The sequence below is a fragment of the Paenibacillus sp. 1_12 genome, assembly GCF_900114475.1.
Classification (GTDB): Bacteria; Bacillota; Bacilli; order Paenibacillales; family NBRC-103111; genus Paenibacillus_S.
Genome location: NZ_FOTE01000010.1, coordinates 57,672 through 173,014 on the forward strand (window position 1 = coordinate 57,672; position 115,343 = coordinate 173,014).

105 protein-coding genes and 1 other annotated feature (2 of these 106 cut by a window edge) are annotated in these 115,343 nt (G+C 45.1%); of the genes, 24 read left to right on the forward strand and 81 right to left on the reverse strand.

Features of this window, described 5'->3' with window-relative positions; translation table 11 throughout:
• From BM210_RS21245 to BM210_RS21275, 7 genes are all read right to left on the reverse strand, one after another.
• Positions 1 to 1,618 carry the 5' portion of a response regulator gene (locus BM210_RS21245; protein ID WP_091173194.1) on the reverse strand. It extends 14 nt beyond the left edge of the window, so 1,618 of the gene's 1,632 nt are visible here — the first part of the coding sequence; its start codon is at positions 1,616 to 1,618; the stop codon falls past the left edge of the window.
• Entirely contained in the window at positions 1,593 to 3,431 is a 1,839-nt protein-coding gene (locus BM210_RS21250; protein ID WP_091173196.1) for a sensor histidine kinase, read from the reverse strand. The genes BM210_RS21245 and BM210_RS21250 overlap by 26 nt, the downstream gene beginning before the upstream one ends.
• Before the next feature lie 6 nt (positions 3,432 to 3,437).
• Positions 3,438 to 4,253 (reverse strand): carbohydrate ABC transporter permease, encoded by an 816-nt coding sequence (locus BM210_RS21255; protein ID WP_091173199.1) that lies wholly within the window; start codon positions 4,251 to 4,253, stop codon positions 3,438 to 3,440.
• A gap of 7 nt (positions 4,254 to 4,260) precedes the next feature.
• A complete protein-coding gene (locus tag BM210_RS21260) occupies positions 4,261 to 5,136 on the reverse strand; it encodes a carbohydrate ABC transporter permease (protein WP_091173565.1) in 876 nt (291 codons plus the stop codon).
• 75 nt (positions 5,137 to 5,211) lie between these two features.
• Positions 5,212 to 6,546: an ABC transporter substrate-binding protein gene (locus BM210_RS21265; RefSeq protein ID WP_091173202.1), complete on the reverse strand. Its 1,335-nt coding sequence runs from the start codon at positions 6,544 to 6,546 to the stop codon at positions 5,212 to 5,214.
• A gap of 244 nt (positions 6,547 to 6,790) precedes the next feature.
• Complete coding sequence (locus BM210_RS21270) at positions 6,791 to 8,074, reverse strand: MFS transporter (protein WP_091173567.1); 1,284 nt, start codon at positions 8,072 to 8,074, stop codon at positions 6,791 to 6,793.
• A gap of 93 nt (positions 8,075 to 8,167) precedes the next feature.
• Positions 8,168 to 8,563 carry a hypothetical protein gene (locus tag BM210_RS21275; protein WP_091173204.1) on the reverse strand — a complete coding sequence of 132 codons (396 nt, stop codon included), beginning with the start codon at positions 8,561 to 8,563 and terminating at the stop codon, positions 8,168 to 8,170.
• Between the two features lie 214 nt (positions 8,564 to 8,777).
• Here BM210_RS21275 and udk point away from each other — a divergent pair, with 214 nt between their 5' ends.
• Positions 8,778 to 9,419 (forward strand): uridine kinase, encoded by a 642-nt coding sequence (gene udk / locus BM210_RS21280; RefSeq protein ID WP_091173206.1) that lies wholly within the window; start codon positions 8,778 to 8,780, stop codon positions 9,417 to 9,419.
• Here the strand turns inward: udk and BM210_RS34365 are convergent.
• From BM210_RS34365 to BM210_RS21310, 7 genes are all read right to left on the reverse strand, one after another.
• Positions 9,355 to 9,657 carry a hypothetical protein gene (locus BM210_RS34365; protein WP_143101075.1) on the reverse strand — a complete coding sequence of 101 codons (303 nt, stop codon included), beginning with the start codon at positions 9,655 to 9,657 and terminating at the stop codon, positions 9,355 to 9,357. The genes udk and BM210_RS34365 overlap by 65 nt on opposite strands.
• Before the next feature lie 139 nt (positions 9,658 to 9,796).
• Positions 9,797 to 12,103 (reverse strand): thiamine pyrophosphate-dependent enzyme, encoded by a 2,307-nt coding sequence (locus BM210_RS21285; protein ID WP_091173208.1) that lies wholly within the window; start codon positions 12,101 to 12,103, stop codon positions 9,797 to 9,799.
• A 57-nt stretch (positions 12,104 to 12,160) separates the two neighbouring features.
• Positions 12,161 to 13,168 (reverse strand): 2-oxoacid:acceptor oxidoreductase family protein, encoded by a 1,008-nt coding sequence (locus BM210_RS21290; RefSeq protein WP_091173211.1) that lies wholly within the window; start codon positions 13,166 to 13,168, stop codon positions 12,161 to 12,163.
• Between the two features lie 197 nt (positions 13,169 to 13,365).
• Positions 13,366 to 13,929, reverse strand: coding sequence for an NUDIX hydrolase (locus BM210_RS21295; RefSeq protein ID WP_091173212.1), 564 nt, complete (start codon positions 13,927 to 13,929; stop codon positions 13,366 to 13,368).
• A 156-nt stretch (positions 13,930 to 14,085) separates the two neighbouring features.
• Entirely contained in the window at positions 14,086 to 14,904 is an 819-nt protein-coding gene (locus BM210_RS21300; protein ID WP_256223884.1) for a hypothetical protein, read from the reverse strand.
• A gap of 221 nt (positions 14,905 to 15,125) precedes the next feature.
• On the reverse strand, positions 15,126 to 15,506 hold the full coding sequence (locus BM210_RS21305; protein ID WP_091173215.1) for a spore coat protein: 381 nt from the start codon (positions 15,504 to 15,506) through the stop codon (positions 15,126 to 15,128).
• A 16-nt stretch (positions 15,507 to 15,522) separates the two neighbouring features.
• Positions 15,523 to 15,747, reverse strand: a complete 225-nt coding sequence (locus tag BM210_RS21310) for a hypothetical protein (RefSeq protein ID WP_091173218.1) — start codon at positions 15,745 to 15,747, stop codon at positions 15,523 to 15,525.
• Positions 15,748 to 16,076: 329 nt separating this feature from the next.
• Between BM210_RS21310 and BM210_RS21315 the strand changes: the two genes are divergently transcribed.
• Positions 16,077 to 16,673 carry a class I SAM-dependent methyltransferase gene (locus BM210_RS21315; RefSeq protein ID WP_091173221.1) on the forward strand — a complete coding sequence of 199 codons (597 nt, stop codon included), beginning with the start codon at positions 16,077 to 16,079 and terminating at the stop codon, positions 16,671 to 16,673.
• A gap of 156 nt (positions 16,674 to 16,829) precedes the next feature.
• A complete protein-coding gene (locus BM210_RS21320; protein WP_091173223.1) occupies positions 16,830 to 17,807 on the forward strand; it encodes a YpdA family putative bacillithiol disulfide reductase in 978 nt (325 codons plus the stop codon).
• A 133-nt stretch (positions 17,808 to 17,940) separates the two neighbouring features.
• Here BM210_RS21320 and BM210_RS21325 read toward each other — a convergent pair whose 3' ends face one another.
• Both BM210_RS21325 and BM210_RS21330 read right to left on the reverse strand, forming a co-directional pair.
• Complete coding sequence (locus tag BM210_RS21325; protein WP_177237933.1) at positions 17,941 to 19,206, reverse strand: ATP-binding protein; 1,266 nt, start codon at positions 19,204 to 19,206, stop codon at positions 17,941 to 17,943.
• Between the two features lie 327 nt (positions 19,207 to 19,533).
• On the reverse strand, positions 19,534 to 20,262 hold the full coding sequence (locus BM210_RS21330; RefSeq protein ID WP_091173228.1) for a phosphonate ABC transporter ATP-binding protein: 729 nt from the start codon (positions 20,260 to 20,262) through the stop codon (positions 19,534 to 19,536).
• A gap of 176 nt (positions 20,263 to 20,438) precedes the next feature.
• On the opposite strand from BM210_RS21330, the gene BM210_RS21335 reads away from it, so the two are divergent.
• Positions 20,439 to 21,329: a polysaccharide deacetylase family protein gene (locus BM210_RS21335; RefSeq protein WP_256223885.1), complete on the forward strand. Its 891-nt coding sequence runs from the start codon at positions 20,439 to 20,441 to the stop codon at positions 21,327 to 21,329.
• 70 nt (positions 21,330 to 21,399) lie between these two features.
• On the opposite strand, the gene BM210_RS21340 is transcribed toward BM210_RS21335, so the two are convergent.
• A complete protein-coding gene (locus BM210_RS21340; protein ID WP_143101076.1) occupies positions 21,400 to 23,193 on the reverse strand; it encodes a copper amine oxidase N-terminal domain-containing protein in 1,794 nt (597 codons plus the stop codon).
• A gap of 26 nt (positions 23,194 to 23,219) precedes the next feature.
• Positions 23,220 to 25,019, reverse strand: coding sequence for a stalk domain-containing protein (locus BM210_RS21345; protein WP_091173232.1), 1,800 nt, complete (start codon positions 25,017 to 25,019; stop codon positions 23,220 to 23,222).
• A 428-nt stretch (positions 25,020 to 25,447) separates the two neighbouring features.
• Between BM210_RS21345 and BM210_RS21350 the strand changes: the two genes are divergently transcribed.
• From BM210_RS21350 to trpS, 3 genes are all read left to right on the forward strand, one after another.
• Complete coding sequence (locus tag BM210_RS21350) at positions 25,448 to 25,639, forward strand: hypothetical protein (protein ID WP_091173235.1); 192 nt, start codon at positions 25,448 to 25,450, stop codon at positions 25,637 to 25,639.
• Between the two features lie 104 nt (positions 25,640 to 25,743).
• Complete coding sequence (locus BM210_RS21355; RefSeq protein ID WP_091173237.1) at positions 25,744 to 26,922, forward strand: M20 family metallopeptidase; 1,179 nt, start codon at positions 25,744 to 25,746, stop codon at positions 26,920 to 26,922.
• A 391-nt stretch (positions 26,923 to 27,313) separates the two neighbouring features.
• Positions 27,314 to 27,578: a binding site (T-box leader), on the forward strand.
• Positions 27,579 to 27,816: 238 nt separating this feature from the next.
• Positions 27,817 to 28,821 carry a tryptophan--tRNA ligase gene (trpS, locus tag BM210_RS21360; RefSeq protein ID WP_091173239.1) on the forward strand — a complete coding sequence of 335 codons (1,005 nt, stop codon included), beginning with the start codon at positions 27,817 to 27,819 and terminating at the stop codon, positions 28,819 to 28,821.
• Between the two features lie 84 nt (positions 28,822 to 28,905).
• Here trpS and BM210_RS21365 read toward each other — a convergent pair whose 3' ends face one another.
• From BM210_RS21365 to BM210_RS21410, 9 genes are all read right to left on the reverse strand, one after another.
• Entirely contained in the window at positions 28,906 to 29,232 is a 327-nt protein-coding gene (locus BM210_RS21365) for a hypothetical protein (RefSeq protein WP_091173241.1), read from the reverse strand.
• Between the two features lie 89 nt (positions 29,233 to 29,321).
• Positions 29,322 to 29,903, reverse strand: a complete 582-nt coding sequence (ssuE, locus tag BM210_RS21370; protein WP_091173244.1) for an NADPH-dependent FMN reductase — start codon at positions 29,901 to 29,903, stop codon at positions 29,322 to 29,324.
• A 120-nt stretch (positions 29,904 to 30,023) separates the two neighbouring features.
• The gene (locus BM210_RS21375; protein WP_091173247.1) at positions 30,024 to 30,236 is read right to left on the reverse strand and encodes a YezD family protein; all 213 of its coding nucleotides are present in this window, start codon (positions 30,234 to 30,236) and stop codon (positions 30,024 to 30,026) included.
• Positions 30,237 to 30,293: 57 nt separating this feature from the next.
• On the reverse strand, positions 30,294 to 31,103 hold the full coding sequence (locus tag BM210_RS21380) for an alpha/beta hydrolase family protein (RefSeq protein WP_091173249.1): 810 nt from the start codon (positions 31,101 to 31,103) through the stop codon (positions 30,294 to 30,296).
• Between the two features lie 116 nt (positions 31,104 to 31,219).
• The gene (locus tag BM210_RS21385; RefSeq protein ID WP_091173251.1) at positions 31,220 to 32,281 is read right to left on the reverse strand and encodes a sulfate/molybdate ABC transporter ATP-binding protein; all 1,062 of its coding nucleotides are present in this window, start codon (positions 32,279 to 32,281) and stop codon (positions 31,220 to 31,222) included.
• A 5-nt stretch (positions 32,282 to 32,286) separates the two neighbouring features.
• Complete coding sequence (gene cysW / locus BM210_RS21390) at positions 32,287 to 33,171, reverse strand: sulfate ABC transporter permease subunit CysW (RefSeq protein ID WP_091173253.1); 885 nt, start codon at positions 33,169 to 33,171, stop codon at positions 32,287 to 32,289.
• A 17-nt stretch (positions 33,172 to 33,188) separates the two neighbouring features.
• Entirely contained in the window at positions 33,189 to 34,022 is an 834-nt protein-coding gene (cysT, locus tag BM210_RS21395; protein ID WP_091173254.1) for a sulfate ABC transporter permease subunit CysT, read from the reverse strand.
• Between the two features lie 280 nt (positions 34,023 to 34,302).
• Positions 34,303 to 35,397: a sulfate ABC transporter substrate-binding protein gene (locus BM210_RS21405; protein WP_091173259.1), complete on the reverse strand. Its 1,095-nt coding sequence runs from the start codon at positions 35,395 to 35,397 to the stop codon at positions 34,303 to 34,305.
• A gap of 347 nt (positions 35,398 to 35,744) precedes the next feature.
• A complete protein-coding gene (locus BM210_RS21410; RefSeq protein ID WP_091173262.1) occupies positions 35,745 to 36,803 on the reverse strand; it encodes a CobW family GTP-binding protein in 1,059 nt (352 codons plus the stop codon).
• A 279-nt stretch (positions 36,804 to 37,082) separates the two neighbouring features.
• On the opposite strand from BM210_RS21410, the gene BM210_RS21415 reads away from it, so the two are divergent.
• The 3 genes from BM210_RS21415 (at position 37,083) to BM210_RS21425 (ending at position 40,149) form a co-directional block, all read left to right on the forward strand.
• Complete coding sequence (locus BM210_RS21415; RefSeq protein WP_091173263.1) at positions 37,083 to 37,364, forward strand: ArsR/SmtB family transcription factor; 282 nt, start codon at positions 37,083 to 37,085, stop codon at positions 37,362 to 37,364.
• 71 nt (positions 37,365 to 37,435) lie between these two features.
• Complete coding sequence (locus BM210_RS21420; protein ID WP_091173265.1) at positions 37,436 to 38,632, forward strand: MFS transporter; 1,197 nt, start codon at positions 37,436 to 37,438, stop codon at positions 38,630 to 38,632.
• A 173-nt stretch (positions 38,633 to 38,805) separates the two neighbouring features.
• Positions 38,806 to 40,149: an N-acyl-D-glucosamine 2-epimerase gene (locus BM210_RS21425; protein ID WP_091173267.1), complete on the forward strand. Its 1,344-nt coding sequence runs from the start codon at positions 38,806 to 38,808 to the stop codon at positions 40,147 to 40,149.
• Positions 40,150 to 40,237: 88 nt separating this feature from the next.
• Here the strand turns inward: BM210_RS21425 and BM210_RS21430 are convergent, their stop codons facing one another.
• Entirely contained in the window at positions 40,238 to 40,648 is a 411-nt protein-coding gene (locus tag BM210_RS21430) for a DUF4395 domain-containing protein (RefSeq protein WP_256223887.1), read from the reverse strand.
• A gap of 18 nt (positions 40,649 to 40,666) precedes the next feature.
• Positions 40,667 to 43,243 carry a DNA topoisomerase 3 gene (locus BM210_RS21435; RefSeq protein WP_091173270.1) on the reverse strand — a complete coding sequence of 859 codons (2,577 nt, stop codon included), beginning with the start codon at positions 43,241 to 43,243 and terminating at the stop codon, positions 40,667 to 40,669.
• Positions 43,244 to 43,548: 305 nt separating this feature from the next.
• Between BM210_RS21435 and BM210_RS21440 the strand changes: the two genes are divergently transcribed.
• Both BM210_RS21440 and BM210_RS21445 read left to right on the forward strand, forming a co-directional pair.
• Positions 43,549 to 44,358: a class I SAM-dependent methyltransferase gene (locus BM210_RS21440; RefSeq protein ID WP_091173272.1), complete on the forward strand. Its 810-nt coding sequence runs from the start codon at positions 43,549 to 43,551 to the stop codon at positions 44,356 to 44,358.
• Between the two features lie 88 nt (positions 44,359 to 44,446).
• Positions 44,447 to 44,956, forward strand: a complete 510-nt coding sequence (locus tag BM210_RS21445) for a TlpA family protein disulfide reductase (protein ID WP_091173274.1) — start codon at positions 44,447 to 44,449, stop codon at positions 44,954 to 44,956.
• A 6-nt stretch (positions 44,957 to 44,962) separates the two neighbouring features.
• Here BM210_RS21445 and BM210_RS21450 read toward each other — a convergent pair whose 3' ends face one another.
• The 5 genes from BM210_RS21450 to BM210_RS21470 all read right to left on the reverse strand — a co-directional run bounded on the left by BM210_RS21450 (position 44,963) and on the right by BM210_RS21470 (position 50,503).
• Complete coding sequence (locus tag BM210_RS21450; RefSeq protein ID WP_091173277.1) at positions 44,963 to 46,282, reverse strand: ABC transporter permease; 1,320 nt, start codon at positions 46,280 to 46,282, stop codon at positions 44,963 to 44,965.
• Between the two features lie 4 nt (positions 46,283 to 46,286).
• Positions 46,287 to 46,973 (reverse strand): ABC transporter ATP-binding protein, encoded by a 687-nt coding sequence (locus BM210_RS21455; RefSeq protein ID WP_091173279.1) that lies wholly within the window; start codon positions 46,971 to 46,973, stop codon positions 46,287 to 46,289.
• Positions 46,973 to 47,977: a hypothetical protein gene (locus tag BM210_RS35405; RefSeq protein ID WP_218184958.1), complete on the reverse strand. Its 1,005-nt coding sequence runs from the start codon at positions 47,975 to 47,977 to the stop codon at positions 46,973 to 46,975. The genes BM210_RS21455 and BM210_RS35405 overlap by 1 nt, the downstream gene beginning before the upstream one ends.
• Before the next feature lie 62 nt (positions 47,978 to 48,039).
• Entirely contained in the window at positions 48,040 to 50,094 is a 2,055-nt protein-coding gene (locus tag BM210_RS21465) for an alkaline phosphatase (RefSeq protein ID WP_091173281.1), read from the reverse strand.
• Between the two features lie 199 nt (positions 50,095 to 50,293).
• The gene (locus BM210_RS21470; RefSeq protein ID WP_091173284.1) at positions 50,294 to 50,503 is read right to left on the reverse strand and encodes a hypothetical protein; all 210 of its coding nucleotides are present in this window, start codon (positions 50,501 to 50,503) and stop codon (positions 50,294 to 50,296) included.
• A gap of 213 nt (positions 50,504 to 50,716) precedes the next feature.
• On the opposite strand from BM210_RS21470, the gene BM210_RS21475 reads away from it, so the two are divergent.
• Together BM210_RS21475 and BM210_RS21480 are read left to right on the forward strand one after the other, a co-directional pair.
• Positions 50,717 to 51,904 carry a cytochrome P450 gene (locus BM210_RS21475; protein WP_091173286.1) on the forward strand — a complete coding sequence of 396 codons (1,188 nt, stop codon included), beginning with the start codon at positions 50,717 to 50,719 and terminating at the stop codon, positions 51,902 to 51,904.
• Between the two features lie 190 nt (positions 51,905 to 52,094).
• Entirely contained in the window at positions 52,095 to 54,248 is a 2,154-nt protein-coding gene (locus BM210_RS21480; RefSeq protein ID WP_091173289.1) for a HelD family protein, read from the forward strand.
• A gap of 302 nt (positions 54,249 to 54,550) precedes the next feature.
• Here the strand turns inward: BM210_RS21480 and BM210_RS21485 are convergent, their stop codons facing one another.
• From BM210_RS21485 to BM210_RS21500, 4 genes are all read right to left on the reverse strand, one after another.
• Entirely contained in the window at positions 54,551 to 55,543 is a 993-nt protein-coding gene (locus BM210_RS21485; protein WP_091173291.1) for a 2-hydroxyacid dehydrogenase, read from the reverse strand.
• A gap of 49 nt (positions 55,544 to 55,592) precedes the next feature.
• Positions 55,593 to 56,432, reverse strand: coding sequence for an ATP-dependent sacrificial sulfur transferase LarE (gene larE / locus BM210_RS21490; RefSeq protein WP_091173294.1), 840 nt, complete (start codon positions 56,430 to 56,432; stop codon positions 55,593 to 55,595).
• Between the two features lie 267 nt (positions 56,433 to 56,699).
• Positions 56,700 to 58,412, reverse strand: coding sequence for a putative bifunctional diguanylate cyclase/phosphodiesterase (locus BM210_RS21495; protein ID WP_091173297.1), 1,713 nt, complete (start codon positions 58,410 to 58,412; stop codon positions 56,700 to 56,702).
• A gap of 242 nt (positions 58,413 to 58,654) precedes the next feature.
• A complete protein-coding gene (locus tag BM210_RS21500; RefSeq protein ID WP_091173299.1) occupies positions 58,655 to 59,131 on the reverse strand; it encodes a glutathione peroxidase in 477 nt (158 codons plus the stop codon).
• 372 nt (positions 59,132 to 59,503) lie between these two features.
• Between BM210_RS21500 and BM210_RS21505 the strand changes: the two genes are divergently transcribed.
• Positions 59,504 to 60,805 carry an AAA family ATPase gene (locus BM210_RS21505; RefSeq protein ID WP_091173578.1) on the forward strand — a complete coding sequence of 434 codons (1,302 nt, stop codon included), beginning with the start codon at positions 59,504 to 59,506 and terminating at the stop codon, positions 60,803 to 60,805.
• A 37-nt stretch (positions 60,806 to 60,842) separates the two neighbouring features.
• Positions 60,843 to 62,552, forward strand: a complete 1,710-nt coding sequence (locus BM210_RS21510) for a vWA domain-containing protein (RefSeq protein WP_091173301.1) — start codon at positions 60,843 to 60,845, stop codon at positions 62,550 to 62,552.
• Here the strand turns inward: BM210_RS21510 and BM210_RS21515 are convergent.
• Positions 62,549 to 63,943, reverse strand: coding sequence for an MATE family efflux transporter (locus BM210_RS21515; RefSeq protein ID WP_091173303.1), 1,395 nt, complete (start codon positions 63,941 to 63,943; stop codon positions 62,549 to 62,551). The genes BM210_RS21510 and BM210_RS21515 overlap by 4 nt on opposite strands.
• Positions 63,944 to 64,062: 119 nt before the next feature.
• Here BM210_RS21515 and BM210_RS21520 point away from each other — a divergent pair, with 119 nt between their 5' ends.
• Complete coding sequence (locus BM210_RS21520; protein ID WP_256223889.1) at positions 64,063 to 65,421, forward strand: hypothetical protein; 1,359 nt, start codon at positions 64,063 to 64,065, stop codon at positions 65,419 to 65,421.
• 77 nt (positions 65,422 to 65,498) lie between these two features.
• Here BM210_RS21520 and BM210_RS21525 read toward each other — a convergent pair whose 3' ends face one another.
• From BM210_RS21525 to BM210_RS21590, 14 genes are all read right to left on the reverse strand, one after another.
• Entirely contained in the window at positions 65,499 to 66,575 is a 1,077-nt protein-coding gene (locus BM210_RS21525; RefSeq protein WP_091173306.1) for a DUF3900 domain-containing protein, read from the reverse strand.
• 163 nt (positions 66,576 to 66,738) lie between these two features.
• Positions 66,739 to 67,356, reverse strand: a complete 618-nt coding sequence (locus BM210_RS21530; protein ID WP_091173309.1) for a superoxide dismutase family protein — start codon at positions 67,354 to 67,356, stop codon at positions 66,739 to 66,741.
• A gap of 260 nt (positions 67,357 to 67,616) precedes the next feature.
• Positions 67,617 to 68,288 (reverse strand): class I SAM-dependent methyltransferase, encoded by a 672-nt coding sequence (locus BM210_RS21535; RefSeq protein WP_091173311.1) that lies wholly within the window; start codon positions 68,286 to 68,288, stop codon positions 67,617 to 67,619.
• Positions 68,289 to 68,361: 73 nt separating this feature from the next.
• Positions 68,362 to 68,553: a YqaE/Pmp3 family membrane protein gene (locus BM210_RS21540; protein WP_091173313.1), complete on the reverse strand. Its 192-nt coding sequence runs from the start codon at positions 68,551 to 68,553 to the stop codon at positions 68,362 to 68,364.
• Between the two features lie 53 nt (positions 68,554 to 68,606).
• Complete coding sequence (locus BM210_RS21545; RefSeq protein WP_091173316.1) at positions 68,607 to 69,818, reverse strand: MFS transporter; 1,212 nt, start codon at positions 69,816 to 69,818, stop codon at positions 68,607 to 68,609.
• Positions 69,819 to 69,839: 21 nt separating this feature from the next.
• Positions 69,840 to 71,018, reverse strand: coding sequence for an FAD-dependent monooxygenase (locus tag BM210_RS21550; protein WP_091173318.1), 1,179 nt, complete (start codon positions 71,016 to 71,018; stop codon positions 69,840 to 69,842).
• Between the two features lie 40 nt (positions 71,019 to 71,058).
• Positions 71,059 to 71,199, reverse strand: a complete 141-nt coding sequence (locus BM210_RS21555; RefSeq protein WP_091173320.1) for a LacI family DNA-binding transcriptional regulator — start codon at positions 71,197 to 71,199, stop codon at positions 71,059 to 71,061.
• Between the two features lie 20 nt (positions 71,200 to 71,219).
• Positions 71,220 to 71,984 carry an SDR family NAD(P)-dependent oxidoreductase gene (locus tag BM210_RS21560; protein WP_256223896.1) on the reverse strand — a complete coding sequence of 255 codons (765 nt, stop codon included), beginning with the start codon at positions 71,982 to 71,984 and terminating at the stop codon, positions 71,220 to 71,222.
• An 18-nt stretch (positions 71,985 to 72,002) separates the two neighbouring features.
• Entirely contained in the window at positions 72,003 to 72,851 is an 849-nt protein-coding gene (locus BM210_RS21565) for a phytanoyl-CoA dioxygenase family protein (RefSeq protein WP_091173322.1), read from the reverse strand.
• Positions 72,852 to 72,896: 45 nt separating this feature from the next.
• On the reverse strand, positions 72,897 to 74,462 hold the full coding sequence (locus BM210_RS21570; RefSeq protein WP_091173324.1) for a type 2 periplasmic-binding domain-containing protein: 1,566 nt from the start codon (positions 74,460 to 74,462) through the stop codon (positions 72,897 to 72,899).
• A 110-nt stretch (positions 74,463 to 74,572) separates the two neighbouring features.
• Positions 74,573 to 75,433, reverse strand: coding sequence for a carbohydrate ABC transporter permease (locus BM210_RS21575; protein ID WP_091173327.1), 861 nt, complete (start codon positions 75,431 to 75,433; stop codon positions 74,573 to 74,575).
• On the reverse strand, positions 75,427 to 76,380 hold the full coding sequence (locus BM210_RS21580) for an ABC transporter permease (RefSeq protein ID WP_371263518.1): 954 nt from the start codon (positions 76,378 to 76,380) through the stop codon (positions 75,427 to 75,429). The genes BM210_RS21575 and BM210_RS21580 overlap by 7 nt, the downstream gene beginning before the upstream one ends.
• A 171-nt stretch (positions 76,381 to 76,551) precedes the next feature.
• Positions 76,552 to 78,330: a cache domain-containing sensor histidine kinase gene (locus tag BM210_RS21585; protein ID WP_256223898.1), complete on the reverse strand. Its 1,779-nt coding sequence runs from the start codon at positions 78,328 to 78,330 to the stop codon at positions 76,552 to 76,554.
• Between the two features lie 70 nt (positions 78,331 to 78,400).
• Positions 78,401 to 79,975, reverse strand: coding sequence for a response regulator transcription factor (locus tag BM210_RS21590; protein WP_091173331.1), 1,575 nt, complete (start codon positions 79,973 to 79,975; stop codon positions 78,401 to 78,403).
• 289 nt (positions 79,976 to 80,264) lie between these two features.
• Between BM210_RS21590 and BM210_RS21595 the strand changes: the two genes are divergently transcribed.
• Complete coding sequence (locus BM210_RS21595; RefSeq protein ID WP_177237934.1) at positions 80,265 to 80,768, forward strand: GyrI-like domain-containing protein; 504 nt, start codon at positions 80,265 to 80,267, stop codon at positions 80,766 to 80,768.
• 32 nt (positions 80,769 to 80,800) lie between these two features.
• Here BM210_RS21595 and BM210_RS21600 read toward each other — a convergent pair whose 3' ends face one another.
• The 3 genes from BM210_RS21600 to BM210_RS21610 form a co-directional block, all read right to left on the reverse strand.
• Complete coding sequence (locus BM210_RS21600; protein ID WP_091173335.1) at positions 80,801 to 81,790, reverse strand: helix-turn-helix transcriptional regulator; 990 nt, start codon at positions 81,788 to 81,790, stop codon at positions 80,801 to 80,803.
• Positions 81,791 to 82,012: 222 nt separating this feature from the next.
• The gene (locus tag BM210_RS21605; RefSeq protein WP_091173338.1) at positions 82,013 to 82,939 is read right to left on the reverse strand and encodes an aldo/keto reductase; all 927 of its coding nucleotides are present in this window, start codon (positions 82,937 to 82,939) and stop codon (positions 82,013 to 82,015) included.
• 26 nt (positions 82,940 to 82,965) lie between these two features.
• Complete coding sequence (locus tag BM210_RS21610; RefSeq protein ID WP_091173340.1) at positions 82,966 to 83,967, reverse strand: Gfo/Idh/MocA family protein; 1,002 nt, start codon at positions 83,965 to 83,967, stop codon at positions 82,966 to 82,968.
• Positions 83,968 to 84,098: 131 nt separating this feature from the next.
• Between BM210_RS21610 and BM210_RS21615 the strand changes: the two genes are divergently transcribed.
• Both BM210_RS21615 and BM210_RS21620 read left to right on the forward strand, forming a co-directional pair.
• Entirely contained in the window at positions 84,099 to 84,938 is an 840-nt protein-coding gene (locus tag BM210_RS21615) for an AraC family transcriptional regulator (protein WP_091173343.1), read from the forward strand.
• Between the two features lie 144 nt (positions 84,939 to 85,082).
• Positions 85,083 to 87,242 (forward strand): DNA topoisomerase III, encoded by a 2,160-nt coding sequence (locus BM210_RS21620; RefSeq protein WP_091173344.1) that lies wholly within the window; start codon positions 85,083 to 85,085, stop codon positions 87,240 to 87,242.
• A gap of 60 nt (positions 87,243 to 87,302) precedes the next feature.
• Here the strand turns inward: BM210_RS21620 and BM210_RS21625 are convergent, their stop codons facing one another.
• The 14 genes from BM210_RS21625 to purT all read right to left on the reverse strand — a co-directional run bounded on the left by BM210_RS21625 (position 87,303) and on the right by purT (position 103,521).
• Positions 87,303 to 87,929 (reverse strand): P-loop nucleotide/nucleoside kinase family protein, encoded by a 627-nt coding sequence (locus BM210_RS21625; protein ID WP_091173347.1) that lies wholly within the window; start codon positions 87,927 to 87,929, stop codon positions 87,303 to 87,305.
• Positions 87,930 to 88,020: 91 nt separating this feature from the next.
• Positions 88,021 to 88,332 carry a hypothetical protein gene (locus BM210_RS21630; protein ID WP_091173349.1) on the reverse strand — a complete coding sequence of 104 codons (312 nt, stop codon included), beginning with the start codon at positions 88,330 to 88,332 and terminating at the stop codon, positions 88,021 to 88,023.
• 23 nt (positions 88,333 to 88,355) lie between these two features.
• Positions 88,356 to 89,255 carry a TIGR01777 family oxidoreductase gene (locus BM210_RS21635; protein ID WP_091173351.1) on the reverse strand — a complete coding sequence of 300 codons (900 nt, stop codon included), beginning with the start codon at positions 89,253 to 89,255 and terminating at the stop codon, positions 88,356 to 88,358.
• A 210-nt stretch (positions 89,256 to 89,465) separates the two neighbouring features.
• Positions 89,466 to 90,257: an alpha/beta hydrolase gene (locus tag BM210_RS21640; RefSeq protein WP_091173354.1), complete on the reverse strand. Its 792-nt coding sequence runs from the start codon at positions 90,255 to 90,257 to the stop codon at positions 89,466 to 89,468.
• Between the two features lie 24 nt (positions 90,258 to 90,281).
• Positions 90,282 to 90,623 carry a bacillithiol system redox-active protein YtxJ gene (gene ytxJ, locus BM210_RS21645; protein ID WP_091173357.1) on the reverse strand — a complete coding sequence of 114 codons (342 nt, stop codon included), beginning with the start codon at positions 90,621 to 90,623 and terminating at the stop codon, positions 90,282 to 90,284.
• Between the two features lie 169 nt (positions 90,624 to 90,792).
• A complete protein-coding gene (locus BM210_RS21650) occupies positions 90,793 to 92,919 on the reverse strand; it encodes a COG1470 family protein (protein WP_091173359.1) in 2,127 nt (708 codons plus the stop codon).
• Complete coding sequence (locus BM210_RS21655) at positions 92,894 to 93,814, reverse strand: ATP-binding cassette domain-containing protein (RefSeq protein WP_091173361.1); 921 nt, start codon at positions 93,812 to 93,814, stop codon at positions 92,894 to 92,896. Before BM210_RS21655 ends, BM210_RS21650 begins: the two co-directional genes overlap by 26 nt.
• A gap of 2 nt (positions 93,815 to 93,816) precedes the next feature.
• The gene (locus BM210_RS21660; protein WP_091173364.1) at positions 93,817 to 96,729 is read right to left on the reverse strand and encodes an ABC transporter permease; all 2,913 of its coding nucleotides are present in this window, start codon (positions 96,727 to 96,729) and stop codon (positions 93,817 to 93,819) included.
• A gap of 11 nt (positions 96,730 to 96,740) precedes the next feature.
• Positions 96,741 to 97,784, reverse strand: a complete 1,044-nt coding sequence (locus BM210_RS21665; RefSeq protein ID WP_256223902.1) for an efflux RND transporter periplasmic adaptor subunit — start codon at positions 97,782 to 97,784, stop codon at positions 96,741 to 96,743.
• Complete coding sequence (locus tag BM210_RS21670; RefSeq protein ID WP_256223903.1) at positions 97,768 to 98,478, reverse strand: ABC transporter ATP-binding protein; 711 nt, start codon at positions 98,476 to 98,478, stop codon at positions 97,768 to 97,770. Before BM210_RS21670 ends, BM210_RS21665 begins: the two co-directional genes overlap by 17 nt.
• A gap of 99 nt (positions 98,479 to 98,577) precedes the next feature.
• A complete protein-coding gene (locus BM210_RS21675) occupies positions 98,578 to 100,137 on the reverse strand; it encodes a response regulator (protein ID WP_091173373.1) in 1,560 nt (519 codons plus the stop codon).
• Positions 100,138 to 101,844 (reverse strand): sensor histidine kinase, encoded by a 1,707-nt coding sequence (locus BM210_RS21680; protein WP_091173376.1) that lies wholly within the window; start codon positions 101,842 to 101,844, stop codon positions 100,138 to 100,140.
• Between the two features lie 80 nt (positions 101,845 to 101,924).
• Positions 101,925 to 102,197 (reverse strand): hypothetical protein, encoded by a 273-nt coding sequence (locus BM210_RS21685; RefSeq protein ID WP_091173377.1) that lies wholly within the window; start codon positions 102,195 to 102,197, stop codon positions 101,925 to 101,927.
• A gap of 142 nt (positions 102,198 to 102,339) precedes the next feature.
• Positions 102,340 to 103,521: a formate-dependent phosphoribosylglycinamide formyltransferase gene (purT, locus tag BM210_RS21690; protein ID WP_091173380.1), complete on the reverse strand. Its 1,182-nt coding sequence runs from the start codon at positions 103,519 to 103,521 to the stop codon at positions 102,340 to 102,342.
• Positions 103,522 to 103,698: 177 nt separating this feature from the next.
• Here purT and BM210_RS21695 point away from each other — a divergent pair, with 177 nt between their 5' ends.
• Complete coding sequence (locus BM210_RS21695; RefSeq protein WP_091173382.1) at positions 103,699 to 104,010, forward strand: winged helix-turn-helix transcriptional regulator; 312 nt, start codon at positions 103,699 to 103,701, stop codon at positions 104,008 to 104,010.
• A gap of 130 nt (positions 104,011 to 104,140) precedes the next feature.
• On the opposite strand, the gene BM210_RS21700 is transcribed toward BM210_RS21695, so the two are convergent.
• Positions 104,141 to 104,329, reverse strand: a complete 189-nt coding sequence (locus BM210_RS21700; protein ID WP_091173384.1) for an aspartyl-phosphate phosphatase Spo0E family protein — start codon at positions 104,327 to 104,329, stop codon at positions 104,141 to 104,143.
• 216 nt (positions 104,330 to 104,545) lie between these two features.
• Between BM210_RS21700 and BM210_RS21705 the strand changes: the two genes are divergently transcribed.
• On the forward strand, positions 104,546 to 105,247 hold the full coding sequence (locus BM210_RS21705) for a response regulator transcription factor (protein ID WP_091173386.1): 702 nt from the start codon (positions 104,546 to 104,548) through the stop codon (positions 105,245 to 105,247).
• Between the two features lie 94 nt (positions 105,248 to 105,341).
• On the opposite strand, the gene BM210_RS21710 is transcribed toward BM210_RS21705, so the two are convergent.
• From BM210_RS21710 to BM210_RS21740, 7 genes are all read right to left on the reverse strand, one after another.
• A complete protein-coding gene (locus tag BM210_RS21710; protein ID WP_091173388.1) occupies positions 105,342 to 105,845 on the reverse strand; it encodes a hypothetical protein in 504 nt (167 codons plus the stop codon).
• A 112-nt stretch (positions 105,846 to 105,957) separates the two neighbouring features.
• A complete protein-coding gene (locus tag BM210_RS21715; RefSeq protein ID WP_091173390.1) occupies positions 105,958 to 106,578 on the reverse strand; it encodes a trimeric intracellular cation channel family protein in 621 nt (206 codons plus the stop codon).
• A gap of 1 nt (position 106,579) precedes the next feature.
• Positions 106,580 to 107,233: a response regulator transcription factor gene (locus BM210_RS21720; protein ID WP_091173392.1), complete on the reverse strand. Its 654-nt coding sequence runs from the start codon at positions 107,231 to 107,233 to the stop codon at positions 106,580 to 106,582.
• On the reverse strand, positions 107,230 to 108,600 hold the full coding sequence (locus BM210_RS21725; RefSeq protein WP_091173395.1) for a sensor histidine kinase: 1,371 nt from the start codon (positions 108,598 to 108,600) through the stop codon (positions 107,230 to 107,232). The genes BM210_RS21720 and BM210_RS21725 overlap by 4 nt, the downstream gene beginning before the upstream one ends.
• 24 nt (positions 108,601 to 108,624) lie before the next feature.
• Positions 108,625 to 109,008, reverse strand: a complete 384-nt coding sequence (gene kapB / locus BM210_RS21730; RefSeq protein WP_091173397.1) for a sporulation phosphorelay system protein KapB — start codon at positions 109,006 to 109,008, stop codon at positions 108,625 to 108,627.
• Positions 109,001 to 109,450 (reverse strand): thioredoxin family protein, encoded by a 450-nt coding sequence (locus BM210_RS21735; protein WP_177237935.1) that lies wholly within the window; start codon positions 109,448 to 109,450, stop codon positions 109,001 to 109,003. The genes kapB and BM210_RS21735 overlap by 8 nt, the downstream gene beginning before the upstream one ends.
• A gap of 34 nt (positions 109,451 to 109,484) precedes the next feature.
• Complete coding sequence (locus tag BM210_RS21740; protein WP_143101077.1) at positions 109,485 to 110,009, reverse strand: hypothetical protein; 525 nt, start codon at positions 110,007 to 110,009, stop codon at positions 109,485 to 109,487.
• Positions 110,010 to 110,104: 95 nt separating this feature from the next.
• Between BM210_RS21740 and BM210_RS21745 the strand changes: the two genes are divergently transcribed.
• Positions 110,105 to 110,314 (forward strand): hypothetical protein, encoded by a 210-nt coding sequence (locus BM210_RS21745; RefSeq protein WP_091173403.1) that lies wholly within the window; start codon positions 110,105 to 110,107, stop codon positions 110,312 to 110,314.
• 50 nt (positions 110,315 to 110,364) lie between these two features.
• Here BM210_RS21745 and BM210_RS21750 read toward each other — a convergent pair whose 3' ends face one another.
• The 3 genes from BM210_RS21750 to BM210_RS21760 all read right to left on the reverse strand — a co-directional run bounded on the left by BM210_RS21750 (position 110,365) and on the right by BM210_RS21760 (position 115,077).
• Positions 110,365 to 111,978: an ABC-F family ATP-binding cassette domain-containing protein gene (locus BM210_RS21750; protein ID WP_091173406.1), complete on the reverse strand. Its 1,614-nt coding sequence runs from the start codon at positions 111,976 to 111,978 to the stop codon at positions 110,365 to 110,367.
• A gap of 87 nt (positions 111,979 to 112,065) precedes the next feature.
• Positions 112,066 to 114,006, reverse strand: coding sequence for an ABC-F family ATP-binding cassette domain-containing protein (locus tag BM210_RS21755; protein ID WP_091173408.1), 1,941 nt, complete (start codon positions 114,004 to 114,006; stop codon positions 112,066 to 112,068).
• A 3-nt stretch (positions 114,007 to 114,009) separates the two neighbouring features.
• On the reverse strand, positions 114,010 to 115,077 hold the full coding sequence (locus tag BM210_RS21760) for a M42 family metallopeptidase (RefSeq protein WP_091173411.1): 1,068 nt from the start codon (positions 115,075 to 115,077) through the stop codon (positions 114,010 to 114,012).
• 95 nt (positions 115,078 to 115,172) lie between these two features.
• Here BM210_RS21760 and BM210_RS21765 point away from each other — a divergent pair, with 95 nt between their 5' ends.
• Positions 115,173 to 115,343 carry the 5' portion of an ASCH domain-containing protein gene (locus tag BM210_RS21765; protein ID WP_076228557.1) on the forward strand. 159 nt of this gene lie beyond the right edge of the window, so 171 of the gene's 330 nt are visible here — the first part of the coding sequence; the start codon lies at positions 115,173 to 115,175; its stop codon lies beyond the right edge, outside the window.

Genomic DNA, 115,343 nt, shown 5'->3' on the forward strand with positions numbered 1-115,343 from the left:
CCGTATGGAAATCCCGATATTCCTGCGGCGTCATATTGTAGTGCTTTTTAAATACATGAATAAATGAATGCGCTCGTTGATAACCCAGCTTTTCGGCAATTTCATAGATTTTATCGTGATTGTTTTTCAACAAATAGGCGGCTTTCTCCATACGAAGCTGGAACACATAATCCGTAATATTTTGGTTGGTCTCCAGCTTGTAAATTTTCGACAAATAGACAGGATGCAGATAAATATGGTCGGCTATGGTTTGCAAGGAAACATCCTCACTTAAATGTTGATCCACGAACTGCTGCACACGCTGAACGATTGATGAACGTGAATCCTGAACCTCCTTATCCATATCTGCCTTCAATTGGCTAAGTACACGGAAGCTCCAATCACGAAGCATGCCTACCGAACGAAATGGCAATCCCTCAATGAGCTTATAATAATCCGCACCCAAAAGCTCGGCTAGCTGCTTTCCATTTTTATGCGTAATATAGGAAAAGGCAGCGGACACCGTAAAGAAAACTTCAAGCACATATTCTTGTGACTGTGACCATTGATTAGCTAATTCATCGAATACCGCCAGCAGTTTTTCTTCTGCATCCTTCCAACGCCCAGCTTCGAGTAATTGCGTTAAGGTTGGAAGCTCATACAGCCGCTGCAGGGTTCGATAGGTTTCATCGTGGATCTCCGTATCCGCAGCTGTCATAAATAGATTGTGTTCACTGCCAATCCTTTTACGAAATAACGACAACGCTTGGTTATACATCGTAGTCACGTCTTCAGGAAATTGACCCCAATTGCTCACTAGCACTGAAATTTTCCCCTTCAAATACGTCGAAACCGCTTTTTGAAGCTCACTGGATGTGCGTTCCAAATGCTGCTGAACCTCTGCTTGTATGCTAAAAGTTTTACTTTTCAACATAAACACCAAGTAATCATGATTATCTTTACAATGCCATAAATCATAATGTGGCGAAAATAATTCCTCTGCGATATTACTTACCGCATATTCAAACAGTGAAAGACTATGAGCGTCATAATGCAAAAATTGCTCTTCCATCCGCACCATGATCATAGCAAAGGGACTGTCCTGAAAATCCGGAATACTCAACTCACGCATTCTCGGCTCCCAAGCTTCAGTCCCATATCTTCTTCCCTGCAGTAGCTCATTTAACAGATTTCCTTTTAACAAAGGCAAGTTTTCCCTCAATGTATGACGAATACGCTGCTGGGAAACAATATCCTCCCATTCGGCTTGAATCTGCATCAGTACTCGCAGGACCGTTTCACGAACCTGCTCTTCAGATACAGGCTTTAATAAATAATCAGCGGTTCCATGATGAATCGCTTCCTGAGCATAGCTGAAATCGGCGTAACCCGATAATAAAATACATTTCGTTCTCTTCCATTTTTCCCGAACGATAGCGATTAATTCGAGACCTGTCATACCCGGCATTTGAATGTCTGTGATCAGGATATCAATCGTCGTTGTTTGAAGCAGGACCAAAGCCTCTTGAGCGGAGTAGGCCCTGTGAACCGTTTCGACACCAAGCGATTCCCAATCCATGGTTCCGGCCAAACGCTCCACCACATGCAATTCATCATCCACGATTAAGATCTGGTACATCCAGCGAATCCCTCCATATTACAATCACTTTGAAGCCTTCATTCTCCGCAGCCACAAGCTTAAGTCCAGCCTCTTTGCCAAACTGATACCGGAGCCGTTGGTGAATATTCCATACACCGCAGCCAATTTCATCGGACATTGGCGCATCTAACGTTTTTTGCAGCTCACTTAGCCGTTCAGCAGAAACACCCGGCCCATTATCTTCGACAATAATTCGATATTCCTCATTATCCGATTCGCCATAGATTCGGATCTGGCCTCTGCCAACTTTTCGCTCCATACCATGAATAATTGCATTCTCTACTAGCGGCTGCAGCAGCAATCGGGGGATTTTCAAATTTAACATCGAGTCCGGTATTTGCAAATTAAAACACAATCGATCCATCCGTAAATTCTGAATCGTCAAATAGTTATTAACAAGTTGAAGCTCTTCCTTAACAGTAACAAGCTGTCTTTCCACCCTTGTGGTATAGCGGTAATAATCGCCCAAATTATTAGCCATTTCAACCACCGATTGTTTATCCTCCAGCATAGCCATGTTACTAATGAAATAAAGACAATTGTATAAAAAATGAGGATTAATCTGTGCCTGCAGCTGTTTTAACGTAGCTTCACGAGAACGCAGCTGTTCTGCATGAACAGTCTCTATGAGTTCCTGCATTTGCTCAGTCATCTCATTGAAGCGGCGGATCAGAAAGTCGAATTCATTATTGGTTTGGTATTGAATTCGTCCCGAATAATCACCGCGTTTGATTTGCTGGACACTTTGCAGCAGCTTGCCAATAGGAATTTGCACATGCCTGTACAACAAATAAGCGGCAACAATTCCTGCGATCAGCAGCAGCCCCATCGAAACATAAAAAAAGTTCTTGCTGGCATTAATGGGCTGTAAAGTTTGCTCCAATGGCACGTAGTCGACCAAATACCAACCCAATGTATTCGATTTTACGTAATTGACCAGATACTTATCAGTCTTCAAATCAAGCAAACGATTTCCAGAATCCGATTGAAGTGAGTTCAGCTCCAAATCTTTGAGAACCGCTTGAGTAAGCTTGGGATCGACACTGTGATTATGAATGGCAGCGAGTCCGGGTGCATATAAAAAGGGATCTCCCTTACCACCCGCTTTGAAATGATCCAGCATTAAACGTATATTTTCCGCATACAAACGGACCTCATACACAACTTGAGCTTGCTCCAATGTTGAAGCGGAAGCAGGTTGTGCAATTTGACGAACCCATGTATCGCTGCCTGGCTTGCTGTTTCCTTTATCATACGACCAGTTCGCCTGAATCGGCTGCTTCATATATGCATCACTATAGGTCACAAAAATATTGGAAGACAATGCTTGCTTATCCGCAGATAAATAAATAGATAATTCATTCGTCCAATCGCTTGATACACTCTGTAGACCGAGCTTTTCGATTACACGTGATTGTAAACGAAGCCGATCCATGATATCGCTGTCCTTTTTGTCCACATATTGACGGATGAAAGGGTCCTGAGCGACAATCACTGGAAACATCGCTAACTGGTCAACAGCTCCATCTACCTGTGAAATAAAAAACTGCTGACGATTCAGCAGATTTCCTTGTATTTCGTCCCTGAGTACCTGCACGCTGACCTGATGCGAGTACATATACACACAAGCTATCGGAATCAGCAGGAGGAAGATGATAAGTACCATTTTGCGATACGTATTCCGTTTGGCTACTGTCATATTAACTCCTTTATCCTGCTGATTATTAACCACATATAAGTTTTGTATACCAAAGCTAGATTGAAGCATACAGATCGCTTCTCGCTTTTCCATGGAAGGTTATCCTTTTACCGCTCCAGCAGCCAAACCGCTAACGATATACCTCTGAGCCAGCAAAGCAATAATTAATACCGGCAATGTAATGATGCAAGCTGCGGCCATTAATGCGCCCCAGTTAATATCCGAATAGGATAAAAAGTTAAACACGGCAATCGGCAGTGTTTTTGTTTTGTCTCCAGCCAGTATAATCGAAAACATAAAGTTGTTCCATGAAAAGATGAACGATAGCAGAGAGGACGTAATAATCCCAGCCCCAGAGATCGGTAAAATAATTCTCATGAACACTTGTGAGCGTGTACAACCGTCAATCATCCCTGCTTCTTCAATTTCCAGCGGCAGTCCCTCAAAGAACGAAATCATAATCCAAATAATAAAAGGCAACCCGACTAACATGTGGCTTAGAATTAACGCCAAATACGTATCAACCAAATGCAGGTTAGAGAAAAGAATAAACCAAGGAATCAAAAACGTAATACCCGGAATTATTCTAGCCACCAGAATGACAAGTCCCAGTCCCTGCAGACGGTATCTGGCGATAGCATATGCTGCCGGTAAACCCAGCAGTAATGAACCAAGGGTAGACCCCACCGCCACAATAAAGCTGTTCACGATAAAACGCATAAATTCGTACTGCTCGAACACATTTACATAATTTTTATAGGTCGGTTTGAAAAATAAAAACTGTCCGGAGGACAAGATCTGTGCCTGCGTTTTAAAGGAAGCCAGCAGCATCCATATAAATGGGAATGAGAATACGGCCATCACGACGACTGTTAGCAAGGTGTATACCCAATTATTAGCGCCTTTCTTTTTCATCCTGTTTCTACGCCTCCAGCCTTTTACGAATCCAGATCATCATAAGTGTAAGCCCCATCACCAAAGCGAAAAACATCACGAGCAATGAAGAAGCCATTCCAAGCTTGAAATATTGGAAGCCCAACACATACCCATATACATTCAATGTTTCTGAAGCCAGATTAGGACCACCCTGTGTGGTAGCATAAATAATATCGAAAGTCTTAAGCACATCAATCAGACGCAGCATGACAGCTACGATGATCGTCGGCCGCAGTAGGGGAAGTGTAATGTAAAGGAACTTTTGCCACACCGTAGCTCCATCCACATCTGCCGCCTCGTAAGGGTCGCTAGGTAGTGTAGACAAACCGGCCATTACGATCAGCGCAATCATAGGTGTCCATTCCCATACGTCCACAATGACTAGCGAAGGAATAACCTGAGACGGCGAAGCCAGCCAAAGCAATGGATCAAGCCCCAATGATTTAAGCAGCGTGTTAGCTATACCGATAGTCGGCTCGTAAATCAACATCCATACTAACCCCATAGCAACCGGAGTCGCAACCATGGGCAGCAGGAACAGCGTTTTGACAATATTTTTACCGCGAAAATCCCGATATAAAAGCAAGGCTATCGCTATAGCTAATATCGTTTCAAGAATGAGCGCAGCAAAGGTGAAATAGAAGGTATTGCCGACAGATTCCCAAAACCTGCTCTCAGCAAGCAATGCACTATAATTGCTAAGACCGACCCATTTGGGCGGAGTCGTTGCGGACATGCTCCATTCGTAGAAGCTGATCCGAAGTGTGTAGACGATAGGAAATACCATCATAATCAATACAAATAAAACTGCGGGCATCGTGTAAATCCATTTTATATTGCGATCAAACCAGCTTTCACTCATCAGCGCTGCTTCCTTTCTTGTCAGGAATACGGAAAGGGCCAGCTTAGCCACCGGCCCCTTCCTTCATGTCATTAATTATTTACCTTTTTCTTTATCCATAATAACCTGGAGCTCTTGATTCGCTTTATCGGCGGCTGCCTTAATGTCTCCACCTGTCATACCTTGAAGCACAATACTACCTACCACGTCTCGTGCTTCACCTACACCGATTACAACCGGACGATCATGGTCAACTCCGCCTTTGGTCGAATCCTTAATAACTTGAACCATTTCAGCCGGGAAACCGGATACACCATCGGGTTTATCCCATACCGATGCACGCGGACCCGGATTTCCGAGTTTTTGCGTTTTCAACACAACATCCTTACCAGTTGCCCATTTCACAAACTCCCAGGATGCATCTTTATTTGCTGTCTTCGAATTCATCGCCAGACCCCATGAGGTAATGTTATAAGGCTTCGAGCCTGCTTGACCACCTGGGAACAATGCGTAACCCACTTTGTCGGCAATGACTGACTTCTCCGGATCGGTCGTGTTTTTATAAAGCGAATTGGCATCCGTGATGAAGGCAACCTTTCCTTGTGCAAAAATACCTAGTGCTTGTGGCCAGGACATATTAAGAACACCTGGAGGCGCATAATCCTTTAATAAGGTACTGTAGGTTGTGAACGCTTTAATGGCTTCTGGCGTATTCAGCGTTGCCTTGTCACCTTTAGTAAAATCGCCACCTTCGGAATATAAGAAAGAGGAAACTTGTGTTACCAGGGGAGAACGTTGGCCTCGGGCTACGAAACCGTACATTTCCGCTTTTGGATCATGCAGTTTTTTTACGGCTGCTGTCAGCTCGTCCAAGGTTTTGGGTACTGCAATATTCGCTTTTTGCAATAAATCTTTACGGTAGTAAAGGATTTCCTGCTCAGTGATGATAGGAATACCTGCCAGCTTGCCATCTACGGTTGTTGAACCTATGGAGGATTTCGTAAAGTCATCAAAGTCATAGCTGGCGTCTTTTTTTACGTATTCATCCAGAGGTTGTACCCAACCATTTTTGTAAAAAAGCTTACCTTCCTGTAAAGGACGATACATGAACACATCAGGCGTTGCCGAACCTGAAGTAAATTGAACAGTCAGCTTCTGTGTGAGTTGATCTTCGAAAAAGCTTTGGACCTCCACTTTCATTCCTGTTTGTGCTTCAAACTCGGGCAGCAGTGGTTTTATGGCCTCTCCCCATGGATGGTTTGCGGTAACGACTGTAAGCTTTTTCCCCTCGAATGGCTTGGCTGCTGCAGCTTTCCCTGTATCAGCGGCTGGAGCTGGTGTTGGTGTACCATTCCCACAACCGGCTAATAAACTCATTGCCATGACAGCAGCCACACTGGCTGGAAGCCATTTTTTCATTTGTTGATTCATCTATTGAACCTCCCTGATAGTTGTTGGATCGTATGTTCGATCTGTAGATATAGCTTAACTGTTTTAACACTTCCTCGAAATAACGCAGATTCAACATCGATAACGGGAACACAATGGATTTATCTTTCTCAGCCATACAAAAAAAATATCCCCTTCCTGTTCACTCATTCCATCATGATCACATGAGGTTTGTGAGTGTTCATTTAAAGGGGATTCCATTATTTTTCATAAATATTGAATTATACTATACTTTTCTGAGTACAAAAGACGAAGCAAGAGCCGCTAAGCTGGCTATAAAGCCATATATAAATAAGGCATGAAATCCACTATAAACGTCTAATCCCTTTGTTAAAAAGGCACCCATCACTGTCACACCAACAGCCGTTCCGATATTGCGTGAAAACAGCTGCATGGATGTCGATACCCCTTTCTCATTGGTACCTACCAGCTGTTGAGAGCCAATTGTGGCCACCGTGAATATTAGGCCAAAGGCGAGTCCCTGGACCACCATAACCGAGAATATGTACCAAAACCCAGTACCCTGCTTCAATAAGAGCAGCATCGCACCCGAGCAGATCAACAGGAAGTTGCCGATAATAATCAGCTTCCCATAGCCCCATTTCACCGTCCATTTGCCGCTCGGAACCGCAACGACCATCCAACCAAACGATACCCCGAGCAGGGCCAATCCGCTAACAAATAAGCTATGACCTTCCTCTTGAAGAAACAGCGGCACATAGCTGGAAACACCAAACAGTGCAGCACAAGCAAGAAAGGAATTCACATTCATGCCTGATATGGAGCGATTGGCAAACAAGTTTAAGGGAACAATCGGTGAGCTGTGCTGACGCTCATACAAATAAAACGCTGCAAGGATGACGAGACCTGCAACAGCATAAGCCCATACATAATTTTCGACAACCGTAGTCAGGAGCAGCATACTGACTCCGGCAGCAAACAAGACCGCACCTAGACTATCGACCTTGGATTTCTTCGGAATGTACACTTCCTTATAAGCCCTTAGCAAAATCAAAGAAATCAGACATAAAGGAATATTAATGTAGAAAATCCAGCGCCAGGTCGTATATTGAACAAATAATGCGCCAAGCATCGGTGCCAAAATAGCGGATAAAGCCCACATTGCGGTGAAAAAGGCCTGAACCTTACCTCTTTTTTCAGGTGGATACAAGTCTCCCGAAATAATCGCAGGAAACGGCATCATCACGCCCGCACCTATTCCCTGTACCGCACGATACAGAATTAGCTGAATCATCGTGTTGGCAAATCCGCACAATAAAGAGCCAAGCAAGAAAATAAGTATACCTACTGCAAAAATCGTTTTACGCCCATACAAATCAGATATGCGTCCGGCCACTGGAGCAACGACCGTGGACACGACCATATACGAAGCAAAGCTCCATGCATACAGCTCAAACCCACCCAGCTCCTTGGCAATAATCGGCATGGTCGTGTTAATAATTGTCGTATCCATAGATGCGACCAGCATAGCAATCACAACACTGGCCATAACGGGCAGCTTGCTTTTTGTTGAAACGCTTGCGGTTGTAGCTTGTGTAGCCAATAGTTGATCCTCCCTGCAATTCCTCTTCCAAGCAAATCGTTAGATTTCAATTCCATTTAAACCAGCATATTTGGAAATTGCTTTAAGCAAATCGCTTATAATAGGCAAAATAAATTGAGCACTTCCCAACTGAAAAATCCCGCTGCGGTTATGCACATAAGCCTGACTCACATAAATTCGATAATGCGGGATTCCATGCGACATCGTAATAATTTCACTGCCCGAGTTTCGACGATTTTGAAAAGTAATTTTCTTGGTCTCGGTCGTATCATAAGGAATAATACCTGTGATGTGCTCAAGCTTGAAATAATAGTTGACATGTGGCTTCTGGTATACTAATTCCTCGGTGGAAACGGTAATGCCGAAATCTCTTTTTTTATGCGAGATTTTCAAATCACCCTGAAGCGACTTTATCTGGATAAAATCCTTATTCATACTTTACTGCCTCCTTAATGCCCAAAACCATGTAATGGGATCATTGGCTATGACAAGTAAAAAGCGCGTTTTCCAAAGAGCATACCACATTCCCTGCTTGTACGCTACAGAAGTCGGCAAAACATCCTTTTGCACTCGTCTTCATTCCATGTTTATGATAAAATAACGGGATTAACTCGAAAACCAAGCATCCAATCAGGAGGATCATCTATTTATGCTTATCATCGGAATTGCAGGCGGTACCGGCTCAGGAAAAACGACCGTGGCCCGCTCCATCATCGAAAAGCTCGGCAGTAAACAAATTACTTTCATTTCCCAGGACAATTATTATTGCGACCATAGCGAGTTAACGTTGGCAGAACGCGAATTGATCAATTATGATCATCCTTTTGCTTTTGATAATGAACTGTTGTTACAGCAGCTAAAGCTGCTTAAGCTGAACCAGATTGTACATTCCCCAACCTATGATTTTGCCAAACACGCACGCTCTGACCAAACGATTGAGCTGCTTCCGAATCCAATCATTATATTGGAGGGGCTGCATGTTTTATCGGACGAGCAGGTGCGAGGTATTCTCGATATTAAGGTATTTGTAGATACGGACCCTGACGTTCGTATTCTTCGTCGCGTTTTGCGCGATATTGAAGAACGCGGCCGCAGCATTCAGTCGGTTTACAGTCAATATTTGTCCACGGTCAAGCCGATGCATGAAGCATTTATTGAGCCCTCTAAAAAATATGCCGACATCATCATACCCGAGGGCGGGCACAACGAGGTCGGCATCAGCCTGCTTACGATTCTAACGGAGAAATACTTGCAGCCGCCGCTTGCTTCACTTCATCCCAATGAAGGATAACTCGCGAATCATTTTTGAGCTTCACATTGCACATCTTTAACTGATTTTCAGTAAGCTCCAACAACTCCCATGAAGATGGCTCTGTTATATTCTGCTTGTCTAAAAAATCTTGATATTCATGCAGAGCAGCTTCTTCATCATCCCAAAATTTAGTCCCGTAATAAGGCAGCCTATAACCGTTAACCAACATACAGGTATAAAGCTTTGATGTGATCGCATGCTTTATCACATAAGGCAACCCTATCTCCTCCATTTTTCAAAAAGCAAAAGACATTTTTCTCTTAGGGAGAGAATGCCTTTTGCTTTTTATTATTTAATCATCTTGCCGAAGTAGAATTCCAGCACTATTTGCTTGTCAGCACTTTGCAGTTTCGAGCTTAGAGATACGGGCTTTCATGCTTCGCCTTCAGCATACTCCAACGGCGCTCCACTTCCCGCTCAAACTCCTTGTAGGAATCCTCATATTCGGGCTTAGTCATATGCTTCGTTTTACCCATAGTTGTAAGCCACTCGGACAAAGGAACCTTTTTACTCTTATCCTCCGGATTATAGGTGATCGTTGTGACTCCGTGCTCCACCTCATACAGCGGGAAGAAGCAGGAATCTACTGCCGCACCCACAATATTGGAACCATCCTCATCTTCAGACAACCAGTTCAAAGGACAAGCGATCAAAATCTTGCCGTACACCAACCCTTCGTTCTGCGCATACCATTGGGCTTTGGCACCTTTGCGAACCAGATCCTGAGGGAACGCCTCGGAGCCTGTAAATACATAAGGAATGTGGGTTGCTGCCATTATTTGCGCGGTATCCTTGTGATGGAACACTTTACCACCCTGCTTGGAGCCTACGTTGGAGGTCGATGTCCGATGGCCCATAGGCGTGGAATAGGACAATTGAGCACCCGTATTCATGTAGCCTTCATTATCGTACTCCAGAATGATCATTTTATGATTCCGCAGCGCCGCTCCGATGGCCGGACCCATTCCGATATCCATACCGCCATCGCCTGTTATCATCACGAATGTGAAATCGGCTGGCAAATTATAAGCATCCAACTCCCCACGGCGTTTGCGCTCCCAGAACATCTCGACAACACCTGACATCGTGGCTGCACCATTTTGGAACAGATTGTGAATATATGTTGCTTTATGTGATGAATACGGGTAACCCGTCGTAACTACCATTGCACATCCTGTGTGGAACAGAGCTACAATGTCGCCCTCGATCCCCTTGAAGAACAATTCAAGCCCAGAAAAAATACCGCAACCTGGACAAGCACCATGACCCGGAGCAATCCGTTTTGGCTTCTTCGTTAAAGCACGCAGCGGCGGAATGCGGACATTCAGCTTCTTCGTCTCTTCATCCTGCTTAACCGTGATCAGTCCTGTGTTTAATTCTTCATATTTCATCGGATTCAGTACACGTTTCATCGTCCGATTCGGGTCGCCAACCGAATGTCCGTAATAATCAAACGGAACCTCTACCTTGCCTTTTTCCACCGCATCAATAGCGAACTGGAACAAAGCATGGCCATCTTCATTGTAAAAATCCTTGCCTCCCAGACCGTAGATACGGCTTATTACCATCGTATCATGATTGCCAAGCGTGAATAGTGCAGCCTTGATTTCATTAACCATATTTCCGCCATGACCACCGTAAGAATCAGCACGGTCACCTACAGTAACTGCCTTAACATTCTTCAGTGCTTCGGCGATCGCTTTTTGTGGGAATGGCCGAATGATGTTGGGCGCAAGTGAGCCCGCTTTAATCCCTTTGGCACGAAGCTGATCAACAACATCCTTGATAATTTCCGATGCGGAGTTCATCAGGAACACAACAACCTCGGCATCTTCCATACAGTACTGGTCCAGAATCGGGTAGTCGCGTCCTGTCAGATCAGCATATTCCTTGCGAATTCGGTCGAAAACCTCCTCCGCTCGGTACATAGCCATCGACTGTTGATAGCAGTTATTGATATAATCCGGTTCATTCATATATGGACCTACAGTAATAGGGTTGTTGCGGTCAAGTGTATCGGCAAAGCCGACTGGGGGCTGTTCCCCGATAAAAGCCTGTACATCCTCGCGTTTAGTAAACGTTTGCACACGGCGTTTTTGATGCGATGTGAAATATCCATCAGATGCAACGATAACAGGCAAACGAACTTCAGCATCCTCAGCCAGCTTAAGCGCCATAATATTCATATCATAAACAGCCTGAGGATCACGGCACATCAGAATCGGCCAGCCTGTATTCAAGGCATAATATAAATCGGAGTGGTCTCCGTGAATATTCAAAGGTCCGGATACGGAGCGGCAGACCAGGTTCATCACCATCGGGAAACGGGTACCCGATTGCACCGGCATTTGCTCCAGCATGTACAAGTAACCATTGGCACTCGTAGCATTAAATACACGACCGCCTGCTGTGGATGCACCATAACAGATCCCTGCTGAACCATGCTCGCCATCTGCCGGGATCAGCTTGATGTCATGCTGTCCATTAGCCTTCATCATATCCAGAAATTGGGCAACCTCTGTGGAAGGCGAAATCGGGAAATATCCCATAATATGATAATTGATTTGGTGCGCGGCATATGCCGCCATTTCATTACCGGATTCATATACGATCCGCTGCTCCACCGTACCCTGAGGAATCTCTTTATTAATCTCAATTGCCACTTTGTTCTCCACCCTTCAATTTACATGTAATGGATTATGATATGCAATTCGATCGGATCAGGTTGCCGCTAAGTCAAACCGATGAGGAACACGATGCTCCTCCGCGTAGCCGTCTGCTTCCCTTGCACTTGAAAGTGCCTCCGTTGGACAGGCCTGTACACATTTTAAACAGCCTTTGCAGTATTGGTAGTCGATTCCCTGTAGGAACATTTGCGGCCTGCCCTTTTTATCTGCTTGCTCATCCCACACAAAGCAAAAATCCGGACAGACCGTATCACAGGCTGCGCAGTGAATACATTTGTCATCTTCAAAATGCGGCATCATGCCTGCTCGGGATATACTTAAATCCTTCAATACACTATTTCCGGGATTCGTAATGACGCCGCCCATAGGCTGTGTACCGAAACCAAGAACAGGGGTATCCTGCCGGATATAGGACGGCATTTGCTCTCCATCCGCCAGCTCAAAGGTTTGAAATACGACTTCGTTGTAACCCCTTTCAAATGTATTCAAAGCAGGCTGTACAGCTAAAGGATATTTCTTCTCCAACGATTTGCGGATAACATTTTTCATCGTATCTGGATTTAGAAAAGGGCATAGCCGAAACAGCGCACCCAGCATGGCCATATTTACCCGATTTTTTTCTTCAAGCGAAATACCGATCGCATCAATGACAGCAATCGTTCCGCCTTTCATATTCATCTTGGCCTTCAGCTCTTCCGGTGTTTTTGTCGAATTGACCAGCACAAGTGAATCCTCATAAATACCGCTAATGACATTGATCGTTTTCGACAAAGATTCGTGAAATACTCCTACGACATGCGGACGCTCTACAGGCGAGGTATCACGAATATTCGTATTGATATCGCAAAACCGGATGTGCGCCTTAACCGCTGACCCCTTCTTCTCGGAACCATAGGAGGAAAAACTGACGCCATTCAATCCGGCACCCACCACACCAGCCTCTGCCAGCATTTTGCCAGCCAGATTGGCGCCGAGCCCTCCAATAGATTCCAATCTGATTTCAAAAAAGCCCAGCTCATTTGTTCTTGGTAGCGTAACCATTGCAAGACCCCTTTCGAGAATAAACTGAAAATAAGATTAGTTTTCTAAATACTATTTATATTCTGAATAGATCGACAAATTCCTCTATTGCAAAAATAATTTTATAAAAAAGCTTTTAAATCGAAACCTGTTCTTCTAATACAAAAGAAAAAAGGCTACTCCCGTAAGTCAAAGACTTGGGAATAGCCTGTCCAACCTTACAAAACCCTGAAAAACCCGTTGCCATTGGTCGGCACAATCGGTTCCCGATCATGCTGCAAGCCAGCACCGTTACCGCGTAAAGCCGCATCGATCAACCATTGTGTAAAGCTTGCCACCTGCATCGTCTGCATTTCTTCCATCGAATAAAATCCGGCCCCATCTACTTCAACACCATCTGGAATCGGTTCTCCGCTTATATAGTCCATTTCAAAAGCTACATACAGATTATGTACCGAAGCTCGCGGCTGGTCGCGCAGGGCAATAATTCCTTTAACACTTGTTTGAACTCCACACTCTTCAAGCACTTCACGAATGACTGTTTCCTCAATAGGCTCCAACTGCTCAATATAACCTCCTGGATTTGTCCAATTCCCTTTGCCAGGCTCTTGCGCCCTGCGAACAAGCAGCACTTTATCATCTTTTATAACCAGGGCACCCACCCCGATACTGTAAGATCCCCAATGAACTGCGCTGCAGCTCGTACACGCAATACGTTCCACGCCATCTATAGTACGTCTTTCCATAGGCTGGCCGCAGTCCGTACAAAAATTAATCGCCATTCGTTTCTACCACCTCTCCAGAAGCACTCTGTTTGTATGCGCCAATAATGGCAGCTATTCGTTATCATAGCTTGTTTGCGTCTATCTTTCCAGACCCATTTTGCATGGGCAGCCCACATTAAACGACAGCTGGAATTAGTCGCTCCACGCTGCTCTTTATTTTTTCTTGAGCGCAAGCATTTGGTAAACTTCTCTTGTGTCCCCTTTAAGCTGAATTTGTGAACTGCGCATTTGCGAGGAGCCGTCGCCATCTAGAAAAACACCGTCCACGACTTGACTACGTCCCACCCATTCTATAGCCGCTGTACGAAACTGCTCTACTGTACATGGAGTCTCCGAAACTAGCAGCCATAGATTCTGTGAATGATCATAAACGGCACCTGAACGAAGCCGGGCCTCAGCAAATGCCGGCATATCTTCTGCCATTGCTTGCTGAACCCACTGCTCATCATGCTGCAGTGACATGCTGACTCCACCCTGAGCCCAATAATGTCCTTTATCTGTGACATGAAGCTGATCTGCATCAATCGCTACTTGTACACTGAAGCTGCCCGTTATTTCATCCCACACCAAGGTGCCCTTCGGAACATCAATATTATACCAACCTGAACCATAGTCCCACTGCTCACCAACTAACGGTTGATCGTTTATGACGGCAATACTGAGCAAATCTCCATTCCAAAAAAAGCCCCCATTGATTCCGAAATCATCCGTTAAAGTTACATTGGACTGAATATGCTTCAACAGGATATTATTAGGCCGGGTTCTCAGCGCATGAAGCATAACCCCGTTGGAGCTCGTTGTTTTCTTGTATGTATACGTCTCGGATCGCTGATCCGCCCCGGAAGGCTCAAGCGCTGTGAAAACGACCGCAATTAAATTTCCAAACAAAAAAGCCATCAACAGCAGCGGCATCCGGGCTCGGATAAATCGCGCTAAACTGGAATTTTCTTCTTTTTGATTCCTTTCGAGCATGAAGCAAGCACCTCTTTCCGATATAAAATTGAAAAACCTCTGAATCTAGCAAAAATCTCTCGCTAGCTATCATGTCTATTGTAACTTTATGAAGCATAACATAAAATATGCTTGTCCATTTGTATAGTTGCAAATACACAAAAACGCCTTGCGCATCATTCGTACGCAAGACGTTTATCTCGGTCTTCCAATCACCGTATCACAACGGCGCTTATCGGGCGCTACATCATATAAGACTGATGCTGAGAGGGAGTATTCCCATTATTGGGAAACGGAGCGCCGTATGGCTGTCTTCCTTGCAGCCTGCTTTGTACAAATTGGTTTTGTTCTTGTTGTGTTTGTTGATTTTGCTTGAATTTCTTGTCAACTTCCTGACGAAGTACCGGGGAGGATGCCTTGTACATATTGTTTTGTTTCATATAACCATACACTTTTTCCTGTGATTCCAACGTACTGTGTAATAAGGAAGTCAGGGTTTGCCTGATTGCGCTGCAGTTGGATTCCGTCACCGCTGTCGTATACTCTCGGCTTGTACGTTTCAACTCACACAGAATCGTAAGCAGCATTTCTCTTTCTGGTAACACGGATGTATTTTGATTCATATTCTGTCACCTCATTCTAGTTATAGTTTTGTGTAGGAGCCACAGGCACATGCTGGTGAAGGGTTTGCATCAGGATGTTAAAATGCTGATTATGCACATTGAGGATGTCCATACATAACGAATGGGTAGCATTTTGCTGTGTGCTTGCTGCGAGAACCGCGCATTGTTTAATTATCAAATCCTCATTAGACATCGAGTCCGTAACGTAATCCAGCTCTTTGGTAGTTATCGGTTCCATCATCACTTGATCTCCTTTTAATCCATAATTTATTACCGAGGATATCATGCCCTAACCCAATCAATTTATGCGGGCTGCACACAATTAAAAATCATATAAAATAAAGTGTGTTTTACACATTTAGGAATTATTTTTGAACCAAAATTAGGCGAAATTTCATTTTCGTAGTATGATAGACACTAATAAAAGTAGAGAAAAGCAAACTGAAACCATCCATCTTTGCAAAACCAGACTTTAGTCTAGCTCCATACAGTACATTGGTCCGTATGCAAAGAAGCTCAAAAACATTATGCTTACAGATAGCTTTAATGAACCGAAAAGGGGAATTTTAAATGAACGCAAACGAGACAACGACGCTTCAAAAAATGTTGTTCTTCTATAAATTTATCCGAACCCCCAAGGCAATTGGAAGCGTTACTCCAAGCTCCCGACATCTGGCCAACAAAATGGTTGCAGCTGTTCAGTGGAATGATATCACGAGTGTAGCTGAGCTTGGGGCAGGAACAGGTGTCATTACGCAAGCTATTCATCGCTCGTTAAAGCAGGAAACCAAGGTTATGTTATTTGAGCGTGACTCCCATCTTCGGAAGCAGCTGGAACAGCAGCATCCAGGCTTCACAACCCATTCCGATGCCAAAAGTATTCACAGCGTTGTACGGCAGCAAGGCCTTTCGCATGTTGACTGTATTATCAGCGGGCTCCCTTTTGCAAACTTTCCGCAGCAGGTGCGTAACGATCTGATGGAGCAAATCGTCAAATCATTAAAACCGAACGGACTCTTCATCGCCTTCCAATATACGCTCCAAATGAAGAAACAGCTTAGCCAGCATTTTGAAATCGAGGCAATTCAATTCGTTATGCTTAATGTTCCACCCGCTTTTGTTTATGTATGTCGTAAAAAGCAGTCCAGCGTCATCAATCATCCATAGCTGCCAAAACATACTAGCTTACACAGTCTGTACAAAGCCTATTAATCCATTCCATGATCGATATCCTCTTTTTGCATCGTGTTCTTGAATCGGTTACTATGGAATTCGAAGCTTTGCGGCTTTTAACCGATTCTGAAAGAAACGAGGTGTCTGAGTTTGGAAGAGATTGTTATTGTCGGAGCAGGCCCTTGTGGATTGTCTGCAGCATTGGAACTGCAGAAGCTGGGTTATGCACCTTTGATCATCGAGAAATACAGTATTGCCCACTCTATTTACCTATACCCGACCTACATGCATTTTTTCAGCACTCCAGATTTACTTGAAATAGGCGGCATTCCATTTACAACCCCCAACGAAAAGCCATCGCGCCTTGAGGCGCTTCATTATTATCGCAATGCAGCAATACGCAGCCAGATCCGAATTCAGTCGTACCATTCCGTGGAATCGATCACAAAAACAGAAGATAGCTCTTTCGAGCTTCAGCTTAGTGACCGATTTAATAATATTTCGAGTATCAAGTCTCGTTTTGTCATTGTGGCTACGGGATATTTTGATCATCCGAATATGCTGGGCATTCCGGGGGAGGAATCCGCCAAGGTTTCCCACTATTTTCATGAGGCACACCCATACAGCGGAACGAAGGTTGCGGTGATAGGGGGAAGCAATTCAGCTATCGATGCGGCAATGGATTTAATGAGGGCAGGGGCTGAGGTCACGATCGTGTATCGGGGAGAAAGCTTTTCTTCGAGCATTAAGCCTTGGGTACTTCCAGTATTCGAAAGCATGATTAAAAAGGGCAGAATCAAAATGCTGTTCAACTCGCAAATTATCCAGATTCATGATCAGTCTATTCTCGTTCGGACCGGTGAAAATGAACAGCTTTTGGATAATGATTTTGTACTTGCATTAACCGGATTCCGCCCGGATCGTGGACTCCTCTCATCCGCAGGTGTACAGATGGATGAGACATCCACAGCGCCCATACATAATCCTCAAACAATGGAAACTCAAGTTCCCGGCCTTTTCATTGCTGGTGTTGCTGCCTCAGGTAGCGATGCCAATGAAGTGTTTATTGAAACAGGACGGCTGCATGGCGGTATGATTGCTCGCCGAATTACCGAGAGTAGATTATAGAGGACTTTTTATCCATTATTCTTACATATGCGTACACTGCCTTAATGAATGAAATTCTCGTACTCAATGAAATAAACCAAACCCAGTCATAACACATTAATTAAGTGTTAGACTGGGTTTTCATTTATAAGGGTTAAACTGCATCTAAGGCCGTTTGTTTGGGAAATGAAATCACGAATGTACTCCCTTTATTGATCTCACTTTCTACTACGATTCTGCCATTCAGAACCTTAATGATACTAAAAGCCACCATAGTGCCAAGTCCAGTCCCTTTTTCTTTAGTCGAATAATAAGGGGTACCAAGCCTTTGAATTTGTTCGGTAGTCATGCCTGATCCTGTATCTTTGATTCGAATAGCAACATGCTCTCTAATAGTGACTACAGCTATATCCACTCTTCCGTTGGGTGAAGCTTCAATGCTGTTTTTCACCAGATTGATTAGACACTGTCTAAATTGTTGGCTATCGCCAAGTATTTGCTCTGTCGTATCCACAACACACGTTAGTGTGACTTGCTGCATATTCGCGTATGGAGTTAAAACACTGACAACTTGCCCAAGGTCTTGAGATAAATCGAGGTAAGTCATTTTTTCAATCTGGGGTTTTGCGAATGTTAAATAATCAGAAATAATATTGATGGCAGTCGTTAATTCTTGTAAAGCAACCTCTGTCAAATTTTTTCTTTTTTCATCTGATAATTCACTCTCTCTAAACAACTGTAACAAACCTTTTACAGTCGTTAGTGGATTTCTGATCTCATGTGAAACGCTAGCTGCGATTTGACTGACCACTCTCATTTTTTCAATTTCCTGAAGCTCCTTTTGCATTTTGAAATGATCGATGACAAACTCAATCAGATATACAGTCACACATATCACGACGAACTCCATACTTCTGAATAGGAGAAGATTCAGCAATTGTTGGTAATCAAACAGGTCATACCAGAACCATAACAATTTTAAAGCAATCGGAATGATTCCGGTAGATACCACTAGTGCACTAATTAATTTGGGACGATTGCTCAACCCATGTTTTCTAGTCATGGCGAACAAACTTATATATATACACACAGCTACGAGTATAGCAAACAAGGTCATATCCCCGCCGATAAAGAAACGATATATCGACAGAATAGCAAGAAGCGCTCCTCCCACGATTGGCCCACCATATAAAACACCGATCGCAAGAGGTACTTGCCTAAAATCAAAATAGAACCTATCCTGAAAATGATAAGGAAATGATAGACACAAAATAATAGAAACGCATAAAAAAAGAAATAAAACAAGCTTAGACGTATAACTGTTTTGTTTCCTGTTTTTTGCCCATACCATAAAATACACAATAGACGGGATAAATATGAACATTAAATTGCTCATTAAGCTTTCAACCCATTGCTCCAATATGTTCTCCTCCCTAAAATACATTACAGGATTGTACAGTATCAAGTAGCCACATATGTCGATAAAGCACTGAGGAGCTGCTAATGAACTTTTAAATTTCATTCAATAAATTGTAAAGATTTTCAAAGAATACTTTCGACGAATTCATTAGAAATTCCTCTCTATGAAATCTTCTTTCCTTCAAAATTTTAAGAAAAGGGTGAGTATCTGTTTTCTACAGAAACCCACCCTTTTCATCGATTAACCATTCTAAGCAAGCACAGTCCACAATCCGTTTGTGCTGCTTACTTTTACACATTAGAGATTGAAGAATAAACAAATCTCCTTTTAAAAGATCAAATTCTTTTCACGCTGCGTCAGTCTTCTCCCGGCAATATCGACAACAAGCTTGCCTTCGGCCAAGCCCCAAATTCGCGAGCCAAATTTTTCAGCCATCTCGACCTGATGGAGACTGCAAAATATGGTTACCTTGTCCTTCGTACAAATGTCTTTTAAATCCTCCATAACCCGCAGGGCCGCTTCGGGGTCCAGTCCGGAAATAGGTTCATCTGCATAAATCACTCGCGCTCCCCGGATTAACGCTTTGGCAATCGCTACGCGCTGCTTTTCCCCACCGCTCAGCTTTTCAACTGGATCATGCGCTTTATCTAGTAAACCGACCTTATCCAAATAATCCATAGCTGTCATATGATCATCGCCGGATGTGGTTCCTGAAAGAATACGCCACCACGCTTTATGAAAAAACAAACCGCTAAGTACATTTTTCAAAGCAGATTTACGCGGATTCAAATCAGGTTTTTCCTCCAGAAAGGCCCAGTCCTTGCGAAGCTTGAATTTCTCCAGCCCGCTCACTCCCGAAATATCTTTCCCCTGATATATGTACTGACCCTCGTCCCAATTAAGCTTCAAGGATAAACAGCGAAATAGCGTGGTTTTGCCGCTCCCGCTGCCGCCAACTAAAGCAATAAGCTCACCTTCGTCCGCTTGAAAGCTAAGCTTATCTAATATTTGATGATTCGGTGGAAATGATTTAGATAAATTACGTACAATAATCATCCGATTTCTTCTCCCTTTCCTTGTTACCCGGCACTAATCCTTATTATATAACATCTTGCGTCAACAAAAAAACTTTAATTATCAAAATGAATCCCAATCCCACCACTTTCATACATAAAAACCGCAAAACAGCACAAAGTAAAGACAACATGGGAATTAGAAAGGATGGGCTTATCATGATCTGCTCAGGCTATAAAATCGGTTTATCTCTGCTGGCAGCTGCAGCTCTGCTAGGGACGGGTGCATGTGGAGCTAATACAGCTCAAATGGAGCAGCCGAATCAGCCAGGTCAATCCATACAGCAAAAGCTGAGTGCTCAAAAGGATACATCCTCCACCCCCCACCTATTGGCAGGAAAAGAAGATACGGAAAGAGCGAATAAGCCGCTTACATTGGCCGATTTACATCACAAATATCGCAGTACCTTTTTGTTCAATGGCCCAAGAAGCCTGCGTCAGGCAGCACTTACCTTTGATGATGTTCCAGATACAACGTTTACCGTGCAGATATTGGATATACTTAAAAGCTATGGAGTGAAAGCAACATTTTTTGTTGTTGGCAATCGTGCTGCAGCACATCCTGAGATCGTTCGGCGCATCCATGATGAAGGACACATCATTGGCAGCCATAGCTACACCCACCCTAATCTGTCCAAAACCAGCGATGCTAATTTTCGGGACGAGATACAACGTACGGAGGAGGTTCTATCCAGTATTACTGGATCCAAACCAAAGCTCTTTCGCCCGCCTTATGGCAATGTGACCGAACCGCAAATCTTATGGTTAGCTAGCCAGAAGTACCATATTATTAACTGGAATGTGGATTCCCTAGACTGGAAAGGACTAAACGCCGATCAGGTGGCAGATAATGTGCTCGGTCATGTTGTACCGGGTGCTGTGATCCTGCAGCACGGAGCTGGCGGTGAAGGTGAAAATTTGGCAGGGACCGTACAAGCGCTACCAAGGATCATTGAAAAACTGCAGGAAGCCCATATCGAGTTAGTCACGATTCCTCAGCTGTTTCATATCAGTGACAGTGTTAAGGTGGACAGCCCTATTCCAGAGTAGTTCCAAAAACTTGAAAGAGAGAAGCCTGTTAGTTGGCCTCTCTCCTTATTTGTATTGCTTCCTTACTTGTCTATTTGTCTTCCAATGGATAAAAAATTACATCCACGGGAAACGCAGATCCGGCAGCTGGTGTGAATTCAATATCCAACGCCGGCTCTGTTCCGTCAGTTCGTGCCAGTATGGTATAACCTTGATAATCCATCATGATGCCAGATGGCGGTGCTTGAACGATACTACCGTTGATCTCGAAAGGACCTCTAAACACGCCCCCACGGGGTAAAAGCAGCAGCGCCATTTTGGGTGGATGATCCATATGAATTTTATAAACGACACCATAGTTGCCCAAATTCAATGAATGCTCCTTCACATATGCATCCAGTCCTGTAACAAACTGATCGGACGTACCGTCTCCAATAGCCAGAGATGATGGCTTCTTTAATCCGGTCAAATCGACATCCCAGGAAACATCAGAGCCTTCAAAGGTTCCGCGGACATTGCCTGTATAATCGAGTTGCTTGTACATACCGACAGATTCAATCCCAGCGCCTGCATCCATGGCAACAAATGAGAAATAAACTTCTCCATCGGTTTCTACATCATACATCACATTCATCCCTTGGTCGGGATAAAATTCCGGCATTTTTTTGTAATATATCGTTTGATAAGGCGCGACTGTAATCGATTCTGGTGAGCTGTCGCTTTGCAAAAATTCGATCGATGCCTCGTTTCCAATCAAATTGGCATAAATTGAGGGATGAACCTCACCATGACGCGTAGTCTTGATCGTTACGGACTTATCGGGGCTTGGATTACGGACGATGATCGCGAACTGCACCTTTTCCTTCATGCCATTCACATGATCCGCATACAGCCTTGCCTTGCCATTCACTTTTTCCTGATATAAAAACCCTTTTTCTGTAAAGGTTTCCGGACTATCACTTACGATCAAAGGACGATCTTTTTCAAGCTTCACAATGTTAGGAAGCTGCGGGATTCCACGTAGATAGGAGCGAAGCGTCTTTTCTTCTTCTTTAACATATGTCCCTACAGGCTCATGGTACACTTTGTATTCAAATTCATCCAGATAAAGCTCATTGACAATTTCCACATTATAAGAGAATGGTTCACTGACGGTACCCCTGCTGTCCGTTACGGAGAGTGACACCTTGAACAGACCCGGTTGAAAAATCGCTTCGGCCTTCCCTATCCAATCCACGCTTTTGATGGCATCCCCATCTGGGTCAAAGCTTGTATTTGTATATATAATCGGCTCACCCAAACGATAGGACTTCTTGTTTACCGAGAATCTGGCTATCGGTTTCGTATTCGGCATTGTATCATTGAACAAGCTTCCAGCTTCAGCCCGTTTAATATACAGCAGCTCCAATCTCTGTAGTTGTTCATTAACAGACGCTTTGAAGCCGATATAACGATTTAGCCAGCTTAATTCAACGTACAACCGATCATTCAGCACAATAGCCGATTGCTCAAAGTCTTCTGTTTTTCCATTGACACGAAGCTGTTTGGCAGCAAGCTGAAGCTGAATAAATGCTGCAGGTGTTGTCACCTGCACACTTCCAGAAGAAGCATCCCACTCAACGGGAATACCAAGCAAAGACGGAAGACTCGCCGCAGGCAAATAGGTACGATTTTTCATTCGAACAACAGGCGCTTCCATCACAAATTTTGTACCATTGAGGAAAGCCTCGTTTTTGCCATAGTACAGCAGCAGGGACACACTTTCTGGCGCTGATGCGTCAGCTGCAGAAGCAGTCTGAACCACAGAATCCGGCAACAAACAGTTAATGACTATGATCAGTGTGCCCATCACGGCGAACCACTTTTTTAATAGGGATGATTTCACTTGACGAACTCCTTTATGATGAAATACTACTGCTTATCGGGAAGCGGATATAGAATGAGATCTAGAGGCAATTGATTGCTTTCCGCGGTCATTAATTCAATTTCAATCTTCTTTTCTGAGCCTGATGTGCGGTGCAGCAGTATGGCTTCGTTGGAGGTTAATCCAGCTCCTGGCATCGAGATGACATTGCCATTAACACGAATTGCGCCTTCAAAAAAACCACCACGTGGATATAAGGCAACCGCCATTTTCCCGTTCAATTCCAAATTAATCCGGTAACGAGCACCTGCATTACTCACGCTGCTGACTGGTTGTACAGGCTCGACTCCCATATCCCGAATGACTTCCTTAAGTGTCGGTTCAACAGAACCGTCCCCTATTCCCAACGAAATTGGCGCCTTTAACGATCTCGCATCTACCTGCCAGCTAACATCTGAAACAGGAAATACGGAACGCCGCAATTCCTTGGATTGTAAGTTACGGTAGTCACCAAGCTGATAAGGCTGTTCACCTGGCGCGACCATTACATAAGATACATCGACAGCACCATCTGATTTAATATCGTAAATCCCTTGAAAGCCTTGCCCTAAGCCAAGCTCTGGACTTACTTTGTAAAAAACAGCTGCCCCGGGATTAATTGTCAAACTGTCCGAATCCAACTGATTTGCCAAAAAATTTTCAACCGTCTTACTTCCAAGAATTGAAGTGTAAACAGACGCTTGGGATTCAGCGGCAGTGGTTGTACTCACTAACACCGGACGTGTATCACTTTGATTACGAATCATAACCGCAAGCTGAGCATTGCTATTCATCCCATTTATGTATTGAGTGTATAATCGAGCTTGTCCGTTAATTTTTTCCTGAAATAAAAATCCTTTTTCCATAATAGGCTTCTTGCTGCTGCCTAGGAGTAAACGCCGATTCTCAGGCTGTGCTATCGATACAGACAATGTGGGGTCTACCAATGATTGCTTAGTGATGGAGGCCACTGCCTCTTTGGATAATAAGCTGCCGAGCGGTTTAAAATAGAACGGATACGCTTGCTCACTAATATAAGGAATATCGAGAATTTGTATGGATTGTGAGAATGGCTCACTTTCGTTGCCTTTACCATCCTTAACCGTTAGCGTGACCGTGTAAGTGCCAGGCTTAAAAAAGACGTCCTGTTTCCCCTTCCAATCGTAGCCAGGCAAACCCTCCGAATCCGGGTCATAGCTCAAGTCCGTATAGGTAATAGGCTCGCCTAATCGATACGTTGCTTTTCCAAAAGCAAACTTGGCAATAGGTCGCGAATTTTGCTGTGTGTCGTCTTTGCGAAGCGTCGATTCTTTATAAGCAGATGCGGGTTCTCCATAATCCGCTAGTTCAGCACTTTGTGAGGCAAAATCAAAGCGATAAGTCATATTCGTATAAGTAGCAAGCCAGGTCAGATTTACAAGCATTCTTCCATTGCGAATCTCGGCGACCGAGTTGAAAGGAATGGGTTTGCCATTAACTTGGATCTGATTAAGGGACGGATTGAATTGAATAAATGCCTTTGAAGTTAACATTTGTGCAGTCTGTGTATGCTCGTCCCAAATAAGCTGCATCCTAAGTGCGTCTGCAACCCATTTAATGGGTAAATAAAATTGTCCGTTTATCATTGCGGGCGGCTCATCCAGGGTAACTCTTTGGGTATTCATGAACGCTTCGGATTTTCCTGCAAAAAGTTGAAGTTGGGTCGAGGAAACAGAAACAGCAGCGACCGGGGATATATTAGTCAATCCCACTGTAAGGACAGTACTGAGCAGTAATGTTGCTTTTGCGGCAGCAACCATTCGAAACATGTGCGGTAACTCCTTTTTTCTGAATATTTTGTTTACTAACTTATGTAACAAAGCAATTTATTGAAAATTTCGAACTATGATCTCCTATGCATAGTACCATGTTCGAATCATGATCGTCTACTTGAAACGACAAAAAACGCTGTGTTGAAATCGTGAACAACTTTTATGTAATCGTTTTATTTTAGAAAATCAACACTCCATTCGCACGTTACTACAATTAGATTTCAAAGCTGATTTTCCGCTTTTTCCCTCGAAAATAAATGACTTTTATTTGCTGAAGCCCTTGCTTAACATTACATGGTATGTTATATTTAAATCAAGCAAAATCAAGGCTTTCTAACAAATCCAGCACTCTATTTGTCGCTATGAATTTATATGATCAAACTGAAATCCAGCTTCATAAATCAGGTTATGAGGAGCGATGAACAATGACTTATGGACAACAAAACAATGGACAAGAACAGACGATTTCTGTAGAGCTTACTTTAAACGAAGCACTTGCGTTGACAGGTGTTCGCTTTCGTGAAAATCATCAATTTGAAATTGAGGGTATGCACAAAATTAAGAAGTCTTTAGAAAATCATTTAATCACTGAACCGAACCGCAAAGAAGTTCAATAATACACTTCTTTTCATTTGAAAGACCTCCCAAGCTCACAACATTGAGCCGTGGAGGTCTTTTTGTTTATAATGAACATAAATGAACGGCAAAGGAGCGGAATTCAATGAAGCTAAAAATAAATACAACAATTGATACTCATAAAGAACCACTCATTCAAGTCGCCCGATTTATTGGAGAACACCCTGAGCTTGGGCACGAAGAATGGCTTGCATCAGCCCGATTGATGGATGAGCTTAAACAACAGGGCTTTGATATCCAAAATCCTGTTCTCGATTTGCCTACTGCTTTCATTGCCACATATCAATCCGGTATTCCCGGTCCTACCGTTGCCTTCTTATGCGAGTACGATGCACTGCCAGAGCTTGGTCATGCATGCGGGCACCATCTTATCTCTACGATGGGTCTTGGAGCGGCAATCGGTCTTAAATCGGTTCTTGATACAATCGGTGGAACGATACGTGTGTACGGAACGCCTGCTGAGGAAACAAAGGGTGCCAAGGTTCCTATGGCTGCTGCAGGATTGTTCGATGATGTTGATTTTGCTCTGATGGCCCACCCATTCCATACCTATGAAAAATCAGGAGTATCACTAGCCATGGACGCGCTGCAATTTGAATTTGTTGGCAAACCAGCCCATGCTGCGGCGAGTCCGCACGAGGGAATTAATGCACTTGATGCTGTGCTGCTGCTGTTTCAATCGATCAATGCATCAAGACAGCAAATGCAAAGTCACGCCCGTGTTCACGGGATTATCAGTGATGGCGGGAAGGCGCCTAATATCATACCGGAGACAGCCGCTGCTCAATTTTATATAAGAAGCTCCAATCGCCCTTACACCGATCAATTGGTTGAAAAAATTAAACGCTGCGCTGAAGGTGCTGCATTGCAAACTGGCTGTGCACTAAAAGTGTCGAATTATGAGTACTCTTATGATGAAATGAATACGAACGAGGCACTATCCGATTTGTTCACTGCTAATTTGGTGGACTTGGGGATCAGTGAATCGGATATTCACAGCGGCAAGGATCACGGCTCTATCGATTTAGGCAACGTATCCAGGCATTGTCCGGCTATTCATCCCTTTATTAAAGTAACCAATGGCGGTGAGCTTCTGCACACCGAGGAATTTCGTGATCAAGCCATGACGAGTCAGGCGTTCGATGGCATGCTGCTTGGCGCAAAGGCGCTGGCTAATACTGCTTACGATGTAATGATCGATCCTATAGTACTTCAGGAGATCAGAAACGAATTTCATAAACATGTGCAAGCGTTCCAATCCTGATGCAAGCGATCTTGTGATATTGGAATTGGGATTGCTGAAGAATTATGCATACCGCAACTGCTAGTCTTCTACCTTGGTAGGACGTAGAGTGGTTAATAATTGACAAATACTCACCATCTTATATAGTATTTTTGACACCCAACACCGTTGTTACTAATGCACTAAAAGTACTTGAGAAAGGACGAAGCTATCTTATATCGGGGAGCCAAAATTAGTGGGTAGCTCAGGTTTCAAGATTGTCCTCTCGTTATGTTGAACGTAAGCTCCAATCACGTAATGAAATAGATCAAGAACTTCCTCCTGTTTAAACGCTATATTTCTTTGTCTGTAACTATTTAGGAATTGTGTACTTGACGACTCCATCGAGCCAGCGTATACTTCGTTTCATAAAGTATCGACGATGATGAAGGGTAAGTAACCGTTGGAGTTGGGTTTCAGAGAGATGGTGTTTGGTGTGAACCATCCCCGGCCGACGCGCGAATGGACTTCGGAGTTGCTTGGCTGAACGTTTCCAAATGTAGGCTAAGCCGGGATTCTCTCTCCGTTACCATGAGAGCTGTATCGATAGCGTTCCTGAGGAGCCTGTCCGTACTTGAGAGTGCATCTTCCGTATCGAAGATGAATAAAGGTGGTACCACGATAACTTCGTCCTTTGCGATGAGGTTTTTTTGCGTTTCATAAAGGGGGTGATGGCCATGGAGGATGGCTGGTGTTGGCGTATCTCAGAGCAGACAGAAACAAGCGTAATCTTACTCGAAACCACATTCATGCTTGTGAAGCTAGCTTTGCTTCGCAAAGCTCAGTTGATGCTTACGAAGCTAGCTTTGCTTCGCAAAGCTCAGTTGATGCTTACGAAGCTAGCTTTGCTTCGCAAAGCTCTTAGGAGGAAATTCAATGCAAGAGAGAATTTTAACAGGAGATCGTATTACCGGCAAGCTTCACCTTGGTCATTACGTCGGAAGCTTGAAAAATCGTGTCGAATTGCAAAACAGCTATGAGTGCTTCGTCTTGTTGGCTGATGTACAGGCACTGACGACACACTTCAATCATCCTGCTATCGTACGCGATAATCTGCGAAATGTAGCCATGGACTATTTAGCAGCTGGTATTGATCCCAACCGCTCTACCCTATTTATTCAATCGATGATCCCGGAAATTGCGGAGCTGACTGTTTATTTTTCGATGTTCGTCACAGTTAATTCACTGCGCCATAATCCGACGATTAAGTCGGAGGCTGCTGAACGCGGCTATACGCAGTTGAATTATGGCTTTCTGGGCTATCCCGTTAGTCAAGCTGCAGACATAGCAATTTGCCGCGCAACGCTCATACCTGTGGGCGAGGATCAGGTTCCCCATATTGAACAAACAAGGAAAATTATACGCCGTTTTCACGACCTTTACCGACCTGTATTCCCTGAGCCTCAAGCCTTAATCGGCGCAATCCCACGCTTATCCGGCCTCGATGGCGGCCGTAAGATGGGTAAAAGCTCCGGCAATGCCATATCCCTGGATTCAAGTCCACAGCAAGTCAATGAGCTCATACAGAAAGCTACAACCGATCCCGAGAGGATTCACAAAAGTGATCCGGGACATCCCGATATATGCCCCATCTATAGTTATCATAAAGCCTTTAATGCTCCGCAGGCTGAGGACATTTACAGGAATTGCTCTCAAGGAACTATCGGTTGCTCCGAATGCAAGGCCAGGATCGCAGGACAAATTAACAAGCTGCTTGAACCAATGAATGAGCGGCGCGAAACGATAAGCAAGTACCCTAAGCAAATCGACGAAATTCTGATAAGCGGCACTGAACGTGCAAGAGTATTAGCCCGCGAAACGATGCAGGAAGTACGCGAAGCGATGGGAATCGCCTATTTTGGACCGAATACCTTTCAATAAAAAAAGCAAACTGAAAAAAGCGGTCATCATTGGTCTCGATGGCCGCTTATCCTCTTATTTGGGGTAGTGACTTCGTTTGCTGTATTAGCTGTACATAAACACAGGTTTGGGAAGATGTACAAAATCGTACAACTGCTTGGTTAATCCACCCTTGCCAAATCGAAGGGTACTGCTCCGATCTCTCCCATGCTTCTGTTGAATATCCTTCAGAAAATGGATGGTTTGACTGCGTCTCGATGTAATATCCCGATAACCGATACTATAAAACCACTGATCAATAGTATTGTAAATCCCACGATTGAGACCATAAGTTTGAAAGCAATAGTTGACAAACTGAATGTCCGGTAAATGAATAGCCTCTGACTCACTAACTTCTATTTCTGAATTGTCTTGGACAATCACATCATTCATAGTCACTCACCTCCTAATCTAATAAATAGAGACTTCACTCCGCAAAAAATGCAGCTTGAAGCCTCCCGATGTCAGGTAGACAAGACCTACTAGGTTATAGGAATTTCATTAACCGTTTCTACAACGTCCGTTCTTTCTTTACGCCATACCGTCTCAGAAATGAACGATTGTACGACACTCTGAAGTCTCTCTTCAATTTCTTGAACAAAAGTGAAGCTGCCATCCTCGGCACGAATAACCTGGGAATCCAGAATAAATGCACCTGATAAAATATGATGCGCACCAAGTGCTGAAATTACGGGTTTGAACGCATGATCGATTGCAAGCAGGTGAGCTATTGTACCGCCTATAGCCAATGGAAGTACAACCTTGCCATCCAGACCTTTTTGCGGTATGAGGTCCAGAAAGCTTTTTAATACACCTGTATAAGATGCTTTATAGATCGGCGAAGCCACGACGACTGCATCTGCTTCGGCTACGATCCGATTGGCATTCGTAATTGCTGGGCTATCAAATCGGGTATAAAATAAATCCTCAGGAGGCAGGTCGCGTACATTCACCCACTGCACCTCTAAACCTTTTTCGAGAATTGCCTTGCTGACAAGCTGCAGAACCCCGTCCAAGCGGGAAGTTGCAGAAGGGCTTCCTGATATAATTGCTATACGTGCCATTAAGATCACTCCTTTTATTGCTCGATTTCTCGATTACTTTACTAAGTTGTATGATTTCATAATTCATTTCATGAATAATTACTGTTGTTAATTGACGGATGCTATTATCTATAATTACTATTAACTGTTTTTGCGAATCTGCTGTCTGTTCACTCCGGTATGATCACGATCGCGAGCTCCGGCCTCAGCTTCAAAGCGTTTGCGTTCGGTTCTTTCAATCTGTACAATTCGACCATCATGAATCACAATTTGCACGGTACCATATTCCAAACCATTCACGGAGTTAAGTATCCTTTGTGTCCATATGTCATCCACTTCTAACGGCTTTGCCATATCATAACCTCCACTCATATTAATAACATGTGCATAGTCGGAATTGAAGCGCACCTATTAAATTGTCCAATCATGCCAATCACTTTTTTGTTTTTCAATCGAGGTTAACCAATTTTGGGTCGTTGCTAAGAGCTGGGTATAGGATTGGTTCGACGAATACGTGTGATCCGCTTGAAAAATCACTTCTTTATCGCATTGTCCTTGAGATCTCATCCAGAATAGCTTTTGGTATAAGAAGCAATAATCAACCGGAATCGTTTCATCGTTGGTTCCATGCACCAGCAATACATCTCCATTAAATTTCCTCGATTGTTCAAAGGGCTGATGTTTCGTTAACGATTCAAAAAATTGCGGCTCAAACGAGTAACCCAAATAATCAGCAGTTCCGAATTGTACCGCATCCTCATACACCTTTTTACCTGTGATTTTTATAATATCACTAAAAGGATAAGCAACCGCCGACCACAATACAAGTGACTTGATTCTCTTATCTCTCGCAGCAGTTAACACGGCAATGGCTCCTCCCAAGCTGTGTCCAAGCAAAATGACACGTGTTGGATCTACGCAGCCGATTTGTAAGGCATAGTCAACGACATGTCGTGTTTGTGCAATCATGGCGTCGACATCACTAGAACCATAATTACCCGTACTTTCGCCGCAGCCTGCATAATCGAAGCGCAGTACCATAAATCCTTGTTTACTGAATTCCCGAGCGGCCTTTAAAAATAATCGATCCACCCCAATTCGATTACCAATAAATCCGTGTGCAATAATAATAATCGGGTTTTTATCTCCTGTTGATGGGGGGTAGTGCAGCGTAGCTGCTAATTCTACTTGGTCACTGCTTATCCGAATGTGATGTTCCATGTCTGCTCTTCCTTTCTGTGTTAAGCTCCAGAGGTTTGTTAAACAATGCTTGTGCAGCTTTTTGTATTAGTATTCCACTCACTGCTCATTTACCAAACCTCAGAGCCCGATTTATTTTAGATATGAACTGGCATCGGATCCGTTTTAAGTGCATTTTCTACCGTCAGATGCTCTTGCTCATGAAATAAATAAACTCGATGAATTAACACATGCACAGGATCAGATGGCTTCAGTGTTTCCAGCTCCAAAGAGCGATAAGCAAATAAAATTTGACCGTTAACCTCTACTTCAACTTGCCAGTTTGTACCACGGAAATATATATTTTTGACGATTCCGGTTTCTGCTGCTGATGGAACAGTAATTTCATTTAAAAAGCCAATTTCAACAAATTCCGGTCGAATCGTAGCTCTTGCATCGCTGACTGCTACGTTGTAGAAACCTTTAAATCGGTAAATATCGCTAACCTGATTCGACTCACCGATGAATCCAGCGACAAATGGAGTTTGCGGATGCTGATAAATGTCAATCGGAGATCCCTTTTGCTCCAATCTGCCTTGATTAATAATCATAATCTGATCGGCAACCTCAACTGCCTCTTCCTGATCATGTGTAACAAAAATCGTAGTAATACCCAAGCGGTTAATCATGCTTTTCAGCCATGTCCGTAATTCTTTACGAACTTTGGCATCAATAGCGGCAAATGGCTCATCCAGCAGCAGCAATTGCGGTTCCGGTGCGATAGCTCTAGCAAAAGCTACACGTTGACGCTGACCTCCAGATAATTGATGAGGCAGCCGTTTTTCAAGACCCTTCAGGCCTGTTAGCTCAACCAGCTCTGTGACGCGTTCCTTGATTTGCTGCTTGCTGCGCTTTTGAACCGTTAAACCAAAAGCTATATTGTCATACACGCTCATATGCCGGAACAAAGCATAGTTTTGAAAAACAAGGCCAATCCCGCGCTGCTGAGGAGGAATGTCGTTGACTTTTTTGCCATGAAACCATATTTCACCAGAATCTGGATCTTCCAGTCCAGCCAACATACGAAGAACGGTAGTTTTGCCGCCTCCACTCGGTCCCAGCAAACCAATCAACTTGCCTTTTTCAATCTCAAAACTGACATCCTTGGTAGCCTGAAAGCTGCCAAAGCTTTTCATCAAGTGTTTGGCTACAATATGCATGCTCTCTACTCCCCTTCTATGTGCTGAGTCCCATCAAATTTCCATTCAATGATGCTTTTTACCGCCAAGGTTACGACCGCCAATAATAATAGCAATGAGGCCATCGCGAAGGCTCCTGCAGAATTATATTCGTTATACAGAATTTGAATGTGAAGCGGCATGGTATTCGTAGATCCCCGGATATGACCGGACACGACCGAAACCGCACCGAATTCCCCCATCGCCCTCGCATTACACAAAATAATTCCGTACAGCAATCCCCATTTGATGTTAGGCAATGTTACCTTCCAAAAAATGCGCCAGCCTTTCGCTCCAAGCGTAACGGCCGCTTCTTCCTCTTGTACTCCCTGAGCCTGCATAATCGGAAGCAGCTCCCTAGCGATAAAAGGAAATGTGACAAATACGGTAGCCAGAACTATACCCGGTAGAGCAAAGAGGATCTTAATATCATGATCATCCAGCCACGGACCAAACCAGCCTTTGGCACCAAATAATAATACAAATATAAGTCCCGAAATTACTGGAGATACGGCAAAAGGTAAGTCGATTAGCGTAATTAGCAGGTTTTTACCTTTAAAATTAAACTTGGTAATTGCCCATGCTGCTGACAGGCCGAACAGTAAATTTAAAGGTACAGCAACTGCAGCTGTCATTAAAGTCAAACGAATTGCCGAAGCCGCATCCGGGTCCGTCAACGCCTTGAAATACACTTCAGCACCTTTACGAAACGCTTCAACGAATACCGAAACGAGCGGCAGTACAAGTAAAAGTCCCAAGAACAGCAAAGCAACACTAATTAAAACCCATTTTACGACCGCCGGTTCTGTAATATGTTTGGGTCTACCCAACGTACTCGAACCTGCTTTTGCGGTTGCCACATATCCGGCCATGGTGTTTCCTCCTGCTTCTAAGTTACATTAAAGCGGTTAGCCCGCCATTGGATGAAGTTAATGACAAGCAGTAAAAAGAACGAAATAACAAGCATCACCAGGGCAATGGCTGTAGCACCCGCATAATCATATTGCTCAAGCTTAGTCATGATCAAGAGCGGGGCAATCTCTGTTTTCATCGGCATGTTACCTGAGATAAAAACGACTGAGCCATATTCACCGACTGCGCGGGCAAACGCTAATGTAAATCCGGTTAATGCAGCTGGCAGCAGTTCTGGAAAGATCACCCTAGTAAAGGTTTTCCATCGATGAGCGCCTAAGCTGACCGCTGCTTCCTCGGTTTCCTTTTGTAATTCAACAATGACTGGCTGCAAGGTTCTGACAACAAACGGAATGCCGATAAAAGTTAGGGCGATCATAATACCTATGGGTGTATAGGCTACCTTAAATCCTAATGGTTCCAAAATACTGCCAATCCAGCCGTTCTTGGAATAAATCGTCGTCAGGGCAATCCCGGCTACTGCCGTGGGCAGAGCAAACGGTAGATCCACTAGAGCATCAACAAATCGTTTTCCCGGAAAAGAATATCTGACCAGCACCCATGCTACAATAAACCCGAAAATCGTATTAATAATTGCAGCCCCGAAGGAAGCCCCAAAGCTGATCTTGTAAGAAGCGATCACTCTGGCATCACTAATGGTTTGCCAAAACTGTATCCAGGTCAGACCTGAGGTTTTGATAAAAATCGCAGATAAAGGGAATAATACGATTAAGCTTAGGTACAACACGGTAAATCCCATTGATAGCCCGAAACCGGGTAATACACTTCGTTCTTTCCATTTACTTGCCATGGATTCCTCTCCTCTGACTCAAGAGTTTTGCTTTTGCAAAACTTTCTTCGTAAGCATAAGCTTAGTTTTCCTTGGAAAACTCACATCGTAAGCATCATCTTCGTTTTGCTGTTGCAAAACTTTCTTCGTAAGCCTAAGCTTAGTTTTCCTTGGAAAACTCACATCGTAAGCATCGTCTTCGTTTTGCTTTTGCAAAACTTTCTTCGTAAGCCTCAGCTTTTCATTAGCCCAAATGTACGGTAAACCAATGCGGCTAACCGCACAGTATAAGCCGTTTGACTTATGGTTTGTAGATTTGATCAAATATGGCTTTATCCGCGAAGTGTGTAGCTTGAGTCTTGGTCCAACCACCAAATGGCTCATCATCAATTGTGAACAGCTTGACTTTGGTAAATTGGTTTTCATATTTCTTGGCTACAGACTCCAAACGAGGACGGTAGTAGTTTTTAGCCGCAATATTTTGGCCTTCTTCTGTATACAGGTAATCCAGATATGCTTGCGATACTTCACGAGTGCCTCTCTTGTCGGCGACTTTATCCACAATAGCTACCGGCGGCTCTGCCAATACGCTCAGTGATGGTGTAATAATTTCGTATTTGTCTTTACCAAACTCATTGATGGAAAGGTAAGCTTCGTTCTCCCATGCCAGCAGGACATCACCAATGCCCCGTTGCACAAACGTATTTGTAGAATCACGAGCTCCTGAATCCAAAACCGGTACGTTTTTGAAAAGTGCTTGAACAAAGTCCTTCGTTTTGGCTTCATCTTTATTAAATTTTTGGTAAGCATATCCCCAAGCGGCTATATAGTTCCAACGTGCGCCACCTGAAGTTTTAGGGTTAGGAGTAATCACTTCTATGCCTGGCTTGATCAGATCATCCCAGTCCTTGATGCCTTTGGGATTACCCTTTTTCACGAGGAAAACGATTGTTGAGGTATATGGTGTGCTGTTTTGAGGCAGCTTTTTTTGCCAATCCTTTTGAATCAAGCCTGCTTCTTGAATCGCATCAATGTCAAAGGCGAGTGCCAAGGTGACAACATCAGCGGCCAAACCGTCAATAACGGAACGTCCTTGCTTGCCTGAACCGCCGTGTGAAGCTTTTACGGTTACTTTTTGGCCTGTTTTATTTTCCCAGTATGCGGAAAATGCTTTATTGTACTCTGCGTAAAGCTCACGAGTCGGATCATAGGATACATTTAAAATTTCAACAGGCGGTTTGGGTGTCGGTGGTGGTGTAACTGCAGCGGTTTTGTTGTCCCCTGCTGGTGTTGAAGCTGCCGGTGTAGTTGGAGCTGCTGCTCCGCAAGCCGTCAATCCTAATAAAGATAACGAAATAGCGCTGATTAAAGTAAGCTTACCCCATTGAATTCTCATAATTAATCTCTCCCCTGAGTATAAATATATCTTATAAATGAATTTTGAAAGGATAGTAAGACCAGCCGCTATGTAGAATATTTATTAGTATATGTGAACGGCTTGCTTCGAAATTATGATTATTTAACTCCGGTTGTCCGGTAGACATATAATAATTCCGATGTGTTTACTATGTTTTATAAACAGTATATTAGCATCGTCAGAGTTTGGTGTCAATGCGTTTTGGAAATTATTTTAAAAGACTTGTATCATAAATAAAAAACCATATCTCTAATGCATATGCGCTGCAAGAGATACGGTTTCATATGGATATTGTATGTAAATGGAATGGAACGATTCAGGACATCTTAATTCTCAGTGGATACCGTTTTCTCCAAAGCAGTTAGATCGGCTGCCAGTTGTGTTTTGGAGAAGTGCTCGCCAATGAATACAGCTACGCTTGGAACCTCCTCCTTCGGTGTGATTTTGACAAAATCCATCTCCCGATATGCATATTGAAACAAAAACAAGCTGGAGGTGTCCGAAAAACGCAATATGCCTTTGGCCCTATAAATCTCAGCTGGAAGCTTGCTTACCAGGTTCTCGAATTGTTCGCTGTCGATGGGCTTTTGAAAATAATGCGTATAAACCATCACATGATCGTGAGAATGGTGGTGGGTCTGCTCAACTGTATCGTTCTCTTGATGTGCGGGGTGGCTGCAGCCCTCTTCATGATGATTGTGCTCATGAGTGGGGTCACTGCACGTAACGTGACTTATAGCTGCCGCTGAGGTCGCAGATGCAAGGGTCTTGGAAGTCCCATCCAAACGATCAAACATTCCTAAATCAACCTGACAACGGATCGTTGCCGTCATTGGTGCTGACGGATTCCACTCACGAATAGCTTGCTCCAGAACAAGCAGATCTGCTGAGCTGATTAAATCCGTTTTATTCAAAATTAGCTCGGAAGCGCATCGAATCTGATCCTGCATCAGCCGATAAGTTTTGCCATGTCCTTTGCTATGCCGCTCGAGCAGCTGTGCTGCATCAACCACCGTAATGAGTGATTTCAGCTCCATCTCTGTTAATAAAGAGGCATCCGTAACGCCATCCAATATTTCAATTGGATTCGCGGCACCGGTACATTCTACGAAAATCACGTCGGGTGTATGATCCCTGATTAACTCCCTCAGCTCCATCCCAAGATCCCCACGTATTGTACAGCAGATACATCCACTCAGCATTTCTGTCATCGGCACCTCGTCATCTACGAGCATACCGTCCAAATTCACATCTCCGAGCTCGTTCATCAATACAGCCGGCTTCTTCCCGCTCAGCCTGTAATAATCTAATGCTTGCGTTAATAATGTTGTTTTCCCGCTTCCCAAAAAACCGGATAGTATATGTACAGGTACTGTTTTTATCATGATCAGTCTCCTTAGAGTTTTCGTAGAAAACTCACTTCGTAAGCATCTACTTTATTTTCACAGAAAATTAACTTTAAAAAATCTTCTTAATTGTCGAAGACAATCTGCTAAAATTGTAGCCTCCTTTGCCTAAAAAGTCAATTATTTGTAATAATTACTGTTTAAAAAACAAAGATTATTCCGATCCGCTCAATTTTTCTGTTTACATTCGTATTTGGTTATGTTAACTTAATTTCTACGGATATAGAAATAACAATCAAAAAAAAGGGTGCGATTATAATGACTGAAGATAGTGCGGGCTTACGGCAAGCAGTTAAAGTATACAAAGCGCTTGGAGAGCCAACCCGACTCAAAATTGCTATGATGCTTACTGAGGAAAAGAATCTATGCTGCTCCGCTATTGGGGGTAAGCTCGAATCTGTTGCTGGCTCCACGCTGTCTCATCACCTGAAGCAATTGACGGAATGCGGCTTATTGGACCTTCGCAAGGACGGTACTTATATATATTACAGTGTAAATCGCGAAATGGCACAGAAATTTGCCCCTTATTTGCTTGAGTAATTTTTTTGCTTGTTATTTCTATATTTCTAGAAACATAAAATAATCGGAATGATGAAAGGAGCCTAATGTACATGTCCAACACATGGAAAATTTATATGCTGGCTATTGTCAGCTTTTTGGTCGGAACATCGGAGTTTATTATTGCGGGTATATTGGATAAGGTTGCAGCAGATAGCGGAGTGTCCGTAGCTGCGGCGGGTCAGCTCATTACCGTATTTTCACTGGCCTATGCGTTTGGCACACCTTTTCTGATGGCCGTTACAGCCCGCGTAGAACGGCGTAAGCTGCTGCTTTACTCACTTGGCGTATTCGTAATTGGAAATGTTATCGCCGTTGCCATTCCCGGATTTGACTTTTTGATTGGTTCTCGTATTATTTTGGCACTTAGCACGGGAGTTTTCGTTGTTACCGCATTGACAGTTGCAGCCAAATTGGCTCCGCCTGAGAAACAAGGCAGCGCAATAGCCACGCTTGTTATGGGATTTAGCACCTCTCTAATCATTGGTGTTCCGCTTGGAAGGGTTGTTGCTTCCGTCTATAATTGGAAAATGATTTTTGGAGGGATCGGTGTTCTCGGTTTATTGGCCATTCTTATCATTGCTTACGTTATACCACGTACGGAAGGTGAGGCACCCGTATCTCTGCGCAAGCAGCTTGCACTGCTTAAAGAACCCCGAATTGCTGTGGCGTTGTCCGTGACCTTCTTCTGGATTTCCGGCTACTCCATCGCTTATACGTATATATCTCCGTTTCTGCTTACAGTAACAGGAATGAGCGAGCAAGGTGTAAGTATAGGGTTGTTCGCTTTTGGGATCGCAAGCTTGATTGGTTCCAAGTTCGGAGGCTACAGTACGGATAGATGGGGGGTTCCTCGTACCTTGATTAGTGGAATGGTTCTTCATACCGTTTCGCTTATCCTGTTATCGCTAGCCGCACATTCCCCTGCTTTTGTATTCCCACTGCTCATGCTATGGTCGTTCGCAGCATGGTCTTCCGGTCCCACTCAGCAATATCATTTGATCAGTCTTGCACCGGAAGCATCGGGCATTATGCTAAGTTTGAACAGCTCAGTACTACAGCTCGCTATGGCAGCAGGCGCAGGAATCGGCGGCATAATCGTGGAAAAAGCATCGCTTTCGTCGATCAGCTGGCTTGGAGCTGCGGGCGTTGCTGTAGCTGCGGGTACCGCTGCGGCCTCTCTTGGACTCTCCCGTTCCATCTCCCGACGGAAAGCTCTGCAACAAACGCTGCATAAAGTAGAAGCTTAAGAGAATGTTTAAGCATTTTGTCAATTATCTCCTTCATACGCTATTATAGAAGCAGGCATATCCGTTCAGCTTGTAGAATAAGCTGGGGTACGATCACTAGAACCCCAGTACTGTCCAAACGAGCAGATTGAATTGCATTAATCCTCATGAATAGTCAATCAAAGGGGCAATTGATGATGCGAAAATGGGAAGGTCCCTCCATACAAATCGATCCGGCGTTCCCTTACTATAAAGACCGCTCCGAGCAAAGTATTGTCGATGAGCTGGAGTTGGCTGGATATCGGTCTGTTCATTATTTTGTAACGGATGAAAACAAGGTGAACGGCAAACTGGTAGAGCTGCTTCGGGCACGGGGCATCATGGTTTGGGCTACAATGCTTGGGAACGGTACCTATATTACGGATCATTTGCCGAAGGATTGGCCAGATTGGCAGATGACGCTGCTGAAGCCAATAAACGATGGATATTTCCGTCTTTCTCCCTTTAGTTACCGCTACGTAGAGTGGAAAAAACAGACGATGGCGGCTTTGGTGAAGGCTCATGATTTTGATGGTTTGGAGATTGCGGAGCCGTATTTTCCCGAATGGAACGGGATCTCAAGCGGTGTATATGGTGATGTTGGACCTTATGCGAGAGCCGCGTTCAAGCAGCAATATGGCAGTGAAATTCCTGATTTCAAACAGAAAAGCTCACCCTTGTATTATAAAAGGAACACCTCTCTGTACAGAGATTGGATCGAATTTCGCGTATCGACTGTAAATCGTTTTTTAAATGAATTAATTAACGGTCGGGGGGGCGTTCGTGAGGCTCGGCCTGAAATCCTAATCGCGACCTGGTCGCTCGGTGTCAATGCCGGGGCTGACTCGGTGGATAAGGTTCGGGAATTTCATGGACTTGATGCCGCTGCGATGATCTCTTTTGTAAAACCTGATATTCACGTGATTCAAACCCATTGGCCCGATTGGATGCGTTGGCGGCTTCCTGCTGATTACATTAAACATTACGAGCCATTTGCTGCACGGATTCGTGCCATACATCCAGATATGCCGCTCAGTGTGCAGACCGATATCGGTTCGCTTCGTCCTATGCGGCGTAGTCGTTCCTGGCTGGAAAGTTTTTCGGCACACAGTAAGTCCCTGGGCTATCGGACTTGGACAGCTTACGAATATCATCTGGGAGCCTATATGTATGATGAGAAACCCAATCTAAAGGCGATTGTGCGTCAAGGCAAGGATAAACTGCTGCTGCAATTTCAAAAAAGAATTGATCCCGCAACAGCTAAAATACACGATAACTATAAGGTCATTCAAAATGGAAGCATGAGAGCGGATGTACAGATCAAGGTTATTAAAGTCGATGGCGGCAATGTGCAGCTCCAGAGCGATCATTTTCCGACAGAACGTTTCCTGCTTTCCGTTTCTAACCTTAAGGATACACCTCAGCTATGGCTGTTTCCCAGTAATCGCGCAAATGAAATGGCCAGTCCTTGCCAGGCAGTTGTTGAATGTTATTCATAAAAAATACGCTCCGGTGCAGCTATCTGACTGCAAACGGAGCGTATTTTTATTACCCTAAATCAACCTAACACTGACAATGTGCAGCCAGCTATCTGGTTCTGCTTTTCCATTGATAATATAAGAAGCAGCCGACACAAAAGCCGCAGATTGCAATGGAAGCCGCGATGCCAACCATTCCGGCAAACACATAACCTGCGATAGAAGACCAATTGAAACAAAAGGAAATGACTGCAATGGATAACAACAAGACTGCAATCGAGTTATTAAAACGAAGCAGCTCTTGTGATTCAGTTTGGGCTCCCTGTATTTTGTTAGCTAAAAAGGGCTTAGCCATCCGTATGAAGAGGTTTGCCCGAAGGCCCAGAACCATTGGCAGCACTTGAAGGGCCCATAAAATAATAATCAGTACTGGCTTCTGCAGAACAATTGCCAGCAGCACGAACAGCACAATACCTACCTGATTGGATCGTACGTATGGAATCGGTATTTCCTTCATCATAATCCGCTCACCTCCGCTTTATCGATATGGTTGTTCTGTAGCAAGCTGTCCGGTGTTGGTGTTTATTAGATAAAGCCGGCCTTCCGTCTGCTTGCCGTTCTCATCGATTCTAAGAATTGGAGCTGTACTGCCTCGCTCGATTAAAGAGCGGGCATCGGCTTCGGACAGCGTGGCGCCTAAGCTGTCCTTCCAAAGTACAAAGCTACAGCCGGCTTTGTATGCGGTGCAGCCATAGCCACGCTTGCCGGCAATGATACGCCCTGCGCAGCCGCTGCGCGGGCAGGCCGCTATGCTGCTGCGGGCTACGGCGGCCTGCGCTTCGCTCGGCTGCGCGTACGCGCCTGCTGCCGCTGCCGTACTGCCGCTCGCCTCCGCCCCCCCGTCGCCGCCGCGCGTGCGAGTCGTCCGCTTCGCACCTGCCGCTGCTGCCATGCTGCCGTTCGCCTCCGCTCCGCCGTCGCTGCTTCGCGTGCGCGTTGTCCGCTTCGCGCCTGCTGCCGCTGCCGTGCTGCCGCTCGCCTCCGCTCCACTATCGCCGCCCCGCGTGCGCGTCGTCCGCTTTGCGCCTGAAGCCGCTGCTATGCTCCCGCTCGCTTCAGCACCACTGTCGCTGCTGCGCGTGCGCGTCGTCCGCTTCGCGCCTGCTGCCGCTGCTGTGCTGCCGCTCGCCTCCGCACCGCCGTCGCTGCTGCGCGTGCGAGTCGTTCGCTTCGCGCCTGCCGCCGCTGGGCCAGACGCACTCTCGAACGCTTCCTTTGCCGCTTTCGACTGTACACGAACCTTCTCAATGATCAGGTTCGTGAATTTCTTCACGTTCGCCATGAATACTTCGTCAGATGCTACACCGCGGGCAATTTCATTGAGCCTGCGTTCCCATTGCCCTGTCATCTCCGGTGAAGTCAGCAGATCCACGCCTGCTGAGCGAATCAGCTCTACCGCTGTGCGCCCCTTTTGCGTAATGACGATCCGCTTTCCCTGCATCAGAATGTAGTCCACCTGCTTCAACCGTTCAATAACGGAAGCACGCGTAGCGGGAGTTCCGAGTCCTGAGTCCTTCATTGCATCCCGAAGCTCCTCATCCTCGATCTGCTTCCCCGCACCTTCCATTGCTTTCAAAAGCGTTCCTTCCGTATACGCCTTTGGTGGCTGGGTTTCTTTTTCCTTAGCAGCAATCTTCGCACACTTCACAGCTTCAGCTGCCTGTAAACTGAACGGAGTTGTTATCTCCTCCTCCGGGACTTCGTCCTCGTCCGTCTTGTCCGCCTTGCCGCGAGACATCGGCTTGCTTTTCTTTTGATCGCCGTATATGACTTTCCAGCCCAAGGAAAGCAGTTGTTTGATCGTACTCTTAAACATCTCACGTTCAACCTCGGTTAACACCGTGTGGATTTTGTACTCCGCCGGAGGGTAGAACTGCGCCAAAAATCTCCGTACGATCAAATCATATACCTGCTGTTCGTCATTGGACAACCCGCCAGCCTTTTTGTGGGTTGGCAAAATGGCGTGATGATCCTCTACCTTGGTCGGGTTGCAGATGCTCTTATTATTTTTATGTACAAGCCGTTTGTCTGCCTGTTCGGCAAGCTCGCCATAAGAGGTTCCCTTCAGCTGGTCCAGCGCCTTGTACATCTCAGGAATGTTGGCTTCAGTCACATAGTTGGAGTTTGTCCGCGGATAGCTGATCACCTTATGCTTCTCATAAAGTGCCTGAGCCGTATCGAGCGTTTTTTTGGCGGAAAAACCAAGCTTTGCATTTGCCTCCCGCTGCAGCAGCGTCAGATCATACAGCTTAAACGGATACTCCTTCGTATCCTTGACCTCATAGCTTGCGATCACACCGGTTTTACCTTTAACTTTCTCAACAATTGCATTGGCTTTCGCGGGATCGGTAATTCGTTCACCCTGCCACAACGCTTTATACTCGGTATCCTTTTGCTTAAACAAAGCCTCAACATCGTAGAACTTGTTCGAGCTGAACGCTTCGATCTCTTTTTGACGGTCATACAAAATGGCCAAAACCGGCGTCTGCACACGTCCAACGGACAACAGCACCTGATGTTTCGTTGTAAATGCCCTAGAACCATTCATCCCGATCAGCCAATCTGCTTCACTGCGAACCCGCGCCGCCTTGGTCAAATTCTCATATTCAACACCCTCACGCAGCTCCGCAAAGCCTCTACGAATCGTTTCTGGTGTCAAATCGGATATCCACAGTCGCTTTACCGGCTGCTTTAGCTTCAAATGCCGTTGAATCAAGGAAAAAATATGCTGACCCTCACGCCCCGCGTCACACGCATTGACCAGCTTTTCACTTCGCTTGGCGAGCTCCCCAATCTGCTTTAATTGATCCTTCGTCCTCGCATTCGGGATCAGCTTGAAGTGATCTGGAATAATCGGAAGGTCATTAAAATTCCATTTTTTATACTTAACGTCATAAGAATCCGGCTCAGCCAGTCCGATCAAGTGCCCAATTGCCCATGTAATGATGTATTGCTCACCTTCGATATAAGTTCTGAAGTTTTTCGCCTTCGGATCAATGGCTGCTGCAATATTGCGTCCCATATCGGGCTTTTCAGCTATAATTAGCGTTTTCAAATCATCTCTCACTCCTAACAAACACAAAGCCATTCTCCGCCCATCGTACCCGATAAACAAACCAGTTGTAAACCTTAAGCTCAGAGGCATCGATGTTTCCAGCTTTACCTACAATTTTACCATGCCTAATTATTTGGTAGCAATGCTGCATTGTGCTCAAGTTCTTTGTTGCTTAGTTAATGCGTGTTTTAGTTTGAACCAGCTTCCATATAGTCAATACCTATAAAGCTAATAAATATTATATATTTCAACAATAGAAGTGGGAGCGCTAAGATGAACACACTACTTCAAAAGGAGAGAATTTGATGGACACAAATATAGCTCACAATCGGGCTGAATTATCCGGGAAGCTGACCAACGTTTTGAATTCCAGATCGTTAACAAGCTCTCATAAAAGACTTGCAGACATACTCACTCAAGGTATGACAGTGCTTGATGTAGGTTGTGGAACCGGAGCCATTACACGTGGAATAGCAGAAGCAGTAGGACCCCATGGACGTGTTGTAGGAATGGATAGCAATCCGAACCTAATCGATCAAGCACGTCAAGCTCATGGGAGTATACCGGGGATAGCTTTCGAAACCGGGGACATTTATAATATACCTTATGAAGGAACGTTTGATATCGTTTCCTCGGCTCGTGTTTTGGTATGGTTGTCCGATCCGTTTGAAGCATTAAAAACGATGAAATCTGCCGTGAAAATCGGTGGGCGAATTTTGATCACTGATTACAATCATGAGAAGATATCCTGGGAGCCACAGCCTCCCCCAAGTATGCTTTCTTTCTATTCCGCATATTTGAAATGGCGTTCTGATGCAGGTATGGACAATGCGATTGCCGATCACCTTCCTAATCTGTTTCAAAAGGCCGGCATTGAAGCCACCACTGTAACCCCCCATCATGAAGTCACTATGCGATCTCATCCTGATTTCCAAACTCGCATTGGAATTTGGGCGGATACGGCTTCAAGTAGAGGCATCCAAATGGAAAGAGATGGGTATATCACTAAACATGATTATGTGACAGCGGAAAATGAATACCGGGAATGGATGATTCAAGACGCCCAAGCTTTAACGATGTATATGTTAGCCGTTGAGGGTGTAAGACTTTTATAAATTCGTCATGTAATCAAGCTGTATTTCTTAGCTTCGGTTGAGTGTTTCTTTTGTTTATCTTATCTAGCGAAATTAGGTGCAATTATACATGAAAAAACAATGGGTGCTTGCTATCGTCTTGTGTTTGGCACTGCTTACCGTTATTCAGCAGCTAACTACCACCAACAAGCAGCTCCCCAAAAAAGGCTACAAAGCTCCAGCATTCACACTCACAGCATTAAATGGGCAAACCTATTCATTGGATTCGCTGCAAGGTAAGCCAGCTCTGATTAACTTCTGGGCTTCTTGGTGTGAGCCTTGTCAGACTGAAGCACCTGAATTTTCGAAATTATACGAGCTGTATAAGGATCGCATCGAGATTTTGGCTGTCAATGTCACAAGCAAGGACCGAGTCGAAGACGCGCAAGCTTTTGTCGGCAAATACGAAATTCGTTTCCCTGTTTTATTAGACACCAAAGCAGCGGTTACCGAAGCCTACAACATTGCTGCGATCCCCACTACTTATTTTGTAGACGAAAATGGAATCATCGTTGATAGGCTTTTCGGTACCACTGACCCTAAGCTGTTAGAGCAAAAATTCACGCAATTGCTTCGTTAAGACTTATCATTGTGAATTTAGATATCGTGCGACCTCCATGCGATAAGCACTCATTGCAGGCAGAATACCTGCGAATATCCCTATGCAACCAACAACTCCGACAACGCTCAGCAGCTCCCAATTGTACATGGGTATGACTGTAATCGATATTTGTGTACCGATATACATGGATAATGCCAACGTTAACAAGTAACCACCGGCAATCCCCCCGATACAACCAAGCACTACGATCAGCACGCATTCCAGCAAAACGATGGCCAAAACCGAATTCCGACTTGCTCCGATGGCCCGCAAAATCGATACCGTACGTCTTCTTTCCATCGTGGAGCCATACAAGGCCAGTATAATCGTAAGCCCTGACATTCCCAGTACGACATAGCTGATATATTTCAATACCTGTTCTCCGCTGCCCATCATATCAAAGATTTTGGCAATAATTTGCCCGGGAAAAACAGCCTGCGCTCTGGCTCCCTGATTGATTTCCTGATACATTTTCATCAAATCCATATAGCTTTTCGGTTTAATCAATGCAGCCGTGACGCCCTGAGGTGCTTCCAGCTGATTCGTTGTCCAAGATAATGCTGCTTGCCCAGGTTTAGCTTGCGATGATGTTTTGTGAGCAGCGGATGCTTGGACTCCCTCGCCCTGATCATGATCTGTCTCATCATCCTCATCATGACCGTGCTGTCCATGACTGACCCAATAACTATCCATCGTTACATAGATTCCTTTGTCGGATGGAGCTGATACACCGTTTAATATACCGACAACCGTATAAGGGGTTTCCTTATGCTCATCCTGCTCGTTGGACACCGCTACGCCATGTCCGGAAACAAATGTATCACCTACTGCCAGTCCGGTTTCCCCAGCCACTTTGGAGCCAATTACGGCTTCAAAAGCTTTGTCAAAAATTCTTCCAGTTGCCAGACGAAAATAAGGCGGATCTGCCAGTTTTCCTTTTAATGTAAAAAATTCAGCACTTGTGCCTACGATACGAAAGCCCTTATAATTATCTCCCAAAGCAAACGGAACAGCCTGGTTAACCCTTGGATCTGCTTCTAGAGAGCGATAATAATCCAAACTAATATTGGCTAAAGGATTATCCATCAAAAAAATCGTGTTGAACACAAGTTGATTGGCACTGCCTTTGGAACCGACGATCATCCCGTAGGGCTCACTAGCTTTGACGATTCCCTGCTTGATACCGTCCGAGAGCATCATGATACTTAAAGCCATCGACACTCCGATAAGAATAACTATAACTGTAATTAGCGTTTGTACACGTCGGTTAAGCAGGTTGCGCCATGCCATTTGCAGTAAGGTCATCTCTTTACCCCACCCTCCCTGTCGTTATTTGGGAAAGGTCACGAATATGGACTATTCGATCCATAGTTCTTGCTAATTCCAAATCATGACTGCACAACAATAGAGCTGCACCATGACTGCTGCATGTATCATTCAACAGAGCAGCCACTTGCTCCGCATTCGCATAATCGAGACTGGCCGTTGGCTCATCAGCAAGTACAAGTGCTGGCTGATTAACTAATGCCCTCGCAATGGAAACACGCTGCTGCTCGCCATTACTTAATTGTCCCGATTTATGATGAAGTCGATGACCCAAGCCAACCTGATCCAGCATTTCCGCGGCACGTTCCTTATGCTTTTTAGACGGTAAGATTTGACCGAATCGCATCGCTGCCAGCACGTTCTCCATCGCCGTAAATCCAGGCAGCAGATTAAAGCTTTGAAAGACATAACCGACATGCTTCGCTCGAAATCGATCCAGCTCTGATTCGCTCAAGCTTTCCAACTGCCTGTCAAGGAGACGAATGGTACCGCTCGTTGGACGAAGTATACCTGCTATCATATGGAGCAGCGTGCTTTTACCGGAACCACTCGGACCGACCAATGCCACTTTTTCCTGTGATGACATCTGAAAGCGGGGAATATGCAGGACAGGAACGTGCTGCCTGCCCGGGATGGTATAGCTTTTGTCCACATTTTCCAGCAGCAGCATTAGTTGAGCACCTCGACCTTATCAGCAATAATTCGAATCAGACTTACAAAACCAGTCGCCTCGTCCGTTTGAGAGCCAATGCTTAATGTCCCTGTAACTTTGACCTGATGCTCAGTCGGAATAACCTCTTTCCCTTTTGGCATGGATACGACGACAATATCAATCGGCCAATCCGCATCCGTTGAGCAAAAGGGACAAATCGACATGGCTACACGGGTCAGCACAAAGAAATTGACCTTTGCAGTTAGAGGAGGAGCCATAAATCCGGTCATTTCCACTTTTTTATTGGCAAGTTGTGTGAGCTTATCTGAGAACTTCACACCACGAACAGTCATATCCGAATATAGATCCTTGAAGGTAATTGTGGCTGCTTTGGCCAAGTCCTTAACGATGTTGGCTGCTGGCTTTGCCTCTGCCGAAGACTCCTGAGATGACTGCGGCAGCGGTATGGCTGAACTTGAAGCTGTCTGGGATGCTGTTTGTGAAGGAACAGGTTTTGGCAGCGGCTCAACTGAAGCTGCAGTTGCAGTTGATGCAGCAGCAGCAGATTTCACTGGCTGCGAATTAATAGTCTCTCCCGATGCTGATATTTGTTGTTCGGCTGGAGGCTTGGGTTGGGATGAATCCGACTTATGAACTTCCGCCCCTGTTTCAGCGGACTTATTTTCCTGCTTGGTAGAAGATTCTTGGATAGTGGAATTCGTGATCCCATCTATTTTATTTGTTTCCAAATTGTTTGTTAGTGAGTTTGTCTTTGTCTGGTTCACTTCTGTTCTTTCTGCTTGAGCAGTTGGTTGTTCTGTTGTATTCGGCCCCTTATTCATATCGCCTTGGTTAGAACTCGTCTGAATGGTTTTCTCTGTTCCCTTGGCTGTCTGTTGAAAAGACAAATCAACCGCCCCCCCATCAAGTCGGGGAGCCGGTTGATTGCATCCGGAAACAAGAAGAGTCATACCCACTAGACAAGCGCCCAAGGTGACCATGCATTTACTGTCCAGTGACATGCAAATCCCCTCCGGATCAAGCTAAAATTGTAAAGTTTTTTATGGGTTACAGAATAGCTGTATTACTTGCTTGCTAGTACTTCAAGAATAGAGCTTGTTGATACATAGGTCGTGCCATTATCAAATTTGAAATCAAGTGCTACTTCTTTACCTGCCTTCGTAGCTTTACCGCTAGTCAAGTTAAGGACAACGCTGGTGCCATTAACAGTTACCGTAATTTCTCTTGTAGCAGCTTCGTATTTAACCGTACCGCCAATCACGTTAACAAAAGTGGAAAGCTGAACCCAGTTTTTACCGTCGGATTTGGCATCTGTCAAATTAACACCTAACGCATTGGCTAAACCAAAGAAAACTTCGGTATTGTCCATGGTACCTTTGAAATAGCTGGAGCCTGGGCCATAAGCCATTAAAGGAACATCGTCTGCGGAATGTACGCCAGTGCTTTCTGTCGTTGGGTTAAGAATCCCTTTGCGTAAGAAACGATCACGTTCCGGATCATCCGGGTTAGCTAATTTAGCAGGATTGGCAACATAGAGACCTTCTTTATTTTTTACAGACGGTGAGGTTGGAATTGGATCGAATTTGTAATCCTCATAGTGATCCGTACCTGCTCCAAATACGACTCCTAGCTTGCGTTCAACATCAGGGCTGTCCGGGAAGCCGTCACCATTTGAATCTACATAAGTCGGGAATTTAGATTCTTCATACGTGCGGAAGCCTTCTCTGCCCGATTTGCCGTCACCTTCCCAATACGTTCCAGCCAAACTTACAGAGTGAGCATGATCAGCTGTTATTACGATCATCGTATCGCCATTCTTTTCAGCAAAACGCTTGGCCACGCCGACAGCTTTATCCATCTCAATCGTATCATAGGCAGCACGCTCCCAATCCATAGGATGAAGCTGCTTATCGATGCTTGCGCCTTCTACCATCAGGAAAAACCCGTTCTCGTTTTTACTCAGCACATCAATCGCCTTTTGTGTCATATCCCACAAATTCGGTTGATCTGTAAAGCTTTTCAATTCAGCTGTATTATTAGTCGAACGGTCGTAATATACACTCATATCCGCTGGATGGAACAAGCCGAGCAGCTTATCCGGTGTGTTGGCAGCTTTTAGCTGTGTTGCATTCTCAGCGATGGTGTAGCCTTTTTTCTGGAACATATCGAATAAATCCTGATCATCCTTACGCTTGGAGCCTGGTGTTGATTTAGGCAAGAAGTAAGCAGAGCCACCACCCAAGATAACTTCTGGCTGCAGCTTGTACAGCATTTCTGCGATTTCCGGCTTATCCGCACGACGACGTGTATGGGATACTACTGCAGCAGGTGTTGCATCTTCAATTTCGGATGTGGTAACAACACCTACGGACATTTTTCTGCTTCTCTTTAACATTTCAGCCAGTGTCTCTACCTTCGGATCATCCAGAGAGCTTTCCGTGTTATCCGGATAAATACCAAGACCGTTTACGGCCGATTTATGGCCTGTATTATACGCACTCGCGCTGTTCGCGGAGTCCGTAACGATGGAATCCATTCCTGAGGTGGTAACTACTGCTCGTTGATCGAACTTATCCATTTCCAACAGACCATTATATTTACCCTCAGTCATCCCCTTGGACATAACTCTGGAAATGGTGATATCGGGAAATGCCATTCCATCACCGATGAACAAAATGACGTTTTTCGCCTTCTGCCCGCCGTTATCCGCCAATACTACTTCATATTTAACGGTTTTAGATAAACCATCCGCTTTTACAGCTACATCATATGTACCTGCCGTGTTAATACTTACATCACGAATTGTGAATTCTTGACTTTTGCTCGTGTTCGTTTTTACGAAAGGCTTACCGAAAAATTGCTCCGCATCCTTACCGTTAACCGTGATACTTACAGAGCCTGGCATTGCCTTCAAATCGTTCAGCTCCACGCGGAAATCAAATTTCCCGCCAGCTATAAATTTGGCGCGATCGATTGGAGCGATGTACACGGATGGTGCTGCTGCTTGCTCAGCCGCCTGTACCGTCGAAACGCCAATCGGAAGCAGCTCGGGACTATTAACCAACAAACCTCCCGTCAGTGCAATACTTGTAATCAGCTTTAAAGTCTTTGTTTTCATTCTGATTCAACACCTCCAACAGTTTTGGCCAAACATATGTATTAAGTGGACATATGTTCAATTGTAACTATCAAAGATTTAACAGAATCCCAGAGTTCATTATCCATATGTTAAATTTGCTCAGAAACGTAAACTGAATGTAAATTATATCTTTTTCAACCCATCGAGCTAATCTGTTCTAGCTTAGAAAGGTTAATTATTAAGTATGGTATTTACCGTTTGGCTCATTTAGTGCCCATTCCAGCATCATCACCATGGACTCCAGCTGCTCTACCTTTGAACGTAGCATTCCTATTTTCCCCTCGTTCTCTGGATTGTTTTGCCGTACATTTTCCAGATCTGCTTCCGCTGACTTCAACTGCATTTCTAGCTCATTGCGTTTTCTTTTAATTTGATCCTCGGTTCTCATATTGCCCCAGCCTCCATGTATATAAGTAGTTGAATATCATCATACCGAAAAAGCAATTGTTCGTAAAACTTTCATACGATTGCTCGTTATATGCCCATAATCGGGTAAATAAAGGTATAGCTAGTGGGTAAGTGGGAAATAATAATACCTTTCCAAATGCTAAGTCATTAACCAGAACTGCCATTCATGATAGAAATGAGGAGGTATGTAACGATGAGTGTCTTATTTACTCCGGAGCTGCTCAGAAATCCTTATCCCATGTATGATCAAATGCGCATAGGGCAGCCAGTTTTTTATATGGAAGCTATGAAATTTTGGTCCGTGTTCCGGTATGAGGATGTAAGGACCGTGCTTTCTGATCAAGCCCGCTTTTCTTCCGGCCACGGCAATGGCTCAAATTCAGAATCTGCTTCTGACAAGCCTGCACAGGCAAACAGCGGTTTCTCGATAATTACTACCGATCCTCCCAAGCATACTATGCTTCGCTCTTTGGTTAGTCGTGCTTTTACTCCCAAGGCAGTTGCTGCGTTGGAACCACGTATCAAGCAAATCGCCAATGAACTGCTGGATCCATTTATACCATCAGGCCAGATTGACCTCATTCGGGATTTTTCTTACCCGCTGCCTGTTATCGTCATTGCTGAGCTGCTAGGTATCCCGAGCGAGGATCGCGATCGGTTCAAGCATTGGTCCGATGAGGTTGTAGCCTCAGCCAATGCCATTGTTGGAGAAGCGAATCCCGAGTCCCAAAAAGCTCTCATGGAGATGCATGCCTATTTCCGCGAAATCATAGCAAAACGCCGCATTCACCCCCAAGATGATTTAATCAGTGCTCTCTTGTTGGCGGAAGAGGAGCAGCAGCAGCTGTCAGAGCACGACATATTGGCTTTCTGTTCACTCTTGCTGGTTGCGGGCAATGAAACGACGACCAATCTGATCGGCAATGCAGTTCTTACCTTATTGGAGCATCCAATAGAACTGGAAAAGCTCCTTAAAGATCCACTGCTTCTTCCTTCTGCCATTGAAGAGGTGCTTCGATATCGCTCCCCTGTTCAAGCGATGTTTCGTACCGCCAAGGAGGAAATCCAGATCGGCGGACAAACGATTCCTGCAGGCAGCCGGGTCGTCGCATGGATTGGATCGGCAAACCGTGACGAGCAGAAATTTAAGAATGCCAATACGTTCGATATTACACGAGATCCCAATCCACATATTGCTTTTGGCCACGGTATCCACTTCTGTCTGGGCGCACCGCTTGCACGACTGGAAGCACGAGTCGCACTTAGAGTCATACTGGATCGTCTTCCGAACCTACAGCGGGCAAATCAAGAAATGCTTCATCCTGCAAGTGGGTTTATTGTACATGGAGTCGAAAGCTTGCCTTTACGCTTTCAACATTAAATACAACATAGATCACCCCAAAAGGCTTCCTGCTCGTTGGCAAACCGACGGCGTGAAGCCTTTTGGGGTGATCGCTATGAACAGCCAAAGAAATTTACATTTTAGACAATGATTGCATTATAGATGTAAATTGTGATATGATATCCGTCCTGTCTAACACAATATGAACGGAATGAGCGGAGGTTATCACTTGGAAATCAGCATGCAAAAGGCGTATGACGAGGAAATGAAACGGTTAGCGGACACGTTCGCTGAAATTGACCGACAGCTAAAAGAATTGGCAAGCATTCCGCCCTATACCGGACATGATCACACCGAGCAGGTGCTGGATTCGATTCGTGATTCACGGCGTCGCAATCTGGCGGTAGCCCAGAATGAGCCCTATTTTGGCAGGCTTGATTTTCAGGAAAGCGGTCACAAGGAGCCTCTCCCTCTTTATATTGGCAAGGTTGGCGTTGAGAAAGATTTGACACTTGAGTTGATGGTCGTCGATTGGCGTGCACCCGTTGCATCTCTGTTCTACTCGTATACAGGAGGCATGGACGCCACTCAATACGACTCCCCGGATGGGCTTGTGGAAGGCCTTGTCTTTTTAAAAAGAAACCTCGTCATTCGCAAGCAAATTCTTCAGCGGGTGGTCGATACATTTGACCGAAACAGCGACAACATGGCAGTCACTGATGAATTCCTACTCTACCGTTTGGGAGAGAACAAGGATAACAAGCTGCGTGACATCGTTTCCACCATTCAATCTGAGCAGGATTCGATTATCCGTGCTGTAAAGAACAGCGCTTTACTTATACAAGGTGTTGCTGGAAGCGGTAAAACAACGGTTGCTTTACATCGACTCGCCTATTTGCTCTATCAATACCGTGATCAGGTTCGCGCTGAACGCATGATAATATTTGCTCCCAACCGAATGTTTCTCGACTATATTTCGGGGGTGCTTCCAGAGCTTGGTGTCGGCGATATTCAGCAAACTACTTTTAGCGACTGGGCGCTGGAGCTTTTGGAGCATGAGGTGAAGCTCATTGATACTGCAGAGCAATTGCGATACTGGTTTCAAACGGGTCCGGGACGTCCTGTTATGAACGATGCGGCTCCGGGACGTTGGAAAGGGTCGATCCGCTTCATGCATTGGCTGGAGCAAGCACTGGAGCAGTTCGAAGCTTCTGCTGCACCCGATGCAGATTACAGCCCGTGGGACGGAGTCAAGCTGAGCAAGCAAACGATGCGTCATTGGTATGAGGTTGAATATAAACATGACCCTCTAATGAAACGACGAGAACGGGTATTGGCACGCGTAAAACGGTGGCAGGAAATGGAGCTTGAAAAGGTTTGGGAGGTTCATCTGAAAAAGGACTACAAGAAAAAAGCTTCCAGCCGACTGCGCGACTATGGAAAGCACTGGACTGCCTACACCCCATTTACATTCTATAAAGAATTGTTCCAATCTGCGGGTAAGCCCAATTATTTGTCTGTCGAGCTTTACAATGAAATACCTAAGGAACTGCTTGCCGCAACTGAAGCACAACTTAAAAAGAAACGTGTACAGCCCGAGGATTTGGCCGCACTGCTGTTCATTCGCAGTAAATTTCATGGTATTCATGGAGATCTCACCTTTGATCATACGGTGATTGATGAAGCTCAGGATTTTTCGCCGTTTCAGGTTGCTTTGTTGAACCTGCATACTCGGAATCAATCGTTTACCATACTGGGAGACCTTTCCCAAGGAATCCATGCTTATCAGGGGATTCGCAAATGGGATGAGTTTACAGCGCTTTTTGAAGAAGGTAAAACGGCTTATTTTCAATTGGATCGCAGTTATCGATCTACTATGGAAATTATTTATTTTGCCAATGAAGTATTAAAGCTCGGTCTGGAGCAGCCTGCCGCCCTGGCTATTCCTGTATTCCGCAGTGGGGACCCTGTCCAAATCGTTCAGGTGGATGAAGCCAAGCTGACTGCCTCCATTATTACTGCTGTGCAAAAGCTGCAAACCGGAGAAATTACAACCGTTGCGATTCTGGTTCGTACCGAGGCACGCAGCGAAGCGCTTTATAAGAAGCTGAATGCAGCCGGACTGGCGGTCAATCTGATCGCGGCGGGTCAGCAGCACTATGAGGGGGGGATTTCAATCGTACCGACCTTCATGGCAAAAGGTCTTGAATTCGATGCCGTATTGATCATAGATGTGGATGACGTTCATTATCCGGCCACTGAGCAGGATGCCAAGCTGTTATATGTAGGTTGCACCCGTGCTTTGCATTCGCTGCAGATCTGGTACGATGGGATGGCCTCACCTTTAATTGATCCAATCCAGGGTGATTTTGTATTAAGATAATTGGAAGCACTCAACTTATAGACTGGCTTTAGAATCCAACTACGATTCCAATCGAATCCTGAGTCTCTGTTCAGGATCGTTGAACCTTCCAGAAACTCTGTCATCTATTGATTAGGGGACAGTAGCGAATAAAGAGAATGGAAATCTAAGAAACGGACAAAAACAACCCGTCATGAGCACATATCGTGCCTTGACGGGCTGTTTTATTTATATAGCCACTTTAAAAGTGGTGAATTGGTGTTATCGGAAGAACAATTCTGCCCTGCTGAGCCACTTATTCAGCGCACTTTAAGCTCTATTCATTATGCTTTAGCTACGCCCTGCAGCTCCTGAACCACGTAGGCTTCCCCACCAGTCAATACACCAACGAGATTTTTTGCTGCCAGCATGGCCATATCATAACGTGTTTTGTCAGTTGCTGACCCAATGTGCGGCAAAGTGACAACGTTCGGCATTTTGAGCAATGGATTATCGATTGGAGTTGGCTCTACATCGAACACATCAAGACCTGCTCCACGAATCGTTCCGTTATTCAAGGCTTCAATCAGCGCCTGCTCGTCTATGGTTGCACCACGGGAAGCATTAATGAAAAAGGCCGATGGCTTCATAAGACTAAATTGCTCTTTACCGATCATATGCTCCGTCTCCGGAGTTAAAGGCGTAATCATGACTACATAATCCGACTCGACAAGCAACTCATTCAAGGAGCAGAATCGAGCACCAAACCGGTCCTCAACTTCCGGCTTGCGGCTGCGGCTATGATACAGCATGTTCATATCAAAGCCATGTACAGCACGTTTGGCAATTGCTTCACCGATACGTCCCATGCCAATAATCCCAATAGTCGCATGATGAACATCCGTTCCGAACAGCTCGGTGCCCTTTACTGCACCTTTTTGCCATTTACCTGCCTTTACAAAAGCGTCTAGCTCTGCAATTCTTCTACCTGCACTCAGCATGAGCGCAAACACGAGATCCGCAACCGTACCATCCAGAACATAAGGAGTATGCGTACCCAGCACACCTCTCGCTTTCATTTCCTCAATATCAAAATGGTTGTAACCAACAGATGACGAGCTTACTACGCGCAGCTTTGGTGCACGGTCCAACATCTCAGCATTTACAGCCGTACTAGAGAGGAAAACACCATCCATATCGCTAATCTTCTCCAGAATTTCAGCACGAGGCATAATGCCTTCCTTGTCCCAGCTAACACAATCACAATGTTCATTCAAATAATTTTGAACCGTTTCCGGCACTTTTTGCGTGATAAGAACCTTTGGTTTAGCTGACATTTTATTTCCTCCAGGCGCTTTTATTTGAAAAATCTATTTTCTATCGTAATTATACAGTATCCGCATGGACGGATTGCTGATCGGGACTTAGCACTTCATTCAAGCTCCCTGAGCGGTAACCCTTCAAATCCATCGTCACGTAGGCATAACCGATTTCTTTCAGCTTGGCATGAACGGTTTCAGCAACAGCCAGCATCTCGGGCAGATCCGAGGCAGGCACTTCGATACGCGCCAAATTTTCATGCTGTCTAACCCGTACTTGACGGAATCCGAGTTGAATCAGGAAATCCTCAGCTTGGTCAATCATCGACAGTTTTAAAGCTGTAATCGCTTCCCCGTAAGGTATTCTTGAAGACAGACATGCAAAGGATGGCTTATCCCAGGTACGTAGTCCAAATTGACGGGAAAGATGACGGATTTCCGATTTTTTGATCCCTGCTTCCAGCAGCGGCGCACGTACACCTTGATCATGAGCAGCCTGCAGTCCAGGGCGGTGTTCACCCAAATCATCCGCAATTGCGCCAAAGATGACGTGATGATAACCTTTTTTCTCAGCGATTGGAATAAGGTGCTCAAATAATGAATTTTTGCAAAAATAACAACGGTTTGTCGGGTTCTCGGCATAACCGGGAATGTCCAATTCACTCGTGTGAATAACCTCATGCGGCGCATTAAGCTCCTTGGCGAGCAGAATCGCCTCTTCCTTCTCCCGAACCGGGTACGTTTCGGAATCTGCTGTTATTGCCAAGACACGCTCAGGACCCAAAAACTCCAAAGCTGCTTTTAATAAAAAAGCACTATCCACGCCGCCCGAAAAAGCGACTACGACCCTATCCATCTCGTGTAAAATACGGCCTAACTCTTCATATTTCTGTTCAATCGTTTGCATGGGTATCCCTCCTAAGAGTTTTGCTTTTGCAAAACTTTCTCCGTAAGCATTACTCAGTTTTACTTTAGCAAAACTTTCTTCGTAAGCATTGCTTCGTTTTGCTTAGCAAAATTTGCTTCATAAGAATCTGCTTAGTTTTAAGTAGTATTTCAGCTCCCAGGACACTGATCAGCCTGAAAATTATTGTACTGCTGTATGAATAAAATGGGACTTTTGCAATCCCGCTTTATTATAGTCCTTTTTACACTCAAGAAAAAGAGCAAATTTTCAAGGCTGTGCATAAAAAGGCGACAGAAGTTCCCCCCCTTCGTTTAACAAACGTTCGAATTCCTTTGCAGGAAGCGGTTTACTGAAATGATAGCCCTGCGCGTGACGGCAGTGTTGATGCAGCAAAAATTGCAAATCCTGAGCGGTTTCCACTCCTTCCGCCACGACCTCCAGCCTTAAATGGTTGGCCATTGCAATAATCGTACTCACTATTGCCGCGCTGTCGGCATCATGATTAATATCACGTATAAATGATTGATCAATCTTCAGCTTATGTAAAGGAAGTCTGCGTAAGTATTGAAGAGAGCTGTAGCCGGTACCAAAATCGTCCATCGAAATCCGGATACCTAATTCCTTCAACTCATTTAATTTACGAATCACACGCTCAACGTTGTCCATCGCCATACTTTCTGTAATTTCCAGCTCCAAAAACCTCGATTCCAGCTCGGTTTCCTCTAAAATTCGAATAATATCGCCGATTAGATTATGCTTCTGGAATTGACGAAGGGATAAGTTTACAGAAATGGATAAATGCTGAAATCCTGCCAAGTGCCACTTTTTATTTTGCCTGCATGCAGTACGAAGCACCCATTCGCCAATGGGCACGATCAAGCCTGTCTCCTCGGCGAGCGGTATGAATTGTGCCGGTGGAACCATTCCATGCTTCGGATGATGCCAACGGATCAACGCTTCCGCACCCATCAGCACATTGCGTTGAATATCGTATTGTGGTTGATAATACAGCTCAAACTCTTCACGCTCCAAGGCCCTGCGCAGATCATGCTCAAGCTCCAATCGAAGTCGTGCATTTGCACCAAAATCCCCGTGCTGGAGGCGATAGACACCCTCCCCATATTCTTTCTCCATCGCCTGAACATTGGCTGCATGCAGTAGCAATCCGTTCATATCCGTGCCATCCTGCGGATAGAAAGCCAATCCAATACTCCCAACAATCACAATCTCACGATCCCGTACCAAAAAAGGAGCCATCAACTGATCATGAATGGTGCGAGCCTTTTCCACAATTTCTGCGGCATTCTCGAATCTGGTAAACAGAATGGCAAATTCATGGTTACCTAACCGGCTGACGGTACAATCGAATCCAACCAGAAGCTGCAGCCGTTCACTGACCTGCTTTAGCAGCAAATCCGCAAGATTGGGACCCATCAAATCATTTACCATTTGAAATCTTTCCAAATCGATGAGTAGAATCGCAAACTGGTCATCCTCGGAGTTGCCCAATGAAGCAGAAATCATTTGCGTCAACTGGATTTGAAACATAGTACGATTGGGAAGTCCCGTCAATGTGTCATGATAAGCCATGTGCTCAATGAGCTGAAGGGCCCTCTTTTGGTCCGTCACGTCTTTGAGCACTACATATATGTATAGCTGTTCATCACATTCAACCGGTATTAAACGCAATTGAAGCTCCATCACCTGCCCGCTCCGCTCAGGAAATTCAACTTCAAGATTACTTGCCAGTCCCCGAAGAGCACCTTGAAAATGGGCTGCAAACGTATGTCCGTTCTCCTTATCCAAAAGAGATTCAAAAGAACAACCCAACCAATCCTTCGAATCCAGTCGTGACAATCGGATACACTCCGTATTTAACTGCATAATGATACCAATTGAACTCAGAAGCACGATAGCATCGCCGCTGTGCTTGAATAAGGGCTGCTGTGCAAGTGGCAGCGATGATTCTATATAATCCATAATCAACTTCTCTCCAGACTGCTATATGAGCAGATTCCGCTAAAATACCCTCTCATTATGATAGCAAAGAGCTTCATTGTGGAAGTAAGTCATGCGTGCCTTCTCAAAACTTAAAGTTTAGCTTTTCAGCGTCAATTATAGCACAGATAAAGGAATTTGATGACGAAATTAATCGAATCATGTAGAAAAAAGGACTATGCAACGTTCACACAATCCCTCAATATGTATATTTATACAATATATTACAGTATTTTCTCGATAGCTTCTGTTAATTCAGCATCCTCAGGCGCAACACGGCTGGAGAATCGGCCAGCAACGGTACCCTCCTTGCTAATTAAAAACTTCTCAAAATTCCATTTTACATCACCTTGCGGCTCAGCCTGCTCAGTTAACAGCGCGTAAAGAGGATGCTTGTCATCTCCCAGAATGGAAACTTTACCTAGCACTTCAAAAGTAACATCATAGTTTAAGCTGCAAAATTCCTGAATTTCTTCTGCACTTCCCGGCTCCTGACCGCCGAAATCGTTGCAGGGTACGCCCAGAACAACAAGCCCACGATTCTTCCATTGCTGGTTCAGCTTTTCAAGACCTGCATACTGTGGTGTAAAGCCGCATTTGGAAGCCACGTTCACAATCAGCAGTACTTTGCCCTCGTATTCGCTTAATGGCTTACTGCCGCCGCTCGCTGTCGGCACGGATATTTCATAAATGCTTGACATGGTTGATACCCTCCTTAAAGTTTTGTGGAACAAAACTGGCTTCGTAAGCATTCACTAAGTTTTCCCAGAAAACTTACTTCGTAAGCATCTACTGAGTTTTGTGGAACAAAACTAGCTTCGTAAGCATTCACTAAGTTTTCGCAGAAAACTTACTTCGTAAGCATCTACTGAGTTTTCGTAAAATGCTTACTTTTCATTCTTGACTTATCATACCATGAATCGATTCATAAATAGAAATCCTGCAATAATTCGTATATCTAAAATTATTTTGCTACAATTAAAGATGAACTTGGGCTCGCTATGACACATTTGCAGGGGAGGCACCCATTCGCTCACGATCAAGATCGTTGACTAATGCGGATGGACATTCAAATGAATGAAATTCAAAAAATCCAACATCAGCTGGAGCAGGCTATCGGACTGCTGGAAAGCCGCTTTTTGGAGCGAGAAGAGCTAATTCGTTTACTTGTACTTGGCTTGATGGGCAATGAGAATGTACTTTTGATTGGCCCTCCCGGTACAGCCAAATCGCAGCTGGCAAGAGCTGTCTCGCAGCTGTTCGGCAGCGGAGAATGGTTCGAATATTTATTAACCCGTTTTACGACACCTGATGAGCTGTTTGGTCCAGTCTCATTACAGAAGCTGAAGCTTGATCAATATATTCGGCAAACCGAGGGGTATTTGCCTGCTGCTGACTTTGCTTTTCTCGATGAAATATTCAAAGCTAATAGCGCTATCCTGAACGCTTTGCTATCCATATTAAATGAACGCGTCTTTTTTAATGGACGTGACAAAGAGCAATCTCCACTCCTCTTTCTGATGGCCGCCTCCAACGAGCTTCCGGAAGAAAACGAGCAATTAGCCGCACTGTATGACCGTTTCCTCATTCGCTATGAGGTCGGTTTCTTGAAGCATATGTCGAGCTATGAGCAGATGTTTCAGCTTCCAACCGATAAGCTCCCTTCTTTGTTGACAGTCAAGGATGTGGAAACAGTAAGACAGGCAGCTGAAGGAGTCACCATTCCAGAATCGCTTATTTATATGCTATACCAGCTGAAAACCGCAATGGAAGCAAAAGAATTCACCTTACCCGACCGCCGCTGGCGAAAGATCGGGCAATTGTGGAAAACCTCAGCCGCATTAAACGGTCGAGATGCCGTTAATGTCTGGGATACCGTATACACGCCAAACATGCTGTGGGATTTTCCAGAGGATATCACGGTAGTGCAGGAATTGTTTCAGACCGCCTTTCAAGAGGCTCTTAAACAGCAGTCCGAGCGTGATCTGCCTCTTCGCGACTATGATCAGACCGCTAAACGATGGCTGGAAATGGAGGATGAGCTTCATGCGTTCCAGTTCAAGAAGGAAGTCGGCGGCTCGCTCGGAAAGGAAGCACAGGAGCAGTTAAAGAATCGGCTTGAGCAATGTAAACAAGAGCTGGAAGAAACAGCACGGCTTCTGCGCGGCAAATTGGTGCAATGGCAGCAGCGGGAAAAGGATTGGCCGGGCTATATCCGCAACCAAAATTTTTTGCTGATCCAGACGGATCGATTCGCTGTAAAATATACACATTTGCGGATTCAGGGAGAACGAATTTTACAGACGCTGCAAGGCTTGTACCGCACGTTGTTTGACTGTGAAATTCCCGGTGTCCAATACGACTACACGCTATAGCAGGCTGAACCATTATTCGTATAGGCGGTGAATGAGGTTGATCATCCAATGTGCCCGTATAGACCGCTATGTATTTGATGGCTATGTCCATTCATCGCGCACCGCGCAGGAATGGATTCGTGAGACGAAAGGCTCCGCGGCCTGGTTTTCAGTGGAGCTGTTTGCCGATTTCTTTATGTGCTTTTATTTGCCAAAACCGCAAATCGATCGTTCCCAGGAAGCTACACCCTTTCATCGCTGGCTGGTCGGACAGCTGCGCAGGCAATTTTTTTATCGCTCCATTCGTCCCCGTACAATAGGTGAGGTTAATGCATCATTCAAGACAGCACTTAAAGCGCTGATGTGGCTGACTTCAACCTATGCCGAGGAAGTGAAGCAGCGCAAGCAGGATGAAACCTTGCTGGGGATCGGTCTGCTCAATAAGCAGATGGGTCAGGGGCAGGACAGCACACAGATTAGCGAGCATTTAAGCGATAAACAGCTGGAGCGGCTAAAACTGGTTGGCTACACGCTCCAGCAGGGAAAACGCAATGTCGAGGATAAGCAGGCTTCGCTGGACTCAAGACCTTTGGTTGAAACGGAAATACAACAGTTGAAAGAACGCATTGTAGCACTACAGACAGAAATGCGTACCGATTTTGTAAAACGGGATAAGCTGAAGCTCAAGCTGCGCAAGTCTGAAGCAGAGCTAGAGCAGAGAGAACGTCAGCTGGAACGACTGACCAAGCGCGAGAAGGATACGTTTCAACAGTTGGAAGAGCAGTTGGGACAATGGCTGAACCGTTCACTCAAGGATGCATTGGGACGTGAAGAACAGGAAAGTTTAGATGTACACGATTTGCTGCAAGCGAGCCAACGAGTGGCCAATCGTTATTGGGGAAGTGATCTCGGGAGGCTGCACAGACAGGAATTTTCCAACTATCTCCAATGGTTGAATAAGCTGAAGCGTCATCCAGAGCTGATTGCTTTTCTACAGGAGGTAGGACGTAATCTACAGCATCTCAAGGTACAGCGCCGCAGCCAACGTTCTCCTCATATTCCTGAGGCTTATGACGATTTGCGGCAATCCGCTAATATTGCCCATATGCTGCCAAGTGAAGCCAGTCTGTTGGCTGATCCTGATTTTGAATCGTATTTCTTGGTAAAATGGCTTGATCACAAGCTACTGACGTACAATGTGAGCGGACGCACCAAAGAACCGCACAAGGGGCCGGTTATTTGTATGCTGGATACTTCTCATTCGATGCGCGGCAGCAAGCTGCGAGTGGCACAAATTTTTGTCGCGACCTTTGCGGCATTTAGCTTGATAGAGCGGCGCGACTTTGTGCTGCTGCTGTTCGGTGCCCGAGGTGAATTGGTCGAGCAGACACTCTATTGGCGCAAGCCAGACTGGCCGGCATTTTACGCTTTGACACAACTGGCGTTTGGGGGAGGCACCCATTTTGATGCCCCTATCAAACGAGGGATGGAAATGGTAGAAGCCAATCCGCGGTTCAAAGATGCTGATTTTGTTATGGTCACCGATGGTATAGGTACGATCAGTGCATCCGTTCGTCAGCAATTGGCTGAGCTCGGAGCCCACAGGCAGGTGCGGCTGCATTCACTCATTGTTGGCAATGCCCGCCAGCACCTTGTCAATCGATACGATATTCTTGGCGTTTCCCATCAGGTTCGTTTTGCAGCAACCTGGGAAACGCAGTCCCCATCCAGTAATGAGCTGCTTCTTGATGTATTTCGCAAGCGTTAGGCTGGTTTAGCTGCCGGCCTCATTCTTGCTTTTTTCCAATTTCCAAATCGATAGTATAAAATATTTAATACTGCTGCAACTGTAAAGCTGACCGAAAAGCTCCACCAGATGGAGTCAAACCCGTACATACCACCCAGCAGGTAAGCAAGCGGATTCCTAACCAGCAATAAGGCGATAAAAGAGATGACAAGCGGCACAATAACAGAGCCTGCAGATCTGACAACACCTGCCACCACATTGAAGATACCAAAGATAATGAACGACCAGAGCGTTAAATTATTGATGTGCACACCAATATCAATCGCGTTACCTTCAGGTAAAAAGAGACTCACGGCTTGTCGGTTAAATAAATGTATGAACGAAACCAATACGCCCGTCAAGCCCACATTAAAGGCCACACCCGTCCATGTAATCCGGTTAACACGATCCCAATTCCCTGCTCCAATATTTTGCGCTGCCATAGAAGTCACCGCTCCGCCAATCGCAAGAGCCGGCATCTGCACGTAGCTTGAAATTTGAGTCGCGATCCCAAAAGCAGCTGAAGCTTCTGACCCGTAAGAGTTTACCAAATGGATCAAAAACAAATTACTTAACGAAACCACAACCATATTCAAACCCATAGGAAGCCCCTTTTGGATGAGCGCACGTACAATATCCCATTTTAAACGCAGCATATGAAGATCGTCCTTCGTAATACGAAGAAAATATTGTTTTCTATACAAATATACCAGCAGCAGCACAAAGCTGACCAATTGAGAAAAGAAGGTCGCATAGGCAGAGCCGGATATACCGAGCCGTGGAAACGGTCCCATCCCTTCTATTAATAACGGATTAAGCAGCACGTCAAGCCCCACCGATAGCAGTAAAAAGTAAAATGGGGTTTTGGCATCACCTGATCCACGCAGCACAGCCATCACGAGATTATAACCGAACATGAAAGGCACCCCAGCGAAAATTATCCGTGTATAAGCAATTGCAAACTCCCTCGCATCTGCTGGTGTATTCAACAAATCAAGAATTTCCGGTGAAAAAATCAAACCGATGGCTCCAACTATAATCGATAGCACCATAAAAAATACCGCGCTAGTACCGACTACCTTTTTAGCCTCGTCTATCCGTTTCGCTCCGAGATTTTGTCCGATCAAAATAACAGCAGCCATTGCAATACCAAAAATTGCACTAATTAATAAAAACATAATAATGTTGGCATTTGACGTTGCCGCCAGAGCTTGCTCACCGAGAAACTTGCCAATCCAGATTGCATTCACAGAACCGTTTAAAGATTGGAGCACATTGCCAAGCAATATCGGTAAAGAAAATAAAAAAAGCGTCTTAGCGATAGGTCCTTCCGTTAAAGAGGGACGTGCCGCTGCGGGTTTAGAAGGGTTCATCCGTATTCTCCTTTGTTATTAGGTGACAATCCATATAGAAAAGGATACCTCATTAAATCGTTCAATGCTATAATACCTAAAGAATTAATACTGATATCTACTCAGACAGGAGAACAACCGTGATTATCACCATGATTCAATCTACAAGACCTATTTTGTACAGCTTACTCGTCCTATCCTTTGTACTGCAGACCTTGATCGGGTCGACCTGGCTCCAATTTGTCGAAGGAAGCCTTGCCATCGTATGCCTAGCTATTTCCATGCATGACGCACGCAGAATGTTTCAAATCGCTGGCTCACTATTTATTGCCGCAGGGATCGCTTGTATGATTTGGGGACAGCTTTCGATCTCTCAGCTCCCATTATTGATGACATCCAACGTCATGCTGATTTCGCTGCTGTACATGCTGCCGTTTATTAACCGTGTCATTCGGATTGGAGGCTATGATCGACACTTAAGCCGATGGCTCCATGTAAAGTCCGGTAATTTGGGCAGCTTATATGTACGCTCTTTGGCAGTAAGCTATTTGTTAAGCCTTTTTCTGTTTTTTGCCGCTCTTCCTTTAGTACATAGAGTATTGAAAAAGCATTTACAGCATCAAGAGCAGGGATTGGCCAATCGTTTCATCGCCAGTGCAATCTTACGCGGCTTTGGGATAGTCGCTTTATGGAGTCCGGTTGAACCCTTGGTGGCAACTGCTGTACTCATTACTGGCATCTCATACATGTCATTGCTCCCTTGGATGCTCGGCTTATCCGTCCTTATGTTTATAGCTGGCGGTCTGTGGGGCTTAAGCTATCGTAAAATCAAGGACGAAGCCATGATCAATGCTTCCGCGAAAGCCCCCTCATGGTTCAAGACCATTTCCTTTTTATTCGCTCTGTTGCTGCTGATTACGTTCGCTTTCTTGCTCCAATCGGCTTTACAGCTATCTTTTTTCTCGGCAATGACGTTTGTACTGCTTCCTTTTTCTATTGCATGGGCTATCGTCTTACGACGCTTTGGGCGCTTTGTCGCTTCTGTCCGGCTGCATGGGAGAGAGGGCATTGTCGGACTGCGCCATTTACTGGTATTGTTCCTGTCATTCGGATTTTTTAATAGTGCGGTGTCCAAAAGTCCGTTGTTTCATCTGGTCGAGGGTTCCGTTCAATCCATCTCCCATTGGCCGTCCTTACTGCTAATTGTCATTTTTCTGGTCTGTTTTCTTTTACCGGTTGCTGGCATTCATCCTTTGGTTGTGATGGGGATATTCGGTTTCCTGCTGCAGCCCGTGCTCGTGATCATGAATCCGTTAAGTATCGCTATTGTGCTGATTACCTCATGCTTGTGCTCTTCCTTTATGGGAACCTTTAACTCAACTGTGACGATCATGAGCGGCTTGCTCCGGGTTAATCCTTATCGGATAACCGCATGGAATCTCGGTTTTGGCTTGCTGTTTGGAGGTACAGGCGTGCTAGTCAGTTACTTGCTGCTGTAACTACCCTACTCATAACCGTGTATATAAGGAATCGGCTGCTCTTCATGCTGATTCCTTTTTATTATGATTTTTTCTTACTAGCCAGCTTCTTCTTCTGCCTTATTCTTGATCCGATCCACAATGTGCTCCAAGGGCTCAGGCTGCAGCAGCTCGACAGGTAAAATACCTTTATCAAACATCAACCCTTCACCTTCCAATACAACGACATACCGATCACCCAGCTTGGCAATATGCAACCGGTCACCAAAATCAGCCAACAAGGCTCGAACTGTCATATTCCCAAGCTTCAGCTTCATCTCCAGCTCCGGCTGCTGCTCCACCAATACAGAGGACGCCTCCATTACTTGTTCTTGTGACCACTTCTCTTGCAGTTCGCGCTTCTCGCTATATGCCCAGACTTCCATTTCCTGTGTCTCTTTCTCCCGCGCTTCTTCATTATCCTCGTAGACCTGCTCGATATATTGGTGAACAAAACCAAGCACCTGTTCATTCAATATTTCTGGCTGTGATTTCTCATACTCGACATATTTCAGGAAATCCTCAAAATAACGGGCGTGCGAGGATTGATGAATTTTCAGCTCCCAAGGCTCCAGCATACCTTCCTCCGGCATATGCGGGTACATGATCGACTTCATATTTTTGGCATTAATCGCCATTTCAACCTTGTTCAGTAGACTTCTTTCGTCTGTAATTCGAGCAATTTTTTGTTCAAAATCACACTTCAATACAAATATAAACGGTTCGTCAAACAATTGACTCAGCTTGGCACGAGCGACAAACATAGCACCGCCACGAATCGCGCTCGTATCCATATAGGCCTGCACCAAAGCTTCAGCATGTTCGATATAGGTATCCATCGTATCGGCCATACGCAGCCGTGCAAATAAATTATAATTAGGATTGCTGTCAAGATCATAGCCCGGCTCCACAGCGAATCGACCAATTTTCGTAGGCACCTGTTCGGCTTTCGGATTGCGTTCAGCATGACGCTTGGCGATTTTGGAGAATTCTCCACCTAGAAAGGAGCTAAGCTCACTGTCTGCATAGTCGTCACCGTCGAGCGTCTGATAGTGCTTATACCGCTTACCGCCCTGCTCTTCTTCTCCCTCGATCTGAATCACAAAAAAAGATATACATTCGATGTCAAACTTCATCCCTGCAACTCCCTTAAGAGGTTAAAATATCCAAATAAAAACCCACCCCTAGGCTCATTAAAGCCCCGAAGGCGGGTTTAAATATCTTAACACAGGTTAAAGGGTGCAGCAATCCTTCATAACTTCCAAAAAGAAGCTTCCATCCATTTGTACTGCCTGCCAACTATAGAATAACACCGCAAGCAATACGAGCACCGGAGTTGCCGGATGGATCTGTAAAGTAATCATCCTCAGCTTCATGAATGACCAGGGAAGTACCACCTTGTTTCAATAAAGAATTCGCTTTATCTTTATCCAGTGTTACCATCTTGTTAACCAGCTCGGCACGGCCTTTTCCGTCTGCGCCGACCTCCAGATTCAAAAGATCGCCAGCGTGTGGTCCCTGTGGATTATTGAAGCCATGCTTTTTCCCTGCGGGATTCAGATGCTCTCCGGCCGTCTTGAAATCAGGAGCTGTGCACACACCATACTGATGAATATGAATGCCGTGTTTACCAGGAGTTAGTCCAGCGACCTCAACCTGCATCTTGACGCCTTCTGGAATGGAAGACAGCACAGCTGTACCCGTCTTGATTCCTTTGCTGTTGACGATGTCAATCCGTTTAATCATCGGCCCTGAATCCTTCGCCATTTCAGATGCTGTAGACACAGCTGCATTTTCCGCCTGATGTCCGTGCTGAGGTGTACGTTCAGCCATAGTCGGCTGATTGCTCCATTCACAGCCTGACAAGAGCAGCATACAGCTTAGTAAAGCAAGTCCCCTATTTCTATTTCTACTCATGCGATTCCCTCCAAAGGTTCAATGTTCCTTAGTCATTGTTGGCCTATTGAAAGAAAATTAAACTTATTTTCCCCAAAATTTTCATTAGAGAATCCTGTCTGTTTCGATTATTTCATATGTTCCGCTGAGAATACCAGAATACCAACTCCTGCTTGGTCACACTCTTCGATTCACTAAGCTGTCTCCCACAATACAAAAAGGCTGCCATGGGCTGCCTTTGGGATCTAATGAGTTATGATAAAAGCAGTTGTTAATGAAAATCAATCTGGCTCCGAAGAACCATCCTGCTCCTGCTGTATCTCCTCGATAGGATCAAAAAATAAAATATGAGGTTTCTTCATCACCCAAGTCGTCATACACCGCTGGTTTGCGACATTGACGGTTTTGAGCGGTTCGAGCAGAATACCTTGCAGCTTCTCTGTCATTTTTAACAATCGTTCCTCATCCACGAGAAAGCGGATACTTCGGTCAGGCAATCGGTAGCGATGCTGTCCAAGTGGGATGACCTTGTCTTCAATACCTATAGACGAAGCCAATCTGACAAACAAAAGACCGCCAGGACGAAGCACCCTCCACAGCTCATTCAGCATACGCTGGAAATGTGTATCATGATCGGCAAAATGCAGCACGGCATTACTGATCACGACATCAAAGCTTTCATTGAGAAAGCTTATTTTATCGATGGATTGTACCTGGGCATATTCATCCGTCCATCCTGTGGCCAGTTCGGCTCCGAGCCTTCGCACATCTTCGATCGCTTCCTCAGAGCGGTCAATCGCATACACCTCAAAACCGCTGCGCAGAAAATAAACCAGGTTCCGACCAGACCCGCAGCCTGCATCCAGTATCCGCATGCCTTTTACAATTCGACCCTTTAACAGCTGATCGAACAAATAAATATCGATATCACCGAACAGCTCGCGAGGGTTCATATTATCAGCCCGATTCTAAAAGTTTTCACAGAAAACTTACTTCGTAAGTATTCAAAGCCTCCTTGTCTGGAGGCTACTTATTCTTCATCGACCTTGCTAATCGTTCCATTCTTTTATTACTTTTGGCTTCACTTACGACCATGATGGCGTGAATAACTCCAGGAAGCCAGAAGCATAAAGTCAAAATCAAATTCATCAAAGCCTGAAATGGCTTACCGCAGAGCAGTACCGCAAGCGGCGGCAGCAGAATGGCTAATAAATACATGGCTCATCCTCTCCTTATAACGGGATACCTCTATTTCAACGCATTCTAGAAGCTTATGCAAGTGCCTTTTTGTCCTTGGGAAGTAAAACAGCTAATATACCTAACAAAGGTAAATACGCACACAGCTTCATGATAAAGGAAATACTTGTTGAATCCGCAACCCAGCCTAACGCTGCCGAGCCCAGACCCCCGATTCCGAATGCCAGACCAAAGAACAAACCTGAGATTAGCCCTACTTTACCGGGTAACAGCTCCTGTGCATATACAACAATAATCGAAAATGCAGATGAGAGCACAAAACCCGCACATACAACGAGTACGCCTGACCAGAACAGATTCGCATAAGGCAGCATAATTGAAAATGGAGCTGTACCAAATATGGAGAACCAAATGATATTACGACGACCATAGCGGTCTGCAAGCGGGCCGCCAATGAAAGTCCCTGCTGCGGAAGCGACGAGAAAAGCAAATAAAAACCATTGGGCATTGCTCACGGAAACTCCATAATCCTCAATTAAGAAAAAGGTATAATAGCTCGTAATGCCAGACATGTATACATGTTTGGTGAATACCAAGAATACCAGAATCACGATCGCCCATGAAATTTGTGCCGGAGTCAAGCCTGCCTTGCTGTTACTGGTTTGGACTGGCTTGGCTGTTGTTCTTGGACGTATATCCTGTACGCTGTACCAGCGAGCCACATAAAATTGAATAATGATTGCAAGAAGTGCTGCAAAAGTAAGCCAGATAACACCGAATTGACCAATAGAAACAAATACAACAGCAGTCATAATCGGACCCAGTGAGCTCCCGATATTGCCGCCAACCTGAAATATGGACTGCGCCAGTCCTCGTCTCCCTCCTGCTGCCAAGTAAGCAACACGAGAAGATTCGGGGTGAAATATCGCGGAACCAATGCCCATCGCAATAACCGATAATAAAATGATTGCGTAGAAAGGCGCCAACGCCAAGCCAACCACTCCAACTAATGTAAAACAAACGCCTATAGGTAAAATGTAAGGACGAGGTCTAATGTCTGCCATATAACCGACAAGCGGTTGAATGAGCGAAGCCGTCAAATTCATAGCGAGTGCGATCATCCCTATTTGCGTGTAGCTCAATTGTAAGGAGTCCTTTAGGATCGGGAATAATGCAGAAACACTGGATTGCATCGTATCATTCAATAAATGAACAATACTGATCGCGAATAAAATGGGGAAAACCGTTGTTTGAATTGGTACTGATTGATTTTTTGCTTTTGCCACAGTTGGTACTCTCCTTTTTCTCTATAACTCAAATCCTAACAGCCAGTCAAATCGTTTAACGTGCATGCTGGGTGGAATCTTTCGCAGCAGCCAATTTCTTACTCGGATCGCCGCGGGAATTTCCGTTTGAACGACTTTTGCCATGAGTCGTGACTGCCGTACCACCTTGGTAGTACGTGAAATGCGGTGTTGTTCATATTCCTGAAGAGCTGACGGTATGCCCGTATCCACGGACTGTAAGCATTGTGCAAGCACTAAAGCATCCTCCATGGCCTGCGCCCCGCCTTGACCTAAGTTAGGCAGCATGGCATGTGCTGCATCACCAAGTAGAGCAACTCTTCCTTCTGTCCATCGTCCTGTAGGTCGGCAGTCATAAATATCGTGAGAAAGGATGTCGGTTTCCTCTGTCGCAGCAATAACGGCTTCAATCGGTTGATACCAGCCGCGAAATTCGTGAAGCGCCTTCTGCTTACGTTCAGCAGCCGGATAGGGAGTGCCCTCTTCTGAATTGATCGCTGCAAACCAGTAAATGAGACCATTTCCAAGATACGTATAACCAAAACGTTTGCCTGGCCCCCAAGCTTCAAAACCGCCCCCAACGTCCAACGGATATCGCTTATCATCGAACACGGAAATACCTCGAAGAGCCGTAAATCCGGAATATCGAAGCGATGTGTTTCCAAGTAGTTGTCTTCTCACGATGGAACGTATCCCGTCCGCACCTATCAAGAGCTCGCCTTCCCCAGTACAACCATCTTCAAAAACAGCCGTTACCTGATCCTTATCCTGATTCCAGCCAACGAGTTTTTTGCTAAATTGTACATCTGCCGTTTTACCTAAAGCATCTAATAAAATGGTTTGAAGTTTAACACGATGAACAATGTAACTGGGCGAACCATATTTCTTAGCTTGTTGAGTTGTCGGTAAATCGACCAACAGCTTACCGTCCCAAGTACGGATCTCCGCCCTTCCAATCGGTGCCCCCTCAGCCTGAACCTGATCGGCTACCCCCAGCTTACGGAGTACTTTCATTGCATTAGCAGCCAAAACAATTCCGGCCCCGACCTGCCGTATCCCGGATGACCGCTCATACAGAGTAACCTTCCAGCCTTCATTACGCAATGCAATTGCTGCACATAATCCACCGATGCCAGCGCCTATAATCATCGCTCTTCTTGAATTGGAATTGCCAGCTTTCATTACCGGTCCTCCTGAATAAGTAACACTTTGCTACATTTCCTTACATTTTACCACAGGATTGAGAAATCGTCTGATTTGTTTGCCGTGTTTGCTCTTTAATAACATTGCGATAGGACAATACATAAGAAACGACCGCTGCGGATACTCCCGCGCGGTCGGCTACATCTCGTCTTGATATCATATTGTGATCAACCCGTACTGTTATATTCCAAACGTATTGCCTCCATTAACAGATAGGCATTGTCCCGTAATAAATTTGGCTTCCTGAGAAGCCAAAAACGACACAGCGGCAGCAATATCCATCGGCTCTCCCATATGCTGGAGTGGTACCTGCTTCTGATACCCTTCCGTATTGGAATCTTTATGCCTTTCAACAGGAATCCAGCCGGGAGCAACCAGATTCACCCGAATACCATGAGGAGCCAGCTCGCTGGCCCATGAACGGGTCATACCAATCATCGCGGCCTTGGCCGTCACATAGCTTGAGAAATTCGCGTTGCCGAGCTGCGCAACCTCACTACCTATATTGATGATACTGCCCGAGCCCTGTGATTTCATTCCTGCTAATATCGCCTTGGTTAGCAAAAGCGGTGCCTTTACGAAAAACTCCAATTGATCTGTGTATACCTGCCAACTGCTTTCCTCAATAGATAACATCGGCTGTGGACCAGTTGCATTATTGACCAATATATCCACAGAACGACCAAACAGCTGTACCGTGTCTTCAATGAGACGCTGAACCTCCGATTCCTGCGTAATATCCGCACGAATGGCTTTTGCAATTCCTCCCGCTTCTGTAATAAGTCGTACAGTCTCATTGGCATCGGCGATACTATTGGCGAAATTGACCGCTACCGATGCACCATGACCTGCCAGCTCAACCGCGATCCATCTGCCCAACCCCCGGGAAGCTCCTGTGACAACGGCAAGCTTACCTTCCAGCTTACCAGACACCGCATTATCCACAAACTTTCCCCTCCATCCCTAATGGGCATATCCACCACTTCCAGATTCGCCCAAATACAATTTCTTCAATGGTACCATAGATTCTGAAGGAACGTAATTTTTAAATGGATTCTCATCAATGACACCAAGCAGCTGCTTGCGGAAAGGGCTGGCATTCTTTAATTGTTCTTCGGATGCAGTACGATAATCGATCGGACGCATCCAAATTGGACTATATCCCAGAAACAGCTGTCTCCGTGTAAAATCCGAATGATTCGGTGCTCCGGCATGCCACAGATTTTGTGCAAATACGAATACATCTCCGGGCTTGCCGCAAACCTGCATCTCTCCGGGTAAATCATCGGTTACATTGTGTGTGTCCGGTAGGTAAGATTGGCTGTGTGAACCGGGAATAATCTTCGTATTGCCGCGATTCGGCTCGGACATATCGCTCAGAATATAGCAGGTCTTAATGTAGTAAGTTGATGTAATTCCATGGATTCGCGGGAACTGTGGATGGGGGCCATCCTGATGCCAGTTAATGAAACTATGCGTTTCTGTGACTGTATTATTCGGATTCGGCTTACGGATCGTCAGATGCGAAATATGCAATTGAATGTTGTAACCCAGCAAATTTACGATTAATGGTAAAATGGTAGGCTCATCGATTAGGGAAGCAATTTCCTCGTGACGCTCCACACTATTGTAAATATTATGGGCAAGTGACTCCGGTTCCTGGGCAACCATCTCGTCAATTGCTGCATTGAGACGATTTACCTTTTCCTGCGAAATCACGTTTGGCAGCAGTAGATAGCCCTGCTCATCAAACTGCTTCATCAGCTCGGATATATTCAATTGTGAGTTCTTTTCAGACTGCGTCGTATCCATGTATAAACACTCCTTATTGGGATTGTTAATAAAATAGGAGTCAAGCTACTTCAAATATCCCAACTCCTTGAGCTGCTTCTGTGCAGCATCCATGTAAGCTTTATAGTTCATTGAAGACTCTAGCGTCTTAAGAAAGCTGTCATACTCGGTGAGCGGACGTTTGCCATAAATAAATTTGGATAGCTCTTCCTCAATATACCGTCCCGCATCAGCAGCGTTATAGCCATTAGGGATATCCACAAACCCATTGAGAGCTTGAATTCGCGGCTGCTTGTTGGCAAACTCAATGAAAGGTGTCTGTTTCGCAAATTTAACCTGCAAGTACTCCATCTCAGGACGACCGGTAAATTGATACAGCCAGAAATATCCGCCTTCTTTACCCATCAAATCAGTAGCTACTACTTTGGTTCCCTCCAGATTATAATGCTTTCCCTTCACACCATATTGAACGAGTGGCGAGCCTTCTTTACCCGATACATAATTCAGCAGATCGAACACCTTTTGCAGCTTTTCCGGATTTTTCTCCAGTGATTTGGGAATCGCGTATAAACCGGCTGTAACTCCGATATCCCATGAGCTTGCGTTCTGACCGCCAGGTCCTTTAACCGCGTCCATTTGCACCCAATTGGCATTAGCATTAACAGCTTTGATCTGCTCAACAAATTGATCCTTGGTCATATTCGGCCAATCGATGTAAATGATGCCTGCCTGACCCTTGATTGCTTTCTGTTGGTGCTGCAAACCGCTGTTAGCCAACAATTCAGGATCAACGGCTCCTGCGTCTGTCAGCTTTTTGATAAAACCAAGCGCATCCTTCATGCTCGGATCATACAACGCATTAACCAGCTTATTATCCTTCACATAGAGACTTGGGGTGTTAGCCGAATACCCAACCCCATACGCACCAAATATGGTACTGAAGGCTGATAACTTGCCACCGGTAATACCGAAGGTATCCTTTTTACCATTTCCATCAGGATCCTTATCCGCAAAAGCTTTGGCCACTTCGAGCAATTCATCTGTCGTTTTCGGTACCTGCATGCCCAGCTTGTCGAGCCAATCCTTGCGGATAAAATACGTGTCATAAGGAATGGTAGGCGTTTTGGCAACAGCAAATACTTTGCCGTTCATCGTACCTTTCTTCAAGCTTTCTTCGCCGATGAAATCCTTAACAGGCTTCAGCTTATCCATGTACGGGGTCAGGTCGAGGAGCAGGCCTTGCTCCGAAAATTGCTTCAGCTGCTGACGGTCTACACCGAACAAATCCGGGAAGTTGGCTGAAGCCATTCGGACATTCAGTTGATTTTTGTAATCATCCTGGGAGGCGTACACGGTTAAATTCAAATCTGTATTCAATGCCTTATCAATCTCTTGTTTAATAATATCCTGGTCCGGTGAAGGTAGACCGTTTCCAGTTTCTATGATGTCAATCTTGATCTTTTTAGTGCTTGCTGCCGGCGTCGGCACTGGTGCTGCTGCTGGAGCTTGTGCTGTATCATTTTTGGGAGCAGCCGCTTCGGGTTTGGCCGCACCGCCTCCGCAGCCCGATAAAATGGTTCCACCCAGCATCAAAAACGCCAGTGAAACGACCATTGTTTTCTTTTGGCTCATGGACTAACCCCTTCTTTCATTCATAGTTGGTGACCTGTTTGGAGCTGTAATCATCTATATATTGAAGCGGTAGTGGCCCCAGCTGCAGTCCGGAGCGGACGAACCGTCGTTCAACCTTTTACAGAGCCGAGCAGCATTCCGTTCGTAAAATGCTTTTGAATAAACGGATAGATCACAATAATCGGCAAGCTGGCCATCACAACCGAAGCCATCTGAATCGTTTCGGTTGGCATCATGTTCTCCGCATTTTCCATGGGCTGCTGGGTGAGCATTAAGATTTCTCGGATCACCACTTGAAGCGGGAACAATGTGCGATCAGTTACATACATAACTGCCTGGAAAAATTCATTCCAATGCCCAACCATATAAAACAATCCTATCGTCAGGAGAGAAGGCACGGATAGCGGAATGACAATTTGCAGCAAAATCCGAAATTCCTTAGCTCCATCCATACGCGCCGACTCAAACAACTCCTCCGGCAGATTTTCAAAAAAGCTTTTCATAATGAGCACATTAAAGCTCCAGACAGCATTAGGCAAAATCATCGACCAGATCGAATCAATCAGACCAAGCGATTTAACAATCAGGTAGGTCGGAATAATTCCGCCACTAAACAGCATCGTAAAAACAACCATCAGTAAAAATAGATTACGCCCCGGGAGCGCCTTACGGCTGAGCGGATACGCCATCAAAGCGGTCAAAATCAGATTGACGATCGTTCCGACGACGGTAATGAGTACCGTTACCCAAAATGCTTTTGGAATATTGGATTCGGTAAACAGCTTATGATAAGCGCTGAAAGTGATTGACTTGGGAATTAGAATGAAGCCGCCGTTCTTTAAAACCTCAGTGAAAGGTGTGATGGAGACGGTTACGACATACATCAACGGGAAAATCGCAGCTAATCCAGCCAAACCGAGTACAAGAAAAACGATTCCGTTGATGAAACGATCCTCCATACTTTTTACCATATGCCATCACCCCATTTCTTCGATAAATGATTAGCCCCCATGACTAGAACAAGTCCAATTGCTGATTTGAACAGGCCCACAGCTGCTCCCAGACTGAAATTCAACTGCTGAAGACCCGTGCGGAACACCCAGGTATCGAGAATATCAGCCACTTGATATACTTGAATATTGTACAAAATATAAATTTGATCGAAGCCCGCATCCATGATATGGCCAAGCTTCAGAATGAGCAGCAGCACGATGACATTGCGTATGCCCGGAAGTGTAATATGCCAAATCATCCGGAGACGTCCCGAACCATCTACACGAGCAGCCTCATAAAGCGTAGGATCGATAGCCGTCATAGCAGCTAAATAAATAATGGCTCCCCATCCTAGATCCTTCCATATTTCCGAACCGACAAGAATGGCGCGGAAGTAATCAAGTGAGGTCATGAATCCGATTGAATGCCCTCCACTCTCTTCTATCCAACGGTTAAACAAACCGGAGTTTTGTGAAAATAAGGCAATCAGAATCCCGTATATGATCACCCAGGACAAAAAATGAGGCATATAAGTCAGCGTTTGGATGATTGTTTTGAACCACTTTACACGACATTCATTCAGCATGAGCGCAAGCAGGATCGGCGGAAACATACCGAATATAAGCTTGTACAGGGAGATCAAGGAGGTATTGACCATCAGTTGTGTAAAATACGGCGAATTGAAAAAGATTTGAAAATGTTTGTACCAGGGATCTGCCCATGGGCTGCTTACAATTCCTTCGAGTAAGTTAAAATCCTTAAATGCGATAATAACCCCATACATCGGTACATATCGAAAAAAGATATAGTACAGCACACCTGGCAGCAGCATCATATAAAAGGCACGAAAAGCCCAAATGTTTCTGCCCAGCAGCCTGCCCTTGGTTTGCTTTGATTTGGCATCAGCCACGTTGTGCACGGTCATCTGTTCCATAAATGGCATCCCCCTACAGGCTTAATTTGCAAACCCTCTCTCATCTACACTTCTTTTGTACACGCGCTATAAGCTCTTTTTCTATAATTAAATTATAGCAAGCGCTTTCTAAATGAAATATACAGTGATCGTGCGAAAGTGTTCGAATTTTTGCAAACGCTTTTATTCCTGTGATACATTTGGAAGCTCTATTCGAATCAAGGTCCCCACCTGAGGTCGACTAGCAATTTTCAAGCCGAATTCAATGCCAAAATGCAGCCGTATTCGCTCCTGAACATTCATGATCCCAATCCCCGTAAACCGATGTTTGCTGGGTACATTACGGCGCTCACTGAAAATGCTGCTAAGCTGCTCAGAGTCCATACCCAGCCCATTGTCTCGAATGAATATACAAAGCTTTCCTCGCCGAACGCAGGCTCGAATGCGAATATGCCCCTGCACCTTTTGAGGGGCCAATCCGTGGAAAATCGCGTTTTCGACCAACGGCTGAAGTGTCAGCTTTAAAATTCTACAGTTGAGCGTTTCTGGCGCTGCCTCAATCGTCAATACAAACTTCTCTCCGTAACGTACAGTTTGGATATAGGCATACATACGCAGGCCCTCAAGCTCTTCCTCCAGTGTTACAAACTCACCGCTCTTATCGAAGCTAAACGACAACAAGCCCACAAGTGCACGAATCGTTTCACGTACAGCCTCGATTTTTTGCTGCTTGGCCAGACTGCTGATGCAGGCAAGTGTATTGTATAAAAAATGCGGCGCTATCTGGCTTTGCAGCATTTTCAGCTCATACTGATTTTTGCGCGTTTCCATTTCCTTTGTTTCCTTAAGCAGGTGATGAATCCGCTCCATCATTGCGTTATAGCTCTTGGCTAGCTTGCCGATTTCATCCTCTCGGGTGACGGAGATCGAAGGCAGCACCTCCATATCGCGCACCCTGTCCATTTTGGCTACCAAGGTACGTACCGGATGGGTGACATAGCGACTCATCATATAGGAGCTGATCAGCAGGATAAGCACCCAGATCACCGCAGCAGTTTTGTAATTATCATAAAGAATAATAATATTTTGGTAAAAGTAGCTGTCCTCAATAAAAGCTGTAAAATACCAGCCCAGCTTATTCATACCCGATTTCACCGCAATCAGCTTTTTCTTGGAGCCTTGAATTTCAGTAATGCCTATAGGCAGCTCTTGAATCTCGGTAACAAAATGGTGATCCAGCTCGGGAGGAAATACATTTGTGTTATAGGGCAGCAGCTTATAATAATCCAGGGGCCAACTCGTATCAAAGCTATTAATGACATTACCCTTGTTGGTTACAATCGAGAAGGTTTGATTGCGTGTATTCATGAACTGTGCGAGCATATTGGTCAACCGTGCCAGATCAATTTCAACAACGGCAATCCCTTTGATTTCATTGTCGTTCTTGGAGCTGATCGGCAGCACAAATGCCACGGTCTTTCCCGATAATGGCGATTCGTAGGGCTCGGTAATCATAACGCCGTAATTCGTTTTGGACATCTCATACAGCTTAGCCAGATGCGGATTGCCGATAATGTCAAGAAAAACCTGTGTATTGGACATCGCTTTGCCATCAGCGCGTACCAGGTACAAGGTTCTGTAGAGTGCGCTGTTCTTCTCCGCATACTTGCGCAGCACGGTAACTGCTTCTTCCTCCATCCCCTCGTCCAGAAGATCGTCACGTGTGGAAAGAAGCAATAAAATATTTTGCACATTATCCAAATAAGCGTCTAAATACAGATTGGTACGATCGTTAATAACGACAGCATCAGACAGCACCTGCTTGCGAAACAACTGCTCGGCATCCTTCAAGTTATTCCATGCCAGTAAACCGAACAATACCAAGGTTCCCGCAAAAAGAAACAGAAAATGCTTGAAAACCATGCTGCGGCTTTGCATCCAATGATTGACCCGGCTTAGCATGCTGCTCCCTCTTTCTTTCTATAATATTTAGTTGGATTCATATCTCGATTATCGGGGGAGGGGGGGGAATCTAGTAGCATTTCTTAAAATCTGTTGGCGCTACGCCTGTTCGATTGCGAAATAGCACCGAAAAATATCGGTAGCTCGGGATACCCACCTGCTCGGCAACCTCATATACCTTCATATTCGTTGTTTGCAGCAAATGGATCGCTTTATCCATGCGTAAACTCGTAACATACTCATTGAAGGATTCCCCTACCTCCTCACGGAACAACCGACTCAGATAATAGGAGCTAAGTCCGACAGACTCCGCAATTGAGGTGAGGGTAATCGGCTCCATAAGCAGCTCAGCAATTAGCTTCTTAGCATGCTGTACCTCCTTACGACATTTGCTCTTCATCCCGACAGCGGCCTCCAGCTCGCGAGTAAATGATGTGGTCAGCTCTGCAAGCGTCCTTGCCTGGCTCAACCTCTGCTGGCCCTTATCATCAGCCATATAACCGGCATCCTTCATCAATTCTTTGTGTTTGTATATAAGCCATGCCTTTAACTCATCCGGGTTCGGTCGATTGGAGCAGGCCCATACTGTAAACTCTTCCCGGACATGTCGGACCAAATGCTCCTGCGATACCGCTAATGCCGAACGGAATTGCTCCGTATGTACCTGTTTGATATGATCCTCCATTGAATCTGCAGCTTGTTTAGACACCAAGGCATGGTCATAAATGGTTCCTGAATGATCGTAAAAGGCCGATTCTGGGGCGATAACCGTTTGCCGCAATGCACCAAACATCTCTGATTCATTGGATATGTCGCCGCTTAAAGTTGCATACAGACGGACAGCCTCACTTAAAAAAGACAAACGCTGCTCCAAGGCAGTCTGCAAATCATTCAAAATCAGTCCTGCCTGCTTCCGATTGGACAATTCGTTTTCTTTACACTCATTCTTAAATATCACATAGTCTGATTTATCGAGCTGAATCCAACGGTTCGGTACCTTAGAACACTGCTCCCACTCGCTGAAAATCGCTTGCAGTTCATGATGCACGTACATCTCATCCTCTGCTTTGGCATGAATATGCAGACGGGTAAACCATAATGGAAAATTCAGCTGCCATTCCTTCAGAACGTGTCTTAGCTCATCCTTCACATTCATAGATACTGCTTCTATGGATAGTTGTTCGTTTCCATATCGATTCCAAATTTTGACCAGCTGCCAGCGCTGCTTATCGAGTTCACTACGCTTGTAACTGTGCTCTCGCTGAATGGTTGCCCGTGCCTTATTCAAGGCTTGCTCCAGATCAGAATCAAGCAAAGAAACCTTGATCAAATATTCAAGTGCTCCAAGCCGTAAGGCATCACGCACATATTCAAAATCACTGTGGCATGTAAGCAAAATGACCTGTGTCAGTGGAAACTCTTTTTTCAAGGATCGGAACAGCTCAATTCCATCCATTATGGGCATTGTAATATCGGTAATGACCACATCGGGCACCAGCTTGCGGCATAGCTCCATTGCCTCTTCCCCATTTTCAGCCTCACCAACAAGCTCGGCATTGCAGGTAGACCAAGGAAATAGTCGCAGCTCTTCACGCAGCGGCAGCTCATCATCCACCACTAGAACCGTTAAAGGACTTTCTTGCATCTGAAATCCCTCCTTTAAAATTTCGCTGAGTATTTACGACTTATGCCTCTCTGATCTATCCACTGAATTACCTACTCAATTTATTGCAACCGCTTCCAATCTGTATTTCTCATCTTAACACATGATTTTTGCTGCTCCTATACATAAAAACGGCTAAAAAGTACAAAAATCACGAATGACTATGACAACAACTGTCGTGATTGGATGTTATTTTATAGAAGCAAGCAAAGCAATCACTATGTGTCATTCGTCAAAGCTTACAATCGTATTAAAGAGAGGATGTTGCATTATGCAGCCCACATTCAAGCCATCTTTGATTCCCGTTATTGAGAACAAACCTGCTTATCATGCCATCGGCCTGCATCAAACACATGTATACAGCGATGGGGGAATTCCATCTATCGTTGATCAGTGGAGTTTGTTTATGAATCGGATCGGAGAAATTCAAGGTCTCCATACGGTAACCTTAGGTGTTTGTTATGATGTACATACAGGTAATCCGTTCGAATACGTGACTGCCGCTTTATTGACGGAATCGCAGTTGGATATCCCAGTACCCGAATCGATGTGCAAAATTTTCTTAAAACCACAAATGTATGCGATTTTCACTCATAACGGACCTATCTCTGTTTTGGGAGCAACCTATAAAGCAATCTTTGAATGGCTTACCGGTAATAAAACCTATATTCGTGCTCAAGCTCCTGAATTCGAATATTATGACAGCCGCTTCACAGGCAATGAAAGATCGGATAGCCAATTTGATATTTACATCCCTGTCCTCATGCAGCAATAAATTGTTTTTGTTTGTAATTAGAACGCTCCTATTTACGGAATTTCTGTAGGAGTATGCTTCGGTGGCGCATACATTTGCGCCATCTTTTCTATTAAGGCTTGCATGAGCTCTACCATTTGAGGAGGTTGGACCACCTTGACCTCTGCCCCAAATCCCAAAAAATAGGAAGCAAAGTAATCCACCTCATTAGGTCTGATACACATTCGGACAGTTCCTGTTCCGTCCTCATGGACCTCAATATCCGTATTCATCCCTGCCTCCCATTGGCATCTACGCACTCCAACACTTGTAAAGACGGCTTCAATCTGAATATGCTCATCTGTGAATCGAGGCTGTTCCTCAGGTGGTTTAAACCAATCCATAATGGAAAACTCACTCAAATCTATCGTTCTGTGTCCGTCAGCCGCTGCCACCGCAGATAGAACACGATCAATCCGAAACAACAAAAAACGCTCTTTCCAGAAGCAATAACCCGGACAATACCAATATCCGTTATACGAATATACACCGATTGGCTGAACAGTCCGCTGGTTAGCTCCCTCCTTGGAATCATACACGATCTGCATCGGCTGCTGCTGTAAGGCTGCATCTAGTAGAGATTGCAAATACGGAGTTGGCGCCTGGCGTTTGGGCGTCCAAAATACGACTCGCTGCTTCATTTTATCAATTTTACTTTTGGTATCATCCGGTAAATAATAATAAAATTTGTTTAAAGCTGTGATGGATTCCTCCGCAAATGGCAAGGCTCCATAATGCTGCAATGATTGATAGGCAAAAAAGATCGCCACCGCCTCCTGCTCGGAGAATGTAATGGGCGGCAGCTGACGCTCCCTCAGTACTCGATACCCTCCATGAGGTCCATACTCCGTATATAGCGGAACCCCAAGCTCACTTAAAACCTGAAGGTCGCGCATAATCGTCCTAATCGATACCTGAAACTCATCCGCCAACTCGCGAGCCGTAAACTTTCTGCGTTGGTTAATGGCTATCATTAGCTCTATCACGCGTTTAGACTTAGCCACTCTTGCAGCACCTCCGATGACATTTTTATTTGATTATATCATAGATCTATGACACAAATTGTCATAGATCTATGATAAAAAAATGCCATCGCTGCTCCAGCAGCAGGTTCTTCTGCTTCGGGAGTTACGATGGCATAGGTTATGAAAGTGCATGCTCCGAAAGTACGGCCTCAGCACAGTAAGTCTATGTTTTCATACACAATTCGTTTCTTAATCGCTACTTTATATGTTTTCCAGCCAATGTACTTCATTCTCAGTCAATTGGATTTGTGAACCTTCAACGCAGGACTCCAGTTCAACTTGGTTCTGTGCTCCAATCAATGCAGCTGTAGGAAACTTTTGATTCAACACATAAGCCAGTGAAATTTGAATCGTGCTGACGCCTTTTTGTTCAGCCAGCTCTGCCGCACGGCGCAGACGCTCCCAGTTCGCAACGCTGTAATAAACGCGAACCATTTCAGCATTGTCCAATTTGTCAGGAGCAAAATTTCCGGTAAAAAATCCGCCAGCTTGTGATGACCATGACAGTAATGGCAGCTGAGTCTGCTCATGCCAAGCGCAATCAAGTACATCTGCTGAAACACATCCTGCCCAACGCGGCTCATTTGGCTTGGCAAGACTCAGATTGGGACTGCTGAAGGAAAATCCGACCAAACCATTGGCTGCTGCATAATCGTTAGCTTCCTGAAGACGTTGATGTGTCCAGTTGGAAGCGCCAATAGCCAGAATCCGCCCTGCTTGGATATGCTCATTCAAGGCATTCATAATCACACTTACCGGTATGTTCGTATCATCACGGTGCAGCGCATACAAATCGGTGTAGCTCGATTGCAATCGGGCCAGACTGATTTCCAAATCCGCTGCAATTGCTTCTGGATTTACACGAGGACCATCTGCATTATGATGAGCGCCCTTCGTCAAAATAACGACCTTATCACGATTATTCCGTTCTTTCATCCATCGGCCAATCGTCTCTTCGCTTTGTCCACCACGGTAAATAAAGGCTGTATCAATCGTATTCCCGCCGATTTCTAAATAATTATCAAGCACGCTGCACACTTTATCATAAACCTCATGGGTGAAAAAATCAGAGCCTTGGATCAAATTTGTAACCGGCTTTTCCAATCCAGCTATTGCTATTGTTTTCATCGTATTTATCTTCCTCTCATTTAGGTTTAGAGCTCTACTCGAACACGTTCTCTTGCGGATTTCAAGCAGGCATCGATCACACGCATATTCAACACAGCATCCGAAGACTCATATCTAAGCGCCGTTCCGTCCAGAATACTGTGCCCCAGATCATCCGCTTGTAGCGCATATTGATTGACGAGAGGCACCTCGACTTCCCTGCGCTGTCCGCCCACTGTAACAAAAAAATGATCATCTGCATGTTGACGGGTTACATAGGCGCTTGGCACTTCAATTCGGCCATCCGTCCCCAGGATTTCAAACACATTACGCCCAGCTGCCCACATGCCGCAGTCGAAGGTCAAAGCGACACTATTAGGAAATTCCAAAATGCCCGATGCCATCATATCCACATTGTCGTGGTAGGGTGAAAAGAAAGCGTGTACAGTAGCGGCCTCAGGCTCTTGCCCTAATATCATACGTGCTGTGCTTATCGGATAGACGCCTACATCGTAAAGCGAACCGCCACCCATTTCCTGATTGAATCTCACATTACCCTTGTTTTTGGAGCTATTAAATGTAAAAGCGCCGTGGAGACCACGAATTTCTCCAATTTCACCCGACTGTATAATCTCTTTAATCATCGCATAACGCGGATGATGGCGATGCATGAATGCTTCAATCAGCTTAACACCCGCCTGCTCGCAAGCAGCTACCATCTCTGCTGCCTCAGTGGCATCCAGTGCAATCGGCTTTTCACACAATACATGTTTACCCGCTTGAGCGGCTTTGATTGTCCACTCCTTATGCAGGTGATTCGGCAGCGGTATGTAAATGGCATCCAAAGTTTCATCATTTAACAAAGCTTCATAGCTGCCATATGCAGTAGGAATATGAAATTGATCCGCTGTTATCCTTGCATTTTCTTCGTTACGACTTGCGATTGCAGCAACTTCACCGGTTTGCGATTGTTGAATTCCTGGAATAACTGCTCTCTTGGCAATAGCTGCGCATCCGAGTATTCCCCAACGCAATTTTTTCTGCGACATGTACAATCCATCTCCTCAACCATTTGTGTTAGTAAGACTATATTGCTATTATATTGAATGCTTATTAAAATGAAAATAGAAGATTTTTGCACATGTCTACAACTATATTGTCCTCTAGAGAGGTCGTGCATATGAAAAAACAGCGAATGCTTCCGACATTGTCCGAGCATGTTTATTTTTGCTTACCTGAATCCGTTGGCTGGTACCAGCAGGACCCCTTCCATTCTGTGGACCGACAGAAAGGAGCACTGAATAATTTCAGCATCCATCTCATTATTAGCGGTAAAGGCTATGTAGAGACTGCTTATGATAAACAGATGCTAACCGCTGGCGATGCTTTTCTTTATTTTCCACTTCAGCGGCAGCGCTATTACTCTTCTCAGGAAGATCCATGGGAAATTCGCTGGGTTCACTTTTATGGCTCCAGGCTTAGCGATTATTTGCTTGAAAGAGGCCTGCACCAATCTCATTTGTGGACAGTTCGCCAGTTGAAGCCGCTTGAGCGTGCTCTCGATGAACTGCTTCTGGAAGCTGAATTGAGCACGCTGTTCGAAATGACCAGACTGTCGACGCTCACCTACGCCGTGATTGCTGAATTCGTCAATCAAGCTGTTCCATTGTCTACACAAAGAACGGCCGCGACCTCTGAGCTGATTTTGCAGCTTCTTCCGCGTATCCAGCAGGAGGCATGCAAACCGTTTGAGCTAGATTACTGGTCTGAGCAGACGGGAGTCAGCACTTATTACTTTTGCAAGCTTTTCCGTAAAGTGACTCAAATGACGCCAATGACTTACGTTACGCTATGCCGCCTGCAAAAAGCCAAGCAATGGCTGCTCGAGAAAAAGGAAATGACCGTACGTCAAATTTCGTTCGATGCCGGCTATCCTAGCACAAGCTATTTCAACAAGCGATTTCTTGAGCAGGAAGGGATGACCCCTACGGAATATCGAGAGCTCTATTGGAAGCATTAAAGTTCCGATCAACTCAGCCAAACAACAACTTTCCGTTCATCCACCGCTTGCAAGCGTACCAAGATAGCTGCATAATGAACTCAATCATTGTATGATCAACTAAACACCATTCTACTACTACACAGATTTACGGAGGAGCTTGTTATGAAATCACTTGTACTTGCAGAAAAGCCGAGCGTCGCCAAAGAAATCGCGCGTGTACTCGGCTGCAACCAGAAGCAAAAGCATTATATGGAGGGACCCAAGCATGTCGTGACCTGGGCTTTGGGCCATCTTGTAACTTTGGCTGAACCTGAGGATTATGATGCCAAATACAAAGCTTGGGAGCTCGACCAGCTTCCGCTGCTGCCAGAACGAATGAAGCTTAAGGTCATTAAAGAAACGACACCGCAGTTTCGTGCTATCGCACAACTAGCCAAACGTAATGATTTGAATCAGCTTATCATCGCAACCGATGCTGGTCGTGAAGGTGAACTGGTCGCTCGTTGGATTATGGAAGAAATCAACTGGCGCAAACCTTTTCAACGCTTGTGGATTTCCTCGCAAACCGATAAAGCGATTTTAGAGGGATTTGCCAAGCTGAAGCCAGGCCGTGACTATGACAACCTGTATCAATCTGCTGTTTGCCGCGCAGAAGCAGATTGGCTGATAGGACTCAATATTACACGGGCGCTTACCTGCAAATACAATGCGCAATTGGCTGCAGGACGTGTACAGACCCCTACCCTATCGATGCTGATGGAAAGAGAAAATGAAATTCGTGCATTTCAATCCAAGGACTACTGGCTGCTGCGGACACAGCTTGGTGGTTTTCAAGCCATGTGGCGAGGCAAGCAAAATCCCGATGGTCGATTGTTCGACAAGGCAGCCGCTGACGCTTTATTAAATCGGGTAAAAGGCGCTGATGCAAAAGTAGCTCAATTGAAAATGACCGAGAAGTCAGAGCCTCACCCGTTAGCTTACGATTTGACTGAGCTGCAAAGAGACGCCAATCGTAAATACGGTTTTTCAGCCAAACAAACCTCAAATCTGCTGCAGCGTCTGTATGAGCAATACAAGTTGGTTACGTATCCGAGAACGGACTCCAGATATTTGACGTCCGATATGATTCCAACACTAAAGGGTCGATTGGACAGCATTTGTATACAAACCTATGCAGGCCTAGTCAGACCATTGCTTAACAAACCTTTGAATATAACCAAACGGATCGCGGATGACAGTGAAGTATCAGATCATCATGCCATCATTCCGACCGAGCAAACACCGCTGCTTCATATTCTAAGCCATGATGAACGTCGATTGTATGATCTGATCGCGCGGCGTTTTATCGCCTTATTTTATCCCGCGTATCGTTATGACGAAACTGCTGTCACGATAGATATAGGTGGAGAAAGCTTTTATGCCAAGGGTCGCGTTACGAAGGATGCCGGCTGGAAAATCGTTTATGGGCAGGAGTCGATCTCTTCTGAGCAAGAGGACGATGATATTCGGGATGATGATTCAGGTGGCTCCCAATCCTTACCTAAGTTGCAGTCAGGAGAAGTGTTCAAAGATCATCGCAGCACTTTAGAAAAGCATGCAACCAAGCCCCCTTCCCGATATACCGAAGCCACATTGCTGTCTGTCATGGAGAAGCATAAATTGGGTACGCCTGCTACCCGTGCCGATATTATTGAAAAGCTGCTTTCCACCGATACCATCGAGCGGAAAATGAATGTGCTTCAGCCAACTGGCAAGGGTGCACAGTTAATTGAGCTGGTCGTTCCCTCACTGCGATCACCGGAGTTGACTGCCAAGTGGGAGCTGGAGCTTGAACATATCGCCAAAGGAACTGGCAGCATGAAAACTTTTCTCAAAGGTATTCGTGAGCAAACGACAGCCATGGTTCAAGTCGTCAAACAAAGTACAATCGAATACAAACCGCATAATCTTACCCATTCCAAATGTCCGGATTGCGGGAAAAACTTACAGGAAATCAAGAGTAAGCGCGGCAAGCTGCTTGTATGTATCGACAGAGAGTGCGGCTATAAACGGGCAGGCGAACCCATGCTGTCCAACAAACGTTGTGCGCAATGCCATAAGAAAATGGAAATTCACACCGGAAAAGCTGGGAAATATGCGCAATGCCGTCATTGCAACGTCATCGAAATGCTGAGTGATGAGCCACGTGCAGGGGGAAAAGCTGCCAAAAGAAACAGTGCACAGCTCATCAACCAATTTAGCGATAACGTGGCTGTAGGCTCCAGTCTGGAAGAAGCGCTGAAAGCAGCGATGCAAAAGAAGCAGAACCCCGAATCATCCTAATCAAATTAAAATACCCCATCAGCCTTAGTCTGTGTAGGCTTGATGGGGATTGTTTGATTTTCACTCTTCATTCCTCTCAGCATTAAGGCTGGAGCTTCCATAAATAAACCTTTCAACGGACATAAAACTATCATCGGTTATTGGAACTGATGGAACTGAGTTATTATAATAAAAAATATGTGAAATAGGGATATCCCAATGAATATCACGGATGGCAAGCGTTTGGCTGAAAACATTCCAATTGTCCAGCTTCCAGTCATCCAGTGACAAGCCTCTTTCCTTAATACGCTGATAATAGCTCAAGCTGTCTGCAAGATGAACAAAAACAACCTTGACTTCAACATTTTCTACTGAAGCACCTATGCTTTCAAGCTCTTTTACCAGCCACTCCGGGCTCTCGGTCTCCTTAGTAAAAGGCCCGATTACATAGGCATCTGTCCCCAGTTCGATATTTTCCAATGCGGCATCCATCGTGATCCGATAGCCCAAATCACGGCAGAGTGACTTATATGTAGCAGAATCACGATCCTCTGGGTCCAGACCGGCTAGCTTCATCAATGCAGCTGCTGCTGGCCTTAGCATGGTATCCATATCAAATAAAGCCGCACGGTACCGTTTGGCCAAGGTTTTTGCGATGGTTGTTTTACCGGCCCCTGCTGGACCTAAGAAAAATACAAGTTTACGCATTCTAAGTGACGTCCTCCTCCAATCTAGAAGTAAGGTAAATAAGTCTCAGCTGCGCTCCAGAACACCACGGTCGCTCTATTTTACCGAGCCTCTAACTAACCAGTGACAGCAGCTTAGGCTTAACGTTTTCTTCATAAAAATGAATAAGCTGTGCCTTCTCATCAGCTGTAAATTGGTACTCACAGTCACGCCCTTCATCCTGTGGTACCATTTGCGCAATTTCTCCTGAGTATGTACAAAAAATCAACGCCGTCAATTCTGTGAAATCGTCAGGAAGTGTCAAACCCTGCTCCAACTCAAAATGCAGCTCCACATCGATCCACTGCTTATCGCGAATCTCGACAGTTGCCCGTATCTGCTGAAACCGCAATTCTGCATAATCCAATGAGCCGAATTGAATCATTTTATTACCTCCATTTATCTTTTCTACTTTCGCGTTTTCAAAAGATGAGCGCAAGCCATATCGATCGTTGGATATAGATATGAAAAATCATAGTCAATAGCCAATAGAGGAATAACTCGTTGACCTTTTAGCAGCAAAATCGACATCTCCCCAAACATAAGTTTCATCATAAAAGCAGGAACCGGAAACCAATGCCGGGTACGCAGTGCTTTGGCTATCGCTTTACCCATTTCATCATTCGTCACTGGCTGCGGGGCTGTTGCATTAATTTGCTCAATAATATCCTCATTCTCAATACAAAACTCAATTAGTCGGCAAAGATCCAGAATGTGAATCCATGAAATAACCTGATTCCCGCTGCCAACTCGCCCTCCAAAGCCAAGCTTATAAGGCATTAACAACTTGGGGAAAGCGCCACCATCGAGACCAAGAACAATACCCAATCGCAGCTTTACGATTCTTGTATTCCGAATTTCATCCATCGCCGCTTCCCATTTCTCTACGACACCCGAAAGAAAGTCCTCAACATTCGGTTCACTGTGCTCGACAAAGCTCCCACGTTCCGAGGTTCCATAAATTGAGACGCCTGAGGCATTGATAACGACAGACGGTTTTTGCTCCATACGCGCTACAATATCAGCAATTTGTGCAACGGCTTCAAGTCGTGAATTCAGTATTCTTTCCTTGGCTGCATCGGTCCAACGCTGATTGATTGATTCACCCGCTAAATTAACGATCACATCCGTTCCTGTCATAACCTTAATATCGTTTTTCAATTCTGACCATGTAGCGTGCCGAATTAAAGGATTCGTGGAGGTGAGTTTTTTTCGAGAAATCAAGATCAGTGAATATTTACGTTCAAGAAAATATTGGGTCAGATGCTGACCAATAAATCCTGAACTGCCTGCTATGGCAATTTTCATCCGTGGTTTCGCCACCTTCGATTGATGTGTGTTACTTATTATATAACAAACTACTGCAAAGAACCAAAATTGTTCTTGAATCAGCAGCATTGATGTTCAAATAAAAAAAGACCGGAATCCCAGTAACTGAAGCGTGAACCGAACACAAGCACTCTTAAAGTGTTGATAATCCGGGGCACAACTGCTACTAACGGACTCTGGTCTTTTGGCTTAATGGGCTAAATAGGAATGTAAAAAACGCAAAGCATCCGGCAGATGCTCTTTCCAATATGTCCAAGTGTGCTCGCCTTCAAACTGCTCGTACGTGTGCGTGTAGCCAATAGTCTCTAGATGATGATGAAAATCCTGATTCATTGTGTACAAATAATCACTTGTTCCACAATTCATATACAAAGCAGGAGGTAGACCCTCCTGCAGACGCAAGTTGGCCACAAGCTGAATATCATACGACTGCGAATAGGGTCCATGGATAGGTCCGATCATCCGGCTAATATCCGATCGTGCAAATTGGTCTCTCAAATACTGACTTGATACCAGACCTCCTGAAAGACTTGCCGCTGCCCCGAAAAGCTCAGGATGCCTTAGTGCAAGACATACGGCCCCAAATCCGCCCATCGACAAACCACACAGAACCCGCTGATTGCAGCTGCTGATCGTTCGATATTGCTTGTCAATTTCAGGAACAAGATCATATATAAAATATTGTTCAAAGTTGCCTGTACCATCATACCAATCCATATAATAGGTTCCTTGACCGTAACCCCCGTCATTCGGCATAACAACAATACTCGGAACGAGCTCGCCGCTGTTTATGAGCTGATCCAGTGTTTGCTCGGCATTCCCTTTGGTTAGCCAACTGGATTCACTACCGTGCATACCATGCAGTAAATAAATAACCGGGTAGCGCTGCTCCGATTCCTCATACCCTGCAGGCACGTAAACAAAGCATGACTTCCGAGCGTACAATGCTCCAGAGAAGAAAGAATGCGGTTGAATGCTCAAAAGGGTCTATCCTCCCCGTCTAGCTTAATTAAGAACGGCTGTAATGTGAGCCTCAGTTACAGCCCAATGTGAGGTATTCCAAACCGATTCTTTATCTTTCACATACAAAATTTGCGGAGAAGCATGCTTGATGCCTGTATCCTCAGCAATTTGGTTGGAAACCGGACGGGATTCAATAACCTTAACAAGCACATATTCAACCTGTTCGTTCGGTTGTTTTTTTAAATAGTTTTCAAACTCCTGCAGGGCGTTAGCACTAACTGGGCAGGTCGTACTATGCTTAAGCACAACAACCGGCTTTTCCGATGAGCCTTCAAATAATTGGTTCCACTCGTCTTGACTATCAATTTCTCTCCATTGGGTCATATCGATTCCTCCATCATTCTAAATATATTTTTTGTGTTTAACAATCAATTTACGCTTATTCGTCGTAAAATTGAAGGCATCCACAGCTTCACAGCCTGGGGATGCCTAAGGAGTAGCGTAGTCGCCGCCTCTTTTCTATTATTATTTTACCATATTCATGTTTGATAAACTACTCCGTTGTACCGAACCAATCCATAGTCTGGGACCCGAGCAGCTTGCGCTTACCTTGGAATTCGTGATAAATGTTCATCTTATACTTTTTGAGTGATTCGATCTTAAAGATCAGGCTATCATCCTGCTTGGTAATTCGGTAGTCAAACTCTCCGAGCTTAAGTCGTTTATCTTCCTCCTCAGGCGCTGTTTCTAGGTAAAAGACCTCATCGATATTGACTTTTCCGTTGCTGTCTACGAATTGAATGATAAGCTTGCTGCCTTCGGTGCTCGTCTCGTAAAAGCTATCTTTGGTCAGCTTGTATTTAAAATTAATCCGCAGTGTATTGCGATCCAGCCAAGTATTGATATTACTTAATGAAATCGTATACGGATAAAAAACGAGCTCTTTTAATATCGGACTTACTGTTGTATTTTCCAAAGGGAGCTCCATTTGTACGGCATTGATGTAAGCCTCGGCTTTATCGTCCGTGCCACTGAGTCGCTGCTCCGTTATCGATTCACCAATGACCAGTCTGAGGCTTTGAACATCCAAATCCTTGGGCAGTTTTGTTGAAAAGGACAACAGCGCTTTCCCTTGAGGATTCAGCTTTTGCTTAACTTCACGAATCTTGGTTGGATACAAATCATCATTCGCTGTTTTGAAGAAAGCTGTCAGCTTGGGAATAATATTCGAGCGTTTCTCTAGATTAGATACTTCTACCTGCACTTCAAACAGATTGCTTGCCCCGTCGGTATAGGTGTTGATTTCTCTCGGAGAGAAGCTGGTTGCCCGACCTGCGCCAGTAATCGATTGGGTTTGGCCAAACGTCAGCAAAGGCATCGATATCATCAACTCAGGAAGCTGAAACTGAGCGATTTCCTCTGTTGCAGTTTCACTCTTTTTTTCCTGAACCACCAGCTTCACCGACGAAAACGGATACGTGTATGGGATTTTGGCAACAAGCTTTACATGAACGGGCTCAGAGGGGGGGACGCCTACCGAACGATCGAGCTTAATAACCTTGGCATCTACCTTACTCCCACCATCAAGCTCAAAGTAGGCTTTCAACTCGGGAAATGGCAGCGCGACCGACTGATTATGGGTTAAAGATACTTCAGCGCTCAAAATATCCTGATCCTCCCATGGTAAACGACCAATTTTTTCGGCTTTAAGAGAATAAGTTCCATCGGTATTCGTATAGCTGACAACTCCGCCTAGCTCAGGTAATGCTTTAGGATCGGTTGATATACGCAAAGAAGCGATAGGAAAACTGATTTTGGTATCCGTGGTTAGTGCAAATGGCTGTGTCATGACCAGATCCCATGAATCGGTTCCTGCTGACAATGGCAGCTGATTGGCTCTCAATTGAAGCTCTAGCGGAACATCTGGCTGCAGCGACTGCTTATCCGCGTTCAGGACGATATCCAGCGGGTACATCGCACCGCTAGAGGTTCTCAGAGCGTATTGATATCCGTTGATTCGAATGGTGGTTTTCCCCTTATTGGTCAAACGAAGCGTCAGCTTCGGGGACATATAGCTATCACCAGCTAATGCTGACCAAGCGGTGACATCCAGTTCAACAGGCATCGCGGATAGCTGTACCGTTTTGCCTCCTGAGACAGGCGCCCACAGCGCTTCCGCTGCGTCAGGGAAGCGAATATCACCGACTGTTTTTTCCAAATCAGCACTCGAATAATCCCACTTGGTTATGCGAAATCCGAGTTCATAAAGCTGAACCGAGTCGTTAACGGGTGCGTAAAAGGAGAACTCTACCTGCTGGCCCGCTGGAATTTCTTTTTTGAGCTTATCCTGAGTGACCAGATCCGCTTTAAATTCAGCACCGGATATACTTATAACCTTAACCCAGTAATCAAGAAAGGAGAGCTTACCGCTTCCTGCATTCGTGACCGTCATCGTAAAGAAAAGCATTCTGCCCCCATCTGTAGGCACCACCGCAGCGCTCTTCAATTGTATGGAACTGTTGGAACCTATGGCTACGGCGGGCAGTTGTAATGACGAATCAAGCTCTTCCCTTTGGTAGCTCTCCCCTTCTGCCATTACTGGCTGTATCGGTATCTGCCATATCGCCGCAAGCGTCAGTACGATCAGCAGCAGTCTAGTTATCATGTTTAATCGGAACATGCGTACTCTCCTCCTTGGACTCCGGAGGCAGCAGGACGATTCTCCCGTCCTCCAGTTGGACTCTTACCTTATTTGTTGAATGAATACCAATCGATTTCAGCATATCACTGGGAATTTGCAAACGGCCTGACTTATCCAGTACCGCGTATTCCGTATGGGTCTCATCCTCGGTCTGACCTATTCCCAACTCCAGCTCGGCCAGCTCATCCGCATAAGTTTTGCGACGTATCATCTCAGATGAAGTTTTGCCATCCCTAATGGCTACTACCCGATCCACTTTTTTGGCCAGCAGCGGGTCATGCGTCACAATGATGACAGTCAATCCGATCCTTCGGTTTAAATCACGAAATAAATCCAGTATTTGATCCGCCATCTTGGAATCGACAGAACCTGTAGGCTCGTCAGCAAGCAGCAGCTTCGGATTATTCGCCAAAGCTATTGCGATCGCTACTCGCTGCTGCTCACCACCCGACAGTTGATTGAGCCGATTTTTGACACGATGGCTTAACCCGACTGCATCCAGAAGTTCCAAGGCACGTTCACGCTTGCGTTTACCCTGGAGAAGGATGGGCAGCTCTACATTTTCCTGTGCCGTCAGGTAAGGAATCAAATTACGCGCATTATTTTGCCAGACGAAACCAACCGTTTCTCGTTTGTAACGGACAAGGTCGCGTTCAGTGAACTTTAACAGGTCTTTGCCAGCGACTTGCAGCTGTCCGGCTGAAGGTCGGTCTAAACCTCCCAGCATATTCAATAACGTGGACTTGCCACTCCCGCTGTTACCAATAATTGCCATCAACTCGCCAGGCTCTACATGCAGATCAAGCCCTTGCAGCGCTACGACTTCGAGATCAGCCACCTTGTAAATTTTCACGAGGTTATCACAATGAATCATCATTAATCCTCCCCGAGCTTAACTGCCTGATGTATCTTGATCCGTGAGAGCATCGTCCCCAATATCAACAAACCCATAAATAACATGATCGTTACGATAATATATAGCTGAAATTGGTCTCGGGGATCAAAGGTTACCTGGAATGGCGGAACCTGACTCGACGTTTGCATGGATAACTGGAACATCGGTACGAACAAACGACTGGTCAGATTACCGGTCAAAAGCCCGATTGCTACTGCCGCACCTGAAGTAAGCAACTGCTCCCCAACCAGCATCAAAATCAATTGACGGAATGAAACCCCCATAGCCCGTAAAATCCCGAATTGTAGAATACGACCTGATAAGGACAACACCCAATATAGCAAAAATCCGCAAAAGCTGATCACGATCGAAATAATGAAGCCGAGGGTCATGACGCCATTAATGGCAAGCAAAAATGGATCGTTTTTGGATCGGATTAAGTCCTGCTTGGCATCAACAAGCTTGGTTATCGGAATTTTCTTATCCTCGAGCGTTTGATAAAGATCCTGACTTTTTGTATCAGGCTTCAGTTTTAACCAAACGTCATACGGTTCCAATGCCATATTGTTTTGAATATAGGAAAGATGACCTACAATCAGCATGGGGTCCTTAACCTTTTTGTTTTTGGCGTTACTCGCAGTACTGCCGCCTGCGGCTGCTGACTTATCCGTAAAAAGCGGATTTGGATTCCACGAGGGCCAATAATCCACAATTCCGAAAATCTGAAACATCGTACTTTGCACGCCATTCCAGCTCGCGTAGATAGGGTCGCCAACCTTCAGGCTGTACTGTTCAGCCATGGTTTTGGACACAAGCACCGCTGCAGGGTTCGCTGCAAGCAAATTTAAATAATCATTAAAGTGATGGTCAAGCAGTCCATTGCGCAGCCAAGCTGTTCGCCCAAAATCATCGGTATCGATTCCCATTAAGGTTGCTGTACCACGCTCTTTGCCAATGTTGAACGCAGCATCCTTTTTCGTGAATACTTTTGCCGCATAGTCAACACCGTTTAACTGGGTCATCGGCAAAAAGGGAGGCTCGGAAAATTGCACCTTCTTCTTGGCGGCAGCCAAACTCTCTTCAGTCATGGGTTCTCCGCCAAAATCCCCACCCGTGCTTGGCGGCGGCGCATCATCCTCCCACTTAATTTGCATCGTAATATCAGCACCATTGCTGTACATAATTTTCTCTCCAGCATTTTTATTAATCGTTCTGGCAGCACTAGCACTGAACAATCCCGTAGCCAGCGTTACACTTAAGAACACCATAATCGCCTGATACTGAGTCGTTGAGCGGCCGACCTGAAGAAGCGTGGAATACAGAGAGGGCGGCCACCAGCGTCTACCGATCCGATACAGCAACCGAACTAGATACGGATAAATCCGTAAAAGCAGAAAACTCGCTCCCAGTACAAACAGCGCAGGAACCAAAAATAGTAAAGGATCCATCTGCAAATCTGTCGTATCCAGCCCAAGTGCCTGCATATCGGACATACGGCGGCGGAACGTATAAAGCCCATACATGGAGATAGCCAATAAAACGATATCTACTCCGTACTTATGCCAAAAGGACAATCCTGATTGCCTTGCCATTTGCTGCTTATGCCCAACAATCGTTGCTTTCATCGCAAACAAAACAGGCAGCAGTGTCATGATAACAGAGCAAAGAACTGCGTAGAATCCATATTGAAACGCTTCTTCATTCAGCTTGACATCCAGTGTCGCCCGCTGTACAAATTCAAGAAAACCATTGGAAGCCCCCAGTACCTTGGTTAACGAAAGTCCCACGAACGGTCCGCATAGGAGAGCAATCGCTCCCAGCATGACCCCTTCCACGACGTACCCGAGAACAATTTGCAAACGACTTGCTCCGCGGCTGCGTAATACGGCAATCTCCGTTTTCTGACGATCAATAATGAGATTGGAAACCATAAATAAATAATAAGCCAGCATAATCATGACAGGCACATTCAATGACCATAACATCATCCGAAGCTTTTCTTCCTTGGCATAGTAGCCATTCAACGTGTTCAAAGCAGGAGCCTTCACAGATACATTCGGAAAATGGTTGCCTAAGTAATTTTCTGTACGTTGATGGGTTTGAATATATCGCTCAATCGATTCTAGCTTCATCTGGCTATAATCAAGAGTCATATACCAGCTGCTGGAGCGAAGCATGAGCTGCTGCTCCTGGGTCACTGTTTTTTCAAACCAATCGTAGGAGACCAACAGACTCGCTTTATAGCTGGACAGCGGATTATACCAATAAATGTCATCATACGTTTTACGGTCAACAACCCCGACAATTTTAAATTTGACAGGAGTTTTGGCTGTGTCATCCTCAATGACATATTCCTGACCAACAACCATCTTCAACAGTGATAGCCCCTGATCCACAACAACCGCTTCTACCACACCATCTACTGGGTTAGCAGAGGGCAGCTTGCCGTCTACAACGCGAACGTGCTCGTCCATTCCACTTAATGCCGTAATATCTGCACGTCGGCTAACTTTTCTATCGATTTTACTAGCATCAACCGGAACCAAATTCCAAGTATCCGTCATTCTTTCTGTGACTAAATTTGGAATCGGTAGCTGAAACGCGGGAGCGATCGATTGGGCCATGTAAGCATCCGCATTCATAATGGACTGCTTTGACTCCTCGGGTGTAGTTTCTCCGGTCAAATACACGGAACTCCAAAAAACTCCTGAATACTGTTGATTGTTTGTCTGAAGCAGCTCCAAATCCTTGACCAATAGCCGCTGCAAAATTGCGCTTGTATAAATCGGCATACTGCTCACAAGTCCGACCGAGATGATCAAGCCGAGCAGAAGGCTGAATTCGAGCCATTTGTTTTTGATCATTTTACGCATGATCATCACAAGTATCGCCACACGGAATCACCTCAATTGTTTAGAATCACCTTTTGGCCCTCTTTGATCCCTTTGCGAATCTCTACTTCCGTAGCTGATACGATTCCCTTCTCCACGTCAATCTCTTTACGACTTTCGCCTTCAAGCACCTGTACATAATCACGGCCCATATAGGAGCGCAGCCCTACCTTCGGAATGATGATTACATCCTCCCGATACTCGGTTACAATCGTAATATCCGCACTGTTACCAATTTCGATCGTATCAGGCAGTCCTTGGGCTGTAATTACGATTGTTTTCGCATTTTTATCAGTTATTGCTTTGACATCCGATTGGGGTGCTGTTGCCGGAATTTGCGACACGGTTCCGGGGTAGACACCTCCTTTTACCTTCACTTCTGCAGGCATTCCAATCTGGACTCCAACTAAATCATTCGTATTGGTCGTTTCATATACTAGACGCACCGATTTTGGATCAGACACCGTGATGATCGCTTTGTAAGCAACTACTGGATCTCCTTGCCTGATAGGATCGAGAAACGTAACAATACCGTTTACATCGGAAACCAGCTTTGTCTTGCTCAATTGCTTTCGAAACAGATCGAGCTGAATTTCCTCCCTCTGCATATCCAGCAGCTTAATTCGGATAGCAATCGCATCACCACGTTTTTCATCCTTGGCTTGTTCCAAGGCCAGCCTTGCCTTTTCTACGACCAGCTCCTGCTGGAGGATTTTACCCTCAATCTCTCCTTTATCGAGCTGGGCAACAACATCGCCCTTATTCACAACGGTTCCAAGATTGACATTGATGTCAGCAAGACGCCCTCCCGATTCGGGATAGTACAAATATTGCATTTTGTCCGCCGCAAAGGTGCCCACTCCATTGATTTGCTTCTTGATGGTTCCCTTCTTAACTTCAAACAGCTCAAAATTTTCCTTAACCGGCTTTACGAGCGGTGGCTTTAATGCTTCCTCCTCCTGGGGCAGCAGGCTGCAACCGGGAATAATAGCTATTACAATCGAAGCTGCAACTATCAAAGAAACCAGACTATGACGTCTGTTAGCTTTCTTCCACAATATGTCCATCCTCCAGTGCATACACTTGATCGACCACTTCCATAATAGCTGGGTCATGTGTCGTCAATATAATCGTCATACCTTCAAACTGCACTAAATCCTTGAATACCTTTAACACCTGCAAACCCATACGACTGTCAAGCTCAGCTGTTGGTTCATCCGCTAGCAAAAGCTTCGGCCTGTGGGCTATCGCTCTGGCTATGGCTGTGCGCTGCTGCTCACCGCCTGACATTTCATAGGGACGATGCTTCATTCTTGGCCTCAGACCAACAAAGTCTAGGGATTGCTCCGCATACTCACGGCGACGAGCTGAAGGTATGCCAGCAATACGTAAGCCAAATTCGACATTTTCATAAGCCGACATATAAGGAACCAAAGCAAATGACTGAAAAATAAGACCAAGACGTGTACGACGCAATTCATTCCTTTTTTTGTCGGATAGTCCTGTCACATCTTGGCCTTCAAAATAAATCGCCCCTTCCGTAGGCCGGTCCAACATTCCGAGCATATTCAAAAGTGTAGTTTTCCCAGAACCCGATCTTCCTCTTAACGCGATCAAACGACCAGCTGCGATATTAAGCGAAGCACCGCGCAGCGCGTGTACGGCAGCCCCTGCTTTGCCAAATGTTCGGGTTAAACTGACAGCTTGTAATATCGGATCACTCGTGGGATAGTTATGTAACGGATGCTGCACGGCCATTCCTCCAAAATCTCGATTGTAAGCGTATTCTTTACTTATAATGTAAACCTTTCCAGCACATAAAAATAGACACCAATTTGTTGGAATTGGTGTCTATTTGTTCTGTTCCTCATATTCCTTCGGCGTACATCCGACAGCTTTCTTGAACGTTTTGGCAAAAACTTTGGCATCGGTAAAACCGACGGCTTCTGCAACCTCGTATACTTTTTTGTTTGTTGCCAACAAGAGCTGCTTGGCTGCTTCCAGCCTTATGCGTACCAGTGACTCAATCAACGATTCCCCGGTCTCTTTACTATACAAATCACTCATATAGCTGCGGCTTAGCTTGACATATTCCGCAATATCACTCGTACTGATGGGCAAATGGTAATTTTGCTTCATATACTGCTGAGCCTTACGGACAAAAGGATTCCGGGAGGTCGGTATTATCGCCGTACCTGATTTTAAAATAACAAGCTCTCGACATGCGTCTGAAAACCATTTTCCGAGCGTTTCCAGCTGAAAATATGCTTGTGCTTGTGCGGCTGCAACCTTTCGATCAAAATCATCAAGATTGTTAGTCCCCTCCTGTCGAGCCAACGCAGCTGAAAAGTTTAATAGCTCGTACAAAAAGCCGGAAGCCTGCACGACAGGAGGCTGAAGACTACCCAGTCGTTCCATGATTTGCTCGGACCAATGTACAACCGCATCTTCGTTATGCCCAGCTATCGCCCGAAGCAGATTGTGCTTTTCCTCCTGCGGAAGCTCTCCCTTCCAATCCGTAAACATCTCTCCGCTTAGCCGTACCTCAGAAGTATGATTCAGTTGTGCCGATTGAACTCCGTAAAAATAACACTTTCTGAGCTCATCATGCATATGCACAATATGATACAGCTGCTCTTTTGGATTGATCCAGGTGACAGCCGACAGCCAGAAGCCCTTCTCCGTCAAGCCAACATCCTTTCTCAATAAAGATTGTTGCAGCTGCGCCTGACGCTGCTCCTGCTGAATCACATTCAGACCATCCTTATAAATAAGCAGTACCTGATGCTCGTTCACAATCACATAAGCCCACACATCCGGCCAGTCCGATCCGATAAACGATAAATGAACGTCAGGCGACAAATAAATCATCCAACTAGACACCCTTTCAACATCGGTAAGAAGTGCCTCCTCAAGTTCTTCATCACGTTGACCACTAACCCACGTCTTCTTAATCCTTAATCCCCATTGTGCTTGATTCGACTGCATAAGCTGCTGTGTGAGCATCAGTTGTCTCTGCTTTTGCTCACGTTGCTTTTGCAAGTCCAGCCTCGCTTCCTTCAAAATTGTGACCAGCTGCTCAGGTTCCATCGTCGGCTTTAATATATAATCGCACGCACCGAGTTTCATCGCTTCCTTTACATAAGTAAAATCATCCAGACAGCTTAATACGATAACAGCTACATCGGACTCCGACTGTTTCATTTTTCGGACCAGCTCCAGACCGTCCATTCGTGGCATCAAAATATCGGTAACGACCAAATCGATACCGCCATCCTCCAGCCTATCCCATGCTTCTTTGCCATCGCAGGCCTCACCTCCCCACTGAAAACCATGCTCCTCCCACCGGATCATCGTTTTCAACACCTGTCTGATGATGGGCTCATCATCTACTACTAATACCTTCATCATTTATCCTTCCTCATTCTGATGTACAGGCAGCGTCAGACGAATAGTTGTCCCATGCCCAAGCTTGCTGACAATATTCATACTGTATCCGCTTCCATAGTACAGCTTTATTTTCTCGCGGATGTGGCGTAGTCCAATCCCGCTCATCCTCTCCCTCATTCCCCCGCCGGAGGTTGACTCTAAAGCCTTGTCTTCCATCATACCGATTCCGTTATCTTCAACCTGACAAATCAGCAGATCACGCTCGGCTTCGATCCAAATGGCGATACGTATAATTCCCACCTGCCGACTCGGCTCAATTCCGTGAATAATTGCATTTTCCAAAAGCGGCTGCAAGATCATTCGCGGTACAAGACAGCCCTCGGATATCGAATCAATCTGGTACTCCATACGTATTTTGTCCCCATACCGAAATGCTTGAATATCAATATAATCATGAATCAGTTCAATTTCCTCACGAACCGTAATAAAATCACCTTTTTTCCCCAAGCTCGCCTGCAGCAGACGGACCAAGGAGGTCACAACCTCAGCAATTTGCGGGGTTTGGTGCATTTTGGCAACCCATTTGATCGTATTTAAAGTATTATACAAGAAATGCGGATTCAGCTGATATTGTAGCGCTTCCATTTCTGCTTCTTTTTTTAGAGATTCCTCACGCTTTACTTGTCTGATCAGCTCTTCCAGTCGATTCAGCATTTGATTATAGCTTTCACCCAGCTCGTTCCAGTCTCTGCTGCTTTTATGCACCCAGTAAGCTTTGAAATCGCCTAACTCTGCTCGATTCATTAGCCCTCGAAGGTGTTTCATCGGCCGAGCAGAATAGTGTTGGAACACTAGCATACACAGTATGCAGAGCAGCAGCAGCCATACAATGAACAATCCGAGCGTAGATTGAAAAGCTTCTGCAAATGAATTCTCAAGAAACTGTTTAGTTTCAAGCTGTGAAAACCATACGGTTCCCGGAAGCTCCAGCTTTTTTGTCGATACTACCGACACCTTACCCCATTGAAGTGTCTCCGTCGTCGCCTTCGAACCCTCTTCCTTCTGGATCCATTCATTCCCAGTCGTAGTCTGTGTGCTGTACATAATTACGCCATTGCTGTCCACGAGCTGGTTTCGGAGCAGCGGCATCTTGCTATAAATATCCTTCATCAGCGGGTCTAACATTAATGTGAATTGAATGGAGCCCTTAATCACGTTTTTTCGATTCATCAGCGGTGCCGTATATAATACCTCGTAACCACCCGCACCACCATCTTTCTTTTCACGGGTGAGTATGGATCGATCATACTTGCGCAATGTTGGAATAGTCGTATCTATTGGAGGAACTGATGCTAGTGATTCCGTACATAAGGTATAGCTCAATACATCCAAAGACATGCAAATGTTCGTCACAAAAGGAAATTGTGAGCGTTGGGAACGAAGCAAATAATCGGCATATTCCCGCAGCGCACGATCCTCAGCAGAATCAGTAATAACCGTTCCCTCACTCAAACGCTGAATAGCATAATCATTACTGATCAGCCTAAGCGTGTGGTCAAGCTCTTCGAACGACTTTTGAATCCTCACTAAGGTTTGATCATGCAACTGCTGAAGCTGCTCACCCATTGCCAGCTGTGTTTTGGAAGAGGCTTGAACCGAATAATAGTAAATACAGCTTGTTATAAACGCAGAACAAATAAGCACGATATAGATTAACATGCGTACCATGAGTAACCCTCACCCGATTATCCTTAGAATTTGGAAAAAACCCATGAGCTTACAGCCCACGGGTTCAATGGATGATTTGTTTATGGCGTTCCAACTAGCTCCAACGCTTGTTCCGAAATATCTTCCTTGTACTTGGTCATACAGTCGCACAGAAAGTCTTTACGGCAAATCGGGCACGGCTCATTCAACAAACGGTTGATATGCGATGCGAACGGAGTCGCATTGTCTGCCTTTTTTTCATAAATAAGTCTGCAGGATGTACGGTCCTTTAAGTTAACTACGACCTCGAACAATCCGTTTTTCGGGTTATTGCTTACAATCTCTGCGTTGATTACCTTTGGTTGGTATGCCATTATTTCGGTACCTCTCTTTATATAGGTTGTCTGTTGATCACCATTATCATGTGTATCTTGAATAATAGCTTGTTTTGGTCGTTCTAGTCAAGCCAGCGACCATAAGATCCATAAAAAACGTGTATATCTACCTATTTAACGCCTAGTGCTCGTAACGAAGCTTTAATTCCCCAGCAGACTTAGCTGCGATTTCTCGCGCTTCTTCTACATGATCCGCGGTGCTGAGCGCAACTGCCATTCTTCGTCCAACCTTCGTTTCCGGCTTGCCAAAAATACGCACCTGTGTGTTTGGATAGCTTAACGCTTTGTCGATTCCTTCGATGCTAAACACCTGCTGTTCTTCCGTCGCCTTTAAAGTATGAGAGGCACCGGGTGTCAGCAAACGGATCGTTGGAATCGGCAGCCCTAGTATGGCCCGCACATGAAGTGCAAATTCGGATAAATCCTGTGTAACCATTGTGACCATACCTGTATCATGAGGCCGCGGAGAAACTTCACTAAAATAAACCTGATCTTTAGCCAAAAATAACTCCACTCCATAAATCCCCGTTCCGCCTAATGCATCAGTAATTGTCTTTGCAATATGCTGTGCCTGTTCGATCTGTACGGCTGTCATCTGATGGGGCTGCCATGATTCTATGTAATCGCCATCCTTCTGCACGTGCCCGATCGGCTCACAGAAAGCAGTACCTGATACCGAACGTACGGTAAGCAGTGTAATTTCGGATTCAAAATGAATAAATTGCTCTACGATCACTCGTGTTTTCTTCGCTCTTCCGCCTTCCATCGCATAGGTCCACGATTTCTCTACATCCGATAGTGATTTACAAACACTTTGACCTTTGCCTGATGAGCTCATAATCGGTTTTATGACACAGGGGGTACCAATAACGGCAACGGCCTCCTGAAGCTCCTCCAGGCTGTCTGCAAAAGCATATTTTGCTGTCGGCAGCTGTAATATTTCCGAAGCCAATCTACGTATGCCCTCGCGATCCATCGTCAGTTGAGCAGCAGTAGCGGTTGGTACTACACGCATTCCCTCGCGCTCCAAATCAAGCAGCACTTGAGTCGCGATAGCTTCAATTTCGGGAACGATTAGATCAGGCTGCTCCTTCCTGATCAACTCGCGAAGCTGATCCTCGTCTAGCATATTGATTACATAGGATCGGTGTGCAACCTGCATCGCAGGCGCATTCGCATAACGGTCTACAGCAATCGTTTCAATTCCTAATCTTTGGGCTTCAATGATAACTTCCTTGCCAAGCTCGCCTGAACCCAGAAGCATCATCTTTTTGGCTAATCCTGATAGTGGTGATCCGTACATGAACGCAGCTCCCCCTCCATATATACAGTTCAAATTAAAAGGCTCTATCGTTGTTATACTTTACAATGAAACATTTTTCAATCTTTCTTGCAAAAAGACATAAAAATTCCTTTTAATGATAGCTTACTTTTATTGAGTAACTTATGCTACAATGTAATGAAGAAGGAGATGATAGCAATGGCTGATCATCAGCTTTGCCCGAAATTTGAAGCCGCATTTGGCATATTAGGAAAACGCTGGACCGGCTTGATTATTCAATCCCTGCTTCAGGGTCCAAGACGGTTTAAGGATATTTCCGAAATGATCCCCGGCATGAGCGACAGAATGTTAGCTGAACGATTTAAAGAATTAGAAACAGAGGGTCTCATCCATAGGCACGTATACCCAGAAACTCCTGTACGAATTGAATATGAGCTGTCAGAAAAGGGAAGAGCACTCCGACCTGTCATGGAGGCCGTTCACAATTGGGGAGAACATTGGGTTAACTGACCCCTGATTTGTACAACACCAAAAAGCCGTTTACTTTGGTTATCCTTCTAGAGCAAGACCAAATGGTCTTCCTCACCGGGACCCCAAAAAAATGGCTTTTTTAATGGCTTTTTTACTTCATATGTAGGTACTAGGAAGCATGCATCTTTTGTAACCGCTTAGATTGACTGCTCATCGCGCAATAAATTAATTGATCCAATTCTATACTCTTATTCACAACTTCAGAATGCGTGAGTTCGTAACCTTTCAAGGTAACCAGCGTATGCAATTCTTGATTGAGAAGGAGTATTTGTTGTTCAATATGAGCAGCAATGTTCATAATAACAGCCTCCCGATAGTGGATTTGTTTCTTTTCTCAATATTTAACTAATTAGTTCTTCATAAGCTTGTCCAAAACAGACTTTTGAGATACATTAAAAAAGTAAGTAATTTATTTTGTCACTATATAAAACATTTGTTAAAATAATGTTGTTATTTATCCTTTTGTATTTGTTAATTTTCTAAATCATTTCTTAACATAGTGAGGAGGGAGCCCATGTCTACCGTCTTACTTATTGAGGACGACCAGAGCATCGCAGATATGATTTCGATTTATTTGTCGGAAGAAGATCATACCGTACATTGGGGTGCAGATGGGCAGCAAGGTACTAAATTATTTAGTACGATAGAACCAGATGTTATCATTTTGGATATTATGCTTCCTGATGCAAATGGCATGGATCTATGTAAAGAATTTCGAACAATTTCGAATGTGCCCATTATGATGATTTCCGCCAAAAGTGAGGTTTCAGAACGAGTAAAGGCATTAATAATAGGAGCAGACGATTATTTATGCAAGCCGTTTAGCATGCGTGAATTGGCGGCAAGAACCAGTGCGCTGCTGCGCAGGTCGGCGATATCGAATCATATGGCTCATTCTGCACCCCCTGCAGAATCTGAGGAAATCGACCCTCAATCCATCAAGATCGATATGGAAAAACGATGTATTTACTTGCTCAATCACCCTGTAGAAACCACATTTTCTGAATTTGAAATTATGAAGCATTTTTGGATGCATCCCGGCAAAGTATTTTCCCGTGAGGAACTGCTGAACAAAATTCGTGGGATTGACACTTTCGTAACCGAACGTACCGTTGATGTACATATTACCAATCTCCGCAAGAAAGTCGAAATTGATCCTAAAGAACCTAAACATATTAAAACGGTCTGGGGGGTTGGTTATAAATTTGAGCATTAAAAAAGCTCCAGTCAGATTGTGCGGCTCGCACAGCCTGACTGGAGCTTTTTATATAAATCACAGTACGGTGAGCATCAGAAATCGAAGTTCACCTTCATTCAGAATGGTCTCTGTCCCGCGTTCGGTCCAAATCCTGCAGAAGCTTGCTCACACCTTCAGGAGTCAACTCAGAGGACTGCTTGAAGCGCAGCAATTGCTCCCTGAGCTCGTTCGCGATAGCCTCGCTATTCTCCTCATCATGTGTGTATTCTGGATCGAACCAGACATAATCCCCATCCGGACCATTTCGTAAAAATGACCTCTTCCATGCTGCCGGATAAGCAAATTCTTGTTCCCCGAATATATAAGCGAGCACATCATCGCTCTCCAAGGGCATAAGCTGATGGAAGGTCTCAACGCCGTTGCTTTCTGGTCCTAAGGCTGCTACCTGCTTATGAAGATAAGCATAATGGAGGTAATGATCCCCTGTCAGCTTATCCTTGGAAATCTCATACAGCTCCAATTCATCTGCACTCAACTGCTTAACGACCTCTAGACGCTCCTGCAGCAGTTCAGAGGGAATTCTTTTCATTTCCTGTAAGGAATGAACCTCGTTCATGGGCAACCCTCCTTAAAGATTCGCTAAAGCGAAACTTACATCGTAAACATTAGCTTTAAGTAAGCTTTAGCGAAATACACTTCATAATCATTATCTTAGTGTTGCGTAAGCATTATTTCAACCTCAAGCTGCGCCGCGGCAGTCTCCATTTAAAAAACACAGAAAGCATCCGCAGAAAAACAATAATGACAAACAAAGCCAGTAAGTGATAGGAACCCTGAAACCATCCTAGACCTATAAACAAGCCAGCCATCATGCCCCATACCGCATAAATTTCGTCCTGCAATACCAGAGGCTTCCGACCTGCTAGAACGTCGCGAATGATCCCGCCGCCAATTCCGGTCATAACAGCTGCAACAACAACAGCACTAATAGGATGATTCATATTGGTTGCATAAATGGCCCCTTGAATCGAGAATGCGGCAAGCCCGATTGCATCGAACAGCGATTCCCACGTTTTCCATCGTCGTATCCAACTGCTGGGAACAATAAATACAAGTGCAGCCGCAATCAAGGCGGTTTTCAGATAAAAGCTTTGTTCCCATAAAGTCGTTACCGGAATACCAATGAGCAAATTACGCACCACACCACCGCCGAATGCTGTAACTAGCGCTAGTACAAACACACCCAAGATATCAAAATCCTCTTCCATAGCTACAACGGCTCCACTAACTGCGAAGGCAACTGTACCTATAACGCTGAATAATTGTAAATTAATCTCCAATAAGTCCATGTCAAAGTATACCCATATCCTTTGCTTTTTGAGCTGCTTCTTTACTGCTTTTGCCTCCGAGCTTACGCAAAATGTTACCCACATGAACTTTAATCGTCCGTATCGAAACTACAAACTTGTCGGCAATTTGTGTTTGTGTGTGCCCTTTTTCAATTAAATCCAGTACCTGAACTTCTGTGGGTGTAAGCAAATCACGCAGCTCCTTCACCCTGACCTCATGCTCCAGATGCTTTAAACGGCGGAATTCCTCGCGCATTTTCTCAGCTACGCTGGGATGGATAGGACTACGGTTCGCATATGCGTTACGTATAGCCTGCGGGATTTCCGCAAAATTCGTTTTGACCATGTAATCGACCGCACCGACCTTGAAGGCCTCGAAAATCAGCTCTTTATCTTCCATTGAAGTTAGCATGATGACCTTGGCTCCTGTGCATTGTACAATTTCTGCCGCTGCCCAAATGCCATCCGGGCTGTCTGACATCATAATATCCATAAGCACCACATCAGCTTCTACCCGCTCCAGCAGCTCGACTCCAGTTTGTCCGGAGGAGGCTTGACCAACCAACTCAAAATCGGCTTCCTTACCCAAATAGCTAGTCAAGCCGCGAAGCCAATCCGGATCGTCTTCTACAATAGCAATGCGTATCCTGCTCAACCTCTACCGCCTCCTTTCCTATTAGAGAAAATGATAAATACCGCTGTACCGGCGCCAGGCTTGCTGTGAATGGACATTGTACCTTTATGTTTATGTATGATGGTGTGGCAATAAGATAGTCCAAGCCCAAAGTTAAGCTTCTTACCGCCCTTCGTCGTGTAGAATGGATCAAAAGCTTGCCTGAGCTGTGATTTGTCCATACCAATACCCGTATCCCTTATTTCAGCCGTCAGGCTCCGTTTCGTTTCGGTCAATTTAACGAGCAGCTTTCCTCCTTGCGGCATTGCTTCTATCGCGTTCATCAGTACATTAGACATGACCTCATCCAGCTGTGCACTGTCTCCCCACATAGCTCCTTCACAGCGTATTTCCTTTACGACCTCGATTTGGTCAAGAGTTGGCTCCAGCGCCATCAGGCAATGTTCCAGGATCTCAGCAATCAGAACCGGCTCTTCATGCAAAATTACATCCTGAGTTTGCCCCTGTATACGATAAATCATATCATAAATATGCTGTGAAGCGTTTAAGATTACATCGACATCATTTTCCAATTGAACAGGATCGGATTGATTGGATTCCGATTTGATCTTTTCACCAAACAGACGAATTTTTCCTACATCGTTTTTTATCGCATGGTTAAGAATCGAGGTACCCGAAGTAATAGCCCTCAGCGTATAATCAAGCTGATGATTGCGAATTGAAATTTGCAGGCCCATAAATCCATAACGAAAGCTGGAGAAAAAAATGACAGCCAGCGTAAATCCGATCAGCCAGGCGTTATAACGCCACCATTCATTATTGCCATACAACGTTGGAAGTATATACAGAGTGAATAAAGCACCAAACATCGTTGGAGCCGCTGCAAGTGTAGTCAGCATACGCAGCTTGCGTAGATAGGAATTCATTTCCTTGGCTGTTGCGTGTATTAATATTATGATCCCCGCAATAATGTAAGGAACTGTCCAGAACATTACGAATCGATAAGGAATCGGGTCGTTACCTACGGGTTCAAACGCAAATGATATCAGCGCAGGCAGAAGCAGTAACCATGAAAGCCATCTTTTCCATTGCCAGCTCGCGTAGTTTGGGTGGTATACGATTGTAAACATCAGGAAGGTATACGGAAGACCGTAGTAGCAAATAATCGACGAGAATCGCTCCATATAACCCATGAGCTGGGAAAGTGATATAGACATCCAGCCCTGCTTGGTCAAATAAGGACTCAACAGCTCATTAATAACAGCGGATAAACCGCCAAAACCGCCAGTGAAGGCAATGCTGGCGATCCACCTTGTTGTAGCTCTCCTAGGATCTGTAACTACTAGAAGCAACCCAATTGTCCACAAGCCTATCAGTACAAACAGCATAAAGATCGGCACATCCGTTCTAAATTATAACGTATAATCTTTTTTCAGCTGCTCCAGCTCTTGTAAGGAGCGTTCTACCCATCTTGCCTGTTCTTCCAATATCCGGATCTCGGTATACAAGGCACGTTCCAAAGAAACCCGATACTCTTGAATTGTTCCATTAAATGGTTTAACAGTATACATAGGCATTAAAGCAATTTCTCCGTCAGATAATGCCCGTCGTTGATGAAAGAAAGGTACATTCGGATCCATCGGATTATGCAAATCACCTTGTGTCGGGTGCTTGATGACAGCTTTAATTTTAACTGCAGCTTTGCCGGAGCTCGAGATCTCGACAATTTCACCGACATACTCTCCGGTTTTATAAGTGGCTGTGACTATCGTTCCAATCTCAAATTGATTACTCATCTCGGTTATCCTCCTTAAATTTCTGCGAAGCTAAGCTAATTTCACCAGCGTTAGATGGATTAGAAGTTAAATCAGAACCACCCGTATTTGATAAGCCTTGCGAGTCCAAGCTCGGTTCGTTACCATTTAAAGCTTTATGAAACCATTGGAGCAAATTGTCTACTCCCTGCATGCGATATCTTTTGTCCGCAATACCATGCTGCTTAAGATGCACGATACAAGGCACACTTTCAATCTTCCAGCTCTGCACAAGCTGTGGACAGAAGTTCACATTACTTTTCACAATAGGAAGACCCGGCATCAGTGTCAAAACAACCTGCAGCATCTTTTCAGTCATTTTACAAGTACCACACCATGGAGTATACAAATATACGAATTGACTCTCGGATAACAAAGTAAGCCTCGTCCGCAGCTGCTGCTCCGTCCATTCCGTCATTTCCATTGCAAAAACTCCTTTCTGGTGGGTAATCTGTTTCTTATTCATTTACTTGTTCGTCCAGGCGCTCAAGGCAGAGGTGTAAATGCTCCAATAGACTTGGAATATCATCAATATGCCGCTCATCCAGCTTTTTAATGAATTTCACTTCCAGCTTCGACTTCATTTGTCTCGGCTGCTGTCCGTATTCCATCATGATGCACTGTGACATTTGCGGCCCGGCCCCCCAGATTTCACTGATCATAGAGGAAGCCTTGGCGCAATCCCGTTCGATATCGGCAATCGGGAATACAAAGCTAAGCTCTAGACTGCAGCCAGGCTGCTGTTTGGAATCGGCGAGCAGCTCTGCAGCTAAATCAGCTACGCTTGCTGTCAGCATGAAGCTGCCTTCAGCCGCACCATCTTGTTTGCGGGCCATGGTCATGGAGAAGCTGCGGGACATAGAGGACAGCTCGACACGATCTGTTCTTCCCAAAATGCGAACGGAATCATTCAAGTCCATATCATAGACAGCACCCTCAAGCACTACCTTTAAATTGTCATAAATCGTTGGGTCAAACATCATATACGCTCCTGTTTCAAGATAAACCAGCTTCCTGTTGGACAAATCCTTACAAAATCAGTACAATTGAATCATCAAGAACAAGGAAGGTGTACCTCATGTCCGACGAAACTCAATCAAACGATTCCGTACAAGAGCCAAAAAAAGTCAGCTTGGCTGACGCCATTAAAAACAAGCTTGCCCAAAAGAAGCAAGAGCAAGCTGATGAAAAAGTGAATGGACAGCTGCGCGGCGGCAACAGTGCCGTAATGAGAAATCAGAACAACAAAAAACCGAATAATCAACGGCGCCGCACAGGCGGCAGTTAAAGAGAAGGATGAGCTATCCAGACAAGCTCATCCTTTTTCTATACTCTCATTTAAACGTACAGCAGTTCACGTTGTTTTTTTACATCTTCACTTTGCAAATATTCATCGTAGGTGGTCATTTTGTCAATCAAGCCATTTGGTGTAATTTCCATGATTCGATTGGCTACCGTTTGGATAAACTGATGGTCATGGGATACAAAAAGCATCGTACCATCAAAATCAACCATACCATTATTCAGAGCTGTAATTGACTCCAAATCCAAGTGGTTTGTCGGCTCATCCAGCAGCAGGACGTTGGCTCCACTCATCATCATTTTGGACAGCATGCAGCGAACCTTTTCTCCCCCGGAAAGCACACTTGCTTTTTTAAGGGCCTCTTCGCCTGAGAACAGCATCCGACCTAGAAATCCGCGAAGATACGATTCATCCTGCTCTTTGGAATATTGGCGAAGCCAGTCAACCAAATTAATGTCTGTGTTAAAATAAGCTGTGTTATCCTTAGGAAAATACGCTTGAGATGTCGTAACTCCCCATGCATATTCCCCAGAATCGGCCTCTACTTCTCCCATCAGGACTTGAAACAGCAGTGATTTGATGTTTCCGTTAGGACCTACAAGTGCAACCTTATCGCCCTTGTTCAAGGTAAAGCTGATGTTATTCAGCTGCAGCTCGCCATCAATCGATTTCGTCAGCTTATCAACAGCAAGCAGCTGCTTACCAGCCTCACGTTCGGGTGAAAACTTAATAAATGGATATTTCCGTGTAGAAGGCTTGATGTCTTCAAAGGTCAGCTTCTCCAGCTGCTTTTTACGTGAAGTAGCCTGCTTCGATTTGGACGCATTGGCGCTAAAGCGTTGGATAAACGCCTCCAGCTCTTTACGTTTCTCATCTGTTTTCTTGTTCGACTCACGGCTCAGCTTCAAAGCCAATTGGCTAGACTCATACCAGAAGTCATAGTTACCGACATAGAGCTGAAGCTTGCTGAAGTCAATATCGGCAATATGCGTACAAACCTGATTCAGGAAATGCCGGTCATGGGATACAACAATTACTGTACCTTCAAATCGGGAAAGGAAGTTTTCCAACCAATTGATCGATTCGATGTCCAAATGGTTCGTCGGCTCATCCAGCAGCAAAATATTGGGATTCCCGAAAAGAGCTTGCGCCAAAAGCACGCGAACTTTCTCGTTACCACTCAAATCCTTCATTTTTTGCTCATGCAGATCCTTATGAATACCCAGTCCGATCAACAGTTCAGCCGCATCCGACTCTGCTTGCCAGCCGTCCAGATCCTGGAATTCACCTTCCAATTCTGCTGCACGCATCCCGTCCTCTTCGGAAAAATCGGCTTTGCTGTACAACGCATTTTTCTCTTCGGTAATTTGAAACAATCTGGCATGACCCATAATGACTGTTCTTAGAACTTCAATTTCATCAAATTCAAAATGATCCTGCTTCAAAACCGCCATACGCTCGCCCGGAGTAATGCTCACTTCTCCTTTGTTAGCGTCCAATTCCCCAGATAAAATTTTCAAAAATGTCGATTTACCTGCGCCATTAGCTCCGATCAATCCATAGCAATTGCCAGGTGTGAACTTGACGTTAACATCCTCAAACAAAGCCCTTTTACCATATCGTAGTGTTACATTAGAAACTGTAATCATCGTATTCCCTACTCTCTTCAATTTGCGATAAAAATAATACCTTGCCATCAAACATAAATTATACCACAAAAACCCTATGCATTCACGCTATTTACCATTAGAAATTTGCTCGACAAGCTCAGATAGCTCCGTCCAGCGGTCCATAGCCTGCTCCATCTGCGCTGTCAACTGCTGCTCCTGCTCATAAAGCTCCTGGATTTTACCGAAATCACTGCCAGCCTGCTCTATGCTCAGTTTGATGTGAGCCAGCTTTTCTTCAAGCGCTGCGATCTTGTCCTCGATCTGATCCCATTCCCGCTGTTCATTAAAGCTAAGCTTACGCGCACGCGTACCCTCTTTGCGATCAGTTCCTGATGAGGACGGAACATTCATATTGGCGGCAGGGACCGTCTTCTGAGATTGCTGCTTGCGTTCATTGGCTACAGCCAGTTCCGCTTCCTTGACTGAAGCCAAATAATCCGAATAATTACCAATAAAACGGTTGATCGCCCCATCCTCGAAAATGAATAGATGATCCGCAGTTCTGTCCAAAAAGTACCTATCATGGGAAACGGTGATAACGGCACCAGGGAAATCCTCCAAATATTCTTCGAGGATGGTCAGTGTCTGGATATCCAGATCGTTGGTAGGCTCATCCAGCAGAAGCACATTAGGCTCACCCATCAGCGTTCGCAATAAGTACAATCTTCGGCGTTCGCCGCCAGATAGCCTGCCAATTGGGGTCCATTGTAAAGCTCCTGGGAATAGGAACCTCTCCAGCATTTGTGACGCTGTAATTGATTCACCGCTAGCTGTGCGGATGACCTCGGCGCCTTCCTTAATGTATTCGATCACCCGCAGCTTCTCGTCCATTTCCACGCTTTCCTGTGTATAGTAAGCAAGCTTAACGGTTGTACCCACTTCGATCGAACCTTCATCCGGTTGCAATCTGCCTGCCAGCATATTGAGCAGTGTCGATTTACCGCTGCCATTGGGACCTATAATGCCAAGGCGATCATCCGGCATGACAATATAGCTGAAATCATGAACCAAGGTCCGTCCCTCAAACGATTTGGTCACATTGTCCAGCTCCATTACCTTCTTGCCAAGACGACTAGCTCCAAGCGCCATATCCATCTGTGTCGAAGGTCCATCCACTTTACGATCACGCAATTCGACAGTCCGATCGATACGTGCTTTTTGCTTGGTCGTGCGCGCTTTTGCACCCCTACGCAGCCAAGCCAGCTCGCGTCGAAGCAAATTTTGTCGCTTATCCTCTTCTGATGCTTCCCGATCAAGACGTTCCGCTTTTTTTTCAAGAAAGGAAGCATAATTGCCTTCGTAGCTGTAAAGCTTGCCTTTGTCCAGCTCGATAATCCGATTCGTTACACGATCAAGAAAATAACGATCATGCGTTACTAGAAGCAGGGCACCTTTCCATTTGGACAAAAATTCTTCCAGCCACTCCACAGTAGAATGATCAATATGATTCGTAGGCTCATCGAGAATTAGCAAATCCGCCGGCTGAATCAAAACTCTTGCCATCGCCACACGCTTTCGCTGTCCGCCTGATAGAAGGCCGACCTTTTGCGAAAAGTTGACAATACCGAGCCTCGTCAGCACGGTTTTGGCAGTTGTGCTGGCCTCCCAGGCATTTAACGTATCCATACGATGTTGAACTGCAAACAGCCGTTCCTGCAGTTTTTCATTTTCAGGCTCGACCTGCAAGGCCTCAAGAGCCACCTCATATTCACGAAGTGTTTGCATCAATGGCGTATCGCCATAAAAAACCTGCTCCAGTACCGTAGACTCCTTATCAAACTGTGGGTTTTGCGGCAAATATTCAGCGCGAAAATGATTCGAATGAGACATTTTTCCCGAATCTACAGGCTCTAAGCCTGCAATGGCTTTTAGCAAGGAGGATTTACCGGTTCCGTTGACACCGACTAATCCAATCCGTTGTCTTTCGTCAATACCAAAGGTTAGATCATCAAATAGTACCTTTTCTCCGTAGCTTTTATGAAAATGCTCAATAGATAATATGTTCAAAACTTACAGCTCCTTTGGTTCTTGAATTGTGCATGGTTCCATGACGTAAGCAGTCAATAAAGCGATAGTACCCATGATTGCCTCACGGTGAGTTCGTTCCATCCCATGAGAGGCATGCACGCCGGGTCCGATCAACGCCGCCCTTATATTACTCCCGCCGCGCAGAGCAGCAGATGCATCTGAGCCATACTGCGGATAAATATCGATAGCATGCTTGATTCCTTCACGCTTGGCAAGCTCGATCAGCTTCGAGGTTATTTGGTAATCGTAGGGGCCTGAGGAATCCTTGGCACATATCGACACATCGAATTCGGTGCAGGTCAGATCCTCACCCATGGCTCCCATATCGACTGCCAGCAGCTCATCTATATCAGGAGGTAAATAAGCTGCACCATGTCCCACCTCTTCATAGGTGCTGATCAGCAGCTTCAGCGTATGTGCAGGTTTCATCTTATTTCTGTGCATCAATTCCAGCAGCCCGAATAGTGCTGCTACTCCAGCTTTATCATCCAAATGACGGGATTTAATGAAACCATTATCCATTGATTTCACCCGCGGGTCAAAGGAAATAAAATCTCCTGTGCTGATTCCAAGCTTTTGTACATCCTCCGCACTGCTCACAGGCTCGTCTAAACGTATTTCCATAGCTGCCTCATCCCGTTTCAGTTCCCGTGCATCGGGGTAAACGTGAACCGAAGGTTTTGTCGTCAGGATCGTCCCTTCATAGGTTCGACCATCTCTGGTGTGGATCTGGCAATATTCATTTTCGACAGCATTCATCATATAACCACCAACCGGTGTTAAACGCAGCATACCGTTCGACTTGATGGATCGAACCATTGCCCCTAAAGTATCCACATGCCCTGACAACCCAATCACACGCGTTGGATCAATACCTGGTACAGTGATCAATCCCGCACCTTTTTTCGTATAGTTCATCGAAAATCCCAGCTTCTTCGCTTCCTGTTCGACAAAATTCATAATTGAAACACAATAGCCGCTTGGACTCGGTGTGTTCAACAGCTGCTCCAGCAGTTGGATCACATAGTTTTGGTTGATTTGTGCTCTCACGTTGTTCGCCCCTTGTTGAATAAACTTGATAGATTTGCGTCATTTCCTGTTTTCATGTAAGCTAACAGATGTATAATTAAAGGAGGAATATCCCAATGTCCGAAGTACTAGCACCAAAAACCTGTACAATTGAACGTCTGGTCACTGTTGAAGAAGATGTCAAGAAAGTGATCAGCGGCGAAAAAACCGCAACTCGCAGAAATGGACGATATGCCGATATCGGTGAGATTATGGAGCTTCAAGGTCATAAGTTTGAGGTTCACAAG

Excerpts from the sequence above, each read along its gene's own strand:
- BM210_RS21250 (WP_091173196.1), bottom strand. The coding sequence starts at position 3,431 with ATGGAAAAGCGAGAAGCGATCTGTATGCTTCAATCTAGCTTTGGTATA.
- BM210_RS21255 (WP_091173199.1), bottom strand. The coding sequence starts at position 4,253 with ATGAAAAAGAAAGGCGCTAATAATTGGGTATACACCTTGCTAACAGTC.
- BM210_RS21260 (WP_091173565.1), bottom strand. The coding sequence starts at position 5,136 with ATGAGTGAAAGCTGGTTTGATCGCAATATAAAATGGATTTACACGATG.
- BM210_RS21265 (WP_091173202.1), bottom strand. The coding sequence starts at position 6,546 with ATGAATCAACAAATGAAAAAATGGCTTCCAGCCAGTGTGGCTGCTGTC.
- BM210_RS21270 (WP_091173567.1), bottom strand. The coding sequence starts at position 8,074 with ATGGCCAGTGTTGTGATTGCTATGCTGGTCGCATCTATGGATACGACA.
- BM210_RS21275 (WP_091173204.1), bottom strand. The coding sequence starts at position 8,563 with ATGAATAAGGATTTTATCCAGATAAAGTCGCTTCAGGGTGATTTGAAA.
- udk (WP_091173206.1), top strand. The coding sequence starts at position 8,778 with ATGCTTATCATCGGAATTGCAGGCGGTACCGGCTCAGGAAAAACGACC.
- BM210_RS21290 (WP_091173211.1), bottom strand. The coding sequence starts at position 13,168 with ATGGTTACGCTACCAAGAACAAATGAGCTGGGCTTTTTTGAAATCAGA.
- BM210_RS21295 (WP_091173212.1), bottom strand. The coding sequence starts at position 13,929 with ATGGCGATTAATTTTTGTACGGACTGCGGCCAGCCTATGGAAAGACGT.
- BM210_RS21300 (WP_256223884.1), bottom strand. The coding sequence starts at position 14,904 with ATGCTCGAAAGGAATCAAAAAGAAGAAAATTCCAGTTTAGCGCGATTT.
- BM210_RS21305 (WP_091173215.1), bottom strand. The coding sequence starts at position 15,506 with ATGAATCAAAATACATCCGTGTTACCAGAAAGAGAAATGCTGCTTACG.
- BM210_RS21310 (WP_091173218.1), bottom strand. The coding sequence starts at position 15,747 with ATGATGGAACCGATAACTACCAAAGAGCTGGATTACGTTACGGACTCG.
- BM210_RS21315 (WP_091173221.1), top strand. The coding sequence starts at position 16,077 with ATGAACGCAAACGAGACAACGACGCTTCAAAAAATGTTGTTCTTCTAT.
- BM210_RS21330 (WP_091173228.1), bottom strand. The coding sequence starts at position 20,262 with ATGATTATTGTACGTAATTTATCTAAATCATTTCCACCGAATCATCAA.
- BM210_RS21335 (WP_256223885.1), top strand. The coding sequence starts at position 20,439 with ATGATCTGCTCAGGCTATAAAATCGGTTTATCTCTGCTGGCAGCTGCA.
- BM210_RS21345 (WP_091173232.1), bottom strand. The coding sequence starts at position 25,019 with ATGTTTCGAATGGTTGCTGCCGCAAAAGCAACATTACTGCTCAGTACT.
- BM210_RS21350 (WP_091173235.1), top strand. The coding sequence starts at position 25,448 with ATGACTTATGGACAACAAAACAATGGACAAGAACAGACGATTTCTGTA.
- BM210_RS21355 (WP_091173237.1), top strand. The coding sequence starts at position 25,744 with ATGAAGCTAAAAATAAATACAACAATTGATACTCATAAAGAACCACTC.
- trpS (WP_091173239.1), top strand. The coding sequence starts at position 27,817 with ATGCAAGAGAGAATTTTAACAGGAGATCGTATTACCGGCAAGCTTCAC.
- BM210_RS21365 (WP_091173241.1), bottom strand. The coding sequence starts at position 29,232 with ATGAATGATGTGATTGTCCAAGACAATTCAGAAATAGAAGTTAGTGAG.
- ssuE (WP_091173244.1), bottom strand. The coding sequence starts at position 29,903 with ATGGCACGTATAGCAATTATATCAGGAAGCCCTTCTGCAACTTCCCGC.
- BM210_RS21375 (WP_091173247.1), bottom strand. The coding sequence starts at position 30,236 with ATGGCAAAGCCGTTAGAAGTGGATGACATATGGACACAAAGGATACTT.
- BM210_RS21380 (WP_091173249.1), bottom strand. The coding sequence starts at position 31,103 with ATGGAACATCACATTCGGATAAGCAGTGACCAAGTAGAATTAGCAGCT.
- BM210_RS21385 (WP_091173251.1), bottom strand. The coding sequence starts at position 32,281 with ATGCATATTGTAGCCAAACACTTGATGAAAAGCTTTGGCAGCTTTCAG.
- cysW (WP_091173253.1), bottom strand. The coding sequence starts at position 33,171 with ATGGCCGGATATGTGGCAACCGCAAAAGCAGGTTCGAGTACGTTGGGT.
- cysT (WP_091173254.1), bottom strand. The coding sequence starts at position 34,022 with ATGGCAAGTAAATGGAAAGAACGAAGTGTATTACCCGGTTTCGGGCTA.
- BM210_RS21405 (WP_091173259.1), bottom strand. The coding sequence starts at position 35,397 with ATGAGAATTCAATGGGGTAAGCTTACTTTAATCAGCGCTATTTCGTTA.
- BM210_RS21410 (WP_091173262.1), bottom strand. The coding sequence starts at position 36,803 with ATGATAAAAACAGTACCTGTACATATACTATCCGGTTTTTTGGGAAGC.
- BM210_RS21415 (WP_091173263.1), top strand. The coding sequence starts at position 37,083 with ATGACTGAAGATAGTGCGGGCTTACGGCAAGCAGTTAAAGTATACAAA.
- BM210_RS21420 (WP_091173265.1), top strand. The coding sequence starts at position 37,436 with ATGTCCAACACATGGAAAATTTATATGCTGGCTATTGTCAGCTTTTTG.
- BM210_RS21425 (WP_091173267.1), top strand. The coding sequence starts at position 38,806 with ATGATGCGAAAATGGGAAGGTCCCTCCATACAAATCGATCCGGCGTTC.
- BM210_RS21430 (WP_256223887.1), bottom strand. The coding sequence starts at position 40,648 with ATGATGAAGGAAATACCGATTCCATACGTACGATCCAATCAGGTAGGT.
- BM210_RS21440 (WP_091173272.1), top strand. The coding sequence starts at position 43,549 with ATGGACACAAATATAGCTCACAATCGGGCTGAATTATCCGGGAAGCTG.
- BM210_RS21445 (WP_091173274.1), top strand. The coding sequence starts at position 44,447 with ATGAAAAAACAATGGGTGCTTGCTATCGTCTTGTGTTTGGCACTGCTT.
- BM210_RS21450 (WP_091173277.1), bottom strand. The coding sequence starts at position 46,282 with ATGACCTTACTGCAAATGGCATGGCGCAACCTGCTTAACCGACGTGTA.
- BM210_RS21455 (WP_091173279.1), bottom strand. The coding sequence starts at position 46,973 with ATGCTGCTGCTGGAAAATGTGGACAAAAGCTATACCATCCCGGGCAGG.
- BM210_RS35405 (WP_218184958.1), bottom strand. The coding sequence starts at position 47,977 with ATGTCACTGGACAGTAAATGCATGGTCACCTTGGGCGCTTGTCTAGTG.
- BM210_RS21465 (WP_091173281.1), bottom strand. The coding sequence starts at position 50,094 with ATGAAAACAAAGACTTTAAAGCTGATTACAAGTATTGCACTGACGGGA.
- BM210_RS21470 (WP_091173284.1), bottom strand. The coding sequence starts at position 50,503 with ATGAGAACCGAGGATCAAATTAAAAGAAAACGCAATGAGCTAGAAATG.
- BM210_RS21475 (WP_091173286.1), top strand. The coding sequence starts at position 50,717 with ATGAGTGTCTTATTTACTCCGGAGCTGCTCAGAAATCCTTATCCCATG.
- BM210_RS21485 (WP_091173291.1), bottom strand. The coding sequence starts at position 55,543 with ATGTCAGCTAAACCAAAGGTTCTTATCACGCAAAAAGTGCCGGAAACG.
- larE (WP_091173294.1), bottom strand. The coding sequence starts at position 56,432 with ATGCAAACGATTGAACAGAAATATGAAGAGTTAGGCCGTATTTTACAC.
- BM210_RS21495 (WP_091173297.1), bottom strand. The coding sequence starts at position 58,412 with ATGGATTATATAGAATCATCGCTGCCACTTGCACAGCAGCCCTTATTC.
- BM210_RS21500 (WP_091173299.1), bottom strand. The coding sequence starts at position 59,131 with ATGTCAAGCATTTATGAAATATCCGTGCCGACAGCGAGCGGCGGCAGT.
- BM210_RS21505 (WP_091173578.1), top strand. The coding sequence starts at position 59,504 with ATGAATGAAATTCAAAAAATCCAACATCAGCTGGAGCAGGCTATCGGA.
- BM210_RS21515 (WP_091173303.1), bottom strand. The coding sequence starts at position 63,943 with ATGAACCCTTCTAAACCCGCAGCGGCACGTCCCTCTTTAACGGAAGGA.
- BM210_RS21525 (WP_091173306.1), bottom strand. The coding sequence starts at position 66,575 with ATGAAGTTTGACATCGAATGTATATCTTTTTTTGTGATTCAGATCGAG.
- BM210_RS21530 (WP_091173309.1), bottom strand. The coding sequence starts at position 67,356 with ATGAGTAGAAATAGAAATAGGGGACTTGCTTTACTAAGCTGTATGCTG.
- BM210_RS21535 (WP_091173311.1), bottom strand. The coding sequence starts at position 68,288 with ATGAACCCTCGCGAGCTGTTCGGTGATATCGATATTTATTTGTTCGAT.
- BM210_RS21540 (WP_091173313.1), bottom strand. The coding sequence starts at position 68,553 with ATGTATTTATTAGCCATTCTGCTGCCGCCGCTTGCGGTACTGCTCTGC.
- BM210_RS21550 (WP_091173318.1), bottom strand. The coding sequence starts at position 71,018 with ATGAAAGCTGGCAATTCCAATTCAAGAAGAGCGATGATTATAGGCGCT.
- BM210_RS21555 (WP_091173320.1), bottom strand. The coding sequence starts at position 71,199 with ATGATATCAAGACGAGATGTAGCCGACCGCGCGGGAGTATCCGCAGCG.
- BM210_RS21565 (WP_091173322.1), bottom strand. The coding sequence starts at position 72,851 with ATGGATACGACGCAGTCTGAAAAGAACTCACAATTGAATATATCCGAG.
- BM210_RS21570 (WP_091173324.1), bottom strand. The coding sequence starts at position 74,462 with ATGAGCCAAAAGAAAACAATGGTCGTTTCACTGGCGTTTTTGATGCTG.
- BM210_RS21575 (WP_091173327.1), bottom strand. The coding sequence starts at position 75,433 with ATGGTAAAAAGTATGGAGGATCGTTTCATCAACGGAATCGTTTTTCTT.
- BM210_RS21580 (WP_371263518.1), bottom strand. The coding sequence starts at position 76,380 with ATGACCGTGCACAACGTGGCTGATGCCAAATCAAAGCAAACCAAGGGC.
- BM210_RS21585 (WP_256223898.1), bottom strand. The coding sequence starts at position 78,330 with ATGCTAAGCCGGGTCAATCATTGGATGCAAAGCCGCAGCATGGTTTTC.
- BM210_RS21590 (WP_091173331.1), bottom strand. The coding sequence starts at position 79,975 with ATGCAAGAAAGTCCTTTAACGGTTCTAGTGGTGGATGATGAGCTGCCG.
- BM210_RS21595 (WP_177237934.1), top strand. The coding sequence starts at position 80,265 with ATGCAGCCCACATTCAAGCCATCTTTGATTCCCGTTATTGAGAACAAA.
- BM210_RS21605 (WP_091173338.1), bottom strand. The coding sequence starts at position 82,939 with ATGAAAACAATAGCAATAGCTGGATTGGAAAAGCCGGTTACAAATTTG.
- BM210_RS21610 (WP_091173340.1), bottom strand. The coding sequence starts at position 83,967 with ATGTCGCAGAAAAAATTGCGTTGGGGAATACTCGGATGCGCAGCTATT.
- BM210_RS21615 (WP_091173343.1), top strand. The coding sequence starts at position 84,099 with ATGAAAAAACAGCGAATGCTTCCGACATTGTCCGAGCATGTTTATTTT.
- BM210_RS21620 (WP_091173344.1), top strand. The coding sequence starts at position 85,083 with ATGAAATCACTTGTACTTGCAGAAAAGCCGAGCGTCGCCAAAGAAATC.
- BM210_RS21625 (WP_091173347.1), bottom strand. The coding sequence starts at position 87,929 with ATGCGTAAACTTGTATTTTTCTTAGGTCCAGCAGGGGCCGGTAAAACA.
- BM210_RS21630 (WP_091173349.1), bottom strand. The coding sequence starts at position 88,332 with ATGATTCAATTCGGCTCATTGGATTATGCAGAATTGCGGTTTCAGCAG.
- BM210_RS21635 (WP_091173351.1), bottom strand. The coding sequence starts at position 89,255 with ATGAAAATTGCCATAGCAGGCAGTTCAGGATTTATTGGTCAGCATCTG.
- ytxJ (WP_091173357.1), bottom strand. The coding sequence starts at position 90,623 with ATGACCCAATGGAGAGAAATTGATAGTCAAGACGAGTGGAACCAATTA.
- BM210_RS21650 (WP_091173359.1), bottom strand. The coding sequence starts at position 92,919 with ATGTTCCGATTAAACATGATAACTAGACTGCTGCTGATCGTACTGACG.
- BM210_RS21655 (WP_091173361.1), bottom strand. The coding sequence starts at position 93,814 with ATGATTCATTGTGATAACCTCGTGAAAATTTACAAGGTGGCTGATCTC.
- BM210_RS21675 (WP_091173373.1), bottom strand. The coding sequence starts at position 100,137 with ATGATGAAGGTATTAGTAGTAGATGATGAGCCCATCATCAGACAGGTG.
- BM210_RS21680 (WP_091173376.1), bottom strand. The coding sequence starts at position 101,844 with ATGGTACGCATGTTAATCTATATCGTGCTTATTTGTTCTGCGTTTATA.
- BM210_RS21685 (WP_091173377.1), bottom strand. The coding sequence starts at position 102,197 with ATGGCATACCAACCAAAGGTAATCAACGCAGAGATTGTAAGCAATAAC.
- purT (WP_091173380.1), bottom strand. The coding sequence starts at position 103,521 with ATGTACGGATCACCACTATCAGGATTAGCCAAAAAGATGATGCTTCTG.
- BM210_RS21695 (WP_091173382.1), top strand. The coding sequence starts at position 103,699 with ATGGCTGATCATCAGCTTTGCCCGAAATTTGAAGCCGCATTTGGCATA.
- BM210_RS21700 (WP_091173384.1), bottom strand. The coding sequence starts at position 104,329 with ATGAACATTGCTGCTCATATTGAACAACAAATACTCCTTCTCAATCAA.
- BM210_RS21705 (WP_091173386.1), top strand. The coding sequence starts at position 104,546 with ATGTCTACCGTCTTACTTATTGAGGACGACCAGAGCATCGCAGATATG.
- BM210_RS21710 (WP_091173388.1), bottom strand. The coding sequence starts at position 105,845 with ATGAACGAGGTTCATTCCTTACAGGAAATGAAAAGAATTCCCTCTGAA.
- BM210_RS21715 (WP_091173390.1), bottom strand. The coding sequence starts at position 106,578 with ATGGACTTATTGGAGATTAATTTACAATTATTCAGCGTTATAGGTACA.
- BM210_RS21725 (WP_091173395.1), bottom strand. The coding sequence starts at position 108,600 with ATGCTGTTTGTACTGATAGGCTTGTGGACAATTGGGTTGCTTCTAGTA.
- kapB (WP_091173397.1), bottom strand. The coding sequence starts at position 109,008 with ATGAGTAATCAATTTGAGATTGGAACGATAGTCACAGCCACTTATAAA.
- BM210_RS21735 (WP_177237935.1), bottom strand. The coding sequence starts at position 109,450 with ATGGAAATGACGGAATGGACGGAGCAGCAGCTGCGGACGAGGCTTACT.
- BM210_RS21740 (WP_143101077.1), bottom strand. The coding sequence starts at position 110,009 with ATGATGTTTGACCCAACGATTTATGACAATTTAAAGGTAGTGCTTGAG.
- BM210_RS21745 (WP_091173403.1), top strand. The coding sequence starts at position 110,105 with ATGTCCGACGAAACTCAATCAAACGATTCCGTACAAGAGCCAAAAAAA.
- BM210_RS21750 (WP_091173406.1), bottom strand. The coding sequence starts at position 111,978 with ATGATTACAGTTTCTAATGTAACACTACGATATGGTAAAAGGGCTTTG.